We start from the raw sequence: 115,343 nt of genomic DNA, 5'->3' as shown, positions 1-115,343 counted from the left end.
GCAGACGCGAAGAGCATCCGATACCTGAAATTACTGCTATATCCTTAGGAGCTGTACCAATTTCGGCCAGAGCCTTGTGGAATGAGTTCAAGAAAGCATGATCGCCACATCCCGGACACCAGCGTGGCTGTCCAGCCTTATAGTCGGCTGCTGTATATTTTGTTTCGCTCATAATTATTCCTCCGTGTTTCTTTATTTTTCGTCCATGATTTTAGTGAAAGCGTCAACCAGTTCCTGTACAACGAACGGTTGTCCCTTTACCTGATTGAACTGATGCAGGTGAAGGCCTTCTATCTTCATGCGGAGATAACCTGCCAACTGGCCCATGTTCTGTTCGGCCACTACAATCTTCTTGTACTTACGAAGCACTTCGACTGTATTCTTCGGAAGCGGATTGATGTAGCGGAAGTGTGCAAGAGCGGTCTTCCGTCCCTGCTTGTTCAGTGTATCCATGGCCGAATGGAGATGTCCGTAGGTTCCTCCGAAACCGACAATCAGCAGGTCGGCATCTTTGTCGCCCTCTACTTCCAGCAGCGGAAGGGTATCAGCTATCTTCTGAACTTTCTCGGCACGGAGCTGTGTCATAAGATGATGGTTCTCAGGTTCAGTAGAAATAGCTCCGGTTTCACTGCTCTTTTCAAGACCACCAATACGATGCATAAACGATTCTGTTCCAGGTACAGCCCAATAACGGACACCTGTTTCATGATTACGCAAGAAAGGTGTCCAGTAGGATGCCATATCCGGAGTTACGTATGGAGGACAGATATCCGGATATTCTGCAAGGTCGGGCAAGCGCCATGCAGCCGAACCGTTGGCTATATAAGCATCTGTCAACAGTACCACAGGAGTCATGTGCTCAAGCGCAATCTTACAGGCAGTATAAGCTGCGTTGAAACAGTCGGTAGGCGAGGTAGCAGCAATCACAGGCATCGGACTTTCACCGTTACGGCCATACAATGCCTGAAGTAAATCAGTTTGTTCCGACTTGGTCGGTAAACCGGTTGAAGGTCCTCCACGCTGTACGTTGATAATTACCAGCGGAAGTTCTGTTATCACAGCCAGGTTCATGGCTTCGCTCTTCAGACATACCCCCGGTCCGGAAGTGGTAGTTACTGCAAGAGCACCCGCAAACGAGGCACCTACAGCCGAAGCACATCCAGCAATTTCATCCTCACATTGCACCGTCTTTACACCGAGCGATTTATGTTTTGCCAACTCATGAAGTATATCTGTAGCCGGAGTAATAGGATAGGATCCCAAATATAACTGTAATCCTGCTTTTTCAGCAGCAGCCATCAGCCCGTAGGCTGTAGCCTTGTTACCATTGATATCCATATATCTTCCTGGCCTTTTCTGGTCCTTGCACGGTACACGATAACTCATCGACACAGAAGCATGGGTATTCGCACCAAACTGGTAGCCTGCATAAAGTACCTGCACATTAGCCTCAGCTATCTCAGGTTTCTTGGCAAACTTGTCACGCAACAATTTCTCGCCGACCTTGATATCGCGCTGGAACAACCAGCACACAAGTCCCAAGGCAAACATATTCTTGGTACGCAGGATGGATTTATTATCCAATCCGCTTTCTTTCAAGCATTCCTTACACATTGTTGTGATAGCTGCCTCTACCACTTCGTTCTTGATACCTAATTCCGAGAACGGATTATCTAACTGGAATTTTGCTTTCTCCAGATCACGTTTTGTAAAAGAATCTGTATCAATGATAATAACAGCCTGCGGCTTACAGAACTTATACTGTGTCTTCAAGGCGGCAGGATTCATCGCAACCAGTACATCACATTTATCGCCCGGAGTATAGACTTTACCTGAACCGATATGTACCTGAAAACCGGATACTCCCGTCAACGAACCTTGCGGGGCACGGATATCTGCCGGATAATCCGGGAACGTACTGATATCATTTCCCTCGGTAGCCGAAATATTAGAAAACATATTGCCGGCCAACTGCATGCCATCGCCGGAGTCGCCCGAAAAACGGACTACTACATTATCCAGCTCTTTGACAATCATTTCTTCTGCCATAATATATCATTTAAAGTTCACAAAATCAATGGCTACAAAAGTCGTGAAGTTCTGTCAAAAATCAAAATAAAAACGAAAAATTTTATCGTATAAAAACAATCTGTTGAAAATTCTGATACAAAAATATTGTTTATCCCTAAAAAAGGCGTACATTTGCAATCGCTGCCCTTGTAGTTCAACGGATAGAATAGAAGTTTCCTAAACTTTTGATAGGGGTTCGATTCCCCTCGGGGGTACTTTCTCGGGTAACGAGAAAAAACACTCTTCCTGTCGCTATCGACAAACATCTCCCACACCTTTTTTTATTGACCTATTTCCCGATTCTGAATCATCAAGAACGGACATAGCTGCCTATTCCGGCCATTATTGTCTACCAATGTACCCACAATCCTTGCCTGATTCAGCAACCCTATAAATCAAAAATGGCTGCCCCAAACGAGACAGCCATTTTCAATTATAATCGTCTTATAGCTTCCATCAAGCCTTTGCATCTTCAGCAGGTTCTACTTCACCTTCGGGCAATTTATGTCCCATAGTCAGGTAAGCGACCGAAGCTGCAACGAACAATGAAGACAATGTACCGATAACCACACCCAGAATCATGGCGAAAGCAAAACTACGGATACTGTCGCCACCCAGGATAAAGATACTCAACAATACAATCAATGTACTCAGTGAAGTATTGATGGTACGGCTCAGGGTCGTATTCAACGAATCATTGAACAGACGGGCACGGTCACGCTTCGGATACAGGTGGAAGAACTCACGTACACGGTCGAAGATAACCACCTTATCGTTGATAGAGTAACCGATAGCCGTCAGGATAGCACCGATAAACGTCTGGTCGATTTCCAGTGAGAACGGCATCCATCCGTGACACAGAGAATAAGCACCGATAATCAGGATGGTATCGACAGTCAATGCTACGGTAGCACCGATACTGAAGGCAATGTTACTGAATCGGATCAAGATATATACACCGATAACAATCAGAGCCAGTACAACTGACCAGATAGCCGATGTCTTGATATCGTCAGCAATACTTGGACCTACTTTCTGTGAACTGATGATAGAACCGCCGGCACGATTATCACGGTCAATAAAGATTTCAAGAGTAGTGCCTTCTCCCAACAAGTTACCGTCTTTCAAAGCCTGATACAGGAACTCTTCGATTTCGGCATCGATAGTCGGAGAATCTTCTTCAATACGATAGTTGGTAGTTACACGGATAGTCTTACCATCAGTACCCAAAGCAATAGCCTGGACATTGGCATCACCGACTTTTGGCTGAAGCAGAGCACGGACAGTTTCCGGCTGCACAACCTGTTCAAACTGAACTACAAAGTTACGTCCACCGGTGAAATCAATACTCTGAGCCAAACCACGTGTAAAGAATGAAATGATGCAAACCACAATAATAATGCCCCAGATAGTAAATGCACGTTTGGTTACTCCCATGAAGTTATAGTGTACATTCTGCATCAAGTTCTTCGAAATACCGGTTGTAAAGGTCAGGTTCAACCATTTTTCCTTGTTCATGTAGTGTTCGTAAACCACACGAGTCAAGAATACGGCAGTAAAGAATGAACAGAGAATACCGATAATCAAAGTAGTAGCAAAACCACGGATAGGACCGGTACCGAAGTTGAACAGGATGATACCTGTCAGGATAGAAGTCAAGTTAGAGTCGAAGATAGCAGAGAACGCGTTGGCATAACCTTCAGACAAAGCTTGTTTGGTTCCCTTACCGGCTCTCAGTTCTTCCTTGGTACGCTCATAAATCAATACGTTCGCATCCACAGCCATACCCAATGACAGTACCATACCGGCGATACCTGACATGGTCAATGCGGCCTGGAACGAAGAAAGGATTCCCAATGTAAAGAAGAAGTTGAAAATCATGGCGATGTTGGCAATCATACCCGGAATCAGTCCGTACATCGCACACATGTAAATCATCAGGACAATCAGAGCCACGATGAAAGAAACAATACCCTGATTAATGGATTCCTGACCCAGTGACGGACCTACGATGTCTTCCTGTACGATACGTGCAGGAGCCGGCATCTTACCTGATTTCAATACGTTAGCCAAGTCCTTGGTCAGTTCCGGAGTAAAGTTACCGGTAATCTGAGAATTACCGCCAGTAATTTCACCGTTTACGCGCGGAGCACTGTATACATATCCATCCAAAACGATGGCAATTTCCCGACCGATATTCTGTTTGGTCAGCTGAGCCCAACGACGAGCACCTTCCGTATTCATTGACATGCTTACACAAGGTTTGTTGAACTGGTCGTATTCATCTCTCGCATCCGTCACGACATCACCTTCCAGCGGAGCACGTCCATTACGTTCAGTAGACTTGATAGCATAAAGTTCGAACATACGTCCACTCTTATCCATATCAGAAGCCTTCACACCCCACATCAGTTTCAGATCACGTGGCAACAGTTCCTTCACACCCGGCATAGTCAGGATGCGATTGACTGCGGCAGTATCCTGATAATCGGCAAAACCGACGATAGAACCTACTCCACTCTGGTTCAGAGCCAGATTGGCCAACAGCGGATGATCTTTCTTCTGCTGTTCAGCGTTAGAAGTAGACTGGACTGTTTCACCTTTCAAGGCAGCGGCCAAGCTGTCTTTGGCAGAAACAGCAGCTGTTTCCTTATCCACAGCAGCAGTATCTACAGCCACAGAATCAGCGGCAGTTCCGGATAAGATGGTTCTGGCCTTTGCGTCGACATTAGCCAATACCGGAATAATATCTTTCGCTTCGTAGGTTTCCCAGAATTCCAGGTTGGCAGAACCTTGCAACAGCTTTCTTACACGTTCCGGTTCCTTGATACCTGGCAGTTCGACCATGATACGCCCCATTTTACCTTCCAAAGTCTGGATATTCGGCTGAGCCACACCGAAACGGTCGATACGTGTACGCAATACATTGTAAGAGTTATCTACAGCAGCTTTTACTTCCTCACGCAATACAGCTTCTACCTGAGCGTCTGTACTACGGGTATTTACTTTGTCCTTCAGCTGCTGAGTAGCGAACAGTTCAGCCAACTTTCCTTCCGGAGCCTGCTTCTTATATTCTCTGACGAACAGGGTAACGAAGTCTTCCTGACTGGTAATCTGCTGCTTGGCAGCCTCATCCACTGCTTTGTTAAACGCTTCATCTGTCTTGTGGTCTGCCAGTGTTCTCACAACATCCGGAACAGATACTTCCAGAATGACGTTCATACCACCTTTCAAGTCCAGACCGAGACCGATCTCCATCTCACGACACTGTTTCAGGGTATAAACCCCCAACCAAACCTTCTGATTCTGCATAGAATCAAGGTAGTGTGCCGCTCCCTTCGGGTCTTCGGCCGCCTTGTTCATCTGATAGCGGGTCACGAAGGAGAATGAGAGGTAAAAGACACACGCAAGGGTCAGCAATACCGCAAAAACCTTTACAAATCCTTTGTTTTGCATGTTACTTTAATTTATTTTTATTTACTTTTTGATTAAATACGTTTATTCAAGGTTGCAAATATAGGTTTTTTTCCCGTTACACACGGAAAGTTTTTTAAATATTTAGGCCTAAATGAACAAAAAAGCCCTGAAACGGAAAACATTGCGGTCTTCCGCACGCAAAATCCACATCTGCAACCCGAATCACGTATGCGAATCAAAAATGCGAACAAATCATTTCAAGCCACGGTTCTTCAACAAGGGTTCCAGGCTAGGCTGTGCTCCGCGGAAAGCTTCATAAAGCTTCATCGGATCGTCCGAACCACCTTTTTCGAGGATATTCTGACGGAAAGCTTTTGCCGTAGCTGGGTCGAAGATTCCATGTTCCTTGAAAGCCTCAAACGCATCTGCATCCAGACGTTCGGCCCACAGGTAGCTGTAATAACCGGCATCGTAACCACCCATGATATGACGGAAATAGGTTGCACGATAACGTGGAGCAATCTGCGGAATCAATCCCAGTTTATCCATCACCTGCTTTTCGAAAGCTACGACATCCAGTCCCTCGGTGGTGGTCAGGTTGTGGAATTCCATATCCAGCAAAGCGGCTGCCAGCAATTCGGTAGTCATAAAGCCCTGATTGAACAATGCCTGGTTTTCGATTTTAGCAACCAGTTCATCCGGAATGACCTCACCGGTCTTATAATGACGGGCATATACTTTCAACACTTCAGGTTCTACGGTCCAGTGTTCCATAATCTGTGAAGGGAGTTCCACGAAATCCTGTGCAACGGCTGTTCCGGAAACGCCTTGATACTTACACTGCGACAACATGCCGTGCAAGGCATGGCCGAATTCATGGAACATCGTCTTTGCCTCATCAATGGTGAGCAGAGAAGGAGTATCGCCGGCCGGTTTGGTAAAGCTGGCCACATTGTAAATCAATGGACGGACACCCTCTTTCTGTTCACGGAAATTGCTCATCCAGGCACCGCTCTGCTTGCTGGCGCGCGGCATGAAGTCGCAATAGAACAATCCCAGAAAAGAACCGTCGGCATCGTTTACGATGTATGTCTTCACATCCTTGTTATAGACAGGTACCGTATCGGTCGGTGTCAAAGTAATGCCATACAGCTTGTTCACTACGTAGAACAATCCTTTCTGCACATCTTCCTGACTGAAATACGGCTTGATTTCATCCTCGTTCAGGTTATACTTCTGCTGACGCAACTTTTCAGCATAATACCACCAGTCCCAGGCTTCCAGTTTCTCACCTTTTCCTTCCTTGTCCATAATCTGCTGCAATTCGGCAGCCTCCTTCTTGGCATTCTGGATGGAATATCCCCACAGGTTATGCAGGAAATCGAGTACATTTTCCGGAGTCTTCGCCATATTGTCGGCCAATACGTATGCGGCGTATGTATCATATCCCATCAGTTGGGCCTTCTCCACACGGAGGGTCAGAATCTTCTTCAGAATCTTCTTGTTGTCGTTCTCATTACTACGGTTACCCAAGGAAGTGTAAGCCTGATAAATCTGCTTGCGCAGTTCACGGTTCTGTGCATACTGCAACAACGGTGTACGGCTGGATTCCTGCAGCGTAAATACCCATTTTCCTTTTTCGCCCTGAGCTTCCGCTTCACTGGCTGCCCCTGCAATCACCGCTTCGGGCAGACCGGCCAAATCTTCCTGTTTATCGACTACCAGCTTGAAGGCATTGTTATCAGCCAATACATGGTTGCTGAATTCAATGGTCAAGGTAGAGAGTTCCTTGTTGATTTCGCGCAGACGAGCCTGCTTTTCCTTATCGAGAGCAGCTCCCGAGCGTTCGAACGCCTTGCGGTATTTCTCCAGCAAGTAATGCTGTTCGGTTGTCAGTTGGATAGCACCGGATTTTTCCTGTTCGCAAACCTTGGCCACCCGCTGGTACAGGGCTTCATTCAAATAGATATTGTCACTGTGTTCAGACAGCATCGGAGCGATTTTCGACTCCAGAGCCATCAGTTCGTCATTGGTATCGGCCGATGTCAACGCAAAGAAAACGCCTGATACACGGTTCAGAATTTCACCGCTGTTGTCTAAAGCCACAATGGTGTTCTCGAAAGTCGGTGCCTCGGGATTCTCCACAATCGCCTTGATTTCTTGATTCTGTTGTTCGATACCTTTCAGGAAAGCCGGCTCATAATCGGCCAACTGAATCCGGTCAAAGTCAGGAGAGCCATACGGAGACTGGAATTCCGAAAAGAACGGATTCTCCGATTCGGTCGACTGCTGACTACATGCACATACCATACACGTCATAGCTGCTGCAATTACCAAATTTTTCATAAACTTCTCATTATATATTATTAGATTCATTCTTCGCCTTTCTTTTCCAGAAGACACCACAACGGATAATGGTCGGACGCATCAATGGAATTATCCACCTCACATGCCAGCACCCGGAATACCGGACTGGCGAACAGATGGTCTATCCGGAAATACAGGTGATTCCGGTTGTATGAAACCCCTACGCCGGAACCTCTTTCTACAAACGCATCCTGCAACCCTTCTCCAATTACCCGATGCGCATACGACAACGGAGAATCGTTGAAATCACCACATACCACTGTATACTTATAAGGGTGCTCCTTTACATACTTAGCTACCGAATCGGCTTGAGGGGCACGGATGGCAACTGCATCCGCCAACTTATGAAGCAAGTATTTACCGCCTTCCTTCACTTTCTCTTCATCCGGTTTCTTCAGCATATCGGTATACACTTCCTTATCGTGCGCATCCAGTTTATTCGATTCCAAATGATTAATTACCAAGAGGAGTGTATCTTGTCCGAACTCCAAGCGGAAGGCTCCACTACCGTTATTGGCGCTTTCATACGGAATACGTTTTGTGCCCAGAATCGGGAAGCGGGAAAAACATCCCACTCCATTCCCCCCGGAGAACTTCATCGTTTCGGCGTAAGGATATACCTTTTTCAATTCTTTTTTCAAGGTCTTATTGTCACAAGGAAACTCTTGTAGACATACGATGTCCGCATCACTCTGAAGCACATAATCCAGAATCGGGTTCACCTCTTTACCTTCTTCATCTTTTTCGGGATGCATACCCAAGGTATTATAGGTCAAAACCTTAATGACTTCTCCCTTCGGTTCATCTGCCTTTGTGAACTGCCACGGCAGGTAGGTGGTCAACGCTCCCCAGCCTAACAGAAAGACACAAAGCGGGAACAAGGCATAACGTTTTCTGACCAGTAACCAGAACACACAGAAAGCCGCATTCAAGGCCAGGAAAATGGGAAAGAATAATCCCGCACAAGCCCATCGGGGATGATGTACCGGTGAGATATAAGGACTGTAGGCACAGATAAGGAACCCTACCGCTACCAGCCCGTTCAACAGAAAGGCCGAAAGCCGGAATACATGTCCAACAATCTTCATGACAACTTATTTTTTACTGGCATCGAACAAGCTTTTCTTTTCCTCATCGGTCAGACTACCATAACCTGATTTCCGGAGTTTATCCAAAATACGATCCACCTCTGCAGCCTGCGCTTTCTTATGTGCATTGAAATCGTAATCCTGCTGACGTCCTCCACCATAATGAACCTTCATTTTCGGCTTACGGGGTTTCGGACTCCACCTACCTCCGATGAAATCGATGACCCGGTTAATCCAACGGGTAGCATCGTGTCCACGCTGCAATCCCGAGGCAAACCACCAGCCGGCCAAAGCCCCTCCCAAATGCGCGATGTGTCCACCGGCATTTTCGGCGGTCAAGAACATCAGGTCGAGCACAATCATGAAAAGTGCCATGTACTTCAACCGGACTCCACCGATGAACAACAACTGCACCTGGTAATCAGGTTCGCGTACAGCGGTAGCAATTACAATTGCCAACACTGATGCCGAAGCACCCAGCAGGTATGAGCCGAATACAGCATCCTCGAAATAAGGGAATACATTGTATGCTATCATGTACAACAGCCCCCCACAGATACCTCCCAGGACATACAGCCCACGCAGATGCTTGGACGAGAAGATATTCAGGAACAGTCGGCCAAACCAGTACAGCCACAACATATTGAACAGCAGGTGAAGCAGCCCTGCATGCATGAACATGTAGGTTATCAAAGACCAGGGTTGACGCACGAAAGCCGATACCCACGCCGGAAGTTCCAGCCAATGCAACCAGGCGTATGCATTCCACCGGAACAAGGTCAGAAACAGGCTGACCAGCGAAACCAGCAGAAAAGCTCCTACATTCAGGAAAATCAGCCGGGTTACGATATCACCCTGCCGGAACTTCTGCCGCAAATCAGTAATAAATCCGCCCGCCGCCATTTTTCTTTTTCCAATATAAGATGAGAATCAAACCGAACAGCATACCACCCAAGTGAGCGAAGTGTGCGATACCGTCACCACCGGTGATACCCAATACCAGTTCCAGCGCCGCATACCCCAAAACGAAGTATTTGGCCTTAATGGGCACCGGAAGCGGGAAAACAAACATTTCACTGTTGGGAAACAACATACCAAAGGCTAACAGGATACCATATACGGCTCCCGAAGCACCTACTGTAGTCATCTGATTGAGGTATTCACTCATCGGAATGATGCCGAACGGAGTTTGGACACTGTCGTAATTCGAAAGGACCGTTGCATATTCGATATACTGTACTACTTCCTGTATCAATCCGGCACCGATACCACAGATCAGATAATACGTCAGGAAACGTTTCGGTCCCCAAACCTGTTCCAATACACGACCGAACATCCAGACAGCAAACATATTGAAAAAGATATGCTGGAAATTGGCGTGCAGGAACATGTAGCTGATAAGCTGAGCTACGTTGAAATCGGAAGCTAAAAAGAAATGTAACCCTGCCAGGTCGTTGATGTCAATGCCGTAACGACGTGCCACAAACATGCCCACAAAACAAAGCACATTAATAATCAGCAGGTTTTTTGTTACTGGAGGAATATTACCCATAGTGCTATCTTATTCATAAATTAGCCACAAAAGTACGATTTTATTCGTTTGTCACATAACCTCTTATAGTTTTTTACCACTTTCCCGTTGAAAATACCTGACCGGACTTGGTCGGGAAAACAGAATGCCGTACATTTGTATAGCTATTTTTCACTACCAAAACCATTAAAATCTATGAATGAACAAGCATTTTCTTTATCTGGCCTCGTGTTAGGAGCCGCCACGTGCTTATTCTGTACCCAGACAACGTATGCTTCCTCCGACCTTCCTTACTGGAAAGACATACAGACTGTTTCTGTCAACCGGGAAGCACCCCGCTCTACCTTCATGACGTACGCCGACCGCGAACAGGCAGCCACCATGAAGTACGAACAAAGCCCGTATTACCAGTTGCTAAACGGTACCTGGAAATTCTATTACGTAGACTCCTACAAACAATTGCCTGAAGACATTACGAGTACCACCAGCCTGGACGGATGGAAAGATATCCAGGTTCCCGGAAACTGGGAAGTACAAGGCTTCGGAACAGCCATCTACACCAACCACGGCTACGAATTCCAGCCCCGTAATCCCCAGCCGCCTGCTTTGCCGGAACAGAATCCGGTAGGTGTGTATCGCCGTGAAATCACCGTTCCTGCCGATTGGGACGGACGTGACATCTACCTGCACATAGCCGGAGCCAAATCGGGCTGTTATGTCTACGTAAACGGAAAAGAAGTCGGCTATAACGAAGACTCCAAGAATCCGGCAGAATACCTCATCAACGATTATCTCCAACCAGGAAAGAATGTGCTGACCCTGAAGATTTTCCGTTGGAGTACAGGTTCGTACCTGGAATGTCAGGATTTCTGGCGCATGAGCGGTATCGAACGCGATGTCTTCCTGTATTCCCAGCCCAAAGCGTCGGTCAACGATTTCCGTATCACTTCTACCCTGGACGATACCTATAAGAACGGTATTTTCCGGTTGGCCATCGACCTGAAAAATCACCAGACCAACACCGCCAATCTGGCCGTATCCTATACACTGGTAGACAAAGATGGAAAAACCGTCAGCGAAAGCGAACAGACCGTCAGCGTTCCTTCGGACAAGCTGAGTACCGTCAACTTCCAGCAACAGCTGCCGAATGTACAGACCTGGACTTCCGAAGCACCGAACCTGTACAAACTCTTCATGACCGTGAAGGAAAACGGAAAAGTGACCGAAGTGATTCCGTATCACGTAGGATTCCGCCGCATCGAAATCAAGGAAATCGACCAGAAAGCCGGAAACGGTAAGAATTACGTGGTACTGCTGGTGAACGGACAACCCATCAAGCTCCGTGGAGTCAATATCCACGAACACAATCCGGAAACCGGCCACTATGTCCCTGAAGAACTGATGCGGAAGGATTTCGAACTGATGAAACGCCATAACATCAATACCGTCCGCCTCTGCCACTACCCGCAGGACCGCCGTTTCTACGAACTCTGCGACGAATACGGACTCTATGTATACGATGAAGCAAACATCGAAAGCCACGGTATGTACTACGACCTGCGCAAAGGTGGTACGTTGGGCAACAACCCGGAATGGCTGAAACCACACATGTACCGCACCATCAACATGTTTGAGCGCAACAAAAACTATCCGAGTGTCACCTTCTGGTCATTGGGTAACGAAGCCGGAAACGGTTACAACTTCTACCAGACTTACCTGTGGGTAAAGGAAGCCGACAAGGACATCATGAACCGTCCGGTGAACTACGAACGCGCCCAGTGGGAATGGAACTCGGACATGTACGTACCGCAATACCCGAGTGCAGGCTGGCTGGAACAAATCGGCCAGCGTGGCAGCGACCGTCCGGTAGCTCCTTCGGAATACGCACATGCCATGGGTAACTCTACCGGAAGCCTTTGGGACCAATGGAAAGCCATCTACAAATATCCGAACCTGCAAGGCGGATACATCTGGGACTGGGTAGACCAGGGCATTCTGACCCACGACGAGAACGGACGTCCGTTCTGGGCATACGGAGGTGATTTCGGTACCAACATGCCGAGCGACGGTAACTTCTGCTGCAACGGTATCGTTTCGCCGGACCGCACCCTGCATCCGGCCATGAACGAGGTGAAATACGCCCATCAATATGTAGGCTTCGAACCGGTTGACTTGAGCAAAGGTATATTCAAGGTACAGAACCGCTACTACTTCACCAACCTGAAGAAATACATGATTACCTATCAGGTGAAAGCCAACGACAAGGTAATCAGAAACGGAAAGGTATCGCTCGACATCGCACCACAAGGAAGTCAGGAACTGACCGTAAACGTAAACGGTCTGGAGCCGAAAGTCGGAACCGAATATTTCGTCAATTTCAGTGTAACAACTACTGAACCGGAACCGTTGGTACCGGTAGGCTATGAGCTGGCACATGAGCAGTTCCGCCTGCCGATTGAGCCGATAGCCCGTACCTTCGCTACAGATGGGCCGACCTTGAAATGCAGCACCGACGGCAATCTGCTGAAGGTCTCTTCTTCCCGCCTGAATTTCGTATTCGATAAGGAAAGCGGTATCGTCACTTCCTACAAGGTCAAAGGAACCGAATACTTCGACAAAGGCTTCGGTATCCAGCCGAATTTCTGGCGTGCGCCGAACGACAACGACTACGGAAGCCAGGAACCGAAGCGTCTGCAGATCTGGAAACAGTCCAGCAAGGATTTCCGCGTCGTAGAGGCTACCCTGGACATGGACGGTAAAGATGCCGTACTGAAAGCCACTTACCTGTTGGCCGCCGGCAACCTGTACATCGCTACCTACCGCATCCATCCGTCGGGTGTCGTAAAAGCCGACTATACCTTTACCTCTACCGAAATGGAGGCCAACAAGACCGAACTTTCGGAAGCTACCCTCATGGCTACCTTCACTCCGGGCAACGATGCCTTGCGCAAGGAAAGCTCCAAACTGGTAGTTCCGCGCATCGGTATCCGTTTCCGTTTGCCTGTCCACATGAATCAGGTGACTTACTTCGGACGCGGACCGGAAGAGAACTACATCGACCGCAACAACGGAACGCTGGTAGGCCTCTACAAGAATACCGCCGACAACATGTACTTCCCGTATGTACGTCCGCAGGAGAACGGCCATCATACCGATACCCGCTGGCTGAGTCTGGGCAAGAAGGGCAAAGGACTGACCATCTATGCCGACAACACCATCGGATTCAATGCCCTGCGTAACTCGGTAGAAGATTTCGACGGCGAAGAAGCTACCCACAGAGACTATCAGTGGAACAACCGCGACGCGGAAGAACTGAAGCACGATGTAGCTACCGCCAAGAACATCAAGCCGCGCCAGACCCACATCAACGACATCACTCCGCGCGATTTCGTGGAAGTATGTGTTGACATGAAGCAGATGGGTGTAGGCGGTTACGACAGCTGGGGAGCCATCCCAGACCCGCAATACCTGTTGCCTGCCAACAAGGAATATCAGTGGGGCTTCACCATCGTACCGATGTAACGATTCGGAACCTACCTCCTGAATAAAAGAAATCCTCTTGTGTAACTGTCTACTATCCAGCACACAAGAGGATTTTTAATTTCTCCACTTCAGGCAATAATTGACGCTAAACACCATTCTCTTCCATCTACTCATCAGAAAGTACCATTTCTCCCAATAAAAATTCAAATCCAACGGGCAGAATCTTCAGTTCCCGACGAAGTTTATATAAACCACGTCGTGGTTTATAGATTATATACAGATAAAGGAACCTTTATCCCCGCTTCTTTCAGGAAACAGATACTGGCCACGAACCAATTGATATAAATGACGAAAGGCCTGCCAAACGACAAGCCTAACGTATATATTAGAAAAAATAATGACAGATTATCGCTCTGCTACACGGATACTATCCCGAAGCACCAACAGCCCTTCCGGCCCCATGTTGAACAGCAGATCGACGATACTCAGGTTCGGCTGGAAGCCTTGCTTTTCTTCGAACACCTGGTAATACGGATGAGGAAAAAAATCGGGAACCGCCTTGGCAATGTCCCGTTTCGGATGAATCCGCTCCCGGAAATCATCTACCGATTGAGGCTCGGTTACATAATCCGTAGTCGGACAAAGTACAGGCTGGATATCCAACTGTTCGCACACCCACGCACAGAGTTCCCCGTTGAAATCATACAGGAACTCGTATTTCTGTTCGTAGAACCGATGAAACTCGTCGGCATAATAATCGAAGAAAGGGCTCTGTCGGTAAGCGGCTACGAAAGCGTTCCAGTGCGTATGCCGCCAGTTGCCATGGTCGGAGATACGGACATCCTTCATCAGACATTTCGCCTCATCCGCCTTCTCGGTCGGTATCGTCAGAGCCAGCGGACCGTTGGCCGAAGCGATGACACACCGGTTGCGGTAGGTCTGCTTCATATAATGGTCGTAGCGTTCGATATATGCCTTCTCGTACGCATACAGCTTGGTGTAATATACCACCGGGGCCAGATAGGCCGAACTCAACAAAACTTCTTTCTGCATCTGAACAATGAAATGAATGAAAAACTACTGTACCCGTTGCCAGAAGCGTTCCAAACGGACGGGGTACCATACTCTCCAGGCTTTCCCAATCAGGTGGTCCTCGGGCACAAAACCGAACAGACGGGAGTCACGCAGATTCACCGGATCGTTCGAAGCTACCCAATAATAATCCTTACTGAAACAATAATGCCCCACCGGACTGCCTTCTACATACAGCGTATCACCTTTGATAGTGGCCTGTCGATGTTCGTGCAGGCGGATGGTATTACACAGCAAAGTCACATTCCACGGATAAACCTTTACCACTTGCCCTTTGGCCGGAACCACAAACGGATAAGCCTTTTCAGGATGCCGCTCATTCAAGGGAACCAATGGAAGTGATTTCCCAACTTTTTGGGAAATCAGATAAGATTCATAATAACTGAAACTACGGATATAACTGCCGTCCTCGGTATAACCGGCCAACAGATTACCCTGAATGCCCAATGTATCCAGCATCGCCAGCAATCGTTCCTCCTGATCGGCCGGATAGACATACAGTTCCTTGGCATCAGGACTGAACACCGGTCCTTCCACCTGTATCAAATCCTTGTTCAACATCAGCGTATCGCCCGCCGAACCGATACACCGGCTGATGTACAACGGACGACGCTCTACCGCCGTATGCTCTTCCCGGGGCATCGGGCTGTTGAACACGACGATATCTCCTTTCTCCACCCGTGAAGCCCCTATCCGATGATAGCCCCACCATGCCTGTAAAGGCAGACGAAGCCCGTAACTCCACTTGTTCACCAATACGCCTTCCCCCTGATACAGGCTGTTTTCCATACCTGCCGAGGGAATAAAGCACGATGTCACCAGCAGAGTCTTGACCAGACCGACGCTTATCAGCACCGCAGCCGTTACTTTCAGCCACCTGAGCCTACGTTTCTTCATCACGGGACGGAGAATCTTCTAGAGAGACTTATTTGATGTTATCGACGAACTTGAACAGACGGTTCCAGCGGATTTTTCCATTGGCCCATCCGCGGTCCGGATCCAAAGACAACCAGATGAAGATAGGTTTACCTACGATGTGGTCTTCCGGAACGAAACCCCAGAAGCGTGAATCGGCCGAGTTATGCCGGTTATCTCCCATCATCCAGTAATAATCCATCTTGAAGGTATACTTGTCCGTTTCCTGTCCGTTGATGTAGATTTTCCCATCCTTTACCTGAAGGTCGTTACCCTCATAGTTTCTGATAGGGCGTTCGTAAATCGGCAGATTCTCCAGTGTCAACGTCACCGTTTCACCTTTCTTCGGAATCCAGACAGGTCCGTAGTTGTCGCAGGTCCATCCCGTATGCTTGTTCACCGGATAAAGTCCGCCGGCATCGTCATCCGGAACATTCTCGATAGCGACCACCAAATCCTTCCGGTTCTCCAAAGCAGCCTTTGCCTGAGCCGTCAGCGGCATGTTGTATACCGATTCTTCCGGATAATAAGCCATCAGGTCTTCCTGGCTGATACCCAGTTCGTGACAGAAATCTTCCGGAAGCATCCCATTGGTATGTACCAGGTAACGGTACTGTACATTATCAGGTTCCTTATTCGGCTTTCCATCCAAATAGATAATGCGGTTCTTGATTTCCAGGGTCTGTCCCGGTAAGCCGACACAACGCTTCACATAGTTCTCCCGACGGTCTACCGGACGTGTGATAACCTTGCCATACAGCTGCGGATTCTCATCGATGTATTTCCGTCCCATAGCGTAATACAAATCGTACACCGTACGCTCCTGTTCCGGAGTCAACGATGACAAATCAATGGGCTGTGACAATTCTTTACCGGCCTGATAGCTCAAGCGGTACAAATCTTCGGCAGGAACACCGGTAGCCACCGAGTCACCAGCCGGGAAATTGAATACCACAATATCGTTCAACTGTACCTCACCCAGTCCACCGACCCGCTTGTAGTCCCAAGCCGGCCATTCCAAATAAGACTTGCAATTAAATACCGGCAACGTATGCTGGGTAAGCGGCATGTGTAACGGAGTCTGTGGAATACGGGCACCATAACTCATCTTGCTGACAAACAGGTAGTCGCCTACCAGCAACGATTTTTCCAGCGAAGAAGAAGGAATCACATAGTTCTGGAAGAAGTACAGATTCACGAAATAAACAGCTACCAAAGCGAATACAATGGCATCCACCCATCCCATGATACCTCTTACCGTAGGATTCTTCGATTTCTTCCACCAGGTCCAGGGAATCTTGTGTGTGATGTAAGCGTCGAAGATGAACGGCAGGACAACCAGTCCCAGCCAACTCCGGAGCCACACCAGGAAAATCAGATAAAGCACGGTTACTACACCAAACTTTATCCATTGTTTACGAGAGGCCTGTATCATATCAGAAAGTGAATAAATCGTTCATACCCAGGAAACCGGTGTGTGCGGCAGTATATTCGGCAGCCAGTACCGCACCCAATGCAAAGCCTTTACGGTTCTTGGCATCGTGCGTAATGACGATGGAATCGGCTTCCGATTCGTAAGTAATGGTATGGATACCGGGGACCTCCCCTTCACGGATAGCGCTGACAGGCAATTCATTCGGCGCGCACTCGGTCGTTCCGCTCACGGTTCCGTCCGGAGCCGTCAGGGTGCCCATCACCCATTTGTCCTTACGGTCGAGGTTCTCCAGGATTCCTTCGGCCAGGGTTATGGCTGTACCGCTCGGTGCATCCAGCTTATGTATGTGGTGAGTCTCCACCATCGAAACTTCGTAATTGGGGAAATTGTTCATGATACGGGCCAGGTACTTGTTGACCGCCGAGAAGATAGCGACTCCCAGACTGAAATTAGACGACCAGAACAGGGTTTTTCCTTCTTCCTGACACAGACGGCGCATCTCATCGCCGTGCTCGCCCATCCATCCGGTACTTCCGGAAACCACCTTTACACCGTTCTTGAACGCTTCCATACAGTTTCCGTACGCTACGGAAGGAGCCGTAAATTCAATGGCCACATCAGCCGAACGGAACGCTTCGGAAGCAAAGTCCTGGCGGTTATCAATATCGATGATACTTACAATCTCATGTCCACGGGAACGAGCAATCTTTTCGATTTCCTTTCCCATCTTTCCATATCCAATCAATGCTATTTTCATACTTTTCTATCTGATTTTAGGCACAAAGATAGCGTTTTTCGCTATAAATCATTACATTTAGCGAACATTTACACCTCGTTAACATGGAACAACTCTTACACTATGTATGGAAACACAAGCTTTTTCCACTCCGCACACTCGTTACAACCCAAGGTGAATCATTGGAAATCATCGACCCGGGACTTCCGAATCCGGATGCCGGACCCGATTTCTTCAATGCCAAAATCAAGATTAACGGCGTACTATGGGTGGGGAACGTGGAAATCCATCTGCGGGCATCCGACTGGCTGAAACACCATCACGAACAAGATACCACCTACGACTCCGTTATCCTGCACGTCGCCTCCGACATCGACACCCAGATACAACGGACCAACGGAGAGCCGATTCCCCAACTGGAACTCCATTATCCGCCTTATCTGCTGGAGAATTATCAGGAACTGCTAGCAACCTCCCGTTATCCGGCCTGTTACCGCCTCATCCCTACCCTGCCTCCGTTATTGGTACACAGTTGGATGAACACCTTACAGCTGGAACGTTTCGAGCAGAAAACGGCTCAACTTCTTCAACGGCTGGAGACCTGCAACCGCAACTGGGAAGACGCGTTCTTCCTGACCCTTGCCCGCAATTTCGGCTTCGGCACCAACAGCGAAGCTTTCGAACTATGGGCCAAATCCATCCCTTTACGGGCCGTAGACAAACATCGCGACAACCTGTTCCAGATAGAGGCCATCTTCTTCGGACAAGCCGGACTGATACCAGAACAACCCGGTGACAGCTACGCCGAATCGTTGCAAAAGGAATACGCCTATCTGCAGCACAAGTTCGGGCTCACCCCCTCCTCCCATTGTCAATGGAAGCTGTTGCGTACCCGCCCGGGAAACTTTCCTTACCTGCGCATCGCCCAACTGGCCTACCTGTACCAGCAATCCGCCGGTCTGTTGTCGCAGGTGCTGGAGAAATCCTCCCTGGATGAAGTTCGCCGGTTATTCCAAGGCGATACCTCCCCTTACTGGATTACGCATTACTCCTTCGGTGAAATCTCCCGTCCGCAGACCAAACACCTCAGCAAGGCTTCCATCGACCTGTTGATTATCAACACCGTGGTTCCTTTCCTGTATGCATACGGAAAATACCGGGGACAAGCCTCGCTGACCACACGTGCCGGCGAGTTTCTGGAAGCCTTGAAACCGGAAAACAATTACATCACCCGGATGTGGAAAGAATGCGGTCTGACCGCCGCACATGCCGGAGACAGCCAGGCCTTAATCCAACTGAAGAAACAATATTGTGACCCGAAGAAATGCCTGTATTGCCGCATCGGGTATGAGTATTTCAAGCGGCGGAAATAATCAATAAAACAGAATGGGCCATAAAAGCAATATCAGACTATAAAACTTTTATGGCCGACTTTCAAACAACTCAATCCTCCTTCAGATTATCCATCCAGTCCGTCTGCATCAATCTACAGCCACCTACCAGTCCGAGACCGTTTCTCACATTGGTATAAGTAGGACGAATAGGTGCCAGCTCCGAACTGGTCAGTTGATTGCTATGCTGGTCGTTCAACGACTTCAGGTAGCGGTAACATTCTTCAGACAAGCTGTACAGACTAATCCGGTACTGTTTCTTACAAACGACATGTTCCTTTTCCTCCCCCCATTCATAATCCGTTTCGTAGTCCGCTCCATACGAAGTATTCAGGCGAAGCGTGTATTCTTTTCCTTGAATCTTCTCATCATCCCAGAAATACAGATTTTGATAGAATTCCTTATCAGGCAGAAGCATCTCATCCAATCCGGAAAAAGTATCCAGTAAAGGCTCATCCTTCAAGTCAAGAGCCATCAGATATCGTTCTTCCGAATAAACACCGTTTTTCCAATACATCAGTTTTTTCTCAATTTTTACGGCATAATAATCAGTCCGAGAAGCCTCATCCTTAAATCTTATGAGAAACTGCAATGTACTTGGTTCGGACGATTTCCGTTTCATTTCTACGGATAACAAAGGGAACGAAACAGGAATAACGGTAGCAGCAGATACAGCCTTCAGTCCTTCTACAGAAGCCGTAAACTCAACACAGTCTCCATCCCGATAAGCTGTAACCAGATAATGACTTCCTGCCGGTACACCTGGTAAGGAATCTGCTGTCCACTGAAGGCTGACCGGTGTACCGTTTACTGTACACCGGATGTCCGGACTCCTCAATCCAGATACGATTGCTCCCTTAGCACTGACCGGAAGACTTCGGGACAAACGGACTATCGTTGTATCTCCACTACCCGGATAACTATACATCACCAGCTTGGGTGACTCTGCCACATCATCCAATTGAAAATAATAAGTACAGGACGGCAACAAGATAACCGTAACAAAGACGAATATACCACTCAAGAATTTCTCCATAAACTCAGAATTTTAAAGTATAACTGAAAGAAGGGATAATCGGAAAAAGACCGATACCTTTCCCTCTGAAACTACCGTCAGGTTGCTGTTCGACCTTGGTATAGAAAGCATTCATCCGACAATAAGCATTGTAGATGCTTACATTCCAGATGCGCTCGAAACCTCTTTTCGTCGTCTTACGGAAGTTGATACCCACATCAAGCCGATGATAAGCAGGCAACGTAATATTATTCGGCTTCTCATAAACCAGTTCCGGTTGGCTGGAACCTGGCACACCGGGCAACGAAGGACCCTCCACATATTGCGTAGGGACTGTCGAACGGTCACCGCTACGGTAAGTCCAGGCAGCGTAGGCATCGATACGGTCGTTAAACTTCCGGCGAAACATCAAATTCACTTTATGACGGTTGTCGAACCTACTGAAATACCAGTCAGGATAAAAGTCCTCAAATTTCTGAAGACTCCATGACAACGTATAGCCGGCTTCGAATGTATTTTTTCCATCCTGATAAGCCAACGCCGCCTCTATCCCGTACGATTTTCCTTTCCCGTTTCTGGCCACCCGTTCCCATTCCTCAGCCGGGAAAACCAGACTACCGCTGGTATCGTATTCAAGCATGTGACTGGTAGTACGGAAATATCCTTCCACATCCAAGCGCAAATGCCAGGGAAGTTCCATATATATCCCTCCGGCAACCTGCCGTGAACGCATAGGAGGAACCTGTCGGGTTGAAGGGACCCAGCAATCAGTCGGTAAATTCAGATAGGAATTAGACAACTGATGAACAAACTGACTCATCTCTGTATATGATGCTTTCAAAGTAGCCCTATCAGCCAACCGATAGCTAGCCGACAACCGAGGCTCCAACGAATGATAGACGCTTCCCGGAACCTGATATAAAGTATAATGAGCTCCTATGTTTGCCCGTAACTTACGGGATAGCCCGATTTCATCTTCCACATAAAAAGACAATTCGTTTCCCGGATAACGGTTCAGATTCATACCTGCTGAAGAAAGGGTATCGATGATTCCATCCGTCCCCCTGATATCTTGCGAAACCATGCGTTGAGGACGATACAGATGATGCAGGTAATTGCTTCCGAAACGTATATGATGTCGGGTAGCAGGACGATAATCAAAAGCAATACGATAACCCACATCATTGATAGTCGAACGGTTGCTTTGCATGTGATGCTCCACGGATATTTCTTTATCAGCCTCATAATACCGGTCATCTTCCGTATAATCATATATGGACAGGTTACGGGCATATACCAACGAAAAATCGCCCGCCAGCTTGGGAGTAAACTGATAATTCCAAGCCAAAGTAGCGGTCAGGTTTCCCCATTGCATATTGAAATCGGTACCGTACCGTTCCTCACGTATCTGAGTTCCTTCATCAAATACCTGGCGTACCCGGCTCTTGAACAAGTCACGTCCGGAATACATGGCAAGCGAAAGTTTACTCCTTGCAGAAAACCGATGGGTAATCTTACCGTTGATATCGTGAAAAGCGTAACGGGCCTTGATTTTATCGTTGGCAGAAGCATGGCTAGCAATCAACAAGGCAGGAGTAGTGAACAGGTCTGCCCAACTTCTCCGCATACCGAAACAGAACGACGTTTTATCCTTGACTATCGGTCCTTCCCACTGTATTCTTCCATCCAAAAGTCCCAGAGAAAAAACGCCGTGATAAGACTTCATATCCCCCTCTTTCGTACGGACATCGACAACCGACGAGAGTCTGCCTCCATAGCGTGCAGGGAATCCGCTTTTATAGAAATCAACATTCTTCACCATATCCGTATGGAACGCCGAGAAGAGTCCTCCTACATGGTTCACCTGATACAACGGGGTACCATCCAGTAAAAACAGGTTCTCATCATTCTTTCCACCATGAACATAAAGCCCTGACAGTAGTTCCATTCCCGAAGAGACACCTGGAAGCTGCTGAAGCGTCTTGATCAAATCCGGAGAACTCAGCAACGAAAACTCCGTATTCAATTGAGCCGGAGTAAGCGAAACTTTCCCTGTCTGCGATGTCAATAACGGAGAGTTCAAATTACCGACTACCTCCACGCCTTCCAGCGAAGTCGTACTTTCCTTCAGATAAACTATTCCTGTATAATCAGCATCCAGCTCCAATTCTTTCACTGCATCCTGATAGCCAATATACGAGAAACGGATGACATGCTTCCCTTCCGGCAACGTAAGACTGAAAAAGCCATGTTCATTACTCAATGTACCTGATTGGGTTACTTTATCGAATACCGTCACATTCATCAATGATTCTCCGTTATCCTGGCAGACGTGACCGGAAAAAGTATAACGGAGCGAACGAAACAACAAGACATAGTCCCCTTTGATTTCCCAACGTATACCCGTTCCGCCAAGCACATTCTTCAAGTTCTCTGCCAACGGTTTACCCGACACAGGCGTTCCCGCAGGCTTCACCTGCGACAAAGAAGAATCATAGACAAAATTTACAGCATACAGACGTTGCATCGCATCCAGTACTTCTTTCATTCCTGTTGTATCCGACTGTGCCTTTCCCGTCAGACACAAACAAGAAATAATTCCTATACACAACATCCTCATCATTCCTGCTTCTCAATTTTGACCTTCAATACCTTCTCAATGATTTCAATAATCTCATCCAGACTCTGCGCTTTAAAGCTGGCAGTTAACCGCTTGCTGGTATTTTCACATTTCAGACGAACATGAAAATAAGCGGAAAGTTCCTCCAGCACTTTCGGAAGTGGCGTATTATCGAAAACAAAATTTCCTTTCTCCATCTTCTTCTTTCCATTAACTTGCGGATGTTTCTGCCCTTTGACAACTTGTGCACTCATTCCAGCAGTTAGAATAACAGCATCGGGATGACCAAGAGTCGACAAACGGACTTTCCCTGTTTTCACCTGTACAAATGCTGTATCTCCACTAACCTCATTCACCCGGAATTCCGTACCTAATACACGGACCTCAGAAAGCCTGCCAATGACAGTAAACGGACGGAGAGAATCATGTCTGACGCTGAAGCCAACCTCCCCTTCCAACTGTACTTCACGCCGATGATGCAGATATCCCTGCAAATGATACCGCACAGAAGACTGCGGATAGATTACCACCTTCGAACTATCAGGAAGAACATACTCCACCGGAGATTTCTCTGCTACCAGCTTCACCCACCCTTTATGGTCTGCATCAGTATGTAATAACAAGCGAATTCCTCCTACAATGCACAACATGGCAGCTATGCCGGCTACCATCCAATACCAACGGACAAAGCTGCCCGAATATACCTCACCATGACTATGCCTGAATTTCTGTAAAGCCTTCCGCGTATCCAACTTGCCCTGTTGGTAGTAATGAAGCACAAACTTCAAGCATTTCTCTTCAATCTTTTCCATACTCACTTCGATTAAACATTCACTTCTAAGAGAATAAAATGCATGAAATCCACTATTCCCATCAAATAAAATCAACCAAAAAAGAATGAATACAATGCTTTGACTCCCTCGCGTACCAACCGCAATGCCTTGCAGATATGGTTATCTACCGTATGTACAGAAATATGCAGAAGTTCGGCTATTTCCTTGTAAGTCATCCCGTCACGCTTATGCAACAGAAACACCTCACGGCAACGCTCCGGCAATGCGTCAATAGCTGTCCACATACGTGCTTCCATCACCGAATATTCTTCCAGTTCCTCATCAGGTAAGGTTTCTTCCAAATCGGAAGGAGAACAGTTCATATCAAAAACCGCTTCCCTCTTCAGATAATTCAAACTATAATTCCGGACCATGACATACAGATAGGACTTCAGATGTTCGACCTCACCCCCCTTTTCCCACAACAAAGACAAGCAATCCTGTACAATGTCTTCGGCTATATCCACATCACGTACATAATGAATGGCATATAAACACAACGGCCTGTAATAGAGTTTAAACACTTCATCGAAGTTGATTCCGTTTTTCTTCATAACAGATACAGTCAAATCATATTTTAACAAAGACAAAGCTATCCCTCCAAGCCCCTATAGCTATATGGTGAAAAGAAGTTAAACCTACCGTAACGCCTCCTCCACTGCCCTCAGATAAGTATCCAGACGGTTACTTTTCAGAATAGCTTTCCGGACCTTCTTCTCAAGGTCCGGAAGGAGATATTCCCAAACGGCCTTCAGTTTCATGAGCAGTTGTGCCTCACCTCCTTCTATTACCCGCTGGTAATAAAGATACATCCGACGATGCATCAGATAAGCTCTTGACCTGATTTCCGCTTCCGACATCGGCCCTTCACGAAATGCCTTAGCCAACGAAGGGTCAGCCAACAGGCCTCTACCCAGCATGACTCCTTTCAGGCGGGGATAGGCTTCCAACAACTCCCGGATAGCCGCCACCGTACATAAATCGCCGTTATATACCAAAGGAAGCTCACAAGCCTCATAAAAACAGTGGAAAGCTTCCCTGTCCACCGTCCCCTTGTACTGCTGCTTCCCGATACGGGGATGAAGGGTTACCTGCTTCACACACGAACGGTTCAACAACGGAAGTACCTGTTTCCACTCATCGGCATGCTCCCATCCCAATCGCATCTTGACGGAAAAGCGGACTTCCGGAAAACGTTTCATCGCATCCAACAAAACAGCCACTTTCTCCGGATAAGGCAAAATACCCGACCCTTTTCCCCGACGGACAATCAACGGGAACGGACATCCCATATTCACATCGATTTCCCGATATCCCTGTGCCGACAGAAACACAACCAGCTGTTCCAGCTCTTCAGCATCCGAGGCTATGATTTGAGGTATCAAGTGAGAAACTGTATTTTCTTCAGGTGAAACATCACGTTTATCCTTGTTACGTATCGTTCCTTTCTCCAGCCGGATAAAAGGGGTATAATACGCATCTATCCCACCGAAACTCTGTTCATGGGCATTTCTCCAGGCAGTCTCCGTGAAACCTTGCAACGGAGCCGCATATATAACCGGTACATTCGCTTCCATCATGCCGCAAATATACGGATAATTCGCTTCAGACGCATAAAATTCCTGATAATCGGGAAATCTGTCCGATAAACATGGAAAGAAATCCGCAGACAGACATTATCTTTGTAGAAACACATTTTAAAATCATCTCTATGGAGAAATACATCTATGAACTGAAAATGAAGGTACGCGACTATGAATGCGACCTGCAAGGTATCGTCAACAATGCCAATTACCAACATTACATCGAACATACCCGTCACGAATTCCTGACTTCTACCGGCATCAGTTTCGCCAAACTGCACGCCGAAGGAATCGATCCGGTAGTCGCCCGCCTCAGCATGGCTTTCAAGACTCCTCTGAAAAGCGGAGACGAATTCATCTCGAAACTATACCTGAAGAAAGAAGGCATCAAATACGTGTTCTATCAGGACATTTTCCGCCTGCCCGATAACAAACCGGTCATCAAGGCTACAGTAGAGACCGTCAGCCTGATAAACGGACGGCTGGGTACCTGCCCCCTCTTCGACGAAGTGTTCGCCCCATACGTAACGGAATGAAAGCCGAAGAGACCATCCATACCCTGGCTCTGACACGGATTCCCGGACTGGGACTCATCGGAGCCCGTCACCTGTTGCAGGCAGCAGGAAATGCTACGGTCTTATTCCGGCAGACCAGTCATCTACCGGACCTGATTCCCGAAATAACTCCACGTATCCAGGAAGCCTTGATAAGCCATGCCGATGAAGCCATCCGTCTGGCCGAAGCTGAACTGGAATTTGCCGAAAAGAACCAGATAACGTGTCTGACCCAGCAAGATGAGGCCTATCCTTCCCGCCTGCGTGAATGTGATGACGCCCCCCTCGCCCTGTTCTATCGGGGTACAGCCGATTTGAACCGACTGCATGTCATCAACCTGGTGGGTACCCGACATGCCACCGATTATGGAAAAGAAATCTGTCGCAACTTCATGCACGACCTACAAGAATTGCTTCCGGATGTCTTGATAGTAAGCGGACTGGCCTACGGTATTGACATTCAGGCACACCGTTGTGCGTTGGAATGCGGATTCGATACAGTAGGCGTATTGGCACATGGACTGGACCGCATCTATCCGGCTGTACATAGACAAACAGCTGTACAAATGCTTCAGCAAGGGGGATTATTAACAGAATTTCCTAGCGGTACTAATCCTGACCGACAAAACTTTGTCCGAAGAAACCGGATTATTGCCGGTATCAGTGATGCCACCATTGTCGTAGAATCAGCCGAAAAAGGCGGAGCTTTAATTACTGCGGACATCGCAGAAAGTTATCACCGGGATTGCTTTGCCTTCCCTGGCCGGATAGACGCTCCTTATTCTGCCGGTTGTAACCAACTTATCCGAAATAACCGGGCGGTATTGCTGCAAAGTGCGGAAGAACTGATAAAAGCGATGAACTGGGATGTACAACCCACTGCACCTGCCACCATTCAACGTCAACTCTTTCCGGAACTATCCGACGAGGAAAGCACTATCTGTAAGTTATTGGAAAAACATCCGGACGGTCTACAAATCAACACGCTGGTAGTAGAAACCAACATACCTATCAACCGGATAACCAGTATCTTGTTCGAACTGGAAATGAAAGGAGTCATACGGACACTGGCAGGTGGCATGTATCGCCTCTTATAGACAAAAAAATGGGACAACGCCTTGCCCCAACCTTGTTAACCTTAAATCTAATACTATGAAAAAAATCACGGCGCGAAAGTATAAACAACACACATAAATTCAAAACATATCTTTGGAAAATATTTATACATTAGCCATTTTTTACGATTTACAGTTTCCTTAACTTTTCCTACAAAAAATCCCCGCCGAAGCCAATCGACGGGGATTTTCAATGTATCAGCGATAAGCCGATAAAAATCAGCTTAGTCTTTCAGTTTAGCTTTGATAAAGTCGCGGTTCAAACGAGCGATGTTGCTGATAGAAACACATTTCGGACATTCAGCTTCACAAGCACGAGTGTTTGTACAGTTACCGAATCCCAATTCATCCATCTTTGCAATCATGGCTTTTGCACGACGCAAAGCTTCCGGTTTACCCTGAGGCAACAGGTTCAACTGGCTAACCTTTGCAGAAACAAACAACATAGCTGAACCATTCTTACAAGCAGCAACACAAGCACCACAACCGATACAAGAAGCAGCATCCATAGCTTCGTCAGCAATCGGTTTCGGAATCAGGATAGCGTTAGCATCCTGAGGAGCACCTGTACGTACACTGATGAAACCACCAGCCTGCATAATCTTATCGTAAGCTGTACGGTCTACCATCAAGTCCTTGATAACCGGGAAACCGGCAGAACGCCACGGTTCAACAGTGATTACATCACCGTCTTTGAAACGACGCATGTAAATCTGACAAGTTGTAGCACCTGTAGCAGGTCCGTGCGGATGTCCGTTGATATACAAAGAACACATACCACAGATACCTTCACGACAGTCGTGGTCGAACACTACCGGTTCTTTACCTTCTTCAATCAACTGTTCATTCAAGATATCCAGCATTTCCAGGAATGAAGTATCGCCCGGGATATCCTTCATCTGGAATGTATCGAAATGACCTTTATCTTTCGGTCCGTTCTGACGCCAAACTTTCAGCGTAAATGATATATTTTTATCCATTTTACTTAGATTCTTTAATTGTTTAACTTCACTGATTAGCTCTTGTAGTTACGAGTCTGTACCTTGATAGCTTCGTATACCAACGGTTCCTTGTACAATACCGGAGCCTTATCGTCGCTTCCCTGGTATTCCCAGCAAGCTACATAGAAGAAGTTTTCGTCATCACGTTTTGCTTCGCCTTCTTCTGTCTGGTACTCTTCACGGAAGTGACCACCGCAAGATTCGTTACGGTTCAAAGCATCGTAAGCAATCAGTTCACCCATGGTGATAAAGTCATTCAGACGGATAGCCTTATCCAACTCAACGTTCAAACCTTCCTTAGAACCCGGGATGAACAGTTCTGTTTCGAATTCCTTACGGACTTCTTTCAGTTTAGCCAAACCAGTCTTCAAACCTTCAGCAGTACGGCCCATACCTACATATTCCCACATGATACGGCCCAATTCCTTGTGGATAGAATCTACAGACTTCTTACCCTTGATGTTCATCAGGTGGTCAATCTTAGCCTGAACAGCTTTTTCTGCTTCTGCGAATTCAGGCAGGTCAGTAGAGAAGCGAGGAACAGTAATCTGGTCAGCCAGATAGTTCTGGATAGTATAAGGCAATACGAAGTAACCGTCGGCCAATCCCTGCATCAATGCAGAAGCACCCAGACGGTTAGCACCGTGGTCAGAGAAGTTACATTCACCGATAGCGAACAGACCCTTGATAGAAGTCTGGAGTTCGTAGTCAACCCAGATACCACCCATTGTATAGTGGATAGCCGGATAAATCATCATCGGGTTGTAATATTTCACGCCGTTGATTTCCTTAGCCAGTTCACCCGGATTCACGTCAGTGATTTCTTCGTACATATCGAACAAGTTACCGTAACGCTGGCGAACGACATCGATACCCAGACGTTCGATACTTTCAGAGAAGTCAAGAAATACAGCCAGACCTGTGTTGTTTACACCGAAGCCATGGTCGCAACGTTCCTTAGCGGCACGTGAAGCAACGTCACGCGGAACCAGGTTACCGAATGCCGGATAACGGCGTTCCAGATAGTAGTCACGGTCTTCTTCCGGAATATCGCTACCCTTCTTGGTTCCAGCCTGCAAAGCTTTTGCATCTTCCAGTTTCTTCGGAACCCAGATACGACCATCGTTACGCAGAGATTCAGACATCAAAGTCAACTTAGACTGCTTGTCACCGTGTACCGGGATACAAGTCGGGTGAATCTGTACGTAAGCCGGGTTAGCGAACCATGCACCTTTACGGTAGCAAGCCATAGCAGCTGTACAGTTACAAGCCATAGCGTTGGTTGACAGGAAGTAAGCGTTACCATAACCACCGGTAGCGATAACTACGGCGTGAGCGGCAAAACGTTCCAGTTTACCAGTTACCAGGTTCTTGGCGATGATACCACGTGCACGACCGTCTACGATAACGATGTCTTCCATTTCGTAACGAGTGTACAACTTAACAGTACCTGCACCTACCTGACGGCTCAATGCTGAATAAGCACCCAGCAACAGCTGCTGACCGGTCTGACCTTTAGCGTAGAATGTACGAGATACCTGAGCACCACCGAATGAACGGTTAGCCAATGTACCACCGTATTCACGGGCGAAAGGAACACCCTGTGCTACGCACTGGTCGATAATATTGTTTGATACTTCAGCCAGACGGTAAACGTTAGCTTCACGGGCACGGTAGTCACCACCCTTTACAGTATCATAGAAAAGACGATAGATAGAGTCACCATCGTTCTGGTAGTTCTTTGCAGCGTTGATACCACCCTGTGCAGCGATAGAGTGAGCACGACGCGGAGAATCCTGAATACAGAAGTTGAATACACGGAATCCCATTTCACCCAAAGAAGCAGCAGCAGAAGCACCTGCCAATCCTGTACCTACAACGATGATGTCCAGACGGCGTTTGTTAGCCGGGTTAACCAATTTCTGGTGAGCTTTATAGTTGGTCCATTTCTCAGCTATCGGGCCTTCAGGAATCTTAGAATCGATTATCTTAGTCATAATGTTTTCAATTTTAATCAGTTACACGTTAATTAGCAAGCACCGCATCCCATCAAATTCTTGCAGAAGAAAACTACAGCTACCAGAGCAAAGCCCAATACGATAATAGTAGCATAGATGTTAGAGATGCATTTCCAACGGTTGATCCAAATGGTGTTGTTCCAACCCAAAGTCTGCATAGAACTCCAGAAACCGTGAGTCAAGTGGAACCACAAAGCAGCCAACCATACCAGATACAGCACAAAGAATACCGGACTTGCAAAAGTCTGCATGATATAACCGTAACCGTCAGCAGCATGAAGACCTCCCATCATCGGATTGCCGACGATTTCAGCGAACTGCATTTTGTACCAGAAGTTGTAGAAGTGCAGGGCCAGACCCAAGATAACGATCACACCCAGAGCCAACATGTTCTGTGAAGCCCATTCTACGTTTTTAGGACGCGTGTTGACAGCATAACGTTCGTTACCGCGAGCGGCACGGTTCTGAATTGTCAACCAGAAAGCGTAAATGATGTGAATAACAAACAAGGCAGCCAGACCCACTGTAGCAACCAGTGCGTACCAGTTAGCACCCAGGAATTCACAAACCATGTTGTAACCTTCCGCAGAGAAAAGCGCAACAAGGTTCATCGCCATGTGAAATGTCAGAAACAGGACAAGGGCGATACCTGTTACACTCATCACCACTTTCCTTCCAATAGATGAATTACTTAACCACATAAATGATTGATTTTAAATTATTTAATTGTTTAAACTAAAAAATTCGTCGGTTCACACGTATTTACGGAAACAAAATTAGAAGTTTTCCTCAGAAATCACAAGGAATTAAGGAAATAATTCTTTATTAGCGGGGCAGAAATACGTATTTTTTTGAGCGTTTTTCCCGTTATTTCAGTCAATTAGATACAGAAGCCGCCTTTCCGGAATCTTTTCATTCCGAAAAGGCGGCCTCTCTGCAAACCGGACAACAATCCGCTACTCTCTCCGCGGAAAGTTCAACCCGGGTTGTGAAAGCAGTTCAAGCGCTTTCTGCATGCTGTCGCTCAATGTATTGATGACCTGATAATATTCACTCATATCCCACAGATCACGGGCTATCAATGCCTTCATCTGGGTTTTCAACAACGGAAGGGCTGTCTGGTATTCTTCTTCCTTGAACTCGATGTTCATACCCTTTCCCAACTCGATCAGCTCCTGGAGCATCGGTTCCGTAATCTCGAATTTCCGGTTGAAATTGTCGAAATTCTTGTATTCCTTCAGCCATTCGTTCCGATGGCGGTCAATCAGCTTGATGTTATAGTTCACAATCGCGCCCTTATCACGCAAAGCCAAATAATAATCGGTATAATACGTCGTATCGATCGGCACGAAATAATCGGGCATGATACCTCCTCCACCGTATACGGTCCGTCCCAGTTTCTTGGTCTTGAACTTCAGAGAATCAGGAAAGTGAATGCTGTCTGCACTGACCATTTCACCCCGATTATAGCGATCAATCAAGTCCTTGTTATACTGCTCGATACTCTCGTACGGCTTCTGGATGCAGCGGCCGGAAGGCGTATAATAACGGGCTACGGTCAGACGGATCATCGAACCGTCAGGCAGGTCAATCGGACGCTGTACCAGTCCTTTACCAAAAGTACGACGACCTACTACGATGCCACGGTCCCAATCTTGGACTGCTCCTGTCACAATCTCACTGGCGGAAGCGGAATATTCGTCAACCAGCACAACCAACCGTCCGTTCTGGAAAGCGCCGTCGCCTTTGGCTTCGAATTCCGAACGCGGATTCCGGCGGCCTTCGGTATAGACAATCAATTCCTTACGCCCCAGCAACTGGTCGCACAGGTCGATAGCCGCATTCAGGTAACCTCCACCGTTTCCCTGCAAGTCGAGTATCAGGTCCTTCATCCCTTTCTTCTGGAGCTTCTTCAACGCCTCCATGAATTCATCGCCGGTAGTTGCCGCAAAACGGTTGATGCGGATATAACCCACCGAAGAATTGACCATATAGGCAGCATCCAGACTATATACCGGAATCTTGTCACGGGTAATCGTAAACGGAAGCAATCCGGCAGTTCCCTGGCGCTGTATCTTGACAGTTACTTTCGACCCCTTCGGTCCCCGCAGGCGACGCATCACATCGTCGGTAGACATCTTCACTCCGGCAATTACGGTATCGTTCACTTCGATGATACGGTCTCCTGCCAGAATACCTACCTTTTCAGACGGTCCGCCGGAAACAGGCTGAATGACAAACAGCGTATCCGTAGCCATGTTGAACTGGATACCGATTCCCTCAAAATTTCCTTGCAACGGCTCATTCAGCTTCTTCACCTCTTCCGGATTGGAATAAGTGGAATGCGGGTCCAGTTTCTCCAGCATACTGATAATGGCGGTCTCTACTATTTCGCCTTCATCCACCTTGTCTACGTACAGGTTGGAAATGGCAAACTCGGCCAACTGGAGTTTCCGTGCCGGCGAGTCCAACAACTTATTCTGTGCCCACGAAGCACCTGTCCACAAGGCAAGCGCTCCCAACAGCATCAGTATTCTTTTCTGCATATTCTCTCTGATTTTAAACGAACTACACTCAAATCTTCATTCCTTCGGGCAGGAAGGCAGATACGTCCTTACCATACTGCAACAGTTCACGGACAATGGTAGAGCTGATGGAAGTCAGTTCCGGCTCGGTAAACAGCAGAATGGTTTCAACCCCCGCCAGTTTCCGGTTGATGTCGGCAATGGTCTCTTCGTACTCGAAATCGTGTACCGTACGGATCCCCCGGATAATGAAACCGGCTCCCCGTTCACGGGCAAAATCGACGGTCAGTCCGGAGTAAGCTTCCACGCTGATACGCGGCTCATCGGCATACAGGGCGCGTATCATCTCTACCCTGCGCTCGGTAGGAAACCAGGTACGCTTGCTGTCATTTACACCGATTCCGATAATTATTTCATCCATGAATGTCAAGGCACGTTTCACCACAGAAAAATGTCCGATAGTAAACGGATCGAACGTGCCGGGAAATATCGCTTTCTTCATTTTCTTCTTATCAATCTACAATGTCTTCTTCTACCACCAGGTTATCGATAATGAAGTTCTGACGCTCCATGGTATTCTTTCCCATGTAGAACTCCAGCAATTCTTTTACAGCATCCGTCTTACGCAGGGTCACCTGTTCCAGACGCATGTCCTTACCGATAAAATGGCGGAACTCATCGGGAGAAATCTCTCCCAAACCTTTAAAACGGGTAATCTCCGGATTCGGAGACAACTTCTCGATGGCTGCCACCCGTTCTTCTTCCGAGTAGCAATAAATGGTCTCGTACACTCCCTTCTTCCGGTTCCGCACACGGAACAGTGGAGTCTGCAGGATATAGACGTGCCCCTTCTTGATCAAATCCGGGAAGAACTGCAGGAAGAAGGTTATCATCAGCAGCCGGATATGCATACCGTCTACATCGGCATCCGTCGCTACAATCACCTTATTATATCTAAGCCCGTCCAGTCCGTCCTCGATGTTCAAGGCTGCCTGAAGCAGGTTGAACTCCTCGTTTTCGTACACCACCTTCTTGGTCAGTCCGAAAGAATTCAACGGCTTACCACGCAGACTGAATACCGCCTGGGTATTGACATCACGACTCTTGGTGATGGAACCGCTGGCCGAATCTCCCTCAGTAATGAAGATGGAACTCTCCAGACGCGGGTCGTTTTCATCGTCTTCTTTCTTTCCACCTTTCACATCGTTCAAGTGTATCCGGCAATCACGCAGTTTCCGGTTGTGCAGGTTGGCTTTCTTGGCCCGTTCGCGGGCTATCTTGGTTACACCGGCAATGGCCTTCCGTTCCTTCTCGGATTCCTGGATCTTCTGAAGCAGGACTTCGGCAATATCGGCATGTTTATGCAGGTAATTGTCCACATTCTCCTTGATGAAATCGCCGACAAACTTGTTGACACTGATACCCGACAACGGATACGGATTTCCATCGGAATCTTTCTCCGGCGCCATGGTCAGTGAACCCAGCTTAATCTTAGTCTGACTTTCGAAAGTCGGCTCAATCACATTGATGGCAATAGCTGCCACCAGTCCGTTACGGATATCCTGAAACTCCAGGTTCTTGCCGTAAAACTCCTTGATGGTACGGGCGATGTGTTCCTTGAAGGCACTCTGGTGTGTACCCCCCTGCGTAGTATGCTGACCGTTTACAAACGAATAGTATTCTTCTCCGTATTGTGAACTGTGGGTAAAAGCGATTTCGATGTCTTCGCCGGTAAGGTGTACTATCGGATACAATCCCGGCGCCGTCATGTTATCGTTCAACAAATCCTCCAGACCGTTGCGGCTGATAATCCGATGACCGTTGTAGTAGATGGCCAATCCGGTATTCAGATACGTATAGTTACGCAGCATGGTCTCGATGAATTCGGGACGGAAATGATAATTCAGGAACAAGGTAGCATCCGGTTCGAAGAAGATATAGGTACCGTTCTCCTCCGTCGTAGCTTGTGTGGTATCGCTTACCAAATCACCTTTCTGAAAAATTGCCTCACGCATCTGTCCGTCCCGCACACTCCGGGCAATGAAACGGCTACTCAACGCATTCACAGCCTTTGCACCGACACCGTTCAGTCCGACACTCTTCTTGAAAGCCTTGGTATCGTACTTACCTCCCGTATTCAACATGGACACGGCATCTACCAGACTTCCCAACGGAATACCCCGGCCATAGTCGCGTACGGAAACCCGCAGATTATCCTCCATCTGGATGTCAATCCGCTTACCCGCTCCCATCTTGAATTCGTCGATGCTGTTGTCGATGACTTCCTTCAGCAAGACATAGATTCCGTCCTCCGCCTGTGAACCGTCGCCCAACCGGCCGATATACATACCCGGACGGGTACGCACGTGCTCCATATCGCTCAAATGGCGGATGTTCTCTTCGGTATATGAAACCGGATTCTGTGGCTGTGAATTTATTTCTTCCATCATGATTTATATGCTTTTTAAACCGGGTTTAATCCGTTTTTAAAATACCTTCTTGAATGCACGGCGACGTTTATGCAGAACCGATTCAAAAGCAGACCACTGAGCCTGGACTTTCTTGTTCAATTCCAGTTCCGGATTGCTCTCTCCATACTCGAATCCCATCTGCTGATAGACCGGAACCAAATCATAGAACAACAGTGCATTGACACCCTTGCTCTGATATTCAGGCTTCACACCTACCAGCAACAGGTCGAGCACCTTCGGCTTCTTGATGAACAGCGCTTTTACCAAGTGATACCAACCGAAAGGAAACATCTTACCCTTCGCTTTCTGAAGAGCTTCTGACAAGGACGGCATGGAAATACCGACTGCCACCAGTTCGCCGGCTTCGTCCTCCACCAATGACACCATCCGCAGGTCAATCAAAGGCAGATACATCTTGATGTACTGGTCTATCTGACGCTGAGTCATCTGCGAATATCCGTATAACGGCGCGTATGCTTCATTGATCAAGTCGAAAATACGCTGGCCGTAATTCTTTTCTTTCAGCTCCTTGCGGTTCAGCTTTTTGATTTTCAATTTATATTTCTGTAGAATAATCTCGGAGATACGCACAAACTTCTCCGGGAGCTTATCGGGTACAGTCAGTTTGAATTCCACCCAATCGGCTTCTTTTTCCAATCCCAGGCGCTGCATGTGTTCCGGATAATACGGGTAGTTGTAGATAGTCGCCATTGTTCCCAACTGGTCGAATCCCTCCACCAGCATACCTTCGGCATCCATATCGGTAAAACCCAACGGACCCACCATGGCTTCCATGCCCCGTTCCTTTCCCCATTTTTCCACAGTATCCAGCAAAGCCTTCGATACTTCCAAATCATCGATGAAATCAATCCATCCGAAACGGACCTCCTTCTTGTTCCAGGTTTCATTGGCACGTCTGTTGATGATGGCTGCCACACGGCCCACTACCTTATTATCTTTGTATGCCAGAAAATAATCTGCTTCGCAGAACTCGAAGGCAGCATTCTTCTGAGGGCTGAAGGTATTCAGCATGTCATCGTACAAATCGGGTACCGAATAAGCATTGTCTTTATATAACTCGTAATTAAAGCGGATAAAGGTTTTCAGTTCTTTTTTGTCGCTAACCTTTTTAATTCTAATGGCCATTGTTCTATAAACATGAGATTTCAAGCGGTAAAGATACACTTTTTCTGTGAAGAGTCCTGCCTTTTTCCCGAATTTCATTTCCAACCTGCTGATTATTGCCCCAATAGCACTTCGACTAAGACGCACAAAATCAGAAGAAGTAGCCGAGAAGTCTGTCCATTCTCTCCCTTCTCTAATGAACACCCAAGAAACATATCCCCTAAACCTACACCGACATATATAATAAGGTGTAAAAAACAGCGACTGATTAGCCCATAAAAAACAAACGTTTGTTTTACCTAAAACAAACTCACGCAGGTATTCAAACGAACGTTCGTTTGAATGAAAACAAACGTTTGTTTGGAACACCGTAAGGGTTATTCCGATAGTTGTTAGGGGGAATCAACAGAAATTAACATTTCAATGCTATTTCAAAGGTCAAGATTAGCGCAATCAGAATGTCATTTTATTCGAAACGCAGCGGAAAACAAAACAGAAAGACACACAATATACATATCTAAAAACTTAAAGAAAGCAATCAGCCTACGAATACAAAACTTCCGAGCGCATCCAAGTGCTTTCAGAATCCAATGGAGAGAAATTCTCCATCCGCTGGCCACGGTTTTTAGATTCTCAGCGTTTCACTTTCCACCAGTCGGACGGTAAGGCCAAAACCATTTCTACGACTTGTGCGTAGTTCTTGTGCCCTTCTGAAATTTTATTCCCTTTCAGGAACCAGTCATACATTTTTCGTTGAACAGCTCCCACCAACGGACTGTACCGCTCTCCCCAATACTTGCTTTTCTCTTCCCACTGACCGAGAACCTCGGGACGGATGGTTGCCAGAAAATCTCGATAATCGGATTCCGACAAAACAGAAGCGGCATTCACTGCTACGTAAGGCAACAGGCCGAAATATCCGGAATAGCGCACAGCAGGCGATGCGGAACGGATGCATAGCTGATAAGCCCAGAAATTTGCTTCCGCTTCATTGCTTACTCCCAACAGATGGGCGTATTCATGAATATAGGTAAACGGATACTGCACCGGAAGCAATTCAGCATTCAGTTGCGATTCGGCGAAAAAAGGCCCCATGTACCCCAATACTCCGACACCGGAATAAAGGGAATTAAACAAGACCCGTTTGGGATGTTGCCAATCGCGGGGATTACTCAATCCGAAACGAGACGGAACCTGTGCATACAATGCTTTCATTTCATGCTCCAGTGAATCGGCCGAAAAGTGTACCGAAGGAAGGTAAGAAGCATTGAGGCTATCTGCATACATCGTCAGAAAATCCCGGAACTGCTGTTCATCGTATGCCACTCTTTCGGTCTGGGAGCGCCGGAAGAAATCCTGCCGATAATAGTTATTGCCCCAACCAAGATAGAACCAGCCATACACTGCCAACAACACCTCGATTTCCCGACGGATAATTGTCCGGCCTTTCTCCCGCTTCCGGATGTGGGCATATAAGGGATAACCCAACAACCAAAGAACTACCGTAACCACCCAAATCTCTTCCAACGAAAAAGGGAAAAGACTGGCGACAGCAGACAGGCCAGCAGCAAGTGTCGGATAAAGACAAGTGGCATAGCCTTCGCCCCAGCCGGGAATCCACCGGCAACCCAACACATACAACAAGCAAACGGCCAGCAATGTCCATCGGATTTTACGGAAAGTAGTTCTTTTCATACGCGCAAAGGTAGAGGTTTTTACCGAACATGCTTCAACCAAACCGGAAAATCTATACTTTTGCGAAAGAAACAATTTGTCACACTTTTAAAACGATTCACACATGGTTCTGAACTATATCTGGATTGCCTTCTTCGTCATTGCTTTCGTGGTCGCCCTGGTCCGTCTGGTATTTTGGGGAGACCTGGAAGTTTTTCCTGCCATCATCAATTCGACGTTCGACTCGTCTAAGACCGCTTTCGACATTTCGTTGGGATTGACAGGTATCTTGTCACTCTGGCTCGGCATCATGAAAATCGGCGAACAGGGAGGAGTCATCAACCTGTTCTCACGGATATTGGGCCCGCTCTTCAGCAAGCTCTTCCCGGATATCCCCAAAGGACATCCTGTCACCGGCAGCATCTTCATGAATCTTGCCGCCAACATGCTGGGGCTGGACAACGCCGCGACTCCACTTGGACTGAAAGCCATGGAGGGTCTGCAGGAACTGAATCCACGGAAAGACACGGCAAGCAATCCGATGATCATGTTCCTTGTATTGAATACCTCCAGCCTTACGCTGATTCCTATCAGCATCATGGTGTACCGGGCGCAGTTGGGAGCGGCACAACCGACCGACGTCTTTGTCCCGATTCTGCTGGCGACTTTCTTTTCGACCCTGGCCGGTATCATCACGGTCAGCCTCTACCAACGCATCAATCTGCTCAACCGGACCATCCTGCTGTTCCTGGGAGGAACCAGCCTGCTTATCGGCGGTATCATCTATTTCTTCACTACCTTGGGCCGGGCACAGATAGACGCCTACTCTACCACCTTTGCCAATGTCTTCCTGTTCGTCATCATCATCGGATTTATCCTGGCGGGTGTACGGAAAAAAATCAATGTCTACAACGCCTTCGTCGACGGAGCGAAAGAAGGGTTTCAGACCGCCGTCCGCATCATTCCGTACCTGGTTGCCATTTTGGTATCCATCGGCGTTTTCCGCGCTTCCGGCAGTATGGATTTTCTGATTCAGGGAATCTCGTCCCTTATCGACTGGTGCGGAATCGACAACCAGTTCGTAGGCGCCCTTCCTACCGCACTGATGAAACCCCTGAGCGGAAGCGGAGCCCGTGGACTGATGGTAGATGCCATGAGCACGTATGGAGCAGATTCATTCGTCGGACGGTTGGCCTGCATTATCCAAGGCTCCACCGATACTACATTCTATATACTGGCCGTCTATTTCGGCAGTGTGGGAATCACCAAAACCCGCCATGCCGTTCCTTGCGGACTCCTGTCCGATTTAGCCGGAATTCTGGCAGCCATTTTCATCTGTTATCTATTCTTTAATTAAACATACCGCTATGATTAGTTACTACACCGAAGGAGTTGAAATGCCCCCTATCCAGCAAAGTGAAATTACGGCTTGGGTAAAAGCCGTAGCCGGGACATACGACAAACGAGTGGGCGAAATTGCCTACATCTTCTGCTCTGACGAAAAGATTCTAGAAGTAAACCGCCAGTATCTGCAACACGATTATTACACCGACATCATCACGTTCGACTACTGTCAGGGAAACCGCATTGCGGGCGACCTGTTCATCAGTCTGGACACGATACGTACCAATGCCGAACAGTTCCAGGCTCCTTACGAAACCGAACTCCACCGGGTCATCATCCACGGCATCCTGCACCTTTGCGGCATCAACGACAAAGGACCGGGTGAACGTGAAATCATGGAAGCAGCCGAGAACAAAGCACTCGACCTGCTGACTCAAATGAGAGCCGGAACCGCCCCGACAGACTAAGTCATCAGACTTCAGGAAACGGAATTCAACCCTCGTCCTCTACCAGGCACAGACAACCAACAAGGATAAGGTTTTACCAAGCATAGCCCTTATGGAACTGTCTGTGCCTGGTTTGTTTTTTCCTTTGCTACCCTTTAAGTACTTTTTGCCAAAGCGGCTCTAAGAAGCCATGAATTTTTCGTATTTTTGCAGACGAGATAAATACGAATCAACAGTCGTTGCCAGTTGTCCGACACGAAGCGGTACGCCGCCTCCTGTCAACCGGTTCCAACCCGGCGAGCAGACAACTTGACGAATCAGCGTAAAACAAACTAATCAATGGAATTCAAGTACGACGTAATTGTAATCGGTGCCGGTCATGCAGGTTGCGAAGCTGCCGCCGCGGCTGCCAACCTGGGTTCAAAGACTTGTCTCATCACCATGGACATGAACAAGATTGCCCAGATGAGCTGTAACCCGGCAGTCGGTGGTATCGCCAAAGGACAAATCGTAAGAGAAATTGATGCCTTGGGCGGATACATGGGTCTGGTAACCGACCGGACCGCCATCCAGTTCCGCATGCTGAACCGTTCGAAAGGTCCGGCCATGTGGAGTCCGCGTGCCCAATGCGACCGTGGCAAATTCATCTGGGCCTGGCGTGAAATCTTAGAGAATATCCCGAACCTCCATATCTGGCAGGACACCGTAGAAGAACTGATTATCGAGAACGGAGAAGTAACGGGACTCATCACCTGTTGGGGAGTCACCTTCCGCGCCAAATGTATCGTCCTTACCGCAGGAACATTCCTGAACGGTCTGATGCATATCGGGCACAAGATGCTGGCCGGAGGACGCTGTGCGGAACCCGCCTCCTATCACCTGACCGAATCCATCACCCGCCACGGAATCACCGCTGGCCGGATGAAGACCGGAACCCCGGTGCGCATCGATGCCCGGAGCGTACATTTCGATCTGATGGAGACACAGGACGGAGAAAACGATTTCCACCGTTTTTCCTTCATCAGCGAACCGCGCCAATTGAAACAGCTCCAGTGCTGGACCTGCTTTACCAACGAAGAAGTCCACGAAGTTCTTCGGAGCGGACTGGCGGATTCTCCCCTTTTCAACGGACAAATCCAGAGCATCGGTCCCCGTTACTGCCCGAGCATCGAAACCAAAATCGTTACCTTCCCCGACAAGCCCCAGCACCAGCTCTTCCTCGAACCGGAAGGCGAAACGACCCGGGAACTTTACCTGAACGGATTCTCGTCCTCCCTCCCGATGGACATCCAGATTGAGGCCCTGAAGAAGATTCCTTGCTTCCGCGATCTGGTCATCTATCGTCCGGGATATGCCATCGAATACGATTACTTCGATCCGACCCAACTGAAGCACACCCTCGAATCGAAGGTAGTGAAGAACCTGTTCTTTGCCGGACAGGTGAACGGTACGACCGGTTACGAGGAAGCCGGTGGCCAGGGTATCATTGCCGGTATCAATGCCCACATCAATTGCCACGGCGGAGAACCTTTCGTACTGGGAAGAGACGAAGCCTACATCGGTGTCCTGATTGATGACCTTGTAACGAAAGGTGTGGACGAACCTTACCGCATGTTCACCTCCCGTGCCGAATACCGGATTCTGCTCCGTCAGGATGATGCCGACATGCGTCTGACCGAACGCGCCTATCAGCTCGGTCTGGTAAAGCAAAACCGCTACGATTGGCTCTGCCGGAAACGGGAAGAGATAAACCGTATCGTCGAATTTGCGAAGACTTATTCCATCAAGGCCGATAAGATAAACGATGCCCTGGAAAGTCTGGGTACTGCCCGACTCACCCACGGATGCAAGCTGATTGAACTCATCAGCCGTCCGCAGATTACCATCGAGAACATCGCTCCGCACGTGCCGGCATTCCAACACCTCCTCGAACAGATAGAAGTCCGCAAGGACGAAATCATCGAGGCAGCCGAAGTACTCATCAAGTACAAAGGCTACATCGACCGCGAACGGATGATAGCCGACAAGATTCACCGGTTGGAGTCTATCCGCATCAAAGGCAAGTTCGACTACATGAGCCTTCAGTCACTCTCTACCGAAGCCCGACAGAAGCTCATCAAGATTGACCCCGAAACCTTAGCCCAGGCCAGCCGCATTCCCGGTATCTCGCCGAGCGACATCAACGTACTACTGGTACTACTGGGACGTTAACCCGCGAGTGTTTCACGTGAAACAACTAGTTTAAGGAAAACTTATAAAAAACTGAATATGAATAAGGAAACATTAAAGAAAAACTTGAGAGAAATACCCGATTTTCCAATCCCTGGAATTCTGTTCTACGATGTAACTACCCTCTTCAAAAATCCAGCCTGTCTACAGGAAATGATAGACAGTCTGTATGAGCTATACAAGGACAAAGGCATCACCAAGGTAGTAGGTATCGAGTCCAGAGGGTTCATCTTGGGAGGCGCATTGGCTGCCCGCCTGGGAGCCGGTTTCATCATGGCCCGCAAACCGGGTAAGCTTCCGGCAGAAGTTCTGGAAGAGACCTACGCCAAGGAGTACGGAACAGACACCATTCAGATTCATAAGGATGCCATCAACGAAAACGACGTGGTTCTGCTACACGACGATTTGCTGGCAACCGGAGGTACGATGGCCGCTACCCTCCGATTGGTCAATAAAGCCGGAGCCAAGAAAGCTTACGTCAACTTCGTTATCGAGCTGGAAAAGCTAAACGGACGGAAAGCATTCCCAGCCGATGTAGACATCACTACATTCTTGAAACTGTAAGATACAAGGCTTCGGAACCTACCGGAGCGTTAACGAATCAGCACAGGTTACATGCCAGCTAGAGTGCAACAGGCACATCCACGAATGAGCGACATGTAACCTGTTTCTTTTACCACCCTGCCAACGAACAAAGCCTAGCGATATGGAGAAAAAGGAAGAACTGGGAACGAATGAATACTTACGAGGAATTGTCCTGAACCTGCCCGAAAGTCCGGGAATCTACCAATACCTGAATCAGGAGGGGACCATTATCTACGTGGGAAAAGCAAAGAATCTGAAGCGGCGTGTCTACTCCTATTTTTCGAAAGAACACCAGTCCGCCAAGACACGGATTCTGGTAAGCAAGATTGCAGACATCCGATACATCGTCGTAAATACAGAAGAAGACGCGCTGCTGTTGGAGAACAACCTCATCAAGAAATACAAGCCTCGCTACAATGTCTTGCTGAAAGATGACAAGACCTACCCTTCCATCTGCATAAGCAACGAGTATTTCCCGCGTGTCTTCAAGACGCGGAAGATTATCCGCAACGGGTCTACCTACTTCGGTCCCTACAGCCACATACCATCCATGGTGGCCGTACTGGAACTGATCAAAAAGCTCTATGCCATCCGTACCTGTACACTGGCATTGACTCCCGAGAATATTCAGGCAAACAAGTTTAAGGTCTGCCTGGAATACCACATCAAGAACTGCAAGGCTCCCTGCATCGGACTCCAGTCTCACGAAGCATACATGAAGGACATCGCCCAGATTAAAGAGATTCTGAAGGGAAATACGCAAAGCATCAGTCAGGCTTTGAAGAAAGAGATGATGTCTTTGGCCGGAGAGTTGAAATTCGAAGAAGCACAGAAGTTGAAAGAGAAATATGAGTTAATAGAGAACTACCGTTCCAAGAGTGAAATCGTAAGTTCCGTGCTCCACAACATCGACGTTTTCGCCATCGAGACAGATGAACATTCGGCATACATCAATTACCTTCATATCACAAACGGAAGCATCAATCAAGCTTTCACCTTCGAATATAAAATCCGTATGAACGAATCCAAAGAAGAGCTCCTGCAATTGGGAATTGCAGAGATGAGGGAACGCTATCAAAGTACCTCGAAAGAAATTATCATCCCCTTCGAACTGGATATGGAGATGAAAGATGTTACCTTTACCATTCCCCAACGGGGAGACAAGAAACACCTGCTTGAGCTATCCATCATGAACGTCAAACAGTACAAGGTAGACCGGTTGAAACAGGCGGAAAAGCTGAATCCGGAACAACGGAGTGTCCGCCTGATGAAGGAAATCCAAGAGCAGTTACACATCGACCGCCTACCAGTCCACATCGAATGTTTCGATAACTCGAACATACAAGGGTCCGATGCGGTGGCCGCTTGCGTCGTGTTCAAAAAGGCAAAGCCCAGCAAAAAGGATTATCGGAAATACATCATCAAGACGGTAGAAGGACCGGACGATTATGCGTCCATGCAGGAAGTAGTTCGCCGCCGGTACAACCGCATACTCGAAGAACAGGGAGAACTGCCCGACCTGATTCTGACCGATGGAGGAAAAGGACAGATGGAAGTTGTCCGACAAGTCATCGAAGACGAGTTGCACCTGAATATTCCGATTGTGGGATTGGCCAAGAACAACCGTCATAAGACTTCGGAGGTACTTTACGGATTCCCCCCTGTAGTACTCGGTATCAAGCAAGGGACTCCCCTGTTCCACCTGCTGGAAAATATACAGGATGAAGTGCACCGTTTTGCCATTACGTTCCATCGGGACAAACGGAGCAAGAGTCAGGTAGCTTCCGCCCTCGACCACATCAAAGGTATAGGAGAAAAGCGGAAAACAGCCCTGCTCAAAACCTTCAAGAGTGTTGCCCGTATCAAACAGGCGAGCCTGGAAGAAATAGCCGCCGTTGTGGGTGAAGCTGCCGCTAAAAGCATCAAAGAATCGCTGCAATGAAACGGCGAACCAAGATATTTCGTACTTTTGTAGAAACAGAACGAACCAAATCATCATGAGAATAGTTATCCAACGTGTAAGCCATGCATCCGTCACCATCGACGGTGTATGCAAATCAGCCATCCAGGCAGGCTTCCTGATTCTGGTCGGAATCGAAGAAGCCGATACGCAGGAAGACGCCGACTGGCTCTGTAAGAAAGTAATCGGACTCCGTGTATTCGACGACGAACAGGGAGTCATGAACCGCTCCATCCTGGATGTAGGAGGAGAAATCTTAGTCATCAGTCAATTCACCTTAATGGCTTCGACCAAGAAAGGGAACCGCCCGTCATACATCCGGGCAGCCCGCCACGAAACAGCCATCCCGCTTTATGAATACTTCTGCAACGAACTGAGCATCGCTCTAGGCAAGCAGGTAGGAACAGGAGAATTCGGGGCAGACATGAAGGTGGAGCTCTTGAACAACGGACCGGTGACCATCTGTATAGACTCAAAAAACAAGGAATGATATGACACTGGAAGAAGCTCAAAAGACCGTAGACAACTGGATAAAGACCTACGGAGTCCGCTACTTCAGCGAACTGACGAACATGGCCGTATTAACCGAAGAAGTCGGTGAACTTGCCCGCATCATGGCACGCACTTACGGCGACCAATCCTTCAAAGAAGGCGAAAAGCACGACCTGGCCGACGAAATGGCCGATGTACTTTGGGTACTGATCTGCCTGGCCAACCAGACCGGTGTAGACCTGACCGAAGCCTTCCGGAAGAACCTGGAGAAAAAAACCTCGAGAGATAAAGACAGACATAAGAACAACCCCAAATTATAACGTATATGAAACATCTTTCAGACGACGAATACCTGTACGGTAACGAAGCGGAACAACAGCAGGAAGCGTATGAAAACCCGAGTATTGACGAAACTTTGGACGAAACAGACAACTTCGAATACGAAGATAAAGAACACCTGCACCAGCCCAGTAAATATGACATAGCTTTGGGCAAGTACAATACCGAATTAAACGATGCAGAAGTAGCCAAACAAACCGCTCAGTTGCTGGAAAAACATCTGGATGAAAACAACACGGCCGAGGTAAAGAAATTCCTTTTCAATTGCATTGATCTGACAACCTTGAAATGCACCGATAGCGAAGAAAGTGTCATGAAGTTCACCGAACGGGTGAATGATTTTGTCGATGCATACCCCGACCTGAAGAACGTGGCAGCCATCTGTGTCTATCCGAATATGGCAGAAATTGTGAATGACACTTTAGAGGCAGACGACGTAAAGATAGCCTGTGTATCGGGCGGATTCCCTTCCTCACAGACTTTCACCGAGGTGAAAGTAGCCGAAACAGCCATGGCTCTCCATACAGGCGCAGACGAGATTGATATTGTCATTCCGGTAGGAAAATTCCTCAGCAATGACTACGAAGGCATGTGCGATGAAATTGAAGAGTTAAAGGAAGTATGTGGTGAAAAGCACCTGAAAGTAATCTTGGAAACTGGAGCACTGGGCAGCGCTTCCAACATCAAGAAGGCCTCTATCCTATCCATGTATTCCGGAGCAGATTTCATCAAGACTTCCACCGGAAAAGAACGGGTTTCCGCTACACCGGAGGCTGCCTTCGTCATGTGTAAGGCCATCAAGGAATACTTCCTGGAAACCGGGCGGAAAGTAGGATTCAAGCCGGCCGGGGGTATCAATACCGTCAAGGATGCACTGGTCTATTATACCATCGTAAAAGAAGTGTTAGGCAAAGAATGGCTGAACAACGAACTGTTCCGTTTGGGGACAAGCCGTCTGGCCAACCTCCTGCTTTCTGAAATCGTAGGAAGCGAAACCAAGTTCTTCTGATAACCGTACCAGTCTCTCCCCCGTTCCACCCAGAATCCGGGAAAGACAAGGGATATGAAAAGTTTGAAAGGCTGCCTCCCCTTACCGGGAAAGCAGCCTTTCAAATTATCTGATTGCGCTAGAAAGCACGAAAAATTTACTTGTTCCGCTCAATGACGTAATTGATGTAAGTCGTCAGTGCCGTACGGTATTGCTCCTCGGTAGAGGCAGGAAGCAAAGCCAAAGCCCGCTCGCGGTAATCGTACATGACTCGTTCCGCATAGTCAATCCCGCCCTCGCGTTTAATCAATTCTACAAACAAGGCTATCTCTTCTTTCGAAGCTTCCAATTTGCGAATCCGTAGTCCCAGTTCACGGATTTCCTCCGTTCCAAGTTTATTGATGACATACAAGGCCGGCAAGGTCAGCTTGCCTTCTACCATATCATTACCGGTAGGTTTACCCAATTCCGCATTCTCGAAATAATCGAAGATATCGTCTTTTATCTGGAAAGCGATACCAATCATCTCGCCGAAAAGAGCAGCCTGACGTACCGCCTCCTCGGATGCATGTACGGAGATAGCCCCACTTTCCGCACTGGCCGTAAACAACGCGGCGGTCTTCTTACGGATGACATTGAAATAAACTTCCTCGGAGAACTCCTGGTTCGATGTATTGGCCAACTGGATAATCTCCCCTTCGGCCAACTCCTGTCCCAAACGGGCTACCAGGTCTACCAATTCTATCATACCGGTATAAGCCGCATGCCTCAGACTCGTAGCCAGCATATAGTCGCCTACCAAGACCGAAACCTTGTTATTATATACCGCATTTACCGACGACTGTCCTCTACGTTTATCACTCTCATCTACCACATCATCGTGAACCAGACTCGCTGTATGCAGCAATTCAAGTGAAAGTGCAGCATGTAGTGTGGCATCATTCAAGACACCGTACAGCTTTGCCATGAGCATCACCAGAATGGGACGCATCATCTTTCCGTTCCGCTTCTTGATATAAGCGAGTACCTCATTCAGCAACGGATCGGAGCTCTGTAAGGAAGAATCGAAAAGCTGTCTGAAAGCTTCCAGTTCCTTTTCTATAGGCCGAGTGATTAATTCTATTTTATCCATCTACATATATTTGCTGCACAAAAGTAATAATAAAAGAGCGAATACGACATTTTTTTGTATATTTACATGAAAAAACTTAATATTTTTACACGAATGCAGAAATTATTTCTACTGGATGCGTATGCATTGATTTATCGTGCCTACTACGCCCTTATCAAGAATCCCCGCATCAATTCGAAAGGTTTCAACACATCTGCCATCCTGGGATTCGTCAATACCCTGGAAGAAGTGTTGAAGAAAGAAAATCCCACGCATATCGGCATCGCCTTCGACCCCGCCGGACCGACCTTCCGCCACGAGGCCTACGAACAATACAAAGCCCAGCGGGAAGAGACACCGGAAGTCATCCGGTTGTCTGTACCTATCATCAAGGACATCATCCGCGCCTACAATATTCCGATTCTGGAAGTACCGGGTTACGAAGCAGACGATGTCATCGGTACACTGGCTACCCTGGCCGGAAAGAAACAGATACCTACCTATATGATGACACCGGACAAAGACTATGGCCAGCTGGTTTCCGACTGTGTATTCATGTACCGTCCCAAATACGGTGACAAAGAATTCGAAGTTATGGGTGTAGAAGAAGTGAAAGCCAAGTTCTCGATTGCATCCCCCTTGCAGGTCATCGATATGCTGGGACTGATGGGCGACTCGGCCGATAACATTCCGGGGTGCCCGGGAGTAGGAGAAAAAACAGCTCAGAAACTGATTGCCGAATTCGGCAGCATCGAGAACCTGCTGGAACATACCGACCAGTTGAAGGGAGCCATCCGTACAAAGGTTGAGACCAACCGCGAACAAATCTGCTTCTCCAAATTTTTGGCCACTATCAAGACCGATGTTCCCATCGAACTGGATTTGGACGCACTGAAGCGGGAAAGCCCCAATGAGAGTGAACTCCGTAAAATTTTCGAAGAACTGGAGTTCCGTACCCTCTTGGAAAGGGTTTTCAAAACCGAGAAGAAACCGGAAGCCAAAGGTCCCGCCATGCAAGGCGATCTCTTTGGATTTTTTACGGACGGTCCCACAGAAGAAACCAAAAATTCAAATCTCACAAGGCTTGAAGACTTGAAATACGACTATCAATTACTTGATAATGAAGAGAAAATAGCCGAATTTATTCAAAACATCCTTACAAAGGAAATTTTCAGTCTAGATACAGAGACCACCGGAACCGACCCAATCACCGCAGAACTGGTGGGCATGAGCTTCAGCTATGCCGAAAATCAGGCCGTTTACATTCCAGTTCCTAAAGACCGTGAAGAAACGCAAAAAATAGTAAATCTCCTCAAACCAGTCTTCGAAAATGAGCATGCGGTCAAAGTAGGTCAGAACATCAAATACGATATGCTGGTACTGTCCAATTACGGAGTGCAGATAAAAGGAAAGTTGTTTGATACCATGATTGCCCACTATGTACTCCAACCCGAATTACGGCACAACATGGACTACCTGGCGGAAATCTACCTGAAGTACCAGACCATCCACATCGACGAGCTGATCGGTCCGAAAGGAAAAGGTCAGAAGAACATGCGCGACCTCTCTCCTACCGAAGTCTACAAGTATGCCTGCGAGGATGCCGATGTCACCCTCAAGCTAAAGGCTCTGCTGGAAAAGGAAATGCAGGAAAGCGGGGTGACCGAACTCTTCGAACAGATTGAAATGCCACTGGTACCCGTGCTCGCCTACATGGAACGGAACGGTGTCCGCATCGATACCGAAGCGCTGAAAGAAAGCTCCAGACATTTCACAGCCCGGATGCAGCAGATTGAAACGGAAGTCCATCAGCTGGCGGGTGTGGAATTCAACATCGCCTCACCCAAACAGGTAGGCGAAGTCCTGTTCGACCGGTTGAAAATTGTAGAAAAACCGAAAAAGACCAAAACCGGACAATACATCACTTCGGAAGAAGTATTGGAAAGCCTGAAAGGCAAACATGAAATCGTCGGAAAGATTCTGGAGCACCGAGGACTGAAGAAGTTACTGGGTACTTACATCGATGCCCTCCCCCAACTGATTAATCCGGCCACCGGACACATCCATACTTCATTCAACCAGACCGTCACGGCTACCGGACGCCTCAGTTCCAGCAACCCGAACCTGCAGAACATCCCCATCCGCAACGAGGACGGAAAAGAAATCCGAAAGGCCTTCATCCCGGATGACGGATGCGAGTTCTTCTCGGTCGACTATTCGCAGATAGAACTTCGTATCATGGCTCATCTGAGCGGAGACCCGCACATGATTGAAGCTTTCCAGAAAGAGCAGGATATCCATGCGGCTACCGCTGCTAAAATATATAAGGAAGAACTGTCGGAAGTAACCCGCGAACAACGCAGCAAGGCCAAGACTGCCAACTTCGGTATCATCTACGGTATCTCTGTCTTCGGACTGGCCGAACGGCTGAACGTAGACCGTAAAGAAGCGAAGGAACTCATAGACGGATACTTCAGCAATTATCCGGACGTGAAACGGTACATGGACGAAAGTATCCAGGTAGCCCGCGAGAAAGGCTACATCGAGACTATCTTCAACCGGAAACGTTACCTTCCGGATATCAACTCACGGAATGCGGTCGTCAGAGGATATGCCGAACGGAATGCCATCAACGCACCGATTCAAGGAAGTGCAGCCGACATTATCAAAGTAGCCATGGTCCGCATCTACAAACGCTTCATGGAAGAAGGTATCCGTTCGAAGATGATTCTCCAGGTACACGACGAACTAAACTTCAGCGTACTGCCCGAAGAAAAAGAAAAAGTACAACAAATCGTTATCAGCGAAATGGAGGGTGCTTACAAAATGAAAGTTCCTTTGAGAGCTGACTGCGGTTGGGGTCAAAATTGGCTGGAAGCACATTAATCCGACCGAACTGTTAAAGAGTCTTTATTCTGTGACATTTTGAAACTAATTCACATTTTTTTCACCAAAAGATAACCAACATACAAAAGTTTGACGTATCTTTGCATCGTCAAAAAGAACAAAATGTAATTTAAACCTTAAAATATCACAGATATGAAAACTTTCAACTTGATTAAAATCACATTGGTAGCAGCAATCGCATGGATGACTAACGTTACAATTTCTGCAGCAACTTTAGACAACAATCTTATCTATAATGCAGAAGAAGTAAACGGCGTAAAAGTTTCCGAAACTGTATACAAGATGGACGGAACCACACTAACCAACTACATGAAATATAACTACAAGTACAATGACAACCAGCAGATGACTGAAAACATGTCTCAGAAATGGAACAGCAGCAAGGAACGCTGGGAAAACGATTTGTGCATCCGTTATATTTATGATAATAAGAGTGTTACAACCGAATACTACAAATGGGACAGCAAGAAGAAAGACTTTGTACTGATTCCGGAGATGACCGTTACCATGGATAAATAAACAGCATACATAATAGATGCATCATAAATAACTCTCTTTTATTTTCCAAGAGGCACCCCGTGAGGGATGCCTCTTTTTTATTTTCCCTTCTCGGGCACATATCCGACCTGACTTCTCTCCTTCCACTGCCTCAACCAAGGGATTTTGCTTACAATTTATAACTTTCCCCCTTATCCGCTACAGAAAACCTACGCAGAAACCTGCTTCTGATTCCCGAAGATTTCGCTTTTCTTTAAGAGACCCGAAGAAAAAGGTTACAAAATGAAAGAAACTCTCCTCCATACTGAGGATAGAAAGACTACAAACCTGCCAGTATTTCCTCGATACATGTTCCAACAAGTTTCAGGACCGGTTCCTCCTCCAAGACCGGCGGCGGGAAAGAGTAATCCTGACAATGTTTTGATTATGTCTGATAAATGAGTAACTTTGCCCCGATAAAAAGGCAGAAGCCAAATGCCTCAAAAGAAGGTTCTTGTTACCTCTCGCTTTGGCAACTACCTTTATCTTCTGAATAAAAGCGATTTTAATAGGAAATAACAATATATTATGGCTTTACAATGTGGTATTGTCGGTTTGCCGAACGTCGGAAAATCGACTCTTTTCAATTGCTTATCGAATGCTAAGGCTCAAGCAGCCAACTTCCCCTTCTGTACCATCGAACCGAATGTGGGTGTCATTACCGTACCCGATGAACGTCTGAACAAACTGGCAGCTCTGGTTGACCCGGACCGCATCGTACCTACTACGGTAGAAATCGTAGACATCGCCGGTCTGGTAAAAGGTGCCAGCAAGGGTGAAGGACTGGGCAACAAGTTCCTGGCCAATATCCGTGAAACAGATGCTATCCTGCACGTACTCCGTTGCTTCGACGACGAAAACGTGACACACGTAGACGGTGATGTGAATCCGGTACGCGACAAGGAAATCATTGATACAGAACTTCAGCTGAAAGACCTGGAAACCATCGAAAGCCGCATCCAGAAAGTGCAGAAACAGGCTCAGACCGGTGGCGACAAGGTAGCCAAACAGACTTATGAAGTCCTGGTGAAATACAAAGAGGCTTTGGAACAGGGTAAATCAGCCCGTACCGTACAGTTCGAGAGCAAGGACGAACAGAAAATCGCACACGATCTGTTCCTGCTGACTTCCAAACCAGTCATGTACGTCTGCAACGTAGACGAAGCCAGCGCCGTAAACGGTAACAAGTACGTAGAACAGGTACGCGAGGCTGTAAAGGACGAAGGAGCCGAAATCCTGATTGTAGCCGCCAAGACCGAAGCCGACATCGCCGAACTGGAAACGTACGAAGACCGTCAGATGTTCCTGCAGGAAATCGGCCTGGAAGAATCAGGTGTAAGCCGTCTGATTCGTGCCGCCTATAAGCTGCTGAACCTGGAAACCTACTTCACTGCCGGCAAGATGGAAGTACGTGCCTGGACTTTCCACAAAGGCTGGAAAGCTCCGCAGTGTGCCGGTGTTATTCACACCGATTTCGAAAAAGGATTCATCCGTGCCGAAGTCATCAAATACGATGATTTCATCCAGTACGGTTCCGAAGCCGCTGTACGCGAAGCCGGTAAACTGAACGTAGAAGGCAAGGAATACGTGGTAGAAGACGGAGACATCATGCACTTCCGCTTCAACGTATAAGCCCTGCTTATCCTGCATATTCCGGAGAACACCTCAACCGTGTCCTTCCGCCATTCATAACACACAGGGAAACAAACGGATGACATCTTCCTTCAAGGATAGAACGGCCTTTGTTTCTCTGTGTTTACCGTTAACCCCAAAAACACAAACGTATGAACTATCTCATCATTGGAACAGGCGGTGTAGGAGGCTGTATCGCCGGTTTTCTGTCATTGGCGGGAAGGGATGTCACCTGTATTGCCCGCGGTAAACACCTCGAAGCCATCCGTCGCGACGGACTTCACCTGAAATCAGATTTAAAAGGCGAACATTACTTGCCTGTCAAGGCATATACCACCGAAGACTATGTCGGCAAGGCCGATGTCATCTTTGTCTGTGTGAAAGGATATTCCATCGGCTCTATTCCGGAAGTCATCGTCAAGGCAGCCAAACCCTCTACCCTGGTCATTCCGATTCTGAATGTCTACGGAACCGGTCCGCGCATCGGCAGTCTGGTCCCTCAGGTGACTGTATTGGACGGCTGTATCTACATCGTAGGATTCGTTTCCGGTGAGGGAGAAATCAGCCAGATGGGAAGCATCTTCCGCCTGGTATTCGGTGCCCGTCCCGAACAAGGAGTAGCCCGTGAGCGCCTGGAAGCGATAGCCGAAGACCTGCGTGCCTGCGGCATCAAGGTGGACGTATCGGACGATATCAACCGCGATACTTTCATCAAGTGGTCGTTTATCTCGGCCATGGCTTGTACAGGAGCCTACCACGACGTTCCTATGGGCGAAGTACAGCACGAAGGTGAGGTGCGTGATACCTTCGTCGGACTGTCGCGCGAAAGTGCTGAAATCGGCCGGAAAATCGGTATCACCTACCCCGAAGACCCGATAACCTATAACCTGAAAGTTATCGATAAGCTGGACCCGCACAGCACGGCTTCCATGCAGAAGGACATCGCCCGTGGCCATGAATCGGAGATACAAGGCCTGCTGTTCGATATGATTGAATTGGGAGAAAAGCTGGGAGTAGCACTGCCTACTTACTACAAAGTGGCTCAGAAATTCCGGAACGCCTGAAAACAAACGGGCGTCTTCCTTTAGAAGGAACGGACGTTTCAAACAAAACATGCTCGCGTTTTTAATCAGACGCGAGCATGTTTTGTTATAAGCAGCGAATTACTTGTTCAAGTACGCGCAAAGCTGCTGTACGGCACGGGCACGGTGGCTGATTTTATTCTTTTCCTCGCTACCCATCTCGGCGAATGTTTCGGTATAGCCTTCGGGAACGAAGACCGGGTCGTAACCGAAACCGGAGCCTCCCCGTTTCTCACGGATAATCTCTCCTTTCACAATACCTTCGAACAAGGTCTCCTTGCCTCCTTCTATCAGACAGATAGCGGTACGGAACTGCGCCCGACGGTTCTCTTTCCCTTCCATCTCACGCAGCAGCTTCTTCATGTTGGCTTCCGAATCGTGTCCTTCACCTCCGGCATAGCGGGCCGAATAAATACCCGGAGCGCCGTTCAGGGCTTCCACCTCCAGACCGGTATCGTCGGCAAAGCAATCCAGACCGTAATGCTCGTAGATATAGGCAGCCTTCAAGGCGGCATTGCCTTCCAGCGTATCGGCCGTTTCAGGAATATCGGCATGACAATGAATGTCATTCAGACTCAGGATTTCCACTTTATCGCCCAGAATCGCCCGGATTTCCTCCAGCTTATGGGCATTGTTGGTCGCAAAAACTAATTTCTTCATAAATCTGTAGTGTTTTCCGTTACAATCGAACGCACAAAAATAAAGAAATAAATCCTGAAGGTCAAACTTATCCGGACAGATATTCTCCGGTTACGGTTCACAGGCAAAAGCCCCTTTCAGACGTTCCAAATGACAGAACAACAAATCGCCGTTGGCATCGTGCAGATGCATGCCGTTTCCTTCGCAATAACGGAAGAATGCACACGAGGCACAAGCTCCTTTCTTCATCCAGGCACGGTCGCGGAAAGGTTGGAACCGATGTTCCCACACCTCCATAAAATCGTCCCGGTAGATATTCCCCTGGGAATAATCCGCACGGATGCTCGGACAAGCCGAAATGGAGCCGTCGGCCAACACCGAAGCCACACTGATTCCCGCATTGCAGATATAGAAGCTGTCACGTACTTCGGCCTCATAGCTGCCCAGAAAACCTTCGCATCCGTAACCGGCCATCACCTTCCCTTCCTGACGGGTACGTCTGATGAACTCCATAAGCCCCCTGAAATCCTTATCATCCAACTGGAATTCCGGATACCGGGCAGCCCTACCTACCGGGAAAATGGTAAACAACCGCCAATGACGGACACCTGCCTCATAAAGCGCGCCTTTCAGTTGTTCCAGATACGGATAATTCCGCCGGTTCACACAAGTCACGACATCCCATGTCAGTTCCGATTCACGGGCCATCAGCCGGATGGCATTCATCGCCCGTTCATGACTTTGAGGATTTCCCCGCAGCCAGTTATGGTCGTCGGCAAAACCGTCCAGACTGACGGTCATGGAATGCAATCCGGCTTCCAGCAAGCTTTGCAGGCGGGAAGCGCTCAGATAAAGGCCATTGGTCACCATCCCCCACGGATAACCACGCTGATACAGTGCCAGCCCTACCTCTTCCAAATCCTCGCGTACCAACGGTTCACCTCCCGTAATGACAATATTCACCTCGTGTGGATTTACATGTGGAGTAATGCTGTCTATTACACGCAGAAAATCTGCCGCAGGCATATCAGGAACAGTTGTCGTACTTTTACAGTCACTGCCGCAATGCTTGCAACGGACATTACACCGCTGCGTACACTCCCAGAAAAGCTGCCTCAACGGATGCATGGCCTTCTGATTTTCACGCATCTTACGGAACACCTCCAGCGCCAGCCGCTTGCGTAGGGAAAGCCGTTCTACCGGTGTTTTCATGGCTCCTTCTTATCCAGTTCAAAATCGACAATCTGGCTGTCACTCCCCTGATACCAACCGTCACCGCCCTTAGGATTCATACTTACCTGGGTAGAATCAGCCTTGTAAGTATCCGACGGGTCTTCGCATACCACACGTAAACGTTCCAATCCACCCCCCTCTTTCTGATAAAGATAATTGCCGTCCTTGTCCGTATAAACCGTGTCATTGTTATACGGAGAGGCTATTCCGGTTTCGTAATCCAAAGGCTTTACGATGACTCGGGCACCTTCTACCGCAGCCTGACTTTCCTTGTCTGTCACCTTTCCTTTTACTTCATACCTGGCATAAGGCGTACCGTATTCATCAGGCGTCTCTCCCAACACATTACAGGAATATCCCAACAAAGCCAATACAGAAGACAGGAGACCGTTGAAAACTTTCAACCACTTTGAACTTCTTTTCATAACATTACTATTTTAAAGGTTTCTATTTAAGAAACACATTCTTGACCGATTTACTGCATAGAAAAGAACATTTTTTGTCCAAACGAATCCATATTTTGCTGCAAACATGCAGATGTTTCAAATAACACAAACAATCGTTTTTCAGAATTTCGTCCGTGTCTGGCAGGACTACTTTGTCTGTTGCGTAGAAAGCTCTGAGGCGAGTTGGCCGATGGTCCGGTGCAGCAGCGGATGTATCACACCGGCTGCGATTTCTGCCAACGGAAGCAATACAAAACTTCGTTCGGCCATCAGTGGATGAGGAAGGACCAGATTGTCGTCGGACAGCACCAGGTCGTCGTAAAGCAGCAGGTCTATGTCGATGATACGGTCGCTGTAGATTCTGTTTACAGACTTATGAAGCCGTCCCAGACTGCGTTCGATGTCTTGCGTGAGGGATAATACTTCTTGCGGAGAAAGCGAAGTCCGTACGCAAAGAGCCGCGTTCAGGAAACTGTTGTCGGACTGGAAGCCCCAGGGGGCTGTTTCAAAAAAAGAAGATAGGGAAGTAACCTCCCCTATCTTCTCGTTGATTTTATCGACAGCAGTACGTAAATTTTCGGTCTTATTGCCCAGGTTGGTTCCCAGGCCCAGGTATACGTTTGCCATGATACTCCTTTCGTTACTTATCCAGAATCAGCATGGCATCGCCGTATGTTCCAAAGCGGTAACCCTCCTTCAATGCTACATTGTAGGCATCCATAATCAGCTCGTAACCTCCGTAAGAGCATACCAGCATCAGCATAGTAGAAAGCGGCATGTGGAAGTTGCTGACCATGGCATTGGCTACCGAGAAGTCGTACGGAGGGAAGATGAATTTGTTGGTCCAGCCTTCATATTCCTTCAGGTGTCCGTCGGTACCAACAGCCGTTTCGATGGTACGCATTACAGTGGTACCTACTGCGCAGACCCGGTTACCGCGGTCTTTGGCTTCGTTTACGATACGGCAGGCTTCCGCATTGACAAACATCTGTTCGGAATCCATCTTGTGTTTGGTCAGGTCTTCTACATCGATGTCACGGAAATTACCCAGTCCGGCGTGCATGGTGATGAAGGCAAAATCAATACCCTTGATTTCCATGCGTTTCATCAGTTCCCGGCTGAAATGCAGTCCGGCTGCCGGTACGGTAACGGCTCCTTCGTTCTTGGCGAAGATGGTCTGGAAACGTTCTTCGTCTTCCGGTTCGGCAGCGCGGTGGATGAACGGAGGCAGTGGCGGCTGGCCTAAAGCATACAGGGCTTTCTTGAATTCATCGTGCGGTCCGTCGTAGAGGAAACGCAGTGTTCGGCCTCTTGAAGTGGTATTGTCGATGACTTCGGCCACCATTGAATCGTCGTCGCCGAAGTAGAGTTTGTTGCCGATACGGATTTTACGTGCCGGGTCTACCAGAACATCCCACAGGCGGAGTTCTTCGTTCAGCTCGCGGAGCAGGAATACTTCGATGCGGGCACCGGTCTTTTCCTTGTTTCCGTACAGGCGGGCAGGAAATACTTTGGTATCGTTAAAGATAAACACATCCTTGTCGTCGAAATAATTCAGGATATCCTTGAATACGACGTGTTCCAACTGGCCGCTGTCTTTATGAACGACCATCAGACGAGACTCATCTCTGTACTTGGCCGGATAAAGGGCAATCTTTTCTTCCGGCAATTTGAATTTGAATTGTGACAGTTTCATCTTCTTCCTTTCTTTCCTTATTCGTTAGTAACTTCAATTTCTTGTTTATCCAGCCAGGCTTCGAAATCTTCTACCTTCATGCAGTTTTCCAGCTTTACCTCGCCTACACGGGTACGGATAAGACCGGTCAGGTGGGCTCCGCTGTCCAATGCTTCGCCGATGTCGCGTGCCAGGGCACGGATATAGGTTCCTTTGCTGCAGACTACCCGTATTCGGATTTCCGGCAGGTTATAGTCCAACAGTTCGATTTCGTCGATGACCAGTGTCTTGGCCTTCAGAGGTACGTCGTCGCCTTTTCGTGCCAGATCGTATGCCCGTTTTCCGTCTATCTTGCAGGCCGAGAAAGCCGGGGGGACTTGTTCAATGGTTCCTACAAACCGTTTCAATGTCTCCTCTACCAGTTCACGGGTGATGTGTTCGGTAGGGTAGGTCGCGTCGATTTCCTTTTCCAAATCGTATGAGGGAGTAGTGGCTCCCAACTGGAGGGTAGCGATGTACTCCTTGGTGTGGTACTGGAATTCCTCAATCCGTTTGGTGGCTTTTCCGGTGCAGATAATCATCACGCCGGTAGCCAGCGGATCGAGGGTGCCGGCATGTCCTACCTTTATTTTCTTGACTCCCAGCTTGCGGCTGATGTGGTATCTTATCTTGTTGACAACCGCGAACGATGTCCATCGTAACGGCTTGTCGAAATACAAAATCTCTCCTTCCTTAAAATTCATGAGTTACAGTTTATCCTATCAGGCTATAGATGATGGTAGCTACTCCGACAATGGCACAGTAGATACCGAAATAGACCAGTTTCCCTTTCTTGACAATATTGATCATCCATTTGCAGGCGATGCATCCGGATATGAAGGCTCCTAAGAAGCCGACTATCAATGCGGTCAGTGATACTTCCGCACCACTTTCTGAGGCTCCTTCGATGATTTTCATGCCGTCCAGCAAAGCTTCTCCCAAGATGGGAGGAATGACCATCAGAAATGAGAACTGTGCCAGTTTCTCTTTCTTGTCGCCCAGCATCAGACCGGTGGCAATGGTAGTGCCTGAACGTGAAAGTCCCGGCATGACAGCACATGCCTGGGCGATACCGATGATGAAAGCATCCTTCAGGCTGATTTTCTCTTTGATACGCGGTTTGGCATAATAGGAGAAAGTCAGCAGGACTGCGGTAACCAGCAGCATGATACCTACTATCAGCAGGCCGGATTCGAAAATCTCTTCTACCGTATCTTTAAAGAATACTCCTACGATTCCGATTGGAATCATGGAGATGATAATGTTGATTACGTATTTGGTTTCGGCGTTCATCTGGAATTTGAAGAGTCCACGGAAAATCCAGTCGATTTCTTTCCAAAGAATGACCAGTGTACTCAAAACGGTAGCTACATGTACTACGATGGTAAATGTCAGGTTGTCTTCTCCTTCAATACCGAATAAAGCCGACCCGATGGTCAGGTGGCCGCTACTACTCACAGGAAGGTATTCCGTCAGTCCCTGCAGAATACCCAATACTAATGCTTCAAACCAGCTCATTGCAATTCTTTAATTTTTTTGTTAATGATGTTTTCTGTAATATCTGTAGAATTATCTGTTTGGTCGGATGGGGAGTCTGTTGGTTTGCGTAGGATACCATAAATCATGAAGATGAATCCGAAGAAACATACAGCCGGGGCTATTTTGATTCGTCTCGCACTGAAAATATCGGGCTCAAAGGCTGTTTCGGTGGAACCGGGGCCTGACATCAGCAGAAAGCCGATGATAATGATAACCATACCTATCCCTAAAAGGATAAAGTTTTTCTTGTCGAAAGCAAAGCTTTTTCTATCCATAATAGTTGTTTGTTAGATGTTTTTACATGTAATAAAGCTCACCGGCTTTCATACGCAGGAATTTGTTGATGGAAATCCATGCGCACAAGGTCGTGATGATAACTCCGAAAATGAATACCGCACCATCCATAATCAGGACAACGGTAGGGGTAATGACTGTCAGCAGGTCCGGCTCATAACGGATGAGGAAATAGCTCATGCCGGTCAGCAATGCATCTGCCAGGATGGCTGCAAAGATACCTATCCAGATGTTCTGCCACAGGAACGGACGTCGGATGAACGACCAGCTCGCTCCTACCAGTTTCATGGTGTGTATCAGGAAGCGTTTGGAGTAAATGGTCAGCCGGATAGTGTTGTTGATGAGTGCGAAGGATATCAGCGTCAGCAGTCCGGCCAATCCCAATAACACCAGGCTGATTTTCCGAAGATTCCGGTTGACGGAATCCATCAGTTCCTGGGGATAATTCACTTCCAGGATATTCTTGTTGCTGAGCAGTTCATCCTGTATCCACTGGATGCTGTCTGAATTGGCGTATGCCGAATTCAACTTGATTTCGATGGAAGCATTGAAGGGATTGTGTCCGATGAATTCGGCCGGGTCGGTACCCATCGCTTCCGTCTGTTCGCGGAGAGCCTGAACCTTGGAAATATACGTGGTTTCCTTGACATACGGTGCCTCGTTCAGCCGTTTCTGATACTGCAGGATGTCTCTTTCCGGCATATCATCACTGAGTTGGACCGATACGGCGATGTTTTCGCGTACATATACAGACAGATTGTTGGCAGTCAGCACGAAGAAGACTACCAGCCCCAACAGCAGAAGTACCAGCATGGTACTGATACTGGCTGTGATGAATTGCATATTGAAAAAAGAACGTGATTTCCTTTTCATACTTGTTTCTTTCTAAATACATAAATCATCGAACTGCTACGTTCTTTGTTGGCTGCCGATGCAAACCAGGCACGCGTTCCGCTGAGCATTCCTTTCAGGAAAGGCATCCCGCTCTTTCTGTATTTCTCGCTCAGAATGGATACATAGAAGGCATCGAACGGCATGGGGTGCTGTTCCGCCAGGATGAACCCGTGTTTGGCCCCGAACTGCTGGAGGATAGAGGGAGAGAAATGCCACAAATGGCGGGGAACATCGTAGGCGCCCCACATTTCCCGGTATTTCTGTGCATCGTATGAAGTAGGGTTGGGAACGGCTATAATTAATATTCCCCGTTCTTTCAGAATACGGTGCAGAATTTCCCATGTCTCGTTCAAATGCTCCAGATGTTCCATGACGTGCCACAAGGTAACGACATCAAACGAAGCATCGGAAAGCCCGGCCAGTTCTTCCGGAGCCTTGACGTCCAGCGCAAAATGTTCGCGGGCGAACTCACGCGCCTGAGGACTCTTTTCAATGGCTGATACGGTCCATCCTTTCTGCTGCATGAAATGGCTGAAGTATCCGGTACCGGTACCGATGTCGAGTAAAGCGCCTTTGTTCAACCGGCTGCTATGCCGGATGAGCCGTGCTTTCCGTCCGAGCATATACCGACGCACCCAGTGATAGATGCGGTTCATCAGTCCCTTGTTCGTATCACTGTGCGAAATGTAATCGGGGCTTTCGTAGTAACGGCCTATTTCCGCCTCGGTAGGAACTCCCTGGGTAAACAGGAATCCACAGTCCTGACAACGGTACAAATCGAAACTTTCTCCCGTCGCATAATGGTCTGTACACGTCATTTCTTTGACAAAATGACTTTTCCCACAAAGCGGGCATGTATCTATATGTAGTATGTTCACTTTATTCCCTAATTTCTTGCAAAATAACAAATAAAATGATTATCAACAGACTTTCTTTAAAAGTTTTTAAGAGTATGGAGATATTTTCAAAGTTTTTCCTACCTTTGCTTTCTACCTAATACAATGAATGATGGAAAAAAAGCAATTGACCCGCTCGAATAACCGAATGATTGCGGGAGTCTGTTCCGGTATAGCCGATTATTTCGGTTGGGATGTAACGCTGGTGCGTATCCTGTATGTGCTGGCTACTTTCTTTACCGCTTTTTCAGGTGGTATTGTCTATCTGATTCTGTGGGTAATTATGCCGGAACGGCGTAGAGGTGAAGGTTAATCAGTTTCTTTTTTGATAGATGAAACGAAAAAATCCCCTTATCGGTTTCTTCTCAGAAGGCTCCGGTAAGGGGATTATATGTCTTATACGGATAGTTATGTGAGGTTACCCGGCTGGTTCGTCAGTTACTTCAATACCTTTAAGAGTAGCGGAACTGGATTCGGTGATGCGTACATTTACACGGTCGCCTATCCGGTGGTTATTCCGGTCGAACACGACAACCTTGTTCTGTTCCGTACGGCCGAACAGTTGGTCTTTCGAACGTTTTGAAACGCCTTCCACCAGAACTTCGAATGTTTTTCCTACATCTTTGGCATTGCTTTCAGCCGAAAGCTGGTTCTGTAATTCTATCAATTCGTTCAATCGGCGGATTTTTACCTCTTCCGGAATGTCATCCGGCAAGTGCTTGGATGCATAAGTACCCGGTCGTTCCGAGTATTTAAACATGAAAGCTGAGTCGTAGGCGCAGATACGCATCAATGAAAGTGACAGCTGGTGGTCTTCTTCCGTTTCACTGTGGAAGCCGGAGAAGATGTCGGTACTCAGTCCACAATCTGGAATGATGCGGCGGATGGTTTCTACCCGTTCCAGATACCATTCACGGGTGTATTTCCGATTCATCAGTTTCAGGATGCGTGAACTTCCACTTTGTACCGGCAGATGGATGTGCTTACATACGTTCGGTATTTCGGCAATGACATGTAGGGTTTCGTCACTCATATCTTTCGGATGGGAAGTCGTGAAACGGACACGCATATCGGGTACAGCTTCAGCTACTGTGCGCAGCAACATCGGGAAGGTGACCACAGTACCGTCCTTTTCGAAACGGTAAGAATTGACATTCTGTCCCAATAAAGTTACTTCCTTGTAACCTTTCTGTTGGAGGTCGCGTACTTCGTTCAGGATACTCTCTACATCGCGGCTACGTTCACGCCCGCGGGTATAGGGAACAATACAGTAGTGACAGAAGTTGTTGCAACCCCGCATGATGGAAACGAATCCGGAGATGTGGTTACCGCAGATGCGCGAAGGAATGACATCACGGTAAGTCTCAGTCGTGGAAAGTTCTACGTTGATGGCTTTTTCACCGGCTTCTACCGAGGCGATAAGCTCCGGCAAGGTCAGGTACGCATCGGGACCTGCCACCAAATCGACATGATGGTTTTCAATCAGGTCGTTCTTCACCCGTTCGGCCATACATCCCAGTACACCGACAATCAGGTTTTTACGTTTCTTACGCAAGGAATGGAAAAACTCCAGCCGGTTCAGGATTTTCTGTTCGGCGTTGTCGCGGATGGAACAGGTATTCATGAATACCGCGTCGGCCTCTTCCAACGTTTCGCACGGAGTATATCCTGCCATCTGCATGATGGATGCAATTACTTCACTGTCGGCTACGTTCATCTGGCATCCGTATGTTTCAATGAACAGCTTCTTGTTCTCATGTTCAGTTGCAGATTTAAAGTCTGCTCCTGTAGCTTCTTTTGTCATAAATGAAAGTTTGTTAAACGGTTTTCGGCTGCAAAGATACCAGTTTTTGGGTTAACTTCCATCAAATCGGTAGGATATATAAAATTTATTCGTATATTTGACATAACCTTAACACAAGACCTTATGGATGTAATTGAGATTTTGGCTTTTATAGTCGCTATGGGATTACTTCTCTACCGGAAAGTGTCTGTAAATCAGACACAAGACAAGAGGCCTCGAAAGAAGCGTCCGGTACGTCCGGCTCTGGACGTCGGAGAAGAAAATAAGGTGGAAAAGGTGTCGGAGACTGTAATTCCGGTTAAGGAGCCGACAGTGATTCGTCCAACTTCCTTTCATGACGCTACCCGAAAACGAAAATCAGTACATCCTGTTTCTGACCCCGAAAAGAAGGCCTCTACGGTGGTTCCTTCCATAACAGAAGTTTCCGGAGAAAGTATCCGTTTCCGGAATCGGGAGGATGCACGCAGAGCTTTCCTGTATTCGGAAATTTTCAACCGGAAATACGATTAACCGGATGCCGGTCTGTCAGAAGTAACCTTTTTAGAGAGATATTTAATAAAATAACTAATACTAACCCATTCGTTAAACACATATTGTTATGAGTTTCCCTTATATTTCGGCAGTTGAAGCTGCCAATCTGATAAAAGATGGAGATATTATAGGTTTGAGCGGTTTTACACCGGCCGGAAGTCCGAAAGCTGTTACATCTGCTTTGGCGCAGCTGGCGGAAGAAAAACACGCACGTGGTGAACACTTTCAGGTCGGTATCATTACAGGGGCATCTACCGGCGATTCCTGCGACGGTGCATTGACCCGTGCTCATGCAATGTCTTTCAGAGCTCCATATACCACAAACACAGATTTCCGTAAAGCAGTCAATAAAGGCGAAATCCGTTATACCGATATTCATCTGTCGCAGGTGGCTCAACGTCTGCGCTCCGGTTTTCTGGGACATGTAAATGTAGCGATTATAGAAGCTTGTGAAATTACTGACGACGGACGGATTTACCTGACCTCCGGTGTCGGTATTTCTCCTACCGTTGCCCGTCTGGCCGATAAGGTAATCGTTGAACTGAATGCGGCACACAGCAAACGCATCATCGGTATCCACGACCTGTATGAGATGGAGCGTCCGCCTTACCGTCGTCCGCTTATGATTGAGCGTCCGAGCGACCGTATCGGTTTGCCTTACATTCAAGTGGATCCGTCGAAAATCATCGGTATCGTAGAAACGAATATGCCGGACGAAGCCCGTGGTTTCAGCGAACCCGATGCTGTTACGGAACAAATCGGACACAATGTGGCTGCTTTCCTGGCCAATGATATGCGGAAAGGTACAATCCCTTCTACTTTCCTGCCTTTGCAGTCAGGGGTAGGCAACATTGCCAATGCCGTGCTGAGCGCTTTGGGTAAGGACTCCAGCATTCCTCCGTTCGAAATGTATACGGAAGTTATCCAGAATTCGGTCATCAAGTTGATCAAGGAAGGCCGCATCAAATTCGGAAGTACCTGTTCCCTGTCTGTCACAAACGACTGCTTGCAGGATATTTATGAGAATATGGATTTCTTTATCAACAAACTGGTATTGCGTCCGTCGGAAATCTCCAATTGTCCGGAAGTGGTACGACGTATCGGAGTCATTTCCATGAATACGGCAATCGAAGCGGATATTTATGGTAATGTGAATTCAACTCATATCTGCGGTACGAAGATGATGAACGGTATCGGCGGTTCCGGAGATTTCACCCGGAGTGCCTATATTTCTATTTTCTCCTGTCCTTCTACGGCAAAAGGAGGTTGTATCAGTTCCATTGTACCGATGGTTTCTCATCAGGATCATAGTGAACATTCCGTCAATATCATCATTACCGAACAAGGTATTGCCGATTTACGTGGAAAGAGTCCGATGGAACGGGCTAAAGTAATTATCGAGAACTGTGCACATCCGGATTATAAACAGATTTTGTGGGATTATCTGAGATTTGCTACCAAAGGACAGACTTCACATTGTCTGTCAGCTGCATTAGCAATGCATGAAGTATTTTTGAAGGAAGGTGATATGCGATTGATTGATTGGGCCAAATTTATCCGCTAAGTATCGGATATATTTGAACGATATGGGTGCTGTTTGGGGAAAAATTCTCATGGACAGCACTTTTTTTTATATGGATATGATGAATTCCTCTTTTTTCTAAACAAATAATTCCGTTTCTTGTTATATAGATATAACCAATTATAAATCAATGGAATTATGAAGAAAATTTTATTTGGGGTCCTGGGCCTTCTGGCACTTGTTTCAGCATGTAATGATGACCACGAAGATGTTAATGCTCCTACACAGGTCGATGCCAGATCGCTGGTAACTCCTAGTATCAATATTCGGGTGGCCGATCAGTTTGCTCAGAAATCTTTTACAGGTATTCTGGAGGTCTATCCCTGTAACCAGAACCAGACCACCTACTTCGGTAACTATGTCAATGGCAAACTGACCCCTTTCAATGGGTACTATACCATCGTGAACGGACAAGATTTCGGAAACAACAATCGCAATATCAGTTTACCTATCAATACCTATAACATGGTGTATTGGGGAACTCCCAAATACGACGAGCCTATTTATAACCAGCCTGCTGTAAAAAGTCCGGGGATGACTGTTGGAGCGAATGTATCGGATTTGTATTTCAGCTTGCGGGCCAATCAGGACAGTACCTACATGCCGGTATATGATTTGGTATATGCCATGAAGACTGTGCAGATAGGCGAAGAGGATATACAAGCTACCCTGTCGCATGTAGGCGCCGGTCTGAAGATTATTGCGCAGATGCAGCAAGGTAAAACATTCAGCCCGAACATTACCGGTATACAGGCACGTATCGGAAGTATTGCCGAAAAATTGAATTTTTATACGGCTGAACCTAGCAACATGACGAAGACGGTAAAGTTTGATCTGGAATATTCTGCCGACAGTACCAGCATGAGTAATCCCACCGTCATGTTATTCCCTTCCGGACCGAATCCGTTGCTTGAACTGTTCATTACCTTGAAAGATGGAACGGTACGTAAATTGTCGAAGAATCTGTCCGCTACCTTGTCGGCCAATACAATGCTTACATTGAATATCATGATTGGAGAGATTCTGGTGAATGAAAATTCAGGTACTTATTCCATTACAGACTGGAAGGAAGAAAATGAATCGATTGACTTTCCGATTGTAAACTAAGGATTGTTTCTTATGCTCTCAGAAGTTTTCATCGTGTAGGTATATGTTTTTGGTGTTAAAAAAGGTTGCGGGTTTCTATGGTAAGACATAGAAACCCGCTGATTTTTATAGGTTCTTCCTTTCTTATTATTACCTTTGTCGGAGAGAATGGCGCACATTGCGGCGAATAACCTCTTTTTTATTCGACGGATGGGTGCTGTAAAGGATAAAATGGTTGATAAATGTTATTATGAAAAAGGAATTAGTGTGTTTGGGCTTGGCGGCAGGTGTATTCTCGGTCGTACAAGCTGACGAGACCCGTTTGCTTCGCTTTCCGGCAACCAATGGAACAGATGTCGTGTTTACGTATGCCGGTGATTTGTATAAGGCACCGTTGAGTGGAGGAGAGGCTCAGCGCCTGACTTCGCACATAGGGTATGAAATTTTTCCTCGTTTCTCACCGGATGGAAAGTCTATCGCTTTTACGGGGCAGTATGACGGAAATACGGAAGTTTATCTGATACCTGCCGAAGGAGGAGAACCGAAGCGGTTGACATATACTTCGACAAACAGCCGTGATGATTTGGGAGACCGTATGGGGCCGAACAATGTGGCTATGACCTGGACACGTGACGGTAAACAGATTGTGTACCGTAACCGTATCGGTGACGGGTTCGAAGGGAAATTGTGGAGTATTTCGAAAGATGGAGGAATGGCGGAAGCTCTTCCTTTGCCGGAAGGCGGATTCTGCTGCTATTCACCGGATGGTAAGAAACTGGCCTATAACCGTGTATTCCGTGAATTCCGCAATTGGAAGTATTACCGGGGAGGTATGGCGGATGATATCTGGATTTATGACCCACAGGCTAAAAAGGTAACGAACATCACCAATAATGTGGCACAGGACATCTTCCCGATGTGGATAGGCGATGAAATCTTTTTCGCTTCAGACCGGGATATGACCATGAATCTCTTCGTATACAATACGAAAACGGGGACAACAGAAAAGGTAACCAACTATACCGATTACGATGTGAAATTCCCCAGCACAGACGGTACAACCATTGTGTACGAGCAAGGCGGCTATCTGTATAAGCTGGACCCGAAAACCCGGAAATCGGAAAAGATATCCATAACCTTGAACAGTGACAATGTAGATGCACGCAGCGAGCAGAAACACGTGAGCGATGACCTGACGGCTGCCAGTCTTTCGGCCGACGGCAAACGTGTGGTTGTAACAGCCCGTGGAGAAGTCTTCGATGTACCTGTCCAGAAAGGGGTAACCCGGAACATCACCCGCACACCGGGAGCGCATGAACGGGAAGCGGAATGGGCACCCGACGGTAAGTATATCGCTTACATTTCCGACCGTACCGGTGAAACGGAAGTCTGGTTGGAGGCTGCCGAAGGGGGTGAGCCGATTCAGCTGACTAAAAACAATGATACTTATATCCGGAGTATCCAGTGGAGTCCCGACAGCAAATCCATTCTCTATACCGACCGTAAGAACCGGGTGGTTACAGTAGATGTCGCTTCGAAGACAAAGAAAGAAATCCTGCGGAATCCGGAAAGCGAGTTTTATGATGTTTCTTATTCGCCCGACAGCCAATGGCTCACCTATACAAAACCGGCAGCCAATCAGATGTCTGTGGTTTATGTATATAACCTGAAGACAGGTAAGGAATATCCGGTGACAGAAAAATGGTATAACTCTTCGGAACCTGTATTCAGTACAGACGGAAAGTATCTGATATTCTCTTCCGATAGAGATTTTAACCCGATTTACGGTCGCCTGGAATGGAACCATGTCTATACACGCATGGGAGGTATCTACCTAGTAATGCTTGAAAAGTCTACTCCGTCTCCATTCTTGCCGAAGGATGAAAAGGTAGGCGAAAATGCATCGGAAAAGGCACAGCCGGCCGATAAGAAGCAGGAAGAAAAGCCGGCACAGCAAGGTGTAACTGTCCGGATTGATACGGACGACATGTTGGCCCGCATCGTCAAGTTGCCTTTGGGAACCAATAACTACAGAAACTTCTATTCCGATGGAAAGACTGTCTGGTATTGGGGGAACGGTGGAACCCATGCTTACGACCTTGACAAGCAGAAAGATGAACTGGTAGCCGAGGGGGCTTACATGGATGTGACTCCAGGTTCGGACCAGGCCTTGTTCCTGAAAGGAAATACGTTGTATGTAACAGCGCTTCCGAAGTCAAAGGCTACACTGACCGATGCTGTCGATTTGAGTGACATGGTAGCGACGATTGACTATCCTCAGGAATGGGCACAGATTTTCGATGAGGCCTGGCGGGCTTACCGCGACGGCTTCTACCTGGAAAATATGCACGGTGTAGACTGGAAAACCATCAAGGCCAAGTACGAATGCCTGGTTCCATACGCCAAGACACGGCTTGACTTGAATTACATCATCGGTGAGATGATCGGTGAACTGGCTTGCGGACATGCGTATGTCAATCCGGGGGATTACAAGCAAATCAAACGGGTTTCCATGGGCTTGCTTGGAGCAGAACTGAGTCGTGACAAAAGCGGATATTACCGCATCGAAAAGATTATTCCGGGAGCTCCTTACAGCCAAAAACTCCGTTCTCCGCTCACAGAACCGGGAATGGATATCCATGAAGGAGATTACATCACCGCCATTGACGGGGTATCAACCACATCGGTTGACAACATCTATAAGTTACTGGTTGGTAAAGCCGAGGTATTGACTGAACTGACTGTCAACAAGCAGGCTGCCGACGGAGGACGGAAAGTAGTCGTTACTCCGATTTCCGATGAATATCCGTTGTATCATTATAACTGGGTACAGAAGAACCTGAAACGTGTGGAAGAAGCGACAAACGGTCGGGTAGGTTACATCTATATTCCGGATATGGGACCTGAAGGATTGAACGAGTTTGCCCGTTATTTCTATCCGCAGCTGGACAAGGAAGCTTTGATTATCGATGACCGTGCCAACGGTGGAGGTAACATTTCGCCGATGATTATCGAACGTCTGCTCCGTAAACCGTATCGTATGACCATGTCCCGTACTTCTACCATGACCGGAACCATTCCGGATGCTACCCAATACGGACCGAAGGTGCTGCTTATCAACAAGTATTCGGCTTCGGACGGCGATTTGTTCCCCTGGAGCTTTAAGGCGAACCAGATAGGAACGGTTATCGGTACCCGTACATGGGGAGGAATCGTTGGTATCAGCGGCTCGTTGCCTTACATGGACGGCACGGATATCCGTGTACCGTTCTTTACCAATTACGATGCCAAGACCGGCAAGTGGATTGTGGAGAATCACGGTGTAGACCCTGATATCTTGCTTGACAATGACCCGATTCAGGAACAGGCCGGCATAGACCAGCAGTTGGAAAAGGCTATCGAGGTGGCTTTGGAACAGCTGAAGGAACGTCAGCCGCTGCCTGGAGTACCGGCACCGCGTACTTTCAAGGACTTGGGCTTGTAAAAAGAAAGAGGTCTTGAAAGCCGAAAATAGCTAACTGCTTTTGAAGAAGTGGTTTCCGTGGAATATCGTTCTCGGGAACCACTTCTTTCGTTAAAAAATGTTTTTATGACTTTGAAGACTGAACAAAATGAAAATTAAGGTTGTTTTGTTTTCAAAAGCAAGTTACTATGAATCAGTTTACGAAAATACTCGTTGTCATTTTATTCGGGCTTTTTGGCTGGAATGGAATACAGGTTTTTGGAGCTTTTCCAGAAACAGAGGTTTCGTATACTCGCTTAACTGACAGTTCATCCAATGATGTATGTCAGGAATCCTCTTCACAAGTGCTGAAGCAGCATCCGGAAGGCGTTCGGTTGAATCAGCAGCTGTGCCGTTCATGGACGTTTGAATCGTTGCGTCCACAGGATTTTCTGATGCGGAACCTGTCGGTATGTTGGAACGGACAAAGCAAACCTGTTCCTTTCCATCCCATGGATAATAACTGTTTCTCTGGTTATAAAACTTTCATGTCGTCCGAAACGAGCGGGAAATCGGCCTGTTCTTCTTATCATTGTGTGTCTGTCAGCGGACGATCCATCGTTTTTGAACAGAGAAAGATTATAATTTGATTTGTCATATTGACTTAGTCTCTTTTCCGGTTTCTGCCTGTCAGTCTCCGGCAAGAGAAGTTCTTTCAATTCTTTTGAAGGAGGGGGAATGTCTTTGTTTTTCACATTTAAGTTGTTTTATCCCCCTCTTCTTCAAAAGGAATTTAGATAGCATATTAGGGTTATAGATGGTTTGATACCAATATACATTTTTAAGGAATTAGTTTTTTTAGAGAGTAGACTGTTTTCAAAAAAGAGAGATTATTATTTGTCTTTTAAGTTTAGTTTAGTTGAAGGAGCTGCAGGCGATGTGAAATCGCGTACAGCTCCCTTATTTTTTTCGTTTCTTGGCTCCGATGACAGAGCATTGAGGACTTGTCTGTTACCGATTCTACATTTTTCACCTTATAAATAGGGAGTAAGCTATTAACTTTACTTATCTTTGCACATCTTTTGAAAAAGTACAGAAGAAATCAAACAATATAATTTATCCTCACTATGGAATATAATTTCAGAGAGATTGAGAAAAAATGGCAGCAGAAATGGGTCGACAACAAGACCTATAAAGTTGTTGAAGACGAATCGAAGAAAAAGTTCTATGTATTGAACATGTTCCCTTATCCGTCGGGAGCCGGACTTCATGTAGGTCATCCGCTTGGATACATTGCCAGCGATATCTATGCCCGTTACAAGCGTCTGCAGGGATTCAATGTACTGAATCCGATGGGATATGACGCCTACGGATTGCCGGCCGAACAATATGCGATCCAAACCGGACAGCACCCGGCCATCACTACCGTCAACAACATCAACCGCTACCGTCAGCAGTTGGATAAGATCGGTTTCAGCTTCGACTGGGACCGTGAAGTCCGTACTTGCGAACCGGGTTATTACCACTGGACACAGTGGGCGTTCCAGAAGATGTTCGGCAGCTATTACTGCAACCAGGAACAGAAGGCCCGTCCTATCGAAGAACTGGTAAAGGCGTTCGAAACCAACGGTACAGAAGGATTGGATGTAGCTTGCAGCGAAGAACTGACATTTACCGCCGATGAGTGGAATGCCAAGAGCGAAAAGGAAAAACAGGCAACGCTGATGAATTACCGTATTGCCTATCTGGGCGAAACCATGGTGAACTGGTGTCCGCAACTGGGAACGGTATTGGCCAACGATGAAGTAGTGGACGGAGTTTCTGAGCGTGGCGGTTATCCGGTGGTACAGCAGAAGATGCGTCAGTGGTGTCTGCGTGTGTCTGCGTATGCCAAACGTCTGTTGGACGGACTGGATGTCATCGACTGGACCGACTCGTTGAAAGAAACCCAGCGTAACTGGATTGGTCGTTCAGAAGGTACTGAAGTTCGTTTCAAGGTGAAGGACAGCGATTTGGAATTTACCATCTTTACGACCCGTGCCGATACCATGTTCGGTGTGACTTTCATGGTGCTGGCTCCGGAAAGCGAACTGGTTCCACAGCTGACCACCGAAGCCCAGAAAGCGGAAGTTGAAGCTTATCTGGACCGTACAAAGAAACGTACCGAGCGCGAACGTATTTCCGACCGTCGGGTAACCGGTGTGTTCAGCGGTTCGTATGCCATCAATCCGTTTACGGGTGATGCTGTTCCGGTATGGATCAGTGATTATGTATTGGCCGGATATGGAACCGGTGCCATCATGGCGGTTCCTGCTCACGATAGCCGTGACTATGCGTTTGCCAAACATTTCAATCTGCCGATTATTCCGTTAGTAGAAGGTTGCGATGTCAGCGAAGAAAGTTTCGATGCCAAGGAAGGCATTGTCTGCAATTCACCGAAAGCAGGTGTCACTCCGTATTGCGACCTGAACCTGAACGGACTGACCATCAAGGAAGCCATTGCTGCTACCAAGAAATACGTGAAGGAACACCACCTGGGACGTGTGAAAGTGAACTACCGTCTGCGTGATGCCATCTTCTCCCGCCAGCGTTACTGGGGCGAACCGTTCCCGGTTTATTACAAGGACGGCATGCCTTACATGATTGACGAAAGCAAGTTGCCTCTGCAGCTCCCGGAAGTAGCCAAGTTCCTGCCGACAGAAACCGGCGAACCTCCATTGGGACACGCTACCAAATGGGCCTGGGATGTAGAAAAAGGCGAAGTGGTAGAAAATGCCAAGATTGATAACGTAACAGTATTCCCGCTCGAACTGAATACCATGCCGGGATTTGCCGGTTCTTCGGCTTATTACCTGCGTTACATGGATCCGCATAACGACAAGGCGCTGGTTTCTGAAAAGGCTGACCATTATTGGCAGAACGTTGACCTTTACGTAGGTGGTACCGAACATGCTACCGGTCACTTGATTTATTCCCGTTTCTGGAACAAGTTCCTGTTCGACCTAGGAGTAAGCATCAAGGAAGAACCGTTCCAGAAACTGGTGAACCAGGGTATGATTCAGGGTCGCAGTAACTTTGTATACCGTATCAAGGATACCAATACCTTCGTTTCTCTGGGCTTGAAAGACCAGTACGACGTGACTCCGCTGCATGTGGATGTCAATATCGTATCGAACGATGTATTGGATATAGAAGCCTTCAAGAACTGGCGTCCGGAATACAACGACGCTGAGTTCATCCTGGAAGACGGCAAATACATCTGTGGATGGGCTGTTGAAAAGATGAGTAAGTCTATGTACAACGTAGTCAACCCGGATATGATTGTAGAGAAATACGGTGCCGATACCCTGCGTATGTACGAAATGTTCCTAGGACCGGTTGAACAGTCCAAGCCTTGGGATACCAACGGTATCGACGGTGTTCACCGTTTCCTGAAGAAACTGTGGAACCTGTTCTACGGCCGTACCGGAGAATTCCTGCCACAGGAAGCAGAACCGACCAAAGAAGAATTGAAATCCATCCATAAGCTTATCAAGAAGGTAAGCGGTGACATTGAAGTCTTCTCTTACAATACTTCTATCAGTGCTTTCATGATTTGTGTAAACGAACTGACTGCCCTGAAATGCCGCAATAAGGCTGTATTGAGCGATCTGGTGGTATTGCTTGCACCGTTTGCTCCACACTTGGCCGAAGAGTTGTGGGAAGCCCTCGGACATACCACCACTGTATGCGATGCCCTGTGGCCGGCCTATAACGAAGACTACCTGAAGGAAGATACCGTGAAATATACCATCTCGTTCAACGGAAAGGCACGTTTCACCATGGAATTCCCGGCAGATGCCGATAACGATACGATTCAGGCAGCCGTCATGAGCGAAGAGCAGTCTCAGAAATGGATTGACGGAAAGACTCCGAAGAAGGTAATCATCGTTCCGAAGAAGATCGTGAACATCGTTCTTTAAACCGGACAAGATGGAATTATTGATGAAAAGAAAATTAGGCCGGGAGTCGAGAGACTACCTGGCCATCACTTTCGGTCTGATCTGTTATTCCATCGGATGGGCGGCTTTTATGCTCCCTTATCAGATTACGACGGGAGGTGTGACGGGTATCGCTGCTATCATTTATTACGTTACCGGGATAGAAATCCAGGTGTCCTATTTCATTATCAATGCCATCTTCATGGGGTTTGCTTTGAAGATACTGGGACCTAAGTTCAGTGTGAAGACTGTTTATGCTATTTTCATGTTGACTTTTCTGCTTTGGTTGTTCCAGACGATATTGAAAGATGAAGACGGTAATCTGCCTCAGCTTTTAGGACCGGGACAGGACTTTATGGCTTGTGTAATCGGAGCTGGTCTGTTAGGGTTCGGTATTGGCATTGTCTTCTGCAATAACGGAAGTACTGGTGGAACGGATATCATTGCCTGGATTATAAACAAATACAAGGATGTGACGCTGGGACGGATGATGATGTATTGCGATATTGTCATCATTTCTTCCTGTTATTTCATTTTCCACGACTGGCGGCGCGTGTTGTTCGGCTTCTGTGTACTCTTTATCATGAGTATCGTGATAGATTATGTCATCAACAGTACCCGACAGTCGGTACAGTTCCTGATTTTCTCGAAACATCACAATGAAATAGCCGAAGGAATCTCTACCCGGGTAAACCGGGGAGTTACCTTGCTCGACGGTCAGGGCTGGTACAGCAAGAAGGACATCAAAGTCGTTGTGGTATTGGCTAAGAAGAGTGAATCATTGGACATTTTCCGTCTGGTGAAGGATATTGACCCGGATGCGTTCATCTCACAGAGCAACGTAGTCGGTGTATATGGCGAAGGCTTTGATAAACTGAAAGTGAAATAACAAGCTTACTGTTTATCGAAAAAGAGGTTGCAGAGGATGTGTGGTTCTCTACAACCTCTTTTCTTATTGTATCGCATGATAAAATTTTCCCATATCCGACAATCAAACAGGAAGCCGCATGTATCCCCTTTTTTCCTGAATACAATGATAGGGGTATCTTCAAAAATTCGTATCTTCGGCCCGAAACTGAAAAACATTATCTATGAAACGCAACATCCTTCTGCCATTCTTATGGCTGTTCGGCTGCCTGTTCGCCTGGAGCCAGACCCACGTGTATGAAATGTCCGACTTCGGAATCATCCCCGGCAAAAAGACAAACCTTTCCGGAAAAATGGAAAAAGCCCTCCAGAAAATCCGGGAACAAAACTCCGGGAACGATAGCATCGTACTTCGTTTCCAGCCGGGTACCTATCATTTTCATCCCAAAGGGGCGGCCATCCGCGAATACTATGTTTCCAACCATGACCAGGTAGCCTCCAAATCCATCGGACTGGCACTCGATGAGTTTCATTCTCTGACACTCGAAGGAAACGGTGCCCAGTTCATTTTCCACGGTCGCATGCTGCCACTGGCTCTGACGCACAGCAGCAACTGCACCTTAAAAGATTTCAGCATCGACCATGCCAACCCACAAATAGCCCAAGCAGAGATTGTCAGCAACGACCCGGAACAAGGGATTACTTTCCGGGTAGCTCCGTGGGTGAACTACCGCATTACCCAAGATTCGCTGTTCGAGACCTACGGTGAAGGTTGGGCACTCCGCCAAAGCGCAGGTATCGCCTTCGAGAAAGAAACCAGACGGGTATGCTACAACACCAGCGACATCGGTGTACCGACCAAAGGCGTCACCGAAATCGAGCCGGGACTTCTCCGGGCTCCCCGCTGGAAAGACAAACGCCTCGCTCCGGGCACTGTCATGGCCCTGCGCACCTGGGAACGCCCTACTCCCGGTATCTTTTTATCTCATAACACACAGACTACCCTGAAAAACGTAACCGTACATTATGCCGAAGGAATGGGACTGCTGGCACAGCTCTGTGAAGACATCACGCTGGACGGTTTCAATGTTTGCCTGAAAGGAAAGGATGACCCGCGTTATTTCACCACCCAGGCCGACGCAACCCACTTCTCACAGTGCAAGGGAAAAATCACGTCCGTCAACGGTCTGTATGAAAACATGATGGACGATGCCATCAACGTGCACGGTACCTACCTGAAGATTCTGGAACGGATAGACAACCATACCGTACGCGGACGCTACATGCACGACCAGGCCTGGGGATTCGATTGGGGCTTTGCCGGCGACAGTGTGAAATTCATCCGGACCAAAACCATGGATATGGAAAAAGAAGTCTATACCATTGCCGAAATACACCCGCACGACAAGCCACAGATAACAGGGGCCAGGGAATTCGTCATTACATTCAAGGAAGAGCTCTCGCCTTCCATGACTCCCGAAGCCTCTTACGGGATAGAGAACCTGACCTGGACGCCCGAAGTCTATTTTGCCCACAACACCGTCCGCCACAACCGTGCACGAGGCTCGCTCTTCAGTACTCCGAAACGTACAGTAGTAGAAGAAAACCTGTTCGACCATACCTCAGGAACCGCCATCCTGCTCTGCGGTGACTGCAACGGCTGGTTCGAAACCGGTGCCTGCCGTGATGTACTCATCCGCAAGAACAAATTCGTCAATGCCTTGACCAACCTGTTCCAGTTTACCAATGCGGTCATCTCCATTTATCCGGAAATTCCTGACCTTGACGGACAGACAACGTATTTCCACGGAGGAAAACCGGGAGCGATACAGATTGTAGACAATGAATTCGACACCTTCGATGCACCGATTCTTTATGCCAAATCGGTAGACGGACTGGTGTTCAAACAAAACATCATCCGGACCAATACAGATTATCCGCCGTTCCACTGGAACCACAACCGCTTCTTGCTGGAACGGGTAAACCGGGTAGAAATAGACGAGTAACCTGAATCAGCCGAATATATCCGCTTAATTAATTATAGGATATAGGAAAAGGGTCATATCCTTCCCAGGTACGAGAAGAATATGCCCCTTTTCTTTTATGAATTCCTATAGCCTAACTTCTAATCAATATACATTCACTTCGTCCATAAAGAACCAGGCCGGATAGCCCACGCCGTAATGCCAGGTAGGACAAAGACCGATACCTTTTACTTCCACCTTAATATAACGGGCTGTAACAGGTTGCTCCGCCGTCACCTCTCCTTTGACAAATTTCACCTGCACATCGCGGTCCTCATCGAACTTAAAGGAGCCGAAAGGATGGAAAGCTTTGTTAAAATATGAGCGAATCTGTAATTATTCCAATCTTTATGCTTATCTTTGCAGCCGAAAAAATAAGTGGAAAGATTTGAGTAGCTTGCAACCACGGAAAAAAATGCTAAAACACAGATTGATTCCTTGAGAACACCCTCCTACTCTTGTCCGTACACGGATACAACAACCAATTTATTTTAATTTAAAAAGATTATGGGATACTTATTCACATCCGAATCGGTGTCAGAAGGACACCCCGACAAAGTGGCGGATCAGATTTCCGACGCTGTGCTTGACAAACTGTTGGCTTACGACCCCAGTTCGAAAGTAGCTTGCGAAACATTGGTAACTACCGGACAGGTAGTACTGGCAGGAGAAGTGAAAACCAAAGCGTACATTGACCTGCAACGTGTAGCACGTGAGGTTATCAATAAAATCGGCTATACCAAAAGCGAATACATGTTCGAAGGTAATTCCTGCGGCGTATTCTCGGCCATCCACGAACAGAGCCCTGACATCAACCGCGGTGTAGAACGCGAAGACCCGATGAACCAGGGTGCAGGCGACCAGGGAATGATGTTCGGTTACGCTACCAACGAAACCGAAAACTACATGCCGCTGTCACTCGACCTGGCACACAAGCTGCTGATGGTACTGGCAGACATCCGTCGCGAAGGCAAGGTAATGACTTACCTGCGTCCGGATTCCAAGAGTCAGGTTACCATCGAATACGATGACAACCGCCGTCCGGTACGTATCGATACAATCGTAGTATCTACCCAGCACGATGAATTCATCCAGCCGGAAAACGATACGAAAGAAGCTCAGGACAAAGCCGATGAAGCCATGCTGGCACAAATCCGCAAGGATGTCATCGAAATCCTGATGCCGCGTGTAGTAGCCGGTATCCATAACCCGGAAGTCCTGAAACTGTTCAACGACCAGATCAAGTATTTCGTCAATCCGACCGGTAAATTCGTCATCGGCGGTCCGCACGGAGATACAGGTCTGACCGGACGTAAAATCATCGTTGATACCTACGGAGGTGCCGGTGCACACGGTGGAGGTGCTTTCTCAGGCAAAGACCCAAGCAAAGTAGACCGTAGCGCCGCATACGCTGCCCGTCACATCGCCAAGAACCTGGTGGCTGCCGGCGTAGCCGACGAAGTACTGGTACAGGTTTCTTACGCCATCGGTGTAGCACGTCCTATCAATATCTACGTCAATACGTATGGACGCAGCAACGTAGCTATGAGCGACGGTGAAATCGCCAAGAAAGTGGACGAAATCTTCGACATGCGTCCACGCGCCATCGAGGAACGTTTGAAACTGCGTAACCCGATTTACAGTGAAACAGCCGCTTACGGACACATGGGACGTGAACCTCAAGTAGTAAAGAAACACTTCGAATCGCTGTATGAAGGCAACAAGACTGTCGAAGTGGAACTCTTCACTTGGGAGAAACTGGACTATGTAGACAAAGTGAAAGAAGCCTTCGGACTCTAATTGCCCGTATTAAAAATATCAGCGTGCCACCCATCGAACGTGACGGGTGGCACGCTTCTTTTTTCCGGTGTACGCAGGTTGATGAAACTTCCGTTTTTTAATCCGTAACTTTGCATTATCTTTGCACCCGAAAATTCCAATGAACAGATTTATCCATGAATACTTTAAAGAATGTATGTGTCTACAGTGCTTCCAGCACACAGATTGATCCGATTTATTTCCAGGCAGCCGATACTCTGGGAAGACTGCTGGCCCAAAAAGGCATCAACCTCATCAATGGAGCCGGATGTCTGGGACTGATGTCACGCATCAGTGATGCAGCATTGGCTACCGGAGGAACTGTCACCGGCATCATCCCTCATTTCATGGTAGAACAGAACTGGCATCACAAGGGCCTGACCCACCTGATAGAAACCGAAACCATGCACGAACGCAAACGCATGATGGCCGACCTTTCCGACGGTATCATCGCTCTGCCGGGAGGATGCGGTACCATGGAAGAATTGCTGGAAATCATCACCTGGAAACAGTTGGGGCTATACCTCAAGCCCATCGTTATCCTGAACACCAACGGATTCTACAATCCGCTGTTAGAAATGCTGGAGCGTGCCATCGACCAACATTTCATGCGCCGGCAGCACGGTACCATCTGGCAGGTAGCCCAGACTCCCGATGAGGCCCTCCAACTGTTATACACCACTCCGATATGGAGTAAAGATATCCGTAAATTTGCGGCCATCTGACCATTCAACCGAATAAAATCTTCTCATGACTGATGATTGTCACATAGGATTCAACTATCTGCAGGAATTGCATGAACAACAGCAACAGCAGATAGACCAGGCTTTGGTACGAAGTATGCAAACCGCCGACCTTTCAGGCATGAAAGGCGAAGACCTTCCCTATCTGCTTCGGAGCGACCATGTCATCTCTTGCATCCTACTGATCTGCTTCGTTCTGTTCTCATTAGCATTACGGAACGGGAAAAAGGTCTTGTACCAACACATGAAGAACTTCTTTCACCACAAGAAGCGGCCCAGTCTTTTCGATGATGTTCCCAATTCCGACTCGCGGTATGTACTGGCACTAGGAACCGTCACCTGCATCTTGAGCGGTTTCTGCCTGTACGACTATTTCTCAGATGCAGACAAGATGCTGTTTCAACTGATTCCCCATCCTATCCTACTGTCTGTCTATATAGGAGCTTTTGCCATGCTCATCCTGTACAAATGGGGGGCATACAATTTCGTCAACTGGATATTTTTTGACAAAGAAAGGCAAAAACTGTGGATGATTGCATTTTTTGACATACTGGTTGGGGCAGGATTTCTTCTTTTTCCTTTGGTATTACTGGCGGTTTATTTCGATTTGAATGCAGAAACAGCTAAGATTCTAATATTCATTATTCTGGGAATTACCAAAATAATGTTATTTTATAAGTGTATTAGGAACTTTTTCCCTCATATTCATGGTTCGTTTCATTTAATTCTGTACTTTTGTGCCCTCGAAATAGTCCCCGATCTTTTCCTTTGGAAAGGCATTGGTTTTATTAACAACGTATTGATTTTAAAATTTTAGTACATTGAAGATAAAGAAAGTCCTCGTTTCTCAGCCGAAACCGACATCAGAAAAATCACCATACTTTGACATTGCTGAGAAATACGGTGTGAAGATAGATTTTCGCCCGTTCATAAAAGTGGAAAGCCTGACGGCCAAAGAATTCAGACAACAGAAAGTGTCTATCCTAGATCATACAGCCATCGTGTTTACTTCACGTCACGCCATTGATCATTTCTTCAGCCTGTGTACAGACCTCCGCATTACCATTCCTGAAACCATGAAGTATTTCTGTACTTCAGAAACCATCGCTCTGTACATCCAGAAATATGTACAATACCGCAAGCGTAAGGTATTTTTCGGAGCAACCGGCAAGTTTGCCGATCTGGTCCCAGTGATGGTGAAGCATAACAGTGAAAAATACTTTATCCCAATGTCGGATGTACACAACGATGAAATCCATGATTTGCTGGACAAAAACAAGCTCCAGCATACGGAAGCTATCATGTACCGTACCGTCAGCAACGATTTTACACCGGAAGAAAAGTTCGATTATGACATGCTGATATTCTTCAGTCCTGCCGGAATCCAATCACTGATAAAGAATTTCCCGGGATTCGAACAGAAAGATATTGCCATCGGTTGTTTCGGACCTACTACTGCCAAGGCCGTAAAAGATGCCGGCTTACGTCTGGATCTGGAAGCTCCTACAGCAGCCACTCCATCCATGACCGCAGCATTGGACAACTTTATCCGGGAACACAACAAATAAAATAACTGTTTTTTTAGTTTATATTCCGCAGCCGGAGGTTTGGTATCTATAAAGTCTGTAACTTTGTGATCCGAAACCTCCGGTTTCTATTTCCCATTTTGCCAATAAGAACTGCCATGAGTACACCGAACCGATATACTTTGCCGAAACTGGAACGTCTGAACAGCCGTATCCTGATTGAAAAACTCTTCACAGGAGGAAGCAAGTCACTTCCTGCTTTCCCGTTACGCATCGTATACATGCCTGTAGAAGGAGAACATCTGCCTGCTGTCTCGTTACTCATCAGTGTACCCAAAAAACGTTTCAAACGGGCGGTCAAACGTAATCGTGTCAAACGGCAAATACGCGAAGCCTACCGTAAGCACAAGGACTGCCTGCACGAAAGCCTTGAAGCTTCTGGCAAGAAAGTCGTGATTGCTTTTTTATGGCTGGATACTGAACTGCATCCATCTGCCGAAGTAGAAGAAAAAGTACAGAAACTTATCCGGCTGACTGCCGAAAAACTGGCATGAAAAAACTGTTGACATACTTGCTGCTACTTCCGATTTATTTCTATCGGAACTGTATTTCTCCGTTCACACCGCCTTCCTGCCGGTTTACTCCAACCTGCTCACAATATGCCATCGAGGCCCTGAAGAAACACGGACCTTTCAAAGGTATGTACTTGACTATCCGCAGACTCCTGCGCTGTCACCCTTGGGGAGGTTCAGGATATGACCCTGTCCCTTGATCTTCTCTACAGACATGATACGTGATATACACACCCATCACCTGCCCGTACATCCGGATGAGGCCATCATAAGCTATTACTGTTCTTCTCATTCCCTTACCGACATGGATCGGGCAGTCCACCTGTCAGCCGGTATCCATCCCTGGTTCCTGACCGAAGAAGACATCACATTGCAACTGGCCTGGCTGGACACCCTGCTGGAAGATAAACGGCTCCTGGCAATCGGAGAAGCTGGCCTGGACAAATGCTGTCATACCCCATTCGCTCTTCAACAAAAGGCATTTGAAGCGCAGATTATCTGTTCGGAGCATCGCGATCTGCCCATGATTCTGCATATAGTCCGAGCCTATCAGGAACTCATTGCCTATCGGAAAAGCCTTCATGCCCGCCAACCTTGGATTATCCACGGTTTCCGTGGAAAGAAAGAAGTAGCCAGAACTCTCCTCGATCAAGGCTTTTACCTCTCCTTCGGACAGAAATTCCAACCGGAAACCCTGCGTTACGTACCGGAAGACCGTTTCTTACTGGAGACAGACGAGTCTTTATCACCTATCCGTGAAATCTATCAGGAGACAGCCTCAACCCGTAAGACGACCGTAGAACAATTGGAAAAGGCTGTTTCATCGACCATTAACAAGCTCTTTTTTAGCCGTTAAAAATTGGTTATTCAGATAAAGAGTCGTAATTTTGCCTCGAACATCCAAAAAAGGATGCCGAAAACCCATATGTTAAATTAAGTATTTCATTCGATGAATTTTGTAGAAGAATTAAGATGGCGTGGCATGGTGCATACCATGATGCCGGGCACTGAAGAACTGCTGGAAAAGGAAATGGTTACGGCTTACCTGGGTATCGACCCGACAGCCGATTCACTGCATATCGGTCACTTGTGTGGCGTGATGATGCTGCGGCATTTCCAACGCTGCGGACACAAACCGCTGGCCCTGGTAGGAGGTGCAACCGGTATGATTGGCGACCCGTCCGGAAAATCACAGGAACGCAACCTGCTGGACGAAGAAACCCTGCGCCACAATCAGGAGTGCATCAAAAAACAGTTGGGCAAATTCCTTGACTTCGAGTCGGATGCCCCAAACAAGGCAGAACTGGTAAACAACTACGACTGGATGAAAGACTTCTCTTTCCTTGACTTTGCACGTACAGTAGGTAAACACATTACTGTGAACTACATGATGGCCAAGGATTCTGTACAGAAACGTCTGAACGGAGAAGCTCGCGACGGTCTTTCATTCACCGAATTCACTTATCAGCTGCTGCAAGGATACGACTTCCTGCATCTGTATGAAACCAAGAACTGTAAACTGCAGTTGGGTGGTTCCGACCAGTGGGGTAACATCACGACCGGTGCCGAACTGATTCGCCGTACCAACGGAGGCGAAGTTTTCGCACTGACTTGCCCGCTGATTACCAAAGCAGACGGAGGAAAATTCGGTAAAACAGAATCAGGCAACATCTGGCTGGATGCACGATATACATCACCTTATAAATTCTATCAGTTCTGGTTGAACGTAAGCGATGAAGACGCTAAACGGTACATTAAAATCTTCACCTCACTGAGCAAAGAAGAGATAGAAGGACTGATTGCAGAACACGACCAGGCTCCACACCTGCGCGTTCTACAGAAACGTCTGGCCAAGGAAGTAACCATCATGGTACACTCTGAAGCCGATTACAACGCAGCTGTAGAAGCTTCCGGCATCCTGTTCGGAAACGCTACTTCCGAAGCCTTGAAGAAACTGGACGAAGATACGCTGTTGGCCGTATTCGAAGGTGTTCCTCAATTCGAAGTAGCCAAAGCTGACATCGAAGCCGGTATCAAAGCTGTCGACCTGTTCACAGAAAAAGCCGCCATCTTCCCGTCGAAGGGTGAAATGCGTAAGCTGGTTCAGGGCGGAGGCGTTTCACTGAACAAGGAAAAACTGGCCGCTTTCGACCAGATGATTACTACAGCCGACCTGCTGGATGAAAAATACCTGCTGGTACAGCGTGGTAAAAAGAACTATTACCTGATTATCGCCAAATAAGACATCCCTTCTATAAATTGAAAAATCCGTTTTCCCTGGCCTTTTACGGCAGAGGAAAACGGATTTTTTATCTACGGATATGGAAGATGAGGAAGAATCCGGTAATAACGTTTCCCCAACAAAAAAAACCTGTTCTCCAGAAAAGCCGGGAACAGGTTTCTCGTTCATTTATGTCCGTTCATGGAAGTATCAATCAAAAGCCGGTAAAGTGACAGGGAACAAATCATTGGGCCGATGTTCCTGCCGGATAATTTCCTTCATCTGTTTCACAATGTCCGGATGCTGGGCAGCAATGTCATGATCTTCGTGAATATCTTCCGACAAGTCATACAGATGAGGAACTCCTTTCACTACCACCATTTTCCAGTCGCCCATACGTACACCAATCTGATCTGTTTCATGGAACTCCCAATACAAGAAATCATGTTTCTGTTGCTGCTCATCTTTTCCCAACAGGGTCGGAACAAACGAAATACCATCGAAACAATCGCCTTCCAGCTTCTTGTTCAAGTACTTTTTCGGGAATTTCTTATCGCCTATCAACTCACAGAACGTCGGCATTACATCATAAAAAGCCAACTGATGATTGTTTACGGTTCCGGCTTTCACATGTCCAGGCCAACGTACAATGAACGGTACCCGGATACCTCCCTCCAGACACTGACGCTTCAAACCACGTAACTTACCGTCACGACCGAAGAATTCAGGATCTGCTCCGCCTTCTTCATGAGGACCGTTATCACTACTGAAAATAACAATCGTATTCTCGTCCAGTCCCTTCTCCTTCAGTTTCGCCAGAACTTCGCCCACATACTGGTCCAGACGAGTAATCATTCCTGCAAATTCGGCATGGGTATGGACTACCGCATTGTAACGCGAACCTTCGCTACCACCCCAAGTCTTGTCGACAAAGAATTTCTTCTTATAGCTCTGGAGGATGGAATCATTCGGCTGGGCCAGTTCCGCATGAGGAAGCGTATAGGTGAAGAACCCGTAGAACGGCTGCGAACCGTCCTGCTTATCAAGCCACTCCATAGCCTCCTGATGAATCATTTCGGCCGAATATTGAGTACGTTTCTTGTAATCATCGCCGAACATCGGATAATTGATGTTCTGGTCCATAACGATACGGATGGTCGCAGTATCGCCTTTCGAAGTGCTGTAGCGGTTCAGGAAGTTCGGATAATAGAGATGTGCCTGGAACTGGCAGATATAGCCGTAAAACTCGTCTACACCCCGTTTATCGGGCGTTGAACAAGAACCCTCATAGCCTCCGGCCCATTTACCGAACATACCGGTAGTGTATCCGTTTTTCTTCATGATTTCCGGCAGGATGATGTGCTGCGGGTCGTAAGGTTCCTGACCCACTACCGTCCATTCAGTATTGTTACCGTACTTCATGGTAGGAGCCTGTGGCCAATATTCTTTGTTTCCACGCACATGTCCGTGTCCGGAATGCTGGCCTGTCATCAGCGAAGCACGAGAAGGGGCACTGACCGGGCTTCCTGCATACGCCTGCGTAAACAGCATACCTTCCTGTGCCATGCGGTCCAGATTCGGTGTATGGATGTATTTCTGTCCGTAACATCCCAAATCGCCATAACCCATGTCATCACAAAGAATAAAAATAATGTTGGGAGGTGTTGTCTTCTCGGCCGACAAGACATTCGGACAGGCAGCCGCCAACATTCCGGCCCCCATCATCCATCGCTGTAGTGTGTTCATAATTTTTCTCTTAGATTAGTAGTGGTTACGAATATACGACGAAAAAAGGGCATACCCAAACGGTATGCCCTCAATATGTTCCTTTTCCAGATTATTTATCAATATCCTTCATTCTGTACCAGTTTCGGGTTCTTATCGATAGCACCTTGAGGAAGTGGATAATAACGATGGAAAGGTTTGAATACACGGGTTTCGATGAAGATATCTTCAGCAGCAGGATTCAAATCGATGGTAGCACGGGTTTCCGGATCCGCTCCATCGCCAACAGTACCTGTACGACGTACCAATGTAGTATTCAATACCTTTTCGGCCAACATCTTACCGTCTGAAGTCTTCCAGCGGAGAATATCAGCACGACGAAGACCTTCACCGGCAAATTCTATACCACGTTCACGCCAGATCAATTCACGCAATTTATCTTTCGTATTATATTTGGCCTGGTCTACAGCAGGCATTCCTACACGTGCACGGATTTCATCCAGTTTCTTGTAAACTTCTGTCGACGGCCCGTTCAATTCGTTTTCAGCCTCTGCCCATGTCATCAGCACTTCTGCATAACGGAACACGATCGGACAGGCATTACTCTTCCAGATATTGGCATACTGAGTAATCGGATTCAAGTATTTATTCCAAGTCAGACCTGTCTTCGAAGCATTATCGGCTGAAGTCATGTAGTTAGCATTCGCAGCACCGTCAATAGTCTTGTCCAACGTATTGAATATTCCTGTACTTCCGTCTGCCTTGATATAGTCAGCTCCCGGATACAGGATACTCATACCTAAACGCGGGTCACGGCCCTTGAACGGATGAGCAGCATCGTAACCGCTACCGCTTTCATCGATAGTCAAACCGTTACTCATTTCATAGTCATCCACCAAATCCTGAGTAGGTACGATAGAAGACCAACCGCCGTCACCGTTATTATACATCTGACCGATGGTACCCAGTGTATAGGTATTCGGAATATACTGTACTGCCAGAATGATTTCCTTAGAATCCTGACCGGCCACCTTGAACAGGTTTGTATAATCTGCTTCCAAACCGTAGATACCCAAATTAATGATTTCCTGTGCTTTCTGTTTAGCAACCTCCCATTCACCGTAATACAAGGCCTGACGCATCCGGATAGCCAAAGCTGCTCCTTGTGCAATACGTCCGCGTTCACTTGGTTCCTTGTTCAAATCCGGTGTACAGGCATCCAGTTCGGTTTCAATGAATTCCTTCACCTCAGCTTCAGTATTACGTGGCACCTGTGCCTCTTCTGCACTGTTATAATTAGAGATAATGGGTACACCACCATACAGCCAGTTCATCTTGAAATAACGATACGCACGGATGACACGTACCTGAGCAATCAAGTCTTTCTTTACTGCTTCGTCGGCAAACTCAATATTATCTATATTTTCCAAGAATGTATTGCAACGGCGGATGATGGTATAATCGTAATAATTGGCACCACTGTTTGCCTGAGTCATTTTACCGTTGGCAAAGTCTTTATAACCTTCCCATGAGAAATTGTTATATCCATAATCAGACGCACAGTCCATATAAAGGATATCTCCTCCGTCTTCCCAACCGTCATAGCAACCGATAGCAAATTTCTGCGCATCAGTTTCACTTTGCCAAGTCGTACTCGGTGAAAGAGCATCCAACGGGGCAGTATCCAAAAAATCGGAACAAGAAACTGACATCAAAGCCGCAGCCCCCAACAGCAAATATTGTTTAAAACGTATCATAGTTATCATCTGTTTTTAAGGTTTGAATTTAGAATGTTACATTAACACCGAATGCATGTGTGCGCAGCAACGGATATGAAGACAAACGCTGGCTGGTAGCTTCCGGGTCGATGTTGATCTTCATGCCGTCAAAAGTAAACAGATTTTCTACAGAATAGTAGAAACGGACATTTTCTATACCCACACTACTCAACAGACTCTTCGGTAAAGTATAACCGAACTGCAGATTCTTCAGACGCAGATAGCTGGTATTCTGCAACCAGAAAGTAGACTGTGCATTACGTGAACTACTCGGAGAGTTGGTATCGGTAAAGATACGCGGCATGGAAGCATCCTTGTTGGTTTCTGTCCAGGCATCTTTCCAGATGGAAGCCGGGTGTCCGGCATCACCGGAGAAGGCACCGTATACTTCGTGTGAGTCAAACAGACGGTATACTTTGGCAGCACCGTTGAACATCAAAGACAAGTCAAATCCTTTCCAACCGGCATTCAAATTCAAACCGAAAGTATATACAGGGTCGGTAGAACCGTAATAGATACGGTCGTCTCCATTCAGTTTGCCGTCACCGTTAGTGTCTACATAACGCAGGTCACCAGCCTTGAAATCACCGCCACCAAACGGATTACCGTATTTTTCCTGGAAAGCGTCAGCCTCTTCCTGAGAATTGAAGAAACCGTCAGTTTCGTAAATATAATAGGTATTCATGGCTTGCCCTACTCTATTACGCTGAGTATATCCGGTTTCCAAATATTTATCAGGGTCTCCGTCACCTAAGTCAAGAATTTTATTCTTGTTGTAAGCAAAGTTAGCTGCTACACCGAATGACCAGTCACCCCACCGATCGTTGTAACTGATATTCAATTCCACACCGTTGTTACGAACAGAACCCACATTATCTTTATAAGCTCCCAAAGCAAATTCATTCGGAACAGATACATCCATCAGGATGTCGATAGTCTTACGGTTGTAATAATCGATAGAACCGTTGATCTTATTGTTCAGAAAAGCGAAGTCCACACCGATACCCCAGGTAGTAGCCTTTTCCCAAGAAATGGTACTCAAACAGTAATTGCTTTGGTAATAACCGGAATTCAAGGCACCGCCGAATGGATAAGTGGCACCGACATTGTAGGTACTCAAAGCCGGATAATAACTAGAGGATCCATCACCAGACAATGCATCCTGATTACCCAACATACCCCAAGAAGCACGGATTTTCAAAGTACTCAACCAGCTTCTGGTATTTTCCATAAAGGATTCTTCACTGATACGCCATGCACCGGAGAATGACGGGAAATATCCCCAACGGTTACCTTCAGCGAAGCGGGAAGAAGCATCGGCACGGATATTGGCTTCCAGCAGGTATTTGCCAGCGAAATCATAGTTGACACGTGCAAACCATGAAAGCATAGCCAGTTCACGGGTATAACCTTCATTCGTCTGTGTAGAGGCATCACCGGCATTAATGTCGGTCAGTTCATTATTCGGAAAATTCTGACGATATGCTTTGGTATATTTATAATTGTATTTTTCTGTATGCCAACCCAACAATCCTTTGATGTTGTGCTTACCGAATGTCTTGTCGTAATTCAGCAACAAATCGTAGTTCGTACGGTCCCAACGGTAATCACGTTCATCGAGTGAGTTCGGGTCAGAAGCTTTGTTGGCATTGTATTGGATAAACTTTTGGAAATAAGTATAATTCTGGTAGTTATTCACATAAGAACCGGTAGCCGTCAATACCAAGCCGTCTATAATCTTATAGTCCAATGAAGCACTTCCTGTGAAGTTGTAGTTATCACGAGTAACTTTCATACCGGAATCCAACCACGCAATCGGGCTACCGTCTGAAATAGTTCCCCAGGTTCCGTCTGGATAACGAGCTACAATCCAAGGAGCAATCAGGTTCAACTGACGGATAATCTGGTCAGAACTACCACCATAATAAGCAGAACTCGGGTCGTTATATTTATTCTTGATGAAAGCCAGACTCATCTTGGCACTCAAGCGGTCATTGATTTTCATATCCAAGTTAGTACGCGCATTGAACTGCTCACGGTCAGCATTCGGCAATACACCGGTCTGGTTCAGGTAACCCAACGAACCCATGTAACGGACATTCTCGTTACCGCCGTTGATATTCAGGTTATGACGATGCTGAATACCGGTTTTGTATGCCAAACCGTACCAGTCCGTATTCGGATAGTTCGGATCTGTACCGTCCTTAAATTTCTGCAATTCTTCATCGGTAAAACGTGCAGCCTTTCCTTCGGCTCTCAATGCATCGTTATACATGCTGGCATAGTCGTAAGAATCCAGACGATCGATGGTTTCGGTAGTATTCTGGAAGCTGACATAACCGCTGTAAGAGATTTTCGGTTTACCGGAAGAACCACGTTTGGTAGTAATCAAGATTACACCGTTGGCAGCCTTTGAACCGTAGATGGCAGCCGAAGCCGCATCCTTCAATACAGAAATACTGGCAATATCGTTCGGGTCGATGGCACTCATGGTTTCGGATTCAACTCCATCAATCAGGATATAAGGAGAAGCCGTATTCAAGGTACCGGTACCACGTACGCGGATGCTACCGCTATCCATACCCGGAGCACCGTTGGTTCCCGTAATGGTTACACCCGGCATCAAACCTTGCAAACCGCTGCTGACGTTCTGAATCGGTCGATTCTGCAACTGCTTACTGTCTACTGAAGCAACAGAACCAGACAAGTTGGCTTTCTTTTGTGTACCGTAACCTACAACAACAACCTCCTCAAGTGCCTGGGTTTCATCCTTCAAAGTTACATTCAAGGCCGAACCGTTCCAGACAATGTTTTGAGTAACATATCCTACAAAAGAAACTTCAATGGTAGCACCTTTCTTGACTCCACTGATAGTAAAATTACCATCAATATCCGTAATCGTACCGTTAGTAGTCCCTTTGACTAACACAGAAGCACCGATAACCGGTTCACCGGTACCATCTTTAACGACACCTTTACAGATACCGTTCTGCTGTTGTACAGAAACTGATTCACTGGATGCATACGCAGGAAGTCCTCCTGCAACCCCCATGCCTAAACACAAGAGCATACTGACAAGTCTAACTTGTTTTTGCATAAGAATTAAATTTAGGTTTAACTATTCTTGCTATTTTCTTAGAAAGAAAATTATCATTATGCAAATATATGAAATAAAATTATTCCCTTAGCAAAAAATATTACAAAAATACACTTTCAGAAATATTCTCTCTTATTTACTGTTATACAAAGCTATCATCAATTTTACGCAAGTAACTGATTATCAAGTCACACAATCTCTTTCTAAGAAAAATACGCCCCATACAATTAAAATACCCGTCCCAAATTTGAATTTCTCAAATTGAGACGGGTATTTCAGATAAAAAAGTACAGATTATTTCAACTCCTTCAGCAATTCATCTACAGCTGCCTTCAGCTGGGTATCTTCTCCCTTGACGATGGTCTCCGGAGCATTGAGTACATAGATATCCGGTTCCAGCTGCTTGTTCTCCAGATAAGAACCGTCTTCCGTACGATAGCCTACCACCGGAATACCGAACACCAAAGACGGGTCCTGCAGACGTTCCCAGCTGACCGTAGTCATGGTTCCAGGTACGGGGGCACCGACCAGTTTACCCATCTGTTTGTAATGATAAACCCACGGCGTACCGTGTGCATTCGAATAATTGGCTTCGCATTGCACCATGATGGAAGGCTTGTTCCAACGGCGGCTCGGCATATCGCAGGCTTCCCGTCCGCGGACTACCTGCGTCAGGTACTTCTTGCCCGAGAACAAGACTTCAATATCTTCGTGCAGACGACCCCCACCGTTGAAACGGGTATCGATGACAATTCCTTCACAATTATTGTATTTACCCAAAATATCGGAATAGACCGTACGGAAACTACCGTCGTCCATCGATTCAATGTGTACATACCCCAATCGACCGTTCGACCATTTTTCCACATCGGCAGCCCGTTGTTTCACCCAGCGTTTGTAAAGCAAATCCTGGAAACTGCCGTTACTGATAGGCTTCACCACCTCATCCCAACGGGAACCGCTCTGCGGGTCATACAGTGATACCAATACCTTCTTTCCACTTTTACCATTTAATAAGGTAGAATAATCGGTATTGGGGGCAATCGTTTCCCCATTTATCTTTTCGATGACCATACCGGCTTTCAGACGTGTGTTCTTCCGGTCGAAAGGACCTTTCTCTACAATTTCAGCCACACGTACTCCGTTTCCTTCGTAATCCCAATCATACAGGATTCCCAGGTTTCCAGTAGACTCACCCGGCACAGACGGATAAAAACGGCCGCCGGTATGCGATACATTCAGTTCGCCCAGCAATTCGCTCAACAGTTCGGCAAAGTCATAATTGTTGTTGATATGAGGCAGGAACTTCCGGTAGCTGGCAGACAGCATTTCCCAGTCTACTCCGTGCATGTTCACCTCGTAGAAACGTTTCTTTTCCTGCTTGCAAACATGGTCGAACATGTATTCCCGTTCGGCCGCCCGGTCCATCTTCAGCACTGCCTTATACGATACCGGCTTCAAGGCGTCCGAACCGGTGTCCATCTTCTGTAAGGTTCCGGCTCCCAATACAAACAGGTTCTTTCCTTCCTTATCGAGTTCCATGTTTCCCCAACCGGCATCCATCTTGTGCAGCAGCTTGGTTTCATGCTTGCGCAGGTCCATCTTCCACATATCGAATCCACCTTCGAACGAAGAAAGGTAGTACAGTTGTTCACCGTCTTTCGAAAGGATAGCCGAGGCCAGACTCGACGAATTCGGAGTCAGACGGACAATCCGGTCCTGAATACCGTCCAGTTCCACCACAATGTCCTTTGCCGGCTCCTCCTTTTTCTTATCCGATTTCTTATCGTCTTTTTTCTTATCATCCTTCTTATCGGCAGCCTCATCCTGTTCCTTCTCCAGTTCCTTCTGGAGTTCATAATCCTCCTTGCTCAGACGGAACTTGTCGTACGCATCCTGGTTGACGAAAACCAGCATCACATCGTCCAGCGAACCCCACGAAGCATGGTTACGCATACCGTAACGTTCGGTAGTAAAGAGAATGGCGTTACCGTCCATTACCCAGCGTGGAGAACTGCTGGTATAACCGCTTCCGGTCAGATTGACCACCTTTCCAGTTCCGTCGGCACGTACCAGGCCGATATCGGAATACGGGTCGTGACGGTTGCCGATGCATTCCAAAGTAAACCATTTTCCGTCGGGCGACCAGCTATACGAGAAATTACCGTCGGTACTGTACCACAGGGAACCGTCAGTTACCTGTCTCACTTGCTTGGTAGCCAGATTGACCACCATCAGCCGGCTACGGTCTTCGATGAAGGCCACTTCCTTGCCATCGGGAGAGAACTGAGGATACATCCGTTCCACGGTTTCAGACGGAAGCAACACTTCTTCGTCTATCAAGGTAGCGTTCGGGAAATTCGGGTCTTCCTCCCGGGCAATCCGTGCCGTATAGAGCTGCCAGTTTCCGGACCGTTCACTGGCATAAACCAAAGTACGGTTATCAGGAGCAAACGAAAGTCCCTTCTCGGTGGCCGGTGTATGAGTAATCTGCTTGGTAGTTCCATATTCTACGGAAGTGACAAACACTTCTCCACGGACAATGAAAGCTACCTGCTTGCCATCCGGCGAAACAACTGCTTCACTGGCCCCTTTCGTGAAAGTCAGGGTTTCCGGCAGTTCGGCAGCGTCGGTAATCAGCGAAACGGCTACTTTCTGCGGCTGTCCCTGAGGAGCCTGGGTATAGATTTCTCCGTCGTAGGTATAACACAAGGTACCGTTTCCGGCTACGGAAAGGAAACGGACCGGATGAGTCGTGAACGAAGTCAACGGTTGTACCTGTTTCGGATTATCCAACGGGAACCGGTAGACATTGAACGAACCTTTTTCCCGTTCGCTCAAGAAATACACCTGTTTGCCGTCGGGAGCAAATACCGGGTTCCGGTCTTCTCCGGGACGATTGGTCAGATTGGTATGCTTTCCGGTACGGGTATCATACATCCAGACATCGCGGGTGATGGAAGAGGTATGATGCTTGCGCCATTCGTCTTCAAACCCTTTCCTATCCTGATACAGGAAAACATCTCCTGCAGGGCTGAAGCTGACCATCTCGGCAGGAGTTCCCAATACCTGACGGACTCTTCCACCGGCCACCGGTACCTGATACAGTTCGGTCATGGCCGAGGTTGGGAACAAGGCACTACTGGCCGGATCCTGGATACTGGCAGAGAACAGAACGTACTGACCGTCGGGTGAGAAGGCCTGTGGGGTTTCTCCGGCCGAATGGGTAGTCAGACGCTTGGCCGGACCTCCGTCGGCCGGCATGACAAAGACATCCTGATTGCCGAAACGGTCGCTGGCAAACGCTATCTGCTTACCGTCCGGCGACCATACCGGAGCCGATTCATACGAATCCTGGGTAGTCAACTGTACAGCTTCACCTCCGCCGGAAGCCACCTTATAAATATCTCCTTTGTAACAAAAGAGAATCTGCTTGCCGTCGGGCGAGATGCGTACATCGCGCATCCACAATGGGGTAACGGCCATCGCACCGGCTGCTCCCATTCCGAAGGCTAAAGAAAGTAATAGCTTTTTCATATTCCGTTGTTCATGATTTTAAGCAAAAGTACAACGAAAAAAGGGAATGCTAAAAAAAGTGGAAAAATATTTGGAGAATACAGTGCAAAACTCTTATCTTTGCATCGCTTTCTGAGGAAAGCACCGAAAGTTTGGACTATGGTGTAATGGTAGCACAACAGGTTTTGGTTCTGTTTGTCCAGGTTCGAATCCTGGTAGTCCAACTGAAAAAATCCCTGAGAGTTGTTTCTTAGGGATTTTTTGTGTATTCCAATCTCTCCAAACTTCAAGCTTCCATAACGATTTATCAAATCAAGAAACAGTTTCCCACTCCCCGATAGTACCTGTTTCAGAAGAAAAAGTGGCACCTATCCGGAAAAGTTTCCGCGAATCCGAAGCATATTCACGGGCATACCCCTTGTCCTCTATCTGCCGCAACGCTTCAGCAGCAGTTCCATCCAACTTGAATTCAAAGATATAGATATACTTGGACGTTTCTACCACACAATCTACCCTACCCTGACTCTGCATTTTCTCTACATATACTACATAGACACTTATCAAACGCATAATCAAATAAAAGGTATACTGAAAATAACGTTCCCGCTCCGCTTCGTTTTCTTTGCGACGCATGGTATAAGGAATGCTGGACAAGAAAGAAGTGAACAATTCACACAATATATCCGGCTTACCAGCATCCAACGCATCAACAACAGTATCAATCCAGCAAGAAAACGATTCTTCGGGTTGCAGATACGATGCAACCAGCATCGTCAAAAAACCATTCTTCACCTCATTATTGGGAAAATCCAACAAAAATTTATTCCTTCGTATATCGTAATCCTTGATGGTCAAATAACCACTCTGATAAATCATCGGTAACGGTTGTTCCACATCGGCCTTATAATCAATAAATTCTTCCTGCGTATAATATTTACCTGTCAACTCATTCATATTTTCCTTGAAATGAGCCAGCAGACGAAGCAAATAAGTGGGGGTACCCGACTGGAACCAATAATTATCCAGACCACTCTTCTTCATCGCATTGAGCAGACTGAAAGGATTATATACATCTGTCAGCTTTTTGCTGAAATGATACCCGTCATACTGCTGCTTCAGACGTTGTTTCATTTCTTCTACACTATAACCATACACATCTGCCATATCAGCAATCGGTCCGGAAAAATAGTGCTCCAACTCCTTTTGTGTAATACCGCACAAAGCCTCATAAACAGGGTCCATACTGATATCATCCGGCTGGTTGAAACCGCTGAATACACTTACTTGTGAGAATTTGGTTACCCCTGTAAGCAAGACAAACTGCAAATGGCTGTCGGCATTCTTGAATACAGAATAAAAAGCCTTCAACACATTGCGGTGATGTTCTTCCAGGTTCGAATTGACATCCAGTACATCCAGAATCGGTTTGTCATATTCATCGATAAGTACCACCGCACGACAACCTGTCTGTTCATGAACCGCACAGAGCACATCGCGGAAACGAAGACCTACCGGTAGTTTCTCATTCGCCTGCACCCCATACTGCTTTTCCCATTTCATAACGTAATCTTCCAACACAATTTCCAACACACCTTCCTGGGTAAAGTCCGAACCGTTGAAATCCACATGAAACACCGGATATACCTTCCACTCTGTTTCAAGTTGCTCCATCGCCAATCCCTTGAACAATTCCTTACGCCCCCTGTAATAGTTCTCCAACGTAGATACCAGCAGACTCTTCCCGAAGCGGCGGGGACGGCTCAGAAAACAGATACTGCTCTCGTGGGTCAGCCTATAGACTAATTCAGTCTTGTCAACGTAGACATAACCGCCTTCGATGATACGTTCGAAACTCTGTATGCCAATGGGATATTTCATGTAGCTATGAATATTAATAATGAATAACGGAAAAACGTTTGAAATCCAAAGATACAAAAAGGTTTGGGAGAGGCAAACCAAATAACTTTAATTTACCTCCTCAAAACTAACATCCTTATTTTATTTCCCCCGCACAATCTTCTTGATTTCGTTCAGCTTGTTCAGCGCCTCTATCGGAGTCAGGTTATTGACATCCAGGTGCAGGATTTCATCACGTATCTGACACAGAACCGGGTCGTCCAACTGGAAGAAGCTCAACTGAATGCCATCCGAAGAAGCCTGTTTCTTCGAAGCCGGCTTCGGTTTCGAGGAGATACCCTCCTGACGGTTCTCTTCTTCCAGCTGATGCAGGATTTCGTCGGCACGGTTCACGATGGATTTAGGCATACCCGCCATCTTCGCCACATGGATACCGAAAGAGTGTTCACTCCCGCCCCGTACCAGTTTGCGGAGGAAAATCACCTTGTTGTCGACTTCCTTCACCGATACGTTGTAGTTCTTGATACGCTTGAACTGGGCTTCCATGTCGTTCAACTCGTGATAATGGGTAGCGAACAGTGTACGGGCATGTGCTTTCTTGTGCTCGTGAATATATTCTACGATGGCCCATGCGATGGAAATACCGTCGTAGGTAGAAGTTCCTCGTCCCAATTCATCGAAGAGCACCAGGCTCCGGGCCGAAAGGTTATTCAGAATATCGGCTGCCTCGTTCATTTCCACCATGAAGGTAGACTCGCCCACCGAAATATTATCACTCGCCCCTACACGGGTGAAAATCTTGTCTACCAGACCGATGTGCGCACTTTCCGCCGGCACGAAACAACCGATTTGTGCCATCAGGGTAATCAGTGCCGTCTGGCGGAGCAAAGCAGACTTACCGGCCATGTTCGGTCCGGTGATGATGATTATCTGTTGGGTTTCCGTATCCAGATACACATCGTTGGCGATATAGGATTCTCCCAACGGAAGTTGTTTCTCGATGACCGGATGACGGCCCTGCTTAATGTCCAGCACATCGTCGTCGGCTATTACCGGACGGATGTATCGGTTGGCTTTGGCTACATTGGCAAACGAAAGCAGGCAGTCCAGTTGGGCTATCTGGTTGGCGTTGACCTGAATGGCTTCGGTATAATCCATCAGTGAGGCCACCAGCTCGTTGTACAGCTTGGTCTCCAAGGCCAGAATCTTGTCTTCGGCACCCAATATCTTTTCTTCGTACTCCTTCAGTTCCTGCGTGATGTATCGCTCGGCGTTCACCAGCGTCTGCTTGCGTATCCATTCGGCAGGCACCTTATCCTTGTGGGCGTTCCGCACCTCGATGTAATAACCGAACACATTGTTGTAGGCTATCTTCAGACTCGGAATGCCCGTCTGTTCGATTTCACGTTGCTGAATCTGCAGGAGATAATCTTTTCCGGAATAGGAAATTCGACGCAACTCGTCCAGTTCTTCATTCACTCCGTCGGCGATGACTCCCCCCTTGTTGACCAGCAACGGAGGGTCGTTCTTGATTTCGCGGGCTATCTTGTCGCGGATGGACTCACACGGGTTCAGCAGCCCCCCTATCCGGTTCAGGCTTGCGTCGGAAGCATGCAGACAAGCCGTCTTGATGGGTTCGATGGCCTGTAAAGCCACCTTGAGCTGTACGACCTCGCGCGGAGAGATACGCCCTACCACCGCCTTCGAGATGATACGTTCCAAATCGCCTATCAGGTGTAGTTTCTCTTCGATGAAATCCTTGAACTCCGGCTCGCGGAAAAAGAACTCCACCACATCCAGCCGTTCGTTGATAGGCTTCACATCCTTGAGCGGAAAAACCATCCAGCGTTTCAGCAGACGGGCTCCCATCGGACTGATGGTATGGTCGATGATATCCAGCAGACTGGTTCCCCCCTCGTTCATGCTACCCATCAGTTCCAGACTCCGTACCGTAAACTTGTCCAGACGAACGTAACGGTCTTCTTCCAGACGTGCCAGTGCCTTGATGTGGTTCGTCTGGTAATGCTGGGTCATGTCAAGGTATTGCAGAATGGCTCCGGAAGCAATGATGCCATTGTGCAGATGTTCCACTCCGAATCCCTTCAAGGAGTGTGTACCGAAATGTTTCAGTAGTTTTTCGCGGGCGGAAGTCTCGTTGAATACCCAGTCATCCAGCTCGAAGGTAAAGAACTTGTTCCCGAAATTCCCTTCGAACATGCCCCGTTTCCCCCGCTCGAACAGGACTTCTTTCGGACCGAAGTTGTTCAGCAGCTTGTCGATGTACTCGGGGGCTCCTTCGGCCGTCATAAACTCGCCGGTGGAAATATCCAGAAAAGCTACGCCACACACGTTCTTGCCGAAGTGTACGGCCGCCAGGAAATTATTCTCTTTGTAGGAAAGTACATTGTCGTTGATGGCTACCCCCGGGGTCACCAGTTCGGTAATTCCCCGCTTCACCAGCTTTTTGGCCAGTTTTGGGTCTTCCAACTGGTCGCAGATAGCTACCCGTCGTCCGGCCCGGATCAGCTTAGGCAGATACGTATCGAGGGCATGGTGAGGAAATCCCGCCATCTCTACACTCTTTGCCTGTCCGTTGGCCCGTTTGGTCAAAGTGATTCCCAGAATCTCGGATGCCGCCACGGCATCTTCCGAATAGGTTTCATAAAAGTCACCGCATCTGAAGAGCATAATCGCATCCGGATGCTTCGCCTTCAAATCGAAGAATTGCTTCATCATGGGAGTCAGTACGACTTCATTATCCTTTGCCACAGTCTTTCCTTTCTTTAGTTATCATTGAAACGGCTACAAAGATACGTCAAAAAGAGGGAACAAGAAAACGATTTTTCGGGTTGTCCCTCTCCTATTTTTATCGGCCACGGTGATAAAAGATGAAAAGCTATCGCCGGAATCGGCTAATTTTATGTATTTTCGTCGGGAAATTAATGCTAAAAACAGATTTGTATGAAAGAACTGACCGTTTCTGAATTAAAAGACAATATGTTCCATGCCATCGGCAAGGAATGGATGCTGGTAACCGCCGGCACACCCGAAAAATTCAATACGATGACCGCCAGCTGGGGAGGTACCGGTATCTTGTGGGGAAAACCCGTCGCCTTCATTTTTATCCGCCCGGAGCGCTATACGTACGAGTTCATCGAAGCAGGCGAAACCCTGACTCTTTCTTTCCTGGGCGAAGCACACAAGGACATTCACAAGATATGCGGTTCCCAGTCGGGCCGGAACATCGACAAGGTAGCGGCTACCGGACTGAAACCGCAGGTTACACCGGATGGAAACATCGCCTACGAACAGGCACGTCTGACCCTGGAATGCAGAAAGCTGTATGCCGACATGATTAAGCCGGAACAGTTCCTGGATGCTTCGCTCATCGATAAATGGTATGGCGAAGGTCACGGCAATTTCCACAAGATGTACATCGTGGAAATCCAGCACGTGTGGGTCAACGAATAAATTCATTCCCCGCAGACTCTTTTCTCCCTTATCTTTCCGTCCCGGAGAGGTAAGGGATTTCCTTTATTCACACTCAGCTTCAAGATATTACATATCTTCTAACGAAAGCAATCTGCTTTCTATTTCATACTTGAAGAGAACTTTCTTGCGCAAGGCCTCGACTTTTTGAGCGAAAAGTTCTGGCTTGAAGTTTTTAGATTGTCTCTTTACCTCGGCAACCAAAGCACGTCTATCTTCAGCATACAACCCCACAATATCAATCTCATCCTGTTCCTTATTGTTCTTTCCCTGCCACCAAGAACCTATTTCAGCGAAATCCTTACTTTCCATCATCTGTTGACGGAAGTACATTTCCAAAGCAAGTCCGGAAAAAGTAGGATAGTCCTTCTTGATAATATCCGCCAATCGCTCATAGTTATGTATCTCAATGTAACTTTGATACTTGATGAAATAACGGAACCAAAACCGTAAAAACATATCCGTTACATCATAACGGACTGATTGCGAGTTTTCTTTGGAAAGTATCGGACGTTTTTTCTTTACCAGATCATAGTCCTCTTCCAAACGCTTCAGTTGTCCTCCTAAACTGATTCCACCCATCACTGCCTCCATCTCCGGCAAAGTATTCCTACCATTTGAAATAGCGGATAGTATAGAGAAATAATTTCCATATTTCTTACCGAATTCCTGTATCAGAAGTGCTTGACCTTCTGTAAGAAAAGAAGAATCCGGCTGTAACATGAAATCGACCATACTTTCCATATCCGTACATCCGTTGTCCATGAACAACTCTATGTATTTAGGAACACCACCGGTAAAAGTATACAATGCCAACAAATCATCCTTCGTATATCCCACTTTATGATCCGCCAATATTTCTTTCAATACAGAAGTCGTGAAAGGAAACAATTTCATGATGGTATCCGCACGACCATACAAAGGTTCTTTTGCATCCCTGAATATCCTGTTCATAAGTGTGTAGACGGAACCGCTTACAATCAAATTCACATGGCTTTCCTTCCGGAATCTATCCCAAACATCTTGCATCAGACTATATATTTCCTGATTGATGTAATAAAACTCCTGAAATTCATCAATAATCAGATTGAATCTGATGCGTTTTCCCAAATCCATCAGAAAACGAAACATCTCACCGAAACTCGTAAAATCAGGGACATAAACATCCAGGGACAACCGTATTTCGGAAGTAAAACGCATACAGAGATCTGCTTCATTACTACGGCTCACAAACAAGTAAACAGTTGGGCTACCCTCACAACTCTTGAAAACCAAACTCGTTTTACCTATTCGACGCCGACCTGTCAGCACAGTCATTTGTGAATGATTGGAAAATGCTATCTGACGAACTCTTTCCAATGCGGCAAGTTCTTTTTCTCTGTTGTAAAACTTCATCTTTTCAATCTTAATGTTATTGATAAATTTTATAACAGTAAAGTTTACGACGGTAAAGTTTACTACTCAACAAAGATAAGAATTATATTCGGATTATTTTCCGGCAAGAATAAAAAAAGAAGGGGATAATCTGGGATATACAATGTTAACGCTTCTGGAAATTCTTTCCTTTTTCCCTAAAGAGACTTAACGCAGCAAGCCAAACAGGGGTATCAAACGTTATAGAAACGTCACTCAAAACCAAACAACCATGAAAAAGAAGGAAAGCCTTACCCAATACCCCGAAAGTTGGAAAATCATTGCCGTCGTCCTGGCTGCCAGCCTGTTGATATTTACGGTATTCGTACTATAGTTGACAAGGTGACCAGTTGACAAGTGAACAAGGTTTTTCCGCCCTGTCGGATGGTCATCCGACAGCCATTTCTTGTTTTGACAATGCCATTGACATTTTGTCAACCGATGACATTCTGATATTTCCAAGAGCTGAGAATCGTCCGTTCCGGAATCTGATACAGTTTCTCTGGCAAAATAGAAATCTCAGGCACCCCGGACCTATCATTTATCCACAATCAGCCAACATAGTTCATACATCCTGACACACATTTCTACAAATGTAAATCTTCAGGCCCCTATTTTATCGTTCATCCTTTCTTTTCACCCAACCGGTTTCTTCCTTCAAACGCTTCAATCCGTGTAAATTTCCCGACCGAAACCGACATTTTTCAGAGACATTTCAAAACGACTAGGCGTTTTCCTCCACCTTCCTAGGAAGAATGACCCGTTTATGCGGTCAAAAAAATTTTTTCTGCTCGTGTTTTGGGAGGTTACAACGCATCCGAAACGTATATTTTACGCATATACCGACCGGAAAGCGGATATTCATCCGTTTTCTTATACAAAAACGAAGCTAGATTGCACGAGATTTAAAATTTACCAGTAATGGAAACATGTAAAATAAAAGCAAAAAGAAAGTAATAATACATACATAAAAACAGAAAGATAATCAGTATATTTTAAATCAAGCTTTATCTTTCTTACAATAACAACGGTGTCAGCCTAAATCTCAAATTCCAGCTAACACCGCTCGTTACAAATTTTAAGCCGAATATTTTAGCTTCAACTTATCGCTTGTTATATGTTTTACTTTTACTAGAACCTTCTTGTTTCACAACTAACGTTGTTGAAGTTACACTAACTACATCTAAAATAACAGTTGAACCTGTTGCACTTGTTGTACAGTCTGTAATAATACGATTCAAATTCTTGTCATAATACCATATTCCATTAGATTCATGACCGGTATTACCAATCGTATTAGAATGTCGGTACCATGAATAAGAAGCAGAACCATCGCTATCCAAAGTTAATGTGTAGACTTGCTCTACAACACCCGATACACTTTCATCCCTTACCCATGTTCCTACAAAACGATCATCAATGTTCGATGCTAATTCATCATTATTATCACTACTGCATGCAAGAAATACCAAAACTGAACATACACATGCAAGAAATAAATAGATAAAAGAAAAATGATTTTTTTTCATATTTTTTTAATTTGAAGATGAAACAATTGTTTTTTCTATTCCATATACTTTTTTTCCTGTAGCCTTACTTGTAGCAAAAGCCCTATACGTAAAACTAGTAGATTCTCTATTTGAATAAACTTTTATTTTTGTAGAATGTATACCATCAGATAATGCTCCTTGAATAGTAGAACCCGTGACACCATATTCTGAAGCTAAATGTGAACCATTAACGACAAATTCCACTGTAATGATATGTTCATAAGAATATTGTTTATTGTCTGTACCCTTAAAAACACCTTTGGTTATTTTAGAACCTTTATAATCACCTGTACTAACTGATAAGGTATTCCCATTCTGCTGAATCTCAATACTCTCTTCAAATTTTTTATCTTCTGATGAAATAACAATATTACCCGCTCTATAATTCTTTTCTGATGATGTGATTGTTATACCGATTTCTTTATCTCCTATACCCTCAGTAGCATCCAACGAAATCCATAATGGCTTTTCTGTAATAATCCATGCTTGATTGGTACAAACCTTAAAAGTTTCTGTAAAAGGAACAACACCACGAGCATTTATTGTAACAGGTGATACCTCAAAATAAGGTGCTTCATTTGTTACATCATTGTCATCGCCAGTACATGAAACCCACCCTACTGTAGTAACTACCATTACCAGCAGAGATGTCAAAATTTTCAAGTTTTTCATTTAAGCTAAATTTTTTGTGTCTGCCAGAAGCCCAAACTCAGACATGTTGTTTCAAAAACAATTATTACATAAAAAAAGCGGGGCATCTAACTTCCGTTTGTCTGTTGCTTTAGGTCCTGAGAAAACCCGTGTATTAAAACAAACAAAAGCGATACCCACGCTATGGCATATAAATATATTTCCAGAAAAGTGTGCATAAGGACATAAAGCCCTTTGCACACTGCCGGAATGGTAATATACACCTCACCGTAGCATCTGCCTTTACCATGCTTTTGTAATACACATTTGAGTTTCTCAGGTTCAAAGCTACCAAAAACAAAGCGTTAGCAAACACTTCTAATTATGTAAGTAGTCTCTTTGCAAAATTATTCTCTAATAATGAAATGCAAGGTTATGCAAAAATACATATTTTTTTTAAAATCCCATCTTTTCATACCAATTTTCTTCTTCCTACAATATCGTCTGAGGATTATTTCTGAAAACCAAAATCTTAAAACCTATATAAAAAATATGAGGTTTTTCGGAAATTGAAGTGGTATTACATCTATGTGATTACCTGTTCTACTTTATGTAAGGACACACGGTTCGTACATCCGCTTTTTCTCCAACCAATGGTATATTTCAACTCATACGTATATGAAATATCTGCCATCCTATCGGAATATTTTCAAGAGCCTGTGTATATTGGAACGACATTCCGGACGCACGAGCCGTGCGTCCCTACTTGTTGATAAGAAACAATCAAACCTTTATCAAGCTAAACAAAGTTATTCCAGCGGATACTATCGACTTATGTATAATTAAATGTGAGGTGACAGGAATCACTCCAAATATCGGATGAACCTTTTTTTAAAACCTTGATTTTTCCCTTGACTTGCTATGAAGAACTAGCGGATTTGTTTCCGCTCCAAAAATAAAAAAGCCCCGATTCTGTAAGGAATCAGAGCTTTCGCGGTGCGTACGGGACTCGAACCCGTGACCCCATGCGTGACAGGCATGTATTCTAACCAACTGAACTAACGCACCATTAAGTTTTTGTTTCGCTGCTTTCTCTCTCGATTGCGGTTGCAAAGGTAGGCATTTTTCTGAAACCTGCAAACATATTGAGAAGAAATTTTCAGATTTTATTTATTTTAGTTACTAATATCCTTATTTCCAACACGTTTAAATCCGATATTTTTTTACATCAAACAATCGGCCTATTTTTGTCCATCCGGATATACCTTATTATATTTAACGAAGGTATGAAACCGAAACCGGCTTCATACCTTCTCTCTAACTACAGCAAATTATGATTTGATACGTTTGTAACCATATACCGCCAAATCTCCCAGTTCTTCTTCGATGCGAAGCAACTGGTTGTATTTCGCCATACGGTCCGAACGGCTCAACGAACCGGTCTTGATCTGACCACTATTGGTAGCTACCGCAATATCGGCAATGGTAGCGTCTTCCGTTTCACCCGAACGGTGAGAAGTAACCGTAGTATACCCGTGGCGGTGAGCCATCTCGATGGCATCGAGCGTTTCGCTCAACGAACCGATCTGATTCACTTTAATCAGAATGGAATTGGCGCAACCGGTAGCGATACCCTTCGACAGGAACTCTACATTCGTAACAAACAGGTCATCGCCTACCAACTGGCAACGGTCGCCGATACGGGCCGTCAGCTGCTTCCAGCCTTCCCAATCGTTTTCACTCATACCGTCTTCGATGGAATCAATCGGATATTTACCAATCAATTCCTCCAGATAAGCAATCTGTTCTTCCGAAGTACGCTTCTTGCCCTTCTCGCCTTCGAAAATGGTATAATCGTATATACCGTCCTTGTAAAATTCCGAAGAAGCACAGTCCATCCCAATCATTACATCTTTTCCGGGTACGTATCCGGCTTTCTGGATAGCCGCCAGGATAGATTCCAAAGCATCTTCGGTTCCGTTCAATGCCGGAGCAAAACCGCCTTCATCGCCTACCGCGGTACTCAGCCCACGGTCGTGCAACACTTTCTTCAGCGCATGGAACACTTCGGCCCCCATTCGTAATCCTTCACGGAAAGAAGCGGCTCCTACCGGACGAATCATGAATTCCTGGAAAGCAATCGGAGCATCGCTATGAGAACCTCCGTTGATGATATTCATCATCGGAACCGGCAAGACATACGTATTTACCCCACCGATATACCGGTACAACGGAACATTCAAGTAATTGGCGGCTGCCTTGGCTACCGCCAGAGATACACCCAAGATGGCATTGGCACCCAGATTCGATTTCGTCTTAGTACCGTCCAGTTCCAGCATCTTCTTATCGATGGCACGCTGCTCCAATACAGACCAGCCTGCCAAGGCAGGAGCAATGATCTTATTGACATTTTCAACCGCTTTCAACACTCCTTTTCCACCGTAACGGCTGGCATCCTTATCACGAAGTTCCAACGCTTCGTGTTCGCCGGTAGAAGCACCTGAGGGGACAGACGCACGTCCGATGATACCCGATTCCAACTTCACTTCCACTTCTACGGTAGGATTCCCGCGTGAATCAAGGATTTCACGACCTATAATTGATTTTATTTTCATACCTTTCTTGTTTTAGGTTGATTCTTTTAATTTCTGTATGACAAAGTTCTGAATTTCTGAAACACAACACAATACCTCAAATTAGGTATTTTTATCCATTCTAAATTAGAACCTTCTATAGCATGTAGATAGAAGAAAAAGGTCTAATCCGTAACACCGGACCAGACCTCTCTATCCAATAATCAATTTATGCAGTTAATTCTGTTTAATAATTTGTCTTCTTCACTTCGAAGTAAGCCTGTGGATGCAGACATGCCGGGCAAGTTTCAGGAGCTTCCTTTCCTACGTACAGGTAACCACAATTGCGGCACTGCCATACCACTTCAACATCTTTCTTGAATACCTTGTCATCTTCGATGTTCTTGGCCAATGCCAGGTATCTTTCTTCGTGTCCCTTTTCCGCAACGGCAATTTCACGGTACATCTTAGCGATAGCCGGGAAACCTTCTTCGTCAGCGATGTCGGCAAACTTCGGATAATCCATAGACCATTCTTCGTTTTCGCCTTCAGCAGCAGCTTTCAGATTCTCGATGGTAGAACCGATGACACCAGCCGGAAAACTTGCATTGATTTCCACTTTACCACCTTCCAACCATTTGAACATACGTTTTGCGTGTTCCTTTTCCTGGTCGGCTGTTTCAGTAAAAATGGCCGAGATCTGTTCGAAACCTTCTTTCTTTGCGGCACTTGCAAAGTAAGTGTAACGCATTCTGGCCTGTGATTCACCTGCAAATGAAGTTGCCAAATTCTTTTCTGTTCTCGTTCCTTTAATGCTCTTTCCCATAATGATTAGTTATTAGTGATTATACTTAGATTTCTTTTTCGTATTGCAAAGATAAAAAGAATAATTTAAATTTGAAATGATTACAATTTTTATTTAACCATCTTTAAGTATAAAACCGAGAATCTTTCTACAATATAAAAAGAAAACAAGAATTTTTCGTGATTTGTTCCATGAAATTCATACTTTTGCATCATTTTTTATAATTTATAACAAACAACAACATGAAAGGATTTGATTTTAGGCCAAAACTATTCACCATGCTGAGAAGCTATACGAAAGCTGACCTGACCACAGACCTGATGGCAGGTATCATCGTAGGTATTGTGGCATTGCCTTTGGCCATTGCATTCGGTATCGCATCAGGGGTTAGCCCGGAAAAAGGCATCATCACGGCTATCGTAGCCGGCTTTATCATTTCGCTTCTGGGAGGAAGCAAAGTGCAGATAGGCGGCCCTACCGGCGCATTCATCGTTATCATTTATGGAATCATCCAACAATACGGCATAGAAGGACTGATGGTAGCCACCATGATGGCCGGCGTATTGCTTATATTATTAGGTATCTTCAAACTCGGTACCGTCATCAAATTCATTCCCTACCCTATCATCATCGGATTTACCAGCGGTATCGCCGTTACAATCTTCACGACACAGATAGCCGATATTTTCGGACTCGATTTCCAAGGAGAAAAAGTACCGGGCGATTTCATCGGAAAATGGCTGGTCTATGCCCGGCATTTTGATAGCGTGAACTGGTGGAACTTCCTGGTAAGCATCATCAGTATCTTCATCATCGCCATCACACCGAAATTCTCGAAAAAAATTCCCGGCTCTCTGGTAGCCATCATCCTGGTAACCGTAGGAGTCTATTTACTGAAGATGTACGGAGGCATCACCTGCATCGATACCATCGGCGATCGCTTCAGCATCAAAGCCCAACTTCCTGACGCTGCTGTACCTGCCCTCGACTGGGAAGCCATCAAGAACCTGTTCCCGGTAGCCATTACCATCGCCGTACTGGGAGCCATCGAATCTCTGTTGTCGGCAGCTGTAGCCGACGGTGTCATCGGCGACCGTCACGATTCCAACACCGAACTGGTGGCTCAGGGTATCGCCAACTTTGTTTCTCCGATTTTCGGAGGTATTCCGGCTACCGGTGCCATCGCACGTACAATGACCAATATCAACAACGGCGGACGCTCGCCCATTGCCGGTATCGTACACGCCATTGTCCTGTTGCTGATTCTGCTGTTCCTGATGCCGCTGGCCAAATACATTCCGATGGCCTGTCTGGCTGGAGTACTGGTCATTGTATCATACAACATGAGCGGATGGCGGGTGTTCAAAGGTCTGTTGAAAAATCCGAAGGCAGATGTAGTGGTGTTGCTGATTACTTTTTTCCTGACTGTTATCTTCGATCTGACCGTAGCTATCGAGGTGGGATTGGTCATCGCCTGTGTACTGTTCATGAAACGTGTCATGGAAACAACCCAGATTTCTGTCATTACCGACGAAATTGACCCGAACAAGGAATCCGACCTGGAGGTACACGAAGAACACCTGATTATACCTAACGGTGTAGAAGTATACGAAATAAACGGTCCGTATTTCTTCGGTATCGCTACCAAATTCGAAGAAATCATGGCCAGCCTGGGAGACAGACCGAAAATCCGTATCATCCGTATGAGAAAAGTCCCGTTCATCGATTCTACAGGCATCCATAACCTGACTACCCTGTGCGAAATGAGCCAAAAGGAAAATATCCATATCATTCTTTCGGGTGTCAATCCACAAGTGCACAATGTACTGGAAAAATCAGGTTTCTATGAACTGCTCGGTAAGGAAAATATCTGTAGCAACATCAACGAAGCGCTGGAAGTAGCCCGACGCGAAATTGTAGAACTGAACAAGAATTAACAGGTTATCCACGGATATCAACAATAAAGGCCGTTCCAACGGGAATAAAATTCCAATTGGAACGGCCTTTGTTTTATACGGTATTATCAATAAGAAGCACTTGCCTTGATACCGGCTTTCTCCAGCAAAGCTACAATCCTGTCAAGTTCTTCATGAGTAGCCTTCTGTAAGGCATGGTCGGGAGTCTCGCGGTCGATGGTATAGACCATCACCTGCCGGGGAGCGATTTCTTTCACTACATCCAACCAAGGCAACACGTAACGGTCGGTCGTATTGTCTACATCCACCCCTGTTTCGGTCTTTCCTTTCAGAAACATGCTCTGAACAATCAGATTTCCATGAAACGCCTTCATTCCCTCAATAATCCGATTGACATCGTAATGTCCCGTCGGACAATCCACCAACCGGATATAATCGCTGTCAACCGTATCCAGTTTCAGAATATTATTGTCTATCTTATTCAGGGCAGCGAATACTTCAGGCTTATGAATGAACGTTGCATTACTCAATACGCTGACTTTGGCTTCGGGGAAATACCGGTCACGCAACATCAGTGTATCATCGATGATACCGGCAAATTCCGGATGGGAAGTCGGTTCGCCGTTACCCGCAAACGTCAGAACATTCGGTTCCGGTCCGTTCTCCTGCATTTCTTTCAACTTCTTTTCCAACGCCTCGCATACCTCCTTGCGGGAAGGGAGTTTCGCATGCGGACGATGGTCCTTATTATACCCACATTCACAATATATACAATCGAATGTGCAGAACTTTCCATCTGCCGGAAGCAGATTGATACCTAATGACACTCCCAGCCGGCGGCTATGCACCGGACCAAAAATGGGAGAAGGATAAATGACAGTTGCCATAAAACAATCCATTAATGAATAATAATCCGACCACAAAGATAACAAATCTGTGTATATCCTGTTATGATTCTCACCACTTAACCCGCAACTGCAACTGGATATCCGCTTTGTTGTTTCCCGCAATTTCTTCGGTACCCGAACTGATACGGTTACGGTCGGAATAATGGGTCCATCCCCATTTGGCTTGCAACATCCAACGTTTTCCACCATCGTAACGTAAATTCACCGCCATCCTGTACCCCCTTCCTTCCAGGGAATTCATGGAAAAGGTATACAGCAGCCCCGGTTCGTACAAATAAACACGCGAATCATAATTATCCGTCCGGAACCATACACCGCTGATGCTGCCTTGTAACGGAAAATCTTCGGAAGCCAACTTCAGCGTTTCTCCTAAGGCATAGCCGTTTCCCTTGTCATTGCTTCCATAAGATGTACGTACAAATTCGGCAACGGTCTTGGAAGTAAGAAACGGATAAGGCATATAAGCAACTTGTGCATGTACACGTTGACGGATATAAGGTAATACGTACTTCCTTTCATCGGATAAAGTATGATTCTTCGCCTTATTCTTGATACCATATCTTATCAACACGCCCAGTGAATGAGGATGTGAATAACTCAACTGAATATTACCTGAAACTCCCAGTGTATTCCGGCGGTCCACCTGATAACGGTACCAGGGAAAATAAAAAAAATCTCCATAAGCCGATAAGTTGACAGACTGTAAGATTTTCGTTTCCAGTCCTATGCAGATTCCAGCCTCATTACTGGTCTTTGAATTTTCTCCCCAGGCATTGCTCAACAACGAATGATAGCGTTTGTCATAATATCTGTTGATAAGTATCCAAGTAGTATGAACAGTCGGTGAATAACGGATGGTATTCAGCGTAGCAATAGCCCCTTGCCTATCGATGGCCGTTTCGCCAGCCCACATCCACCGATGGCTTAAAAACCATTTGTAATGCAGACCGACGTTCAGAAACTGACGTCCTCTCGGCTCAAAACGGTTATAAAGCTTTTCAACAGGATTCAACAGTTTATCATAATAGTTATAAACAGCTGTTAATCCAGCTTCCAGATATTTGCCGTTATACGATAAATGACTACCAACCAGGTGATTGCCAACTGTATTTTTCTTCTCTAAATCTTTCTGAAGCCGATGCATCCCGTCAGTTTTAAACGACCGTATTTCAGAGTTATCAACCAGTGCATCCAGGTTACGGAACGAATAAAAGGCCGATACATTCCACCGTTTGTTCCATTGCCATGTACCTCCGATACCACGGAGATAACCGGTTTCTGCGGTCGATGTAAATCTGGTCAGACCGCTTCCCATTCTACCGAACGAAGCGACTGAAGTCCCCAGTCCCATACTGGCACCTGTATTCAATACCAGTCCGTATCCGAAATTCGCCCGATAATTGCCTAACACCAAAGTTTTCAACTGCCCTATGTCCTGTAAGAGAAAGGAGGCGGCATAAAAATCATATCCTTTCCGATTGACTCCCCGAAAGAAAGGCTCCCCGGCATCTTTCTCGGCCGAAAAACTGAAAAACAACCGGTTGGCAAAACTGAACCGATAGCGGATATTGTGGTAAAAAGCATCTCCCAAGTATTTCCGGTTCGGATATTTATCCAAGGTTTCTGCACTGTATCCGGCATATCCTGCTTTCTGATTCAACGACCTCCCTACCCGTGTCAACAACTCCTGTTTATTTCTTGTCCATATCTTCCTCCAATCCGGTTTCCTATCTGCAGGCACTTCTCCTACATAAACAAAATCCTGTAAATAACGCCTTGTCCTCCAATCCATTCCTTCTACCCCCCAAAGTTCGTTGATACTGAGCATCGCTCCATACTTATACAGGTAGTAGAGAATATTTTCTATCAGCTGGTCGGATAAAAAAGGTAACTGTTCCAATTGCTCCCGTGTAGCGGTGTTCAGATTCAACGGGTGTTCGGCCAATTCCTGCAACTCTTCATCCATCAACGTCCAGTTCCTCATTTCCTCATCGGAAGAAACCTGTTCGTTCCATTCCATCCATTCTGATTGCGCACAGACCGGTGTTAAAAAGCAACAGATTAATACCCAATTAATTAATAGACATTTCCACATGTTATTCAGCCAGTTATCAACAATGAACAAATACGTTAATATTTTATATCAAAGAGTAGATAGCTTCATTATTATTCCTAATTTTGCGAACATGAAGCGTTACTACTACATATTCCTGGTACTGCTGTGCGCCTTTACAACATTTTCAACAGCTACAGCTCAACAAAAGACCGCAACCAAAGGTGGTTATAAAGTACCTGTATGCGTCTACCAAGGAGATACTATACCTTGTATAACGCTCAGAAACATCTATATTTACCCTACGCTGAAATTCAAGAACAAAAGGCAACAGAAATATTATTGGAAACTGGTGAGAGATGTGAAGAAGACACTCCCTCTGGCCAAGGAAATCAGAAACGTAGTCATCGAGACCTACGAATACCTGGAAACACTTCCCGATGAAAAGTCTCGCGACAAACACATCAAAGCTGTAGAAAAGGGGTTGAAACAACAATATACTCCCCGAATGAAGAAACTGACCTTTTCGCAAGGAAAACTATTGATCAAACTGGTGAACCGGGAATGCAACCAATCTTCTTACCAGCTGGTAAAAGCTTTTATGGGTCCTTTCAAAGCAGGATTCTATCAGACTTTTGCAGCTCTCTTCGGAGCCAGTCTGAAAAAGGAATATGATCCGGAAGATGATGATAAAATGGTGGAAAGAGTGGTGACTCTCGTAGAGAACGGACAGTTATAATAACTTTATATATACATATAAATCAATAAATTAACAACTTATCAAACAGTTATCAACAAGGCGGATATTCCCCCTCTTGATTCCCTCCGGAAATAGGTGGAGATACCCGCCTTATGTAGGATTTATCCCAACCTGAACTGCATCAGTTTATTGGCAAACTCCCAAAGTACAATACCTGCCGTAACCGATACATTCAAGGAATGTTTGGTACCATACTGAGGAATCTCGATGCATCCATCGCATGAATTCACTACTTCCTGCTGAACTCCTTTCACTTCGTTCCCCATGACAATGGCATATTTCTTATCCTTATCCAGTACCAGATCGTTCAATAAAGTACTTCCTTCGCACTGTTCGATGGCTAACACTGTATATCCTTCCTTATGAAGTTCATCTACAGCCTCTTGCGTATGTTTTACATAAGTCCAGTCTACTGTATTCTCGGCCCCTAACGCAGTCTTGTGCATTTCCGGATGTGGAGGTGTAGCAGTAATTCCGCACAAATAAATCCGATTGACCAGAAAAGCATCAGAAGTACGGAAAACCGCTCCGATATTATGCAGACTGCGCACTTCGTCCAAAACCACCACCAAAGGAAGCTTTTCCGCCTCTTTGAATTCTTCTACCGTCAAGCGGTTCATCTCTGTTATCTTCAGTTTTCTCAATTCCGACATAGCTCGATTCATTTAGGTGCACAAAGATAAGAACTATCTTCATAACCTTGTTGAAAACGGTTGAAAAGGTGTAGACAATGTGGGTAGAGAAAATGATAACTAATCGTTGGATATTCCAAATAAAAGACTATAACCAGTTAAGAATCAACAATCCAAAAAAATGAATCAAAACTTACTTTCCCAATTTGAACATATTTTTAGCCTGAAAATACCGGCTCATAACTGGAAAGTTGTTAACTTTGCATAGTATGAACATTTTGTTCAAAAAGAAGATAAGACATATATAATCAAGAAAAAAACATGTTGATAAGGAACTGATATCTTATCGACAAATATTCATAACCGAAAGAGCAAGAAAACTGCTTTCTTTTTACCAACAATATTAACCGGCTATTATCAATATCATAAATTCTTTTTTGAGAAAGAAAAAATATAAAATTAATATGAATCGAGAAGAATGGGTTAAAAAAGGGTATGTTGATGAACCCGTAGACAAGTCCATGGACTTGAAAGCTGAAATCAAACGTCTGTGCAAGGAGAAGAATGCTGTGATTCTCGGCCATTTCTACCAGGCCGACGAAATCCAGGAAATTGCCGATTTCATCGGGGATAGTCTGGCCCTGGCACAGTGGGCAGCTAAAACCGATGCGGATATCATTGTGATGTGTGGTGTGCACTTCATGGGTGAAACTGCCAAGATTCTGTGTCCGGACAAAAAGGTGCTGATTCCTGATCTGAATGCGGGTTGTTCATTGGCCGATAGCTGTCCGGCAGATACCTTCAGTCAGTTTGTAAAAGAGCACCCGGGTTATACCGTCATATCTTACGTCAATACGAGTGCTGCTGTAAAGGCAGTAACCGATGTGGTGGTTACTTCTACCAATGCCAAACAGATTGTAGAAAGTTTTCCTGCTGACCAAAAGATTATCTTCGGTCCGGACAAGAATTTGGGAAACTACATCAATTCCATTACGGGACGTAATATGCTGTTGTGGGATGGAGCCTGTCATGTACACGAACGGTTCTCGGTCGAAAAGATTATCGAACTGAAGCAACAATATCCGGATGCTGCGGTGTTGGTACATCCGGAATGCAAAGGAGCGGTAGCCAAATTGGCCGATAAGGTAGGTTCTACTGCTGGCCTGTTGAAATATGCCATGGCAAGCGACAAGAAGAATTTCATTGTAGCTACCGAAAGTGGTATCTTGTATGAGATGCGTAACAAGTGTCCGGAAAAGAACTTTATACCGGCTCCTCCGGAAGACAGTACCTGTGCCTGCAACGAATGTAATTTCATGCGTTTGAATACTCTGGAAAAACTGTACAATACGCTGAAGTATGAATGGCCGGAAGTACAGGTGGAAGCTTCAGTAGCAGAAAAGGCAATACGTCCGATTACTCGTATGCTGGAAATTTCAGAAAAGTTAGGACTGTAATTCCTGTAGTTACTTTTTATACAGTGGACAGGCTGCCTGTGATTCTTTCTTATGAGAACGACAGGCAGCCTGTTTTTATTGAAATACGGTTAGAAAACTGTTAACAAATCCATCATTCGAACTGCTTTTCTTAAAACGTGTTATAAAACATGCTTTTTAAGCTCCATTACTTGCATATATCCAGATATTCCGTACCTTTGCATCGTGTTTTTCATAGTATTAGATTTAAGGTTAACAAAGGTTGGAGTACAGCGGTACTCCTTTTTTTATGTCTATATGTTTCCATTGCTCCTGATAATGTCTTGATTTTACCCTATGATGATTTATTGTTAATGATGAAGATACTTGACTAATCGGTGTAATTGTGTGATGAATATGGAAAAGTGGGAATGCTTTACATAAATAGTTTTTGAATATTTTGTATTTTTCACATAAAGTTAATACTTTTACATGCCTTAAAACAAGCGTGTTTTACTAAGTGCTATAAAAGCGTAGATTGGATTTTCTTTTGAAATAGTATAACAAGTGTTTGGCCCTTTGTTTTTTATTATCAGATTTTTTTCCGTATACGTGACCTGTTAAACTTATAAGTAGAATTCATGAAGGATTGAATTTTATTTATTCCGGCAATTGGATAATATGGCCTTTTCTGAATCAATCCTGTTTCGTTGATACAGCCAGGTTTCTTGAACTATATTCAATGTGGTTGGGAAACCTTGTGCTGACATCGTTTATTCAAGATTCTTTCAGGCATCTTCTTGGGGTACAAGAAGTTTTTTAGTTAATTATTATTAAATAACATCTTTTTGAAGGGCAAACTATGAAAAAGAAATTGATGCGTTCGTTTTTACAAAAAAACGAAATAAATGTTTGTATGGTAGAATTGTTGAAAAAATATGGCGCTTACATTCGTGCAAAAGCTATTAGAGCCGTATCCAATGAGGCTGAAAGAGAAGAGTTGACAGCTGGAATTATAATCCATCTTTATGAAAAACTTTCGAAGATGGTTTATACTGAAGAGGGAAAATTTGAGTACTGGTTACATACAGTGGTGAATCACTATATCATTAGTTGGAGGCGTAAAAGGGCTAAAAAATTGCCGATTTCAGACATTGAACTGGAGCGAATACCTTCGGCATCGCCTTCTTTGGGGGAAACTCTTCATCGTGAAAGATTATATGAAATTTTATGGAAAGCTGTAGATGCTTTGGAAGATTCACAGCGTGAAATATTATTATTACATTTTCAACACGGAGTCCGTTTAACTCAGATTGCCGAGATGAAAGGAATTCCTTACAATACATTCTACAAAAAATTTAAGAAAACACTCGTAACTTTAGAACACTTGTGTATTGAATTGGGACTTACGTACGATGAAAATTTATGGTTACAGTCTCATCAACCTTGACAACATACATATTTCTGAAACGTCCATTCGTTCTCGTCTGTTGATTTTTGTCGGGGTATTTTAATAATATAATGTGTAATCTTTTTACAGTTTTTACACTGCCGCATCTGATTGTCCGTTTTATCTTTTTGAAAAACAGTCTTTTGGGGATGTCTCGATAAAAATGTTATAAAAAAGTGTTGTAAAACACTTGCAGGTTTCGGAAAAGTCTGTA

Annotated in this window: 88 protein-coding genes and 3 tRNA genes (1 of these 91 running past the window's edge); 39 read left to right on the top strand and 52 right to left on the bottom strand. The window is 46.4% G+C overall.

What is annotated here, in order from left to right; genetic code table 11:
* On the bottom strand, positions 1 to 172 hold the beginning of the coding sequence (locus C510_RS0111695) for a 2-oxoacid:ferredoxin oxidoreductase subunit beta (RefSeq protein ID WP_018711530.1). The gene continues 839 nt to the left of window position 1, outside the view; 172 of the gene's 1,011 nt are visible here — the first part of the coding sequence; its start codon is at positions 170 to 172; its stop codon lies beyond the left edge, outside the window.
* Between the two features lie 20 nt (positions 173 to 192).
* The gene (locus tag C510_RS0111690) at positions 193 to 2,049 is read right to left on the bottom strand and encodes a 2-oxoacid:acceptor oxidoreductase subunit alpha (protein WP_025892589.1); all 1,857 of its coding nucleotides are present in this window, start codon (positions 2,047 to 2,049) and stop codon (positions 193 to 195) included.
* Positions 2,050 to 2,213: 164 nt separating this feature from the next.
* Here C510_RS0111690 and C510_RS0111685 point away from each other — a divergent pair.
* Positions 2,214 to 2,285, top strand: a tRNA-Arg gene (locus C510_RS0111685).
* A 241-nt stretch (positions 2,286 to 2,526) separates the two neighbouring features.
* Here the strand turns inward: C510_RS0111685 and secDF are convergent.
* The 5 genes from secDF to C510_RS0111660 all read right to left on the bottom strand — a co-directional run bounded on the left by secDF (position 2,527) and on the right by C510_RS0111660 (position 10,494).
* Positions 2,527 to 5,526, bottom strand: coding sequence for a protein translocase subunit SecDF (secDF, locus tag C510_RS0111680; RefSeq protein ID WP_018711528.1), 3,000 nt, complete (start codon positions 5,524 to 5,526; stop codon positions 2,527 to 2,529).
* Between the two features lie 213 nt (positions 5,527 to 5,739).
* Positions 5,740 to 7,833, bottom strand: coding sequence for a M3 family metallopeptidase (locus tag C510_RS0111675; protein ID WP_025892591.1), 2,094 nt, complete (start codon positions 7,831 to 7,833; stop codon positions 5,740 to 5,742).
* A 26-nt stretch (positions 7,834 to 7,859) separates the two neighbouring features.
* The gene (locus tag C510_RS0111670) at positions 7,860 to 8,942 is read right to left on the bottom strand and encodes an endonuclease/exonuclease/phosphatase family protein (protein WP_018711526.1); all 1,083 of its coding nucleotides are present in this window, start codon (positions 8,940 to 8,942) and stop codon (positions 7,860 to 7,862) included.
* A 6-nt stretch (positions 8,943 to 8,948) separates the two neighbouring features.
* Positions 8,949 to 9,845, bottom strand: a complete 897-nt coding sequence (locus C510_RS0111665; protein WP_018711525.1) for a rhomboid family protein — start codon at positions 9,843 to 9,845, stop codon at positions 8,949 to 8,951.
* The gene (locus tag C510_RS0111660) at positions 9,820 to 10,494 is read right to left on the bottom strand and encodes a rhomboid family intramembrane serine protease (protein ID WP_018711524.1); all 675 of its coding nucleotides are present in this window, start codon (positions 10,492 to 10,494) and stop codon (positions 9,820 to 9,822) included. Before C510_RS0111660 ends, C510_RS0111665 begins: the two co-directional genes overlap by 26 nt.
* 174 nt (positions 10,495 to 10,668) lie before the next feature.
* On the opposite strand from C510_RS0111660, the gene C510_RS0111655 reads away from it, so the two are divergent.
* Entirely contained in the window at positions 10,669 to 13,995 is a 3,327-nt protein-coding gene (locus C510_RS0111655) for a glycoside hydrolase family 2 TIM barrel-domain containing protein (RefSeq protein ID WP_018711523.1), read from the top strand.
* Positions 13,996 to 14,361: 366 nt separating this feature from the next.
* On the opposite strand, the gene C510_RS0111650 is transcribed toward C510_RS0111655, so the two are convergent.
* From C510_RS0111650 to dapB, 4 genes are read right to left on the bottom strand one after another with little or no spacing between them, the layout of a single operon-like run.
* Positions 14,362 to 15,009: a WbqC family protein gene (locus tag C510_RS0111650; RefSeq protein ID WP_018711522.1), complete on the bottom strand. Its 648-nt coding sequence runs from the start codon at positions 15,007 to 15,009 to the stop codon at positions 14,362 to 14,364.
* Positions 15,010 to 15,033: 24 nt separating this feature from the next.
* Positions 15,034 to 15,945, bottom strand: a complete 912-nt coding sequence (gene lepB, locus C510_RS0111645; RefSeq protein ID WP_018711521.1) for a signal peptidase I — start codon at positions 15,943 to 15,945, stop codon at positions 15,034 to 15,036.
* A 28-nt stretch (positions 15,946 to 15,973) separates the two neighbouring features.
* On the bottom strand, positions 15,974 to 17,398 hold the full coding sequence (gene lepB / locus C510_RS0111640; RefSeq protein ID WP_018711520.1) for a signal peptidase I: 1,425 nt from the start codon (positions 17,396 to 17,398) through the stop codon (positions 15,974 to 15,976).
* Position 17,399: 1 nt separating this feature from the next.
* Positions 17,400 to 18,155 carry a 4-hydroxy-tetrahydrodipicolinate reductase gene (dapB, locus tag C510_RS0111635; protein ID WP_018711519.1) on the bottom strand — a complete coding sequence of 252 codons (756 nt, stop codon included), beginning with the start codon at positions 18,153 to 18,155 and terminating at the stop codon, positions 17,400 to 17,402.
* Positions 18,156 to 18,238: 83 nt separating this feature from the next.
* On the opposite strand from dapB, the gene C510_RS0111630 reads away from it, so the two are divergent.
* Complete coding sequence (locus C510_RS0111630) at positions 18,239 to 19,507, top strand: DUF2851 family protein (protein WP_025892594.1); 1,269 nt, start codon at positions 18,239 to 18,241, stop codon at positions 19,505 to 19,507.
* A 70-nt stretch (positions 19,508 to 19,577) separates the two neighbouring features.
* On the opposite strand, the gene C510_RS0111625 is transcribed toward C510_RS0111630, so the two are convergent.
* The 5 genes from C510_RS0111625 to C510_RS0111605 form a co-directional block, all read right to left on the bottom strand.
* Positions 19,578 to 20,561: a DUF4249 domain-containing protein gene (locus C510_RS0111625; RefSeq protein WP_018711517.1), complete on the bottom strand. Its 984-nt coding sequence runs from the start codon at positions 20,559 to 20,561 to the stop codon at positions 19,578 to 19,580.
* 4 nt (positions 20,562 to 20,565) lie between these two features.
* On the bottom strand, positions 20,566 to 23,163 hold the full coding sequence (locus C510_RS0111620; RefSeq protein ID WP_018711516.1) for a TonB-dependent receptor: 2,598 nt from the start codon (positions 23,161 to 23,163) through the stop codon (positions 20,566 to 20,568).
* The gene (locus tag C510_RS0111615) at positions 23,160 to 23,972 is read right to left on the bottom strand and encodes a FecR family protein (protein WP_018711515.1); all 813 of its coding nucleotides are present in this window, start codon (positions 23,970 to 23,972) and stop codon (positions 23,160 to 23,162) included. The genes C510_RS0111620 and C510_RS0111615 overlap by 4 nt, the downstream gene beginning before the upstream one ends.
* 71 nt (positions 23,973 to 24,043) lie before the next feature.
* The gene (locus tag C510_RS0111610) at positions 24,044 to 24,547 is read right to left on the bottom strand and encodes an RNA polymerase sigma-70 factor (protein ID WP_018711514.1); all 504 of its coding nucleotides are present in this window, start codon (positions 24,545 to 24,547) and stop codon (positions 24,044 to 24,046) included.
* A gap of 84 nt (positions 24,548 to 24,631) precedes the next feature.
* A complete protein-coding gene (locus C510_RS0111605; RefSeq protein WP_018711513.1) occupies positions 24,632 to 25,573 on the bottom strand; it encodes a tRNA-dihydrouridine synthase family protein in 942 nt (313 codons plus the stop codon).
* A 131-nt stretch (positions 25,574 to 25,704) separates the two neighbouring features.
* On the opposite strand from C510_RS0111605, the gene C510_RS0111600 reads away from it, so the two are divergent.
* Positions 25,705 to 26,112: an acyl-CoA thioesterase gene (locus C510_RS0111600; protein WP_025892599.1), complete on the top strand. Its 408-nt coding sequence runs from the start codon at positions 25,705 to 25,707 to the stop codon at positions 26,110 to 26,112.
* Complete coding sequence (gene dprA, locus C510_RS0111595) at positions 26,109 to 27,227, top strand: DNA-processing protein DprA (RefSeq protein ID WP_018711511.1); 1,119 nt, start codon at positions 26,109 to 26,111, stop codon at positions 27,225 to 27,227. The genes C510_RS0111600 and dprA overlap by 4 nt, the downstream gene beginning before the upstream one ends.
* A 242-nt stretch (positions 27,228 to 27,469) precedes the next feature.
* On the opposite strand, the gene C510_RS0111590 is transcribed toward dprA, so the two are convergent.
* From C510_RS0111590 to C510_RS0111555, 8 genes are all read right to left on the bottom strand, one after another.
* Positions 27,470 to 28,225 (bottom strand): succinate dehydrogenase/fumarate reductase iron-sulfur subunit, encoded by a 756-nt coding sequence (locus tag C510_RS0111590; RefSeq protein ID WP_018711510.1) that lies wholly within the window; start codon positions 28,223 to 28,225, stop codon positions 27,470 to 27,472.
* 35 nt (positions 28,226 to 28,260) lie between these two features.
* The gene (locus C510_RS0111585) at positions 28,261 to 30,243 is read right to left on the bottom strand and encodes a fumarate reductase/succinate dehydrogenase flavoprotein subunit (RefSeq protein WP_018711509.1); all 1,983 of its coding nucleotides are present in this window, start codon (positions 30,241 to 30,243) and stop codon (positions 28,261 to 28,263) included.
* A gap of 32 nt (positions 30,244 to 30,275) precedes the next feature.
* The gene (locus C510_RS0111580) at positions 30,276 to 30,965 is read right to left on the bottom strand and encodes a fumarate reductase (RefSeq protein WP_025892601.1); all 690 of its coding nucleotides are present in this window, start codon (positions 30,963 to 30,965) and stop codon (positions 30,276 to 30,278) included.
* A gap of 255 nt (positions 30,966 to 31,220) precedes the next feature.
* Entirely contained in the window at positions 31,221 to 32,792 is a 1,572-nt protein-coding gene (locus tag C510_RS0111575) for a S41 family peptidase (protein ID WP_018711507.1), read from the bottom strand.
* 46 nt (positions 32,793 to 32,838) lie between these two features.
* Positions 32,839 to 33,291: a pantetheine-phosphate adenylyltransferase gene (coaD, locus tag C510_RS0111570; protein ID WP_018711506.1), complete on the bottom strand. Its 453-nt coding sequence runs from the start codon at positions 33,289 to 33,291 to the stop codon at positions 32,839 to 32,841.
* 10 nt (positions 33,292 to 33,301) lie between these two features.
* Positions 33,302 to 35,236 carry a DNA topoisomerase IV subunit B gene (locus tag C510_RS0111565; RefSeq protein ID WP_025892605.1) on the bottom strand — a complete coding sequence of 645 codons (1,935 nt, stop codon included), beginning with the start codon at positions 35,234 to 35,236 and terminating at the stop codon, positions 33,302 to 33,304.
* 39 nt (positions 35,237 to 35,275) lie between these two features.
* Positions 35,276 to 36,406: a hypothetical protein gene (locus C510_RS0111560; RefSeq protein WP_026320206.1), complete on the bottom strand. Its 1,131-nt coding sequence runs from the start codon at positions 36,404 to 36,406 to the stop codon at positions 35,276 to 35,278.
* A gap of 612 nt (positions 36,407 to 37,018) precedes the next feature.
* Entirely contained in the window at positions 37,019 to 38,080 is a 1,062-nt protein-coding gene (locus C510_RS0111555) for a DUF3810 domain-containing protein (RefSeq protein WP_025892606.1), read from the bottom strand.
* Between the two features lie 103 nt (positions 38,081 to 38,183).
* Between C510_RS0111555 and C510_RS0111550 the strand changes: the two genes are divergently transcribed.
* The 8 genes from C510_RS0111550 to deoC all read left to right on the top strand — a co-directional run bounded on the left by C510_RS0111550 (position 38,184) and on the right by deoC (position 46,463).
* Positions 38,184 to 39,416 carry a nucleoside recognition domain-containing protein gene (locus tag C510_RS0111550; RefSeq protein ID WP_018711502.1) on the top strand — a complete coding sequence of 411 codons (1,233 nt, stop codon included), beginning with the start codon at positions 38,184 to 38,186 and terminating at the stop codon, positions 39,414 to 39,416.
* A gap of 10 nt (positions 39,417 to 39,426) precedes the next feature.
* Entirely contained in the window at positions 39,427 to 39,870 is a 444-nt protein-coding gene (gene ybeY, locus C510_RS0111545) for an rRNA maturation RNase YbeY (protein WP_018711501.1), read from the top strand.
* A 318-nt stretch (positions 39,871 to 40,188) separates the two neighbouring features.
* Positions 40,189 to 42,060, top strand: a complete 1,872-nt coding sequence (gene mnmG, locus C510_RS0111540) for a tRNA uridine-5-carboxymethylaminomethyl(34) synthesis enzyme MnmG (RefSeq protein WP_018711500.1) — start codon at positions 40,189 to 40,191, stop codon at positions 42,058 to 42,060.
* 57 nt (positions 42,061 to 42,117) lie between these two features.
* Positions 42,118 to 42,642 (top strand): adenine phosphoribosyltransferase, encoded by a 525-nt coding sequence (locus C510_RS0111535; RefSeq protein WP_018711499.1) that lies wholly within the window; start codon positions 42,118 to 42,120, stop codon positions 42,640 to 42,642.
* Between the two features lie 142 nt (positions 42,643 to 42,784).
* Positions 42,785 to 44,605, top strand: coding sequence for an excinuclease ABC subunit UvrC (gene uvrC / locus C510_RS0111530; protein WP_018711498.1), 1,821 nt, complete (start codon positions 42,785 to 42,787; stop codon positions 44,603 to 44,605).
* A 55-nt stretch (positions 44,606 to 44,660) separates the two neighbouring features.
* Positions 44,661 to 45,113, top strand: a complete 453-nt coding sequence (gene dtd / locus C510_RS0111525) for a D-aminoacyl-tRNA deacylase (protein ID WP_018711497.1) — start codon at positions 44,661 to 44,663, stop codon at positions 45,111 to 45,113.
* Position 45,114: 1 nt separating this feature from the next.
* Entirely contained in the window at positions 45,115 to 45,435 is a 321-nt protein-coding gene (locus C510_RS0111520; protein WP_018711496.1) for a nucleotide pyrophosphohydrolase, read from the top strand.
* 5 nt (positions 45,436 to 45,440) lie between these two features.
* Positions 45,441 to 46,463 (top strand): deoxyribose-phosphate aldolase, encoded by a 1,023-nt coding sequence (deoC, locus tag C510_RS0111515; protein ID WP_018711495.1) that lies wholly within the window; start codon positions 45,441 to 45,443, stop codon positions 46,461 to 46,463.
* Between the two features lie 136 nt (positions 46,464 to 46,599).
* Here the strand turns inward: deoC and C510_RS0111510 are convergent, their stop codons facing one another.
* Positions 46,600 to 47,574, bottom strand: a complete 975-nt coding sequence (locus C510_RS0111510; RefSeq protein ID WP_018711494.1) for a polyprenyl synthetase family protein — start codon at positions 47,572 to 47,574, stop codon at positions 46,600 to 46,602.
* A gap of 93 nt (positions 47,575 to 47,667) precedes the next feature.
* On the opposite strand from C510_RS0111510, the gene polA reads away from it, so the two are divergent.
* From polA to C510_RS0111485, 4 genes are all read left to right on the top strand, one after another.
* Positions 47,668 to 50,439 (top strand): DNA polymerase I, encoded by a 2,772-nt coding sequence (gene polA / locus C510_RS0111505; RefSeq protein ID WP_018711493.1) that lies wholly within the window; start codon positions 47,668 to 47,670, stop codon positions 50,437 to 50,439.
* A 153-nt stretch (positions 50,440 to 50,592) separates the two neighbouring features.
* On the top strand, positions 50,593 to 50,979 hold the full coding sequence (locus C510_RS0111500; protein WP_018711492.1) for a DUF3836 domain-containing protein: 387 nt from the start codon (positions 50,593 to 50,595) through the stop codon (positions 50,977 to 50,979).
* A 546-nt stretch (positions 50,980 to 51,525) separates the two neighbouring features.
* Positions 51,526 to 52,629 carry a redox-regulated ATPase YchF gene (gene ychF / locus C510_RS0111490; RefSeq protein ID WP_018711490.1) on the top strand — a complete coding sequence of 368 codons (1,104 nt, stop codon included), beginning with the start codon at positions 51,526 to 51,528 and terminating at the stop codon, positions 52,627 to 52,629.
* A 152-nt stretch (positions 52,630 to 52,781) separates the two neighbouring features.
* Entirely contained in the window at positions 52,782 to 53,693 is a 912-nt protein-coding gene (locus C510_RS0111485; protein ID WP_018711489.1) for a ketopantoate reductase family protein, read from the top strand.
* Positions 53,694 to 53,792: 99 nt separating this feature from the next.
* On the opposite strand, the gene C510_RS0111480 is transcribed toward C510_RS0111485, so the two are convergent.
* The 10 genes from C510_RS0111480 to C510_RS0111435 form a co-directional block, all read right to left on the bottom strand.
* The gene (locus C510_RS0111480; protein ID WP_018711488.1) at positions 53,793 to 54,371 is read right to left on the bottom strand and encodes a non-canonical purine NTP diphosphatase; all 579 of its coding nucleotides are present in this window, start codon (positions 54,369 to 54,371) and stop codon (positions 53,793 to 53,795) included.
* 90 nt (positions 54,372 to 54,461) lie between these two features.
* Positions 54,462 to 55,562, bottom strand: coding sequence for a TIGR04133 family radical SAM/SPASM protein (locus tag C510_RS0111475; RefSeq protein ID WP_018711487.1), 1,101 nt, complete (start codon positions 55,560 to 55,562; stop codon positions 54,462 to 54,464).
* Positions 55,559 to 56,008, bottom strand: coding sequence for a radical SAM-associated putative lipoprotein (locus tag C510_RS0111470; protein WP_025892609.1), 450 nt, complete (start codon positions 56,006 to 56,008; stop codon positions 55,559 to 55,561). The genes C510_RS0111475 and C510_RS0111470 overlap by 4 nt, the downstream gene beginning before the upstream one ends.
* A gap of 168 nt (positions 56,009 to 56,176) precedes the next feature.
* Positions 56,177 to 56,656 carry a 2-amino-4-hydroxy-6-hydroxymethyldihydropteridine diphosphokinase gene (folK, locus tag C510_RS0111465; RefSeq protein ID WP_018711485.1) on the bottom strand — a complete coding sequence of 160 codons (480 nt, stop codon included), beginning with the start codon at positions 56,654 to 56,656 and terminating at the stop codon, positions 56,177 to 56,179.
* Positions 56,657 to 56,669: 13 nt separating this feature from the next.
* Positions 56,670 to 57,725, bottom strand: a complete 1,056-nt coding sequence (gene queA, locus C510_RS0111460) for a tRNA preQ1(34) S-adenosylmethionine ribosyltransferase-isomerase QueA (RefSeq protein WP_018711484.1) — start codon at positions 57,723 to 57,725, stop codon at positions 56,670 to 56,672.
* Between the two features lie 17 nt (positions 57,726 to 57,742).
* Complete coding sequence (truB, locus tag C510_RS0111455) at positions 57,743 to 58,447, bottom strand: tRNA pseudouridine(55) synthase TruB (RefSeq protein WP_018711483.1); 705 nt, start codon at positions 58,445 to 58,447, stop codon at positions 57,743 to 57,745.
* Positions 58,448 to 58,457: 10 nt separating this feature from the next.
* Positions 58,458 to 59,261, bottom strand: coding sequence for an undecaprenyl-diphosphate phosphatase (locus C510_RS0111450; RefSeq protein ID WP_018711482.1), 804 nt, complete (start codon positions 59,259 to 59,261; stop codon positions 58,458 to 58,460).
* The gene (locus C510_RS16495; protein ID WP_018711481.1) at positions 59,258 to 59,557 is read right to left on the bottom strand and encodes a DUF3098 domain-containing protein; all 300 of its coding nucleotides are present in this window, start codon (positions 59,555 to 59,557) and stop codon (positions 59,258 to 59,260) included. Before C510_RS16495 ends, C510_RS0111450 begins: the two co-directional genes overlap by 4 nt.
* 22 nt (positions 59,558 to 59,579) lie before the next feature.
* Positions 59,580 to 60,449, bottom strand: a complete 870-nt coding sequence (locus C510_RS0111440; protein ID WP_018711480.1) for a cell division protein FtsX — start codon at positions 60,447 to 60,449, stop codon at positions 59,580 to 59,582.
* Positions 60,446 to 61,348: a class I SAM-dependent methyltransferase gene (locus tag C510_RS0111435; RefSeq protein WP_026320204.1), complete on the bottom strand. Its 903-nt coding sequence runs from the start codon at positions 61,346 to 61,348 to the stop codon at positions 60,446 to 60,448. Before C510_RS0111435 ends, C510_RS0111440 begins: the two co-directional genes overlap by 4 nt.
* Before the next feature lie 127 nt (positions 61,349 to 61,475).
* On the opposite strand from C510_RS0111435, the gene C510_RS0111430 reads away from it, so the two are divergent.
* Positions 61,476 to 61,679, top strand: a complete 204-nt coding sequence (locus C510_RS0111430; protein WP_026320203.1) for a PspC domain-containing protein — start codon at positions 61,476 to 61,478, stop codon at positions 61,677 to 61,679.
* 105 nt (positions 61,680 to 61,784) lie between these two features.
* Here the strand turns inward: C510_RS0111430 and miaB are convergent, their stop codons facing one another.
* Positions 61,785 to 63,170 carry a tRNA (N6-isopentenyl adenosine(37)-C2)-methylthiotransferase MiaB gene (gene miaB, locus C510_RS0111425; protein WP_018711477.1) on the bottom strand — a complete coding sequence of 462 codons (1,386 nt, stop codon included), beginning with the start codon at positions 63,168 to 63,170 and terminating at the stop codon, positions 61,785 to 61,787.
* Positions 63,171 to 63,293: 123 nt separating this feature from the next.
* On the opposite strand from miaB, the gene C510_RS16490 reads away from it, so the two are divergent.
* The 7 genes from C510_RS16490 to C510_RS0111380 all read left to right on the top strand — a co-directional run bounded on the left by C510_RS16490 (position 63,294) and on the right by C510_RS0111380 (position 76,664).
* The gene (locus tag C510_RS16490; protein ID WP_018711476.1) at positions 63,294 to 63,680 is read left to right on the top strand and encodes a hypothetical protein; all 387 of its coding nucleotides are present in this window, start codon (positions 63,294 to 63,296) and stop codon (positions 63,678 to 63,680) included.
* Between the two features lie 88 nt (positions 63,681 to 63,768).
* Positions 63,769 to 65,265 carry a butyryl-CoA:acetate CoA transferase gene (locus C510_RS0111415; protein ID WP_018711475.1) on the top strand — a complete coding sequence of 499 codons (1,497 nt, stop codon included), beginning with the start codon at positions 63,769 to 63,771 and terminating at the stop codon, positions 65,263 to 65,265.
* A 156-nt stretch (positions 65,266 to 65,421) separates the two neighbouring features.
* Entirely contained in the window at positions 65,422 to 66,390 is a 969-nt protein-coding gene (locus tag C510_RS0111410) for a FimB/Mfa2 family fimbrial subunit (RefSeq protein WP_018711474.1), read from the top strand.
* Positions 66,391 to 66,619: 229 nt separating this feature from the next.
* Positions 66,620 to 69,853 carry a S41 family peptidase gene (locus C510_RS0111405; protein ID WP_025892614.1) on the top strand — a complete coding sequence of 1,078 codons (3,234 nt, stop codon included), beginning with the start codon at positions 66,620 to 66,622 and terminating at the stop codon, positions 69,851 to 69,853.
* A gap of 1,085 nt (positions 69,854 to 70,938) precedes the next feature.
* Positions 70,939 to 73,773 (top strand): leucine--tRNA ligase, encoded by a 2,835-nt coding sequence (gene leuS / locus C510_RS0111390; protein ID WP_018711470.1) that lies wholly within the window; start codon positions 70,939 to 70,941, stop codon positions 73,771 to 73,773.
* 10 nt (positions 73,774 to 73,783) lie between these two features.
* Positions 73,784 to 74,680, top strand: coding sequence for a YitT family protein (locus C510_RS0111385; protein WP_018711469.1), 897 nt, complete (start codon positions 73,784 to 73,786; stop codon positions 74,678 to 74,680).
* 202 nt (positions 74,681 to 74,882) lie between these two features.
* The gene (locus C510_RS0111380; protein WP_018711467.1) at positions 74,883 to 76,664 is read left to right on the top strand and encodes an alpha-1,3-galactosidase-related protein; all 1,782 of its coding nucleotides are present in this window, start codon (positions 74,883 to 74,885) and stop codon (positions 76,662 to 76,664) included.
* 123 nt (positions 76,665 to 76,787) lie between these two features.
* On the opposite strand, the gene C510_RS17175 is transcribed toward C510_RS0111380, so the two are convergent.
* Positions 76,788 to 76,940, bottom strand: coding sequence for a hypothetical protein (locus C510_RS17175; protein ID WP_169336144.1), 153 nt, complete (start codon positions 76,938 to 76,940; stop codon positions 76,788 to 76,790).
* 249 nt (positions 76,941 to 77,189) lie between these two features.
* Between C510_RS17175 and metK the strand changes: the two genes are divergently transcribed.
* From metK to tyrS, 8 genes are all read left to right on the top strand, one after another.
* Positions 77,190 to 78,482 (top strand): methionine adenosyltransferase, encoded by a 1,293-nt coding sequence (gene metK / locus C510_RS0111370; RefSeq protein ID WP_018711465.1) that lies wholly within the window; start codon positions 77,190 to 77,192, stop codon positions 78,480 to 78,482.
* Positions 78,483 to 78,637: 155 nt separating this feature from the next.
* A complete protein-coding gene (locus tag C510_RS0111365) occupies positions 78,638 to 79,225 on the top strand; it encodes an LOG family protein (protein ID WP_018711464.1) in 588 nt (195 codons plus the stop codon).
* A 25-nt stretch (positions 79,226 to 79,250) separates the two neighbouring features.
* Entirely contained in the window at positions 79,251 to 80,060 is an 810-nt protein-coding gene (locus C510_RS0111360) for a DUF4271 domain-containing protein (RefSeq protein ID WP_018711463.1), read from the top strand.
* A gap of 4 nt (positions 80,061 to 80,064) precedes the next feature.
* Entirely contained in the window at positions 80,065 to 80,811 is a 747-nt protein-coding gene (locus C510_RS0111355; protein ID WP_022339858.1) for a uroporphyrinogen-III synthase, read from the top strand.
* 116 nt (positions 80,812 to 80,927) lie between these two features.
* Positions 80,928 to 81,323 (top strand): ribonuclease P protein component, encoded by a 396-nt coding sequence (rnpA, locus tag C510_RS0111350; RefSeq protein ID WP_018711461.1) that lies wholly within the window; start codon positions 80,928 to 80,930, stop codon positions 81,321 to 81,323.
* Positions 81,320 to 81,541: a membrane protein insertion efficiency factor YidD gene (gene yidD, locus C510_RS0111345; protein ID WP_018711460.1), complete on the top strand. Its 222-nt coding sequence runs from the start codon at positions 81,320 to 81,322 to the stop codon at positions 81,539 to 81,541. The genes rnpA and yidD overlap by 4 nt, the downstream gene beginning before the upstream one ends.
* Positions 81,542 to 81,555: 14 nt before the next feature.
* Positions 81,556 to 82,197, top strand: coding sequence for a TatD family hydrolase (locus tag C510_RS0111340; protein ID WP_026320202.1), 642 nt, complete (start codon positions 81,556 to 81,558; stop codon positions 82,195 to 82,197).
* A gap of 93 nt (positions 82,198 to 82,290) precedes the next feature.
* Positions 82,291 to 83,583, top strand: a complete 1,293-nt coding sequence (tyrS, locus tag C510_RS0111335) for a tyrosine--tRNA ligase (protein ID WP_026320201.1) — start codon at positions 82,291 to 82,293, stop codon at positions 83,581 to 83,583.
* A gap of 189 nt (positions 83,584 to 83,772) precedes the next feature.
* Here tyrS and C510_RS0111330 read toward each other — a convergent pair whose 3' ends face one another.
* The 4 genes from C510_RS0111330 to C510_RS0111315 form a co-directional block, all read right to left on the bottom strand.
* Entirely contained in the window at positions 83,773 to 85,284 is a 1,512-nt protein-coding gene (locus C510_RS0111330; RefSeq protein WP_425311421.1) for an arylsulfatase, read from the bottom strand.
* A gap of 122 nt (positions 85,285 to 85,406) precedes the next feature.
* Entirely contained in the window at positions 85,407 to 87,044 is a 1,638-nt protein-coding gene (locus C510_RS0111325; RefSeq protein WP_018711456.1) for a RagB/SusD family nutrient uptake outer membrane protein, read from the bottom strand.
* A 28-nt stretch (positions 87,045 to 87,072) separates the two neighbouring features.
* Positions 87,073 to 90,162 (bottom strand): SusC/RagA family TonB-linked outer membrane protein, encoded by a 3,090-nt coding sequence (locus C510_RS0111320; RefSeq protein WP_026320200.1) that lies wholly within the window; start codon positions 90,160 to 90,162, stop codon positions 87,073 to 87,075.
* 294 nt (positions 90,163 to 90,456) lie between these two features.
* Positions 90,457 to 93,699 carry a S41 family peptidase gene (locus C510_RS0111315; RefSeq protein ID WP_025892621.1) on the bottom strand — a complete coding sequence of 1,081 codons (3,243 nt, stop codon included), beginning with the start codon at positions 93,697 to 93,699 and terminating at the stop codon, positions 90,457 to 90,459.
* Positions 93,700 to 93,831: 132 nt separating this feature from the next.
* Between C510_RS0111315 and C510_RS0111310 the strand changes: the two genes are divergently transcribed.
* Positions 93,832 to 93,902: transfer RNA gene (locus tag C510_RS0111310), tRNA-Gln, on the top strand.
* Positions 93,903 to 93,990: 88 nt separating this feature from the next.
* On the opposite strand, the gene C510_RS0111305 is transcribed toward C510_RS0111310, so the two are convergent.
* Together C510_RS0111305 and mutS are read right to left on the bottom strand one after the other, a co-directional pair.
* Complete coding sequence (locus C510_RS0111305; protein WP_018711453.1) at positions 93,991 to 95,556, bottom strand: ATP-binding protein; 1,566 nt, start codon at positions 95,554 to 95,556, stop codon at positions 93,991 to 93,993.
* A gap of 120 nt (positions 95,557 to 95,676) precedes the next feature.
* Positions 95,677 to 98,271, bottom strand: a complete 2,595-nt coding sequence (gene mutS, locus C510_RS0111300) for a DNA mismatch repair protein MutS (protein WP_034776307.1) — start codon at positions 98,269 to 98,271, stop codon at positions 95,677 to 95,679.
* A 225-nt stretch (positions 98,272 to 98,496) separates the two neighbouring features.
* Between mutS and C510_RS0111295 the strand changes: the two genes are divergently transcribed.
* A complete protein-coding gene (locus C510_RS0111295) occupies positions 98,497 to 99,006 on the top strand; it encodes a flavin reductase (RefSeq protein ID WP_018711451.1) in 510 nt (169 codons plus the stop codon).
* A gap of 87 nt (positions 99,007 to 99,093) precedes the next feature.
* Here the strand turns inward: C510_RS0111295 and C510_RS0111290 are convergent, their stop codons facing one another.
* The 6 genes from C510_RS0111290 to rbr form a co-directional block, all read right to left on the bottom strand.
* The gene (locus tag C510_RS0111290; protein WP_025892623.1) at positions 99,094 to 100,419 is read right to left on the bottom strand and encodes an ATP-binding protein; all 1,326 of its coding nucleotides are present in this window, start codon (positions 100,417 to 100,419) and stop codon (positions 99,094 to 99,096) included.
* Between the two features lie 1,121 nt (positions 100,420 to 101,540).
* Positions 101,541 to 101,966 carry a hypothetical protein gene (locus C510_RS17375; protein ID WP_154651982.1) on the bottom strand — a complete coding sequence of 142 codons (426 nt, stop codon included), beginning with the start codon at positions 101,964 to 101,966 and terminating at the stop codon, positions 101,541 to 101,543.
* Between the two features lie 6 nt (positions 101,967 to 101,972).
* Positions 101,973 to 102,659 (bottom strand): BACON domain-containing protein, encoded by a 687-nt coding sequence (locus tag C510_RS0111280; RefSeq protein WP_018711448.1) that lies wholly within the window; start codon positions 102,657 to 102,659, stop codon positions 101,973 to 101,975.
* A gap of 952 nt (positions 102,660 to 103,611) precedes the next feature.
* Positions 103,612 to 103,685: transfer RNA gene (locus C510_RS0111270), tRNA-Asp, on the bottom strand.
* A 263-nt stretch (positions 103,686 to 103,948) separates the two neighbouring features.
* Positions 103,949 to 105,232, bottom strand: a complete 1,284-nt coding sequence (eno, locus tag C510_RS0111265; RefSeq protein ID WP_018711446.1) for a phosphopyruvate hydratase — start codon at positions 105,230 to 105,232, stop codon at positions 103,949 to 103,951.
* A 205-nt stretch (positions 105,233 to 105,437) separates the two neighbouring features.
* Positions 105,438 to 106,016, bottom strand: coding sequence for a rubrerythrin (gene rbr, locus C510_RS0111260; RefSeq protein WP_018711445.1), 579 nt, complete (start codon positions 106,014 to 106,016; stop codon positions 105,438 to 105,440).
* Between the two features lie 221 nt (positions 106,017 to 106,237).
* Between rbr and C510_RS0111255 the strand changes: the two genes are divergently transcribed.
* A complete protein-coding gene (locus tag C510_RS0111255; RefSeq protein WP_022340679.1) occupies positions 106,238 to 107,932 on the top strand; it encodes a SulP family inorganic anion transporter in 1,695 nt (564 codons plus the stop codon).
* Positions 107,933 to 108,018: 86 nt separating this feature from the next.
* On the opposite strand, the gene C510_RS0111250 is transcribed toward C510_RS0111255, so the two are convergent.
* Positions 108,019 to 108,798 carry a radical SAM protein gene (locus C510_RS0111250; RefSeq protein ID WP_022340678.1) on the bottom strand — a complete coding sequence of 260 codons (780 nt, stop codon included), beginning with the start codon at positions 108,796 to 108,798 and terminating at the stop codon, positions 108,019 to 108,021.
* Between the two features lie 70 nt (positions 108,799 to 108,868).
* A complete protein-coding gene (locus C510_RS0111245) occupies positions 108,869 to 110,839 on the bottom strand; it encodes a helix-hairpin-helix domain-containing protein (protein WP_018711442.1) in 1,971 nt (656 codons plus the stop codon).
* Between the two features lie 166 nt (positions 110,840 to 111,005).
* On the opposite strand from C510_RS0111245, the gene C510_RS0111240 reads away from it, so the two are divergent.
* On the top strand, positions 111,006 to 111,611 hold the full coding sequence (locus C510_RS0111240) for a DUF4294 domain-containing protein (protein WP_018711441.1): 606 nt from the start codon (positions 111,006 to 111,008) through the stop codon (positions 111,609 to 111,611).
* Between the two features lie 122 nt (positions 111,612 to 111,733).
* Here C510_RS0111240 and C510_RS0111235 read toward each other — a convergent pair whose 3' ends face one another.
* Complete coding sequence (locus C510_RS0111235; protein ID WP_025892626.1) at positions 111,734 to 112,276, bottom strand: RNA methyltransferase; 543 nt, start codon at positions 112,274 to 112,276, stop codon at positions 111,734 to 111,736.
* A 452-nt stretch (positions 112,277 to 112,728) separates the two neighbouring features.
* Between C510_RS0111235 and nadA the strand changes: the two genes are divergently transcribed.
* Both nadA and C510_RS0111225 read left to right on the top strand, forming a co-directional pair.
* Positions 112,729 to 113,721: a quinolinate synthase NadA gene (gene nadA / locus C510_RS0111230; protein WP_018711439.1), complete on the top strand. Its 993-nt coding sequence runs from the start codon at positions 112,729 to 112,731 to the stop codon at positions 113,719 to 113,721.
* 820 nt (positions 113,722 to 114,541) lie between these two features.
* Entirely contained in the window at positions 114,542 to 115,129 is a 588-nt protein-coding gene (locus C510_RS0111225; RefSeq protein WP_025892628.1) for an RNA polymerase sigma factor, read from the top strand.
* The last annotated feature ends 214 nt before the right edge of the window (positions 115,130 to 115,343 follow it).

This window comes from Phocaeicola barnesiae DSM 18169 = JCM 13652 (genome assembly GCF_000374585.1).
In the GTDB taxonomy this organism is placed as follows: Bacteria; Bacteroidota; Bacteroidia; order Bacteroidales; family Bacteroidaceae; genus Phocaeicola; species Phocaeicola barnesiae.
The sequence above is the reverse complement of the archived record's forward strand: the minus strand, read 5'-3'. Positions and strand labels throughout refer to the sequence as shown.

Bases quoted from the DNA above. Each gene is read 5' to 3' on its own strand.
- C510_RS0111690 (WP_025892589.1), bottom strand. From the start codon at position 2,049: ATGGCAGAAGAAATGATTGTCAAAGAGCTGGATAATGTAGTAGTCCGT.
- secDF (WP_018711528.1), bottom strand. From the start codon at position 5,526: ATGCAAAACAAAGGATTTGTAAAGGTTTTTGCGGTATTGCTGACCCTT.
- C510_RS0111675 (WP_025892591.1), bottom strand. From the start codon at position 7,833: ATGAAAAATTTGGTAATTGCAGCAGCTATGACGTGTATGGTATGTGCA.
- C510_RS0111670 (WP_018711526.1), bottom strand. From the start codon at position 8,942: ATGAAGATTGTTGGACATGTATTCCGGCTTTCGGCCTTTCTGTTGAAC.
- C510_RS0111665 (WP_018711525.1), bottom strand. From the start codon at position 9,845: ATGGCGGCGGGCGGATTTATTACTGATTTGCGGCAGAAGTTCCGGCAG.
- C510_RS0111660 (WP_018711524.1), bottom strand. From the start codon at position 10,494: ATGGGTAATATTCCTCCAGTAACAAAAAACCTGCTGATTATTAATGTG.
- C510_RS0111655 (WP_018711523.1), top strand. From the start codon at position 10,669: ATGAATGAACAAGCATTTTCTTTATCTGGCCTCGTGTTAGGAGCCGCC.
- C510_RS0111650 (WP_018711522.1), bottom strand. From the start codon at position 15,009: ATGCAGAAAGAAGTTTTGTTGAGTTCGGCCTATCTGGCCCCGGTGGTA.
- lepB (WP_018711521.1), bottom strand. From the start codon at position 15,945: ATGAAGAAACGTAGGCTCAGGTGGCTGAAAGTAACGGCTGCGGTGCTG.
- lepB (WP_018711520.1), bottom strand. From the start codon at position 17,398: ATGATACAGGCCTCTCGTAAACAATGGATAAAGTTTGGTGTAGTAACC.
- dapB (WP_018711519.1), bottom strand. From the start codon at position 18,155: ATGAAAATAGCATTGATTGGATATGGAAAGATGGGAAAGGAAATCGAA.
- C510_RS0111630 (WP_025892594.1), top strand. From the start codon at position 18,239: ATGGAACAACTCTTACACTATGTATGGAAACACAAGCTTTTTCCACTC.
- C510_RS0111625 (WP_018711517.1), bottom strand. From the start codon at position 20,561: ATGGAGAAATTCTTGAGTGGTATATTCGTCTTTGTTACGGTTATCTTG.
- C510_RS0111620 (WP_018711516.1), bottom strand. From the start codon at position 23,163: ATGATGAGGATGTTGTGTATAGGAATTATTTCTTGTTTGTGTCTGACG.
- C510_RS0111615 (WP_018711515.1), bottom strand. From the start codon at position 23,972: ATGGAAAAGATTGAAGAGAAATGCTTGAAGTTTGTGCTTCATTACTAC.
- C510_RS0111610 (WP_018711514.1), bottom strand. From the start codon at position 24,547: ATGAAGAAAAACGGAATCAACTTCGATGAAGTGTTTAAACTCTATTAC.
- C510_RS0111605 (WP_018711513.1), bottom strand. From the start codon at position 25,573: ATGATGGAAGCGAATGTACCGGTTATATATGCGGCTCCGTTGCAAGGT.
- C510_RS0111600 (WP_025892599.1), top strand. From the start codon at position 25,705: ATGGAGAAATACATCTATGAACTGAAAATGAAGGTACGCGACTATGAA.
- dprA (WP_018711511.1), top strand. From the start codon at position 26,109: ATGAAAGCCGAAGAGACCATCCATACCCTGGCTCTGACACGGATTCCC.
- C510_RS0111590 (WP_018711510.1), bottom strand. From the start codon at position 28,225: ATGGATAAAAATATATCATTTACGCTGAAAGTTTGGCGTCAGAACGGA.
- C510_RS0111585 (WP_018711509.1), bottom strand. From the start codon at position 30,243: ATGACTAAGATAATCGATTCTAAGATTCCTGAAGGCCCGATAGCTGAG.
- C510_RS0111580 (WP_025892601.1), bottom strand. From the start codon at position 30,965: ATGTGGTTAAGTAATTCATCTATTGGAAGGAAAGTGGTGATGAGTGTA.
- C510_RS0111575 (WP_018711507.1), bottom strand. From the start codon at position 32,792: ATGCTGTTGGGAGCGCTTGCCTTGTGGACAGGTGCTTCGTGGGCACAG.
- coaD (WP_018711506.1), bottom strand. From the start codon at position 33,291: ATGAAGAAAGCGATATTTCCCGGCACGTTCGATCCGTTTACTATCGGA.
- C510_RS0111565 (WP_025892605.1), bottom strand. From the start codon at position 35,236: ATGGAAGAAATAAATTCACAGCCACAGAATCCGGTTTCATATACCGAA.
- C510_RS0111560 (WP_026320206.1), bottom strand. From the start codon at position 36,406: ATGGCCATTAGAATTAAAAAGGTTAGCGACAAAAAAGAACTGAAAACC.
- C510_RS0111555 (WP_025892606.1), bottom strand. From the start codon at position 38,080: ATGAAAAGAACTACTTTCCGTAAAATCCGATGGACATTGCTGGCCGTT.
- C510_RS0111550 (WP_018711502.1), top strand. From the start codon at position 38,184: ATGGTTCTGAACTATATCTGGATTGCCTTCTTCGTCATTGCTTTCGTG.
- ybeY (WP_018711501.1), top strand. From the start codon at position 39,427: ATGATTAGTTACTACACCGAAGGAGTTGAAATGCCCCCTATCCAGCAA.
- mnmG (WP_018711500.1), top strand. From the start codon at position 40,189: ATGGAATTCAAGTACGACGTAATTGTAATCGGTGCCGGTCATGCAGGT.
- C510_RS0111535 (WP_018711499.1), top strand. From the start codon at position 42,118: ATGAATAAGGAAACATTAAAGAAAAACTTGAGAGAAATACCCGATTTT.
- uvrC (WP_018711498.1), top strand. From the start codon at position 42,785: ATGGAGAAAAAGGAAGAACTGGGAACGAATGAATACTTACGAGGAATT.
- dtd (WP_018711497.1), top strand. From the start codon at position 44,661: ATGAGAATAGTTATCCAACGTGTAAGCCATGCATCCGTCACCATCGAC.
- C510_RS0111520 (WP_018711496.1), top strand. From the start codon at position 45,115: ATGACACTGGAAGAAGCTCAAAAGACCGTAGACAACTGGATAAAGACC.
- deoC (WP_018711495.1), top strand. From the start codon at position 45,441: ATGAAACATCTTTCAGACGACGAATACCTGTACGGTAACGAAGCGGAA.
- C510_RS0111510 (WP_018711494.1), bottom strand. From the start codon at position 47,574: ATGGATAAAATAGAATTAATCACTCGGCCTATAGAAAAGGAACTGGAA.
- polA (WP_018711493.1), top strand. From the start codon at position 47,668: ATGCAGAAATTATTTCTACTGGATGCGTATGCATTGATTTATCGTGCC.
- C510_RS0111500 (WP_018711492.1), top strand. From the start codon at position 50,593: ATGAAAACTTTCAACTTGATTAAAATCACATTGGTAGCAGCAATCGCA.
- ychF (WP_018711490.1), top strand. From the start codon at position 51,526: ATGGCTTTACAATGTGGTATTGTCGGTTTGCCGAACGTCGGAAAATCG.
- C510_RS0111485 (WP_018711489.1), top strand. From the start codon at position 52,782: ATGAACTATCTCATCATTGGAACAGGCGGTGTAGGAGGCTGTATCGCC.
- C510_RS0111480 (WP_018711488.1), bottom strand. From the start codon at position 54,371: ATGAAGAAATTAGTTTTTGCGACCAACAATGCCCATAAGCTGGAGGAA.
- C510_RS0111475 (WP_018711487.1), bottom strand. From the start codon at position 55,562: ATGAAAACACCGGTAGAACGGCTTTCCCTACGCAAGCGGCTGGCGCTG.
- C510_RS0111470 (WP_025892609.1), bottom strand. From the start codon at position 56,008: ATGAAAAGAAGTTCAAAGTGGTTGAAAGTTTTCAACGGTCTCCTGTCT.
- folK (WP_018711485.1), bottom strand. From the start codon at position 56,656: ATGGCAAACGTATACCTGGGCCTGGGAACCAACCTGGGCAATAAGACC.
- queA (WP_018711484.1), bottom strand. From the start codon at position 57,725: ATGAAACTGTCACAATTCAAATTCAAATTGCCGGAAGAAAAGATTGCC.
- truB (WP_018711483.1), bottom strand. From the start codon at position 58,447: ATGAATTTTAAGGAAGGAGAGATTTTGTATTTCGACAAGCCGTTACGA.
- C510_RS0111450 (WP_018711482.1), bottom strand. From the start codon at position 59,261: ATGAGCTGGTTTGAAGCATTAGTATTGGGTATTCTGCAGGGACTGACG.
- C510_RS16495 (WP_018711481.1), bottom strand. From the start codon at position 59,557: ATGGATAGAAAAAGCTTTGCTTTCGACAAGAAAAACTTTATCCTTTTA.
- C510_RS0111440 (WP_018711480.1), bottom strand. From the start codon at position 60,449: ATGAAAAGGAAATCACGTTCTTTTTTCAATATGCAATTCATCACAGCC.
- C510_RS0111430 (WP_026320203.1), top strand. From the start codon at position 61,476: ATGATGGAAAAAAAGCAATTGACCCGCTCGAATAACCGAATGATTGCG.
- miaB (WP_018711477.1), bottom strand. From the start codon at position 63,170: ATGACAAAAGAAGCTACAGGAGCAGACTTTAAATCTGCAACTGAACAT.
- C510_RS16490 (WP_018711476.1), top strand. From the start codon at position 63,294: ATGGATGTAATTGAGATTTTGGCTTTTATAGTCGCTATGGGATTACTT.
- C510_RS0111415 (WP_018711475.1), top strand. From the start codon at position 63,769: ATGAGTTTCCCTTATATTTCGGCAGTTGAAGCTGCCAATCTGATAAAA.
- C510_RS0111410 (WP_018711474.1), top strand. From the start codon at position 65,422: ATGAAGAAAATTTTATTTGGGGTCCTGGGCCTTCTGGCACTTGTTTCA.
- C510_RS0111405 (WP_025892614.1), top strand. From the start codon at position 66,620: ATGAAAAAGGAATTAGTGTGTTTGGGCTTGGCGGCAGGTGTATTCTCG.
- leuS (WP_018711470.1), top strand. From the start codon at position 70,939: ATGGAATATAATTTCAGAGAGATTGAGAAAAAATGGCAGCAGAAATGG.
- C510_RS0111385 (WP_018711469.1), top strand. From the start codon at position 73,784: ATGGAATTATTGATGAAAAGAAAATTAGGCCGGGAGTCGAGAGACTAC.
- C510_RS0111380 (WP_018711467.1), top strand. From the start codon at position 74,883: ATGAAACGCAACATCCTTCTGCCATTCTTATGGCTGTTCGGCTGCCTG.
- metK (WP_018711465.1), top strand. From the start codon at position 77,190: ATGGGATACTTATTCACATCCGAATCGGTGTCAGAAGGACACCCCGAC.
- C510_RS0111365 (WP_018711464.1), top strand. From the start codon at position 78,638: ATGAATACTTTAAAGAATGTATGTGTCTACAGTGCTTCCAGCACACAG.
- C510_RS0111360 (WP_018711463.1), top strand. From the start codon at position 79,251: ATGACTGATGATTGTCACATAGGATTCAACTATCTGCAGGAATTGCAT.
- rnpA (WP_018711461.1), top strand. From the start codon at position 80,928: ATGAGTACACCGAACCGATATACTTTGCCGAAACTGGAACGTCTGAAC.
- yidD (WP_018711460.1), top strand. From the start codon at position 81,320: ATGAAAAAACTGTTGACATACTTGCTGCTACTTCCGATTTATTTCTAT.
- C510_RS0111340 (WP_026320202.1), top strand. From the start codon at position 81,556: ATGATACGTGATATACACACCCATCACCTGCCCGTACATCCGGATGAG.
- tyrS (WP_026320201.1), top strand. From the start codon at position 82,291: ATGAATTTTGTAGAAGAATTAAGATGGCGTGGCATGGTGCATACCATG.
- C510_RS0111330 (WP_425311421.1), bottom strand. From the start codon at position 85,284: ATGGGGGCCGGAATGTTGGCGGCTGCCTGTCCGAATGTCTTGTCGGCC.
- C510_RS0111325 (WP_018711456.1), bottom strand. From the start codon at position 87,044: ATGATACGTTTTAAACAATATTTGCTGTTGGGGGCTGCGGCTTTGATG.
- C510_RS0111320 (WP_026320200.1), bottom strand. From the start codon at position 90,162: ATGCAAAAACAAGTTAGACTTGTCAGTATGCTCTTGTGTTTAGGCATG.
- C510_RS0111315 (WP_025892621.1), bottom strand. From the start codon at position 93,699: ATGAAAAAGCTATTACTTTCTTTAGCCTTCGGAATGGGAGCAGCCGGT.
- C510_RS0111305 (WP_018711453.1), bottom strand. From the start codon at position 95,556: ATGAAATATCCCATTGGCATACAGAGTTTCGAACGTATCATCGAAGGC.
- mutS (WP_034776307.1), bottom strand. From the start codon at position 98,271: ATGATGAAGCAATTCTTCGATTTGAAGGCGAAGCATCCGGATGCGATT.
- C510_RS0111295 (WP_018711451.1), top strand. From the start codon at position 98,497: ATGAAAGAACTGACCGTTTCTGAATTAAAAGACAATATGTTCCATGCC.
- C510_RS0111290 (WP_025892623.1), bottom strand. From the start codon at position 100,419: ATGAAGTTTTACAACAGAGAAAAAGAACTTGCCGCATTGGAAAGAGTT.
- C510_RS17375 (WP_154651982.1), bottom strand. From the start codon at position 101,966: ATGAAAAAAAATCATTTTTCTTTTATCTATTTATTTCTTGCATGTGTA.
- C510_RS0111280 (WP_018711448.1), bottom strand. From the start codon at position 102,659: ATGAAAAACTTGAAAATTTTGACATCTCTGCTGGTAATGGTAGTTACT.
- eno (WP_018711446.1), bottom strand. From the start codon at position 105,232: ATGAAAATAAAATCAATTATAGGTCGTGAAATCCTTGATTCACGCGGG.
- rbr (WP_018711445.1), bottom strand. From the start codon at position 106,016: ATGGGAAAGAGCATTAAAGGAACGAGAACAGAAAAGAATTTGGCAACT.
- C510_RS0111255 (WP_022340679.1), top strand. From the start codon at position 106,238: ATGAAAGGATTTGATTTTAGGCCAAAACTATTCACCATGCTGAGAAGC.
- C510_RS0111250 (WP_022340678.1), bottom strand. From the start codon at position 108,798: ATGGCAACTGTCATTTATCCTTCTCCCATTTTTGGTCCGGTGCATAGC.
- C510_RS0111245 (WP_018711442.1), bottom strand. From the start codon at position 110,839: ATGGAATGGAACGAACAGGTTTCTTCCGATGAGGAAATGAGGAACTGG.
- C510_RS0111240 (WP_018711441.1), top strand. From the start codon at position 111,006: ATGAAGCGTTACTACTACATATTCCTGGTACTGCTGTGCGCCTTTACA.
- nadA (WP_018711439.1), top strand. From the start codon at position 112,729: ATGAATCGAGAAGAATGGGTTAAAAAAGGGTATGTTGATGAACCCGTA.
- C510_RS0111225 (WP_025892628.1), top strand. From the start codon at position 114,542: ATGAAAAAGAAATTGATGCGTTCGTTTTTACAAAAAAACGAAATAAAT.